Raw genomic sequence first — 88,356 nt, 5'->3', positions numbered from 1 at the left:
AGTGGGGTCTGGACTACATGAACTCCCGCTACGGCTCCCCGGTCGGCGCCTGGAACTTCTGGCAGGCCAACCACTGGTACTGAGCCGCCAGCGGCGACACACGTGCGAAGGCCCCGGTGGCCGGCCTCCCCAGGCCGGCCACCGGGGCCTTCCGCATGCCTGCACGGTGGCGGGCGCCGGGCCCCGCCCGGCGGCGCCGGTAGGGCTCAGAGGGCGACGGCGGGGATGAGCGGGAACAGAGCGGCCGTCTCCGTCAGCTCCAGCATCCTCACCATCTGGTGACTGGGGGCGGCGAGCACGAGGCGGTGGCCGGCCTGCTGGGCCCGCTGCCGGGACCCCAGCAACCGGTTCAGCCCCGCGGAGTCGCAGAAGGACGAGTTCCGCAGGTCGACGACGATGTCCGAGCCGTCCGGCGCCTCGTCCACAGCCTCGGCCAGCATCGCGCCGAGCTGCTCGGCGTGGTCGAAGTCCATCTCACCGCTCACGCGGACGACATGTGGTCCGGCGTTGCGGGGCGCGGTGGGCTGACTGGTGCGATCCTCTCCGCTGGTCATGGCGACCTCCTCTGTGTCAGGCGCCTGCCCGGGGCACGGGCGACCATGCCTGCTCGCCCGATCCGGTCCACGCGGTCCCGCGAGGACCGGTGGCCGGTCCGGGGCGGCATCCGTGGCGGAGGGCGTCGCCGCCCGAAGGGCCCCACACCGCCTGACAGCGCAGGTGTGGGGCCGGGCGGCCGCCGGATCGGCCGGGGTTCAGGCGCGCACGCGGCAGTTGGTGCCGTCGTGGTGGTCGGCGCCGTCCTCGTCGAACCAGTGGTCACCCGTGGCCAGGTAGCGGAAGGAGTGCATGGTGTGGGCGGGGAGGGTGACGGTCGCGGCGCGGGTGCCGTCGCCCCGGGGGGTCAGCGGGTGGGCGTACGGGTTCCACTGGTTGAAGTCCCCCACGACGCTGACCGGTCCCTCGGGGGCGTCGTCGGGCAGGACGAAGGTGATCTGGGTACGGCCCTTGAGCTTCTTGCGTTCGAGCACGTCGGGACTCCTGTCGGTCGGGGCGGAGGCTGCCGGATGCATCCTGGTCCATGCCGGTTCCGGGACGCGTCGTACGCGCCCTACGTGCGCGCCCGGTCACCCGGTCCGGTGTGCGGGCTGTCGGCCGGCTGGGCGGCCTGGCGGGGGCCGGGGAGGTCGATCACGCGTCGCCGGGGCCCGCCGCACCCGTGCAGGGGCCGGCCCGCCGCACACGTCCCCGGCCCGCCGCACACGTCCCCGGCCCGGACCGTTGGGCCTTCCGCCCCACGACGATCCGCTCGTCCGGGCCCGTCGGCGGGCCGGGCACGGGGGGAGGCGGCAGGATGGGGGGATGCTGTCGCACCGGATGGGACAAGGCGGCGTACCGATCGTCCGCGTGCTGCCGGGACTCGTACCGCCGCGTCGGGCCCCGGCGCCCCCGGAGGCGGAGGGGCCCGTGCCCGCCCGCCGTCGCCGCGTACGGTCGCCGGGCCGGTCGCCGGGCCGCCAGGGCGGCCGTTCCGCGGCCCCCGCGGCCGGGCGCGACCCCGGCCCGTCGTGGCAGCCGCCCGCGACGGGTGCGGGTGCGGTCTGCCGCGGCGGCCGCCGGTGACGGGGGTGCGCCGGGTCGGGGTGGAGGAGGAGCTGCTGCTCGTCGACGCCCGGACCGGGGAGCCGCTGGCGCTGTCGTCCGCCGTCCTGTCCGCGGCCCGCGAGGCCGGTGCGGCCGCCGCGGCCCGGGGGGAGGGGGTCCTGGAGGGGGAGCTCAAGCGCGAGCAGGTCGAGTTCTCCACGCGCCCCGTGCTGCGGATGGGCGAGCTGGCCGAGGAGATCGTCCGCTGGCGCGCACAGGCGGCCCGGTACGCCGCCGAAGCCGGGGCGGCCGTGGCCGCGCTGGCCACGTCCCCCTTGCCCGTGACCCCCTCCACCAGCCCCGGCGCACGCTACCGCTGGATGTGCGGAGAGTTCGGCCTGACCGCGCAGGAACAGCTCACCTGCGGCTGCCACGTCCACGTCTCGGTCGCGTCCGACGAGGAGGGCGTGGCGGCCGTGGACCGCATGCGCCCCTGGCTGGCGGTCCTGACCGCGATCAGTGCCAACTCCCCCTTCTGGCAGGGCCACGACAGCGGGTACGCCAGCTACCGCAGCCGGGTGTGGAACCGCTGGCCGTCCGCCGGTCCCACCGAGGTCTTCGGCAGCGCCGAGCGCTACCACCAGCACGTACGCGACATGCTCACCACCGGTGTCCTGCGCGACGAGGGCATGGTCTACTTCGACGCCCGGCTGTCCGCCACCTATCCCACCGTCGAGATCCGCGTCGCCGACGTCTGCCTCGACCCCGACACCCCCGTCCTCCTCGCCGCCCTGGCCCGGGCCCTGGTGGACACCGCCGTCCGCGCCTGGCGGGCGGGGGACCCGCCGGCCCGCATCGGCGTCGGCCTGCTGCGGCTCGCCTCCTGGCGGGCGGCGAAATCCGGTCTGGAGGGCCCGCTGCTGGACCCCCGCTCGATGGCCCCGGCCCCGCCCGAGGCGGTCCTCGACGTACTGCTGGACCACGTACGGGACGCCCTGGAGGACAACGGCGACCACGAGCTCGTCCGCGAGGGCGTCGCCCGGCTCCTGGGGCGTGGCAACGGTGCCCGCCGCCAGCGGCACCTCCTGCGCACCACCGGTGCGCTGCGCGCCGTGGTGACCGAGTGCGCGCGCCTGACCACCCCGGCCTCCACCGGCTGAGCCGTCTGCGGGTCACCCCTCGCCCGTGCCCGCCGGGGCCGGGCCATGCCGGGGCCACCCGCGCGGGGATTCGCCTGCGGCCGACGGCCGCCGGTTCCCAGGGTCGGCGCGCAGCGCCCGGCGTCCGCCTCACCCGGGCCAGGTGCCCGTCAGCTTGCGCACGCCGACGGCACCCGCCCGGTCCACGCCCGCCCGCACCACGGCGAACACCACGCCCTGCAGTCCGGCGGCCAGCAGCACCTCCGGCCACGAGCGGGACTCGTCCAGCGCGTCAGGGGCGTCATCCCCTCGTCCGAAGACGGGCCACAGCTGCTTGAACAGCGCCGAGGCCACCATCCCGCTCACCGCGCCGATTCCCAGCCCGACGGGCCGGTACACGAGCTTCGCCTTGTTCACGATCCCTCCCGAGACAGGGGTCCGACCGGGCAGACGTCCTACGGGGCGCCTGCCCGGTCCGGTCGCGACGATGCCGACCGGAGCGGTCACGCCTCCACGAGACCGGTGCAACGCACCGCACCGGCACGGCGGAACAGGGGCGCGCTGCCGAGGCACCGGAAAGAACCCGGCCGGGGCCTCCTCGGGCCTGGCCGGGTCCTGGACCAGCGGACCGGACGGTGCCGTCGTCACATCTCCTCGTCGCCCGTCCGGTCCATGTCCTCTTCGCGCTCGGCGCGCGTCCGGTCCGTCTCCTCGCCACGGCGGCGCAGCTCGTCCGGAGTCTTGCCCTCCTGGCGGGAGCGGGATGGGCCCGGCCCCGGCTCGTGGGGGCGTTCCTGCTCCTCGCGCCCCTTGCCCGGCTGCTGCCTCTTGTCCTGCATACCGCCCATGACGGCGACTCCTCTGTGATGCGTGGATGGCTTGCCCGACCAAAATGGCACGGAGGGTGACGGCCTGCACCCTGTGCGGCGGCGGTGCCTGCCCCCGTCGGCGGCTCGGGGGCGGCACGCCCGTCCGAGTCCTGGCCGGCCGCGTCAGTCGGGTGGTTCCGGTGGCCGGTGCGCAGGCTCGTGGTCGGGTTCGGGCTGCCGGTCGGGCGGCGGTTCCCGACGCGGCTCCGGCGACCGGGGGTCGCGGGGGACCGGGTCGGGACTCCGGGGTCGCGGAGCGGGGCTGGCCGGCTCGTTGTGGTTCCGAGTGGCTCGTGCCGTCCTGTCCGTCATCGTGCTCACTCTCCTTCGGGACGGGGGCCGCCCCCGGGCGGACGTGCCGACGGGCGGCGAGGGCCGGCCGAGTGATCCTGGGTCACCCCACAGCCGGCGCACCCAGGTGCCGCCGTCGACGGCGGCGGCCCGACGCCGCGCCCTCCGCCGGGAACGCGCGGGCGGCCGCGTCCAGGCGCATCTCCTCCAGTGCACGCGCCTGACGTTCGGCCCGGTCCGACAGCCGCTCCAGCGTCGTGCCGTCCAGTCGCGGGTCGGACTCGGCCACGCTCCGCAGGGCGCGCCAGCCGGCCGCCTTGCCTTCCACGCCCAGGCGCATGGCCTCGAGTTCCAGGACGTCGCTCAGGGGGGAGCGGGAGATCAGGCGGCCGTTGAGCTTCAGGCGGGCCGCCCGCTCCGCCAGTGCGCCGACGGCCGCTCGGGCGTGCAGGGCCGGCGTGTCGAGGGCCTGCATGATCTCGCGCAGGCTGTCGCGGTCTTCGGCGACCTCCTGCGCGATTCGCGTCAGGGGAGCCCGGAGCGGGGTGTGCCGATGGTGCCGGACGATCCGCCGGATCAGCGAGAGCCCGGCGTTCGACCCCGCCAGATGGTCGTTGAGGTAGATGGCCAGCAGCCGCTCCGCATCGGGGGCCGCGAGGAGACGCTCCGCCATGATCACCGCACCTTTCGCTCGCGGACGGCAGCGCAGTCGCCCGCGGAGGGGCTCTTCGATTCCGCCCCTGCCCCGGCGCCCCCCGGCGAAACCCGGAGGGCGGCCCCCAGCGGGGCATGGGGGCGGCTACCGGGGGTAGCAGCGCAGGTCCGAGCAGGTGGTGCCAGGCGCGAGGAGGGGCTGATGGCCCGTCCCGTACGGCGAGGTTGCGACTGCGGCAGCGCGGGGGCCGCGGCCCGGGCGCGCGCCGAGGTCCGCGGCTTCGTCGACGAGGCGCTGGCCACCGGCCACGGGCTCCCGGCGGATGCGCAGGACGCCGTGCTGCTGGTGGTCTCCGAGCTGGTGACGAACGCCGTACGGCACACCCCGGGGCCGTGCAACCTGGAGATGGCCTGGGCCGGGGACGGGATCGACATCGACGTCACCGACACCAGCCCCGAACCGCCCCGACTGCGCCCACAGGATCCGGCTGGCAGCGGTGACGGGTACGGATGGCGGCTGGTGAACCGCCTGGCCTCCGATGTCGACGTCCGGCCCACGCGGGAGGGCGGCAAGACCGTCCACGTCCACGTGCCGGGCACCTGAACCTCGCGGTTCCCCGGGGCCGCATCCTGCAGGCACGGCCCGGGTCCGTATTCCTCGGCGGTGCCGCTACTCCCATTCCCAGCGCATCGCCTGGAAGCCGGGGCCGGGGTCCTCGACGGTGAAGGCGGCGCGGCCGGAGGCGCTGATCCAGACCTGTCCCGCGGGATCCATGGCGCCGGCGGTCGTGCCGGCGTACCGCTGGCACCGGACGGGGACGGCGTCGGGATGGAACTGGACCTCGAGGGTGTAGAGGCGGGCGGGGGCGCGGAACCCGGTGCCGACCTCGCTGGTGCGGGCGCCGCTGGTCGCGAAGGCGTAGGTGTACTCGATCACGTCGGTCTCGCCTTTGGTGAGAACCCGGTCCAGCAGCAGCTCCGCGACGTACAGGGGTACGGAAGGGTCGGAGCGCCGCCGCCCCTTGCGGGCGTTGCGGACGTCGGTGATCTCGGGCAGCTCGCGCTGCGGGTCGTCCCCGCGGCTGATGAGCACCAGCCGGTCCACCCACTCGCGCTCGGCGCGCAGGACCATGGTGACGGCGAGCCGCCGCTCGGCGCCGTTCTCGTCGATCTCGTAACGGTCGTGCACGGCGAGCCGGGTCAGCCCGTCGTCGGTGGAGCCCATCGCGTCGAGCAGGCCGGGCAGGCTCTCGTACTCCTGCCACAGGTGCTCGGTCTCCAGGACCCGCGGCGGGTTCTTGACCCACCGTCCCCGCGGACGCTGCGGACCCAGCAACGAGACCAGGGAGTCGGTGGGGAGCCCCAGCAGCTCCTCCAACAGCCGGACGGCCTGCCGGGACTGGGGGCGCTCGGGGCGGCTGCGGCCGCGCCGCCAGTAGCTGAGGGTGGTCACGCTGACGGTGACCCCGCGGATCGCCAGCCGGTGCTGGATGCGTTCCAGACTGAGGCCGCTGGCGCGCACGGCGCAGTCGAGCGCGACCTCGAACGGGCCGTTGCGCAGGGCGACGGCCAGGTCGGGCAGGGGGGTTTGAGAGGGCACAGGTGATCCGTCCTGCGTGCCGTGTGGGGGGTGGCACATGCTAGCGACTTCCAGCCAAACGCCAGGTGACGCGCATCACGATGTGAACAGTCTTGGCCTGGGCCCGCGTTGTGCCCGGAAGGGCACCGGACGTTCGGTCGGCACCGGGCACGCCCGCCCACCTGGGCAGGAAACAACGGGGACACACGCCGGTAACATGGCATGGCCACTTCACAAGGGTGCTTATTAAACAGAATTTGCAGTTCATTGCCCTGGGGCCGCGGATCCCGCCATTCTCTCGGCCCATGAAACGATCACTGCTCGTCGGAACGCTGTCCGTCGCGGTCAGCGGCCTCCTCATAACCGGTGCGGGTACCCCCGCCTCCGCCGCCAAGGGCCCTCGCGCCGTCTCGCCGAAGGCGAGCAAGGCCCAGGCCCTGCGGGACGCCATCGCCGAGGTGACCGCGAGCCCCGCCGCGGTCCGCGCCGGCAGCCACGACACCTTCCTGTCACACGACGTGACGGTCGACAGGGACGGCACCCGCCACGTCCACCTGGACCGCCACTACCAGGGCCTGCCGGTCCTGGGCGGCGACGTCATCGTGCACTCGGCCCCCAACGGCGAGCTGCGCTCGACCTCGATGACCCTCAAGGCCCCGCTGTCGCTCCCGGTGACCCCGAAGGTCGGCAAGCAGCGCGCGATCGCCGCGGCCGCCGCGAAGTTCAAGGGCGCCAAGAAGCGGACCCGGGCCCAGCTCGTCGTCGACGCGACCTCCGCCACGCCGGTGCTCGCCTGGCAGGTCGTCGTCGACGGCACCGCCCCCGACGGCTCGCCCAGCCACTTCTACACGCTGGTCAACGCCACGACGGGCAAGGCCGGGAAGTCCTGGAACACCTTCCACACCACCGTCGTCCCGGGCCGCGCCGCCCGCACCGCGCCGAAGACCACGGCGCCGCGGACCGCCTCCCTCGCCGGTGTGAGCGCCTCGGGCACGGGCCACGGCTACCAGGTCGGCGACGTGACCCTGGGGACGAACAGCATCACCGGCGGGTACGAGCTCAAGGACCCGACCCGCGGTAACGGGGAGACGCGGGACGCCCAGAACAAGACCGCCACCAACGACTCGCCGCCGGCCGGCTGGGGGGTCGGCTTCACCGACGCGGACAACGTGTGGGGCAACGGCGCCCTGAGCGACCGCGCCACCGTCGCCGTGGACGCCCACTACGGCATCCAGGCCACCTGGGACTACTACAAGAACGTCCACGGCCGCAGCGGCATCAAGAACGACGGCGTCGGCGCCCGCTCCTTCGTCCACTACGGCGTCAACTACGACAACGCGGGCTGGGACGACGACAGCTTCAGCATGATCTACGGCGACGGCGCCGTGGGCCAGAAGCCGTTCACCGAGCTGGACGTGGCCGGCCACGAGATGAGCCACGGCGTCACCTCGGCCACCGCGGGCCTGAACTACTTCGGCGATGCGGGCGGCATGAACGAGTCCACCTCGGACATCTTCGGCACCCTGGTCGAGTTCAACGCCAACAGCCCCGCGGACACGCCCGACTACCTGATCGGCGAGAAGATCAGCAGCTCGCCGCTGCGGTACATGGACGACCCGAAGAAGGACGGCTCCTCCCAGAGCTGCTGGACCACCAACACCAAGAACCTCGACCCGCACTTCTCGTCCGGTGTCGGCAACCACTGGTTCTACCTGATGGCGGTCGGTTCCGGCGCCTCCAGCTACGGCAACAGCCCGACCTGCGACGGCGGCACGGTCACCGGCCTCGGCAACGCCACCGCCGGCAAGATCTGGTACCGCGCGCTCACCACGTACCTGACGGCCGCCTCCACGTACGCGGACGCCCGTACCGCGACCATCAAGGCCGCGACCGACCTGTACGGCGCCAGCAGCACCCAGTGCACCACCGTCGAGAAGGCCTGGAGCGGCGTCGCCGTCGCCCCGACCGCCACCACCTGCGGCGGCAGCACCCAGCCGCCGACCGGCTCCAACCTGCTGGCCAACCCGGGCTTCGAGTCGGGCGCGACCACCTGGTCCGCGTCCTCCGGCGTCATCACCAACGACACCGGCGCCACCCCCCACGGCGGCTCCTACTACGCCTGGCTGGACGGGTACGGCTCCGCCCACACCGACACCCTGTCCCAGTCGGTGACCATCCCGTCGACGGCCGCCGCCCCGAAGCTCTCCTTCTGGCTCGCGATCGACACGAAGGAGACCGGCACCACCGCGTACGACACGCTCAAGGCGCAGGTCGTCTCCGGCACCACGACGACCACCCTGGCGACGTACTCCAACGCCACGCCGAGCGGCTACGTCCAGCGCACCCTCGACCTCTCCGCCTTCAAGGGCAGGACGGTCACCATCAAGTTCACGGGCGCCGAGGACTCCTCCCTGGCGACCAGCTTCCTGATCGACGACACGTCGGTCACCACCGGCTGATCCGGCACACCACTCGGCACCGGCCTTGACCGACGGCCCGGGCGGGACGGCGTACGACGCCCCCGCCCGGGCCGTTCCACGCTCCCGGGCGGAACCGGTCCGACCGGCACGGCTCTCCCGCGGGGACAACACCCGTGCCAGATTCACAAGTTGAAGTGGATGCCCTCGCTCCAAAGGCGAGGAACCACCCAGGATGAGGCGTAATGTCCGAGGCCCGAGGATGATGGCAACGTTGCCATCTCGTTAAGAAATCACTCCTTGACGACCCTCCCGGCGCCGAGTTGACTTCGCCTACCTCGGCCGGTTGGACACGGCCTCGTCAGGGAGGTTTACCTAGTGAACACACGTCTGGGGCGGGCCACCGTCGCCGTCGCTGCTTGCGCGATCACCGTCTCGCTCGCCGCGTGCGGCGCGGAGGAGGACGACGCGAGACCCGGGGGGTCCGTCAAGAGCGACGCGGTCAAGGTCGGTCTGCTCCTCCCCGAGAACGAGACCGCGCGCTACGAGAAGTTCGACAAGCCGCTCATCGAGAAGAAGGTCCGCAACTTCACCCTGGGCAAGGGCAAGGTGCTCTACGCCAACGCACAGCAGGACGCGGCGGTCCAGAGCACGCAGGTCGACGCGATGATCGCCGACAAGGTGGACGTCCTGATCATCGACGCGGTGGACTCCAAGGCCATCGCCGACTCGGTCAGGAAGGCCAAGCGCGCCGGCATACCCGTCGTCGCCTACGACCGTCTCGCCGAGGGCCCGATCGACGCCTACGCCTCCTTCGACAACGAGGACGTCGGCAAGGTCCAGGGCAAGGCGCTGCTGGACGCGCTGGGCGACAAGGCCAGGTCCGGCCGGATCGTCATGATGAACGGCTCGCCCACCGACCCGAACGCGCGGCAGTTCAAGCAGAGCGCGCACGCCGTCCTCGACGGCGCGGTGAACGTCGGCAAGGAGTACGACACGGCCGACTGGAAGCCGGAGAACGCCACCGCCAACATGGCGGCCGCGATCTCGTCGCTCGGCAAGAGCGCCATCGTCGGCGTCTACTCGGCCAACGACGGCATGGCCGGCGGCATCATCACCGCCCTCAAGAGGGCCGGCGTCTCCCCCCTGCCCCCGGTCACCGGCCAGGACGCCGAACTCGCCGGCGTGCAGCGCATCGTCGCGGGCACCCAGTACATGAGCGTCTACAAGCCGTACGCGCCCGAAGCCGCGGCCGCGGCGGAGATGGCCGTCGCGCTCGCCAAGGGCGAGAGGATCGACGGCATCATCAACCAGGTCGTCGACAGCCCGACCTCCAAGCGCGTGCCGTCGGTGCTCGTCCCGGGCGTCGCGCTGACCAGGAGCAACATCAGGTCCACCGTGGTCAACGACGGCGTCTACACGGTCGCCGAGATCTGCACCGACGAACTGAAGGCCGCGTGCGAGGAGATCGGCCTCAACTAGCCGGGCCGCAGCGCCCCGGCCGCCGCCGCCGCGCCGAACGGCTCCCCCGGAACCGCATGCCCTCCGCGGTCGTCCTGGGCAGTGACGTGCGGACGAAGCAGTGATGTGTGGGGGGCGTTGTGAAGCGGAAGACGACGAGGGCCGGTCTCATGGCGATGGCCGTCGCGACCGTGCTCGGGGCTTCGGCCTGCGGCGGGGCGGCCGGCGTGGCGGCCGGGGGAAGCGGCGGGACGCATCCCGCCAAGGAGCGGGGGGAGGCGGTCGCGTCCTTCGGGGGCGGGGCGTCGTCCGGTCCGGCGGCGGGGTCCGCCGATCCCGCGGGGGTGATGTCCGGGACCGTACGCGCCGGGGCGTCACCCGTCACCCGGCGCGTGCCCTGGAACCTGGACGTCCTGGACCAGCGGACGCGGCCGCTGAACGGGAAGTTCACCACCACCGCCACGGGCAGGGGCGTCCACGTCTACGTGATCGACACCGGGATGGACATCGCCCACGAGGAGTTCGGCGGACGCGCCCGCCTCGGCGCCGACTTCGTGGGCCCGAAGGACTCCCGGGACTGCTTCGACGAGGGGGGCCTGGGCCACGGCACGTTCGTCGCGGGCATCATCGCCGGGGCGAAGTACGGGGTCGCACCCAAGGCGGAGCTCGTACGGGTCCAGGGAATCCTGTGCGAGAGCGAGGGCGGGGGTTCCCCGGCGGCGGCCGAGGCGGCCGTGGTGAAGTCGGTCAGGTGGGTCATCGCGCACGCGAAGAAGCCCGCCGTGGTGAACATGTCCCTCAACTTCGGCCGCCGGTCGGCGGCCGTGGAGGCGGCCGTGAAGAAGATGGTCGATGCCGGGATCCCGACGGTGGTCTCGGCCGGCAACTTCCACGACGACGCCTGCAAGCACTCCCCGGCCGGCGTCCCCGGCACGATCGTCGTCGCGGCCGCCACCCCGAAGGACCGCCCGTGGAGCGACAACGGCTCCTACGGATCGGGCTACGGGCGCTGCGTCGACCTGTACGCCCCCGGCCAGAAGGTGACCTCAGCCCTTGCCGGCGGCGGCACGGCCACGGTGGACGAGGGCGCGACGTCCTGGGCCGCGCCGCACGCGACCGGCGTGATCGCCCTGTACCTGTCGGCCCACCCGCACGCCACGGCCGGCGAGGTCCACCGCTGGCTCGACCGCACGGCCACCCGCGGCATCCTCCGCGGCGTCCGCCTCGACACTCCCAACCGGCTGCTCAACACCGGCGGCCTCTGACCCGCGCCGCCCACCCACCGGGGCCGGGCGCCGGACCGCGTGCCGGACCGCGCACCGGACCCCGTACCGGACCGCGTCCGCGGACCTGCCCTCGGACCTGGCGCGGACGCACGAGCTCGCACGTGAGGTGACTCACCCTCGCGTTTGCCGGAGTGGAGCCCGGGCAGGGGCTCCACCGGAGCGGAACCCCGCACTCCGGCTCGCTGCCGGAGCGCGGGGCGCACGCGGGCCGATCCCGCCCCGCTCCGCGGCCCGCCGCCCCCCGGTCCTCCGGAGGGCGGCGCGCCGTTTCCGGTACGACCCGCGAGGTGTATGTGTCCACGCTCCAGACCGAGCACGTCTACAAGGTGTTCGGAGGGAACCCCGACCGCGCGGCCGCCGCGGTCCGCGCGCTCGAGCAGGGAGCCGACCGCGAGGCGCTGCGCGCCGACGGCACGACGGCCGCCGTCGTCGATGCGTCGTTCCGAGTGGAACCGGGTCAGATCTTCGTCGTCATGGGCCTGTCGGGATCCGGCAAGTCCACCCTGCTGCGCATGCTCAACGGGCTCCTGGCACCCACCTCCGGGCGCGTCCTCTTCGACGGCGAGGACCTCACCGCCCTCGACCCGCGCGCGCTGCGCCGCCTCCGCTCCACCAGGATCAGCATGGTCTTCCAGCACTTCGCGCTGTTCCCGCACCGCAGCGTCCTGGAGAACGCCGGCTACGGACTGGAGGTCCAGGGCGTCCCCCGGGCCGAGCGCGCGCGCAGGGCCGCCCGGGCCCTGGAGCTGTGCGGGCTCGGCGGCTGGGAGACGTCCTGGCCCGACGAGCTGTCCGGCGGCATGCAGCAGCGCGTGGGGCTGGCCCGTGCCCTGGCCACCGACGCCGACCTGCTCCTCATGGACGAGTCCTTCAGCGCCCTCGACCCGCTGATCCGCCGTGACATGCAGGACCAGCTCCTCGAACTCCAGCGCACCCTGAAGAAGACGATCGTCTTCATCACCCACGACCTCAACGAGGCCATGCGCCTCGGCGACGGCATCGCGGTGATGCGCGACGGCCGCATCGTCCAGCAGGGCACCGCCGAGGACATCCTCACCCGCCCCGCCGACGACTACGTCGCCTCCTTCGTCCAGGACGTCGACCGCTCGCGCGTGCTCACGGCCGACGCCGTCATGGCACCGCCCCCCGCCGGTGCCCGCTCCTGCGGCTGCCCCACGGTGAGTGCCGACGCCCCGCTCGCCGAGCTGTGTGCGGTCAGCGCCCGCGTCCCCCACCCGGTCGCCGTCACCGGAGCCGACGGCGCCGTCGTCGGCTCCGTGCCGCAGGGCCGCCTCGTCGGCTTCATCGGCGACGAGCAGCGGCCCCCGCTGCGCTGCACGGAGGTCGCCGCCTGATGCCCCGCCTGCACCTCGGCGCCTGGGTCGACAGCGGCGTCGACCTCCTCCAGCGCCACCTCTCCTGGCTGTTCGACGCCATCGGCTCCCTGATGACCGGTCTGGACGACGCCGTCGACGCGGTGCTGTCGGCCCCCGCCCCGCTGCTGTTCGCGGGGATCCTGGCCGTCGGCGCCTGGTGGCTGCGCGGCCTGCTCGCCGGCCTGCTCGCCTTCGCCGCCCTCGCGCTCGTCGACTCCGTCGGCCTGTGGTCCGAGGCCATGTCCACGCTGTCCCTGGTCCTGGTCGCCACCGTCTTCACCCTGGCCGCCGCCGTCCCGCTCGGCATCCTCGCCGCCCGCTCGGACCGGATCAGCGCCGTCCTGCGCCCCGCACTGGACTTCATGCAGACGATGCCGGCCATGGTCTACCTGATCCCCGGCATCGTCTTCTTCGGCGTGGGCGTCGTACCCGGCATCATCGCCACCGTCATCTTCTCGTTGCCGCCCGGCGTGCGGATGACCGAGCTCGGCATCCGCCAGGTCGACGGCGAACTCGTCGAGGCCGCCGAGGCCTTCGGCACCACCCCGCGCGACACCCTGCTCCGCCTCCAGCTGCCGCTGGCACTGCCCACGATCATGGCGGGCGTCAACCAGGTCATCATGCTCGGCCTGTCCATGGTCGTCATCGCGGGCATGGTGGGCGGCGGCGGACTGGGCGGCGCCGTCTACCGGGCCATCGGCAACGTCGACATCGGCCTCGGTTTCGAAGCCGGCGTCTCCATCGTGATCCTGGCCATGTACCTCGACCGCATGACGGGCGCCCTGGGCCGCCAGGTCTCCCCGCTCGGCCGGCGCGCCCTCGCCGGCGCCCGGTCCGCGGCCACCGGCGCGGCCCGGTGGTGGAGCCACCGCCCCCGACCCGCCCACGCCGTCACCGGGGCCGTCGTCCTCGCCCTCGCCGCCGGCGCCCTGAACAGCGTCGCCGGAACCGGGGACCAGGACGGCCCCGCGGGCGCCGCGAACACCGGCAGGGGCCGCACCCTCTCCCTCGGGTACATCCCCTGGGACGAGGGCATCGCCTCCACCTTCCTGTGGAAGGAACTCCTGGAGCAGCGCGGCTTCAAGGTCGACGCCCGCCAGCTGGAGGCCGGAGCGCTGTACACCGGCCTCGCCGGCGGCGGCGTCGACTTCCAGACCGACTCCTGGCTGCCCGTCACCCACGCCCGGTACTGGAAGAAGTACGGGAACGAGCTGGAGGACCTCGGCTCCTGGTACGGCCCGACGTCCCTGGAGCTGTCCGTCCCCGCGTACGTCAAGGACGTACGCTCCCTCGCCGACCTCAAGGGCAAGGCCGACCGGTTCAAGGGCAGGATCATCGGCATCGAGCCGAGCGCCGGCGAGATGTCGCTCCTCAAGGACCAGGTCCTCGACGAGTACGGCCTGGACGGCGAGTACCAGGTCGTCGACGGATCGACGCCGGGCATGCTCGCCGAGCTGAAGCGGGCCTACGAGAAGCAGGAACCCGTCGCCGTCGTCCTGTGGTCCCCCCACTGGGCGTACTCCTCCTACGACCTGACCAAGCTCCGGGACCCCAAGGGCGCCTGGGGCAGGGGCGACGGCATCCACACCGTCGCCCGCAAGGGCTTCGCGGAGGACGAGCCCGAGGTGGCGCGCTGGCTGCGCGACTTCAAGCTCACCGAGGAGCAGCTGACGGGGCTGGAGGCGAAGATCCAGCAGAGCGGCAAGGGCAGGGAGCGGCAGGCGGTCCGCGCCTGGCTGAAGGAGAACCCGGACGCCGTCCGGCTCTCCTGACGGCCCACTGACGGCCGACCCCTGACGCCTGACGGCCGACACCCGACGCCTCACCCCTGCCCCGCGACACCTGCGGCCGGTGCGCCGAGGGCGCCGCACGCGGAAACCCGTACGGGACCGCACGTGCGGCGCCCTCGCGCGCAGGGGCCCGTCCCCGGGGCCGCCGAGCACTGCACAGAGGCCCAACGCCCCACCGGGAAGCAGGAAGACGACGAACGACGGGCCAACCCCGAGGCGGGGTCCCCATACTGTGGACGTTCCGGCGGGATCGGTGGCATCGTCAGTGATCGTGACGGACCATGGTTTCCTGGCGTTGGCGCCGCAGTACACCACGACATCCGAGCTGCTCTCGGCGGCGGCGCAGCGGCGGGGGATGGACGTGGAGGTCCTTCCCGCCCGCGACGGTGCCGGCACCGCGGCGGGGAGGCCTGGCGGGCACTACTACGGCGGCCCCGTCTTCGCGGCACGCGTGGTGGACGCCCTCGAGGTCGCGCTCCTGGAGCCGTCCGACGACTGGCTGGCCACGCTGCCCCACGAGTACACCGGACGGCGCATCGCCCTGGCGACCCTGGGCGAGGCGCGCCGTCTGACCCGACCGGCCTTCGTCAAACCGCCGACCGACAAGAGCTTCCCGGCCGCCGTCTACGCCGACGGCAGTCGCCTCCCGACCGGGCCGGACCTGTCACCGGACGTGCTGGTGCAGATCAGCGACGTGGTGACCTGGGCGACGGAGTTCCGCCTGTACGTGCTCGACGGCGAGGTCCGCACCGGTTCGCAGTACGCCACCTTCGGCCGTCTCCACGCCGAGCCGCTCGACGGACACCGCCACGAGGACGCGGTCCTGGCGTTCGCGGACGAGTTCCTGGCCACGTGCGGCGACCGCCTGCCCAGCGCGGTGGTGGTGGACATCGGACTCCTGTCCGCACCCGAGCACGGCGACGCCGCCGACCAGTGGGCGGTGGTCGAGGCCAACATGGCGTGGTTCAGCAACAGTTACGCCGCAGACCCCGACCGGGCCCTGGACGTCGTCCTGCGCTCAGCCGGTCCGCGGACCCGGACGGCGGAGCGCGACCGCCGCTTCTGCCGGAGCACCGAGGACGCCCACCTCGCCGGCTGAAGCGCCCTCGTGACCAGCGACGACCGCGCCGGCCGGCCGTGGGCGGTGCGCCTGTCCCCGCAGGCTGCGAAAGTAGTCACCACGCTCCCCGAGCACGCGCGGGAGACGGTCCGCGACATCCTGGACATCGCGGTGCGCTCCCCGTGGGGCTGGGCCCCGTGGGACACCGGCGACCCCGAGGGGGAAGACGTCCGGACCGCGGCCGTCGGGCAGCTGTCCGTCGTCTACGTGGTCAACCGGCTCACCCGGCACCTGTCCGTCCTGTCCGTCGTCTGGCTCGGGTAGCCGTCCGCCGCCGGCCCACCGCTGCCGCGGACGAGCCCGCCGACCGGCTATGTTGTGAGGAGGAGGCCCGGGGTGTACGGAGGGGGTGGCGGGGTTGGGACCACTCGGCGCGACGGGCGGGCGCGCCCGGCAGGACCCCGGTGCGATGGGCGGGGCGACGCGGTCCGCGTGCCCGGTGCGGTACGTGCCCGCCGCTTCCGGAGGGCCTGTCGGCTACCTCGTCACCGGCTACGCGGAGGCCCGGGAAGCCCTCTCCGACCCCCGACTCTCCAAGGACACCGCCGCCTTCTTCGCGGGCAAGGAGTCGCGGCGCCGCCTGCATCCTGCGGTGTCCCGCAGCATGCTGGCCAGCGACCCGCCGCGGCACACCCGGCTGCGGAAGCTGGTGACCGGGGCGTTCACGACCGGAGCCGTCGACGAGCTGCGCCCCTTCATCGCCCGGGTCACCGACGAGCTGCTGGACCGGTGGCCCGTCGGCGAACCCGTCGACGTCGTGGCCCGCCTGGCGGTACCGCTGCCCGTCACCGTGATCTGCCAGCTGCTCGGCGTGCCGCACGCCGACCGGCCCGCGGTCCGGCGCTGGTCCGCAGAGCTGTTCGCGGCGGGAGAGCCCGACGTCGTCGACGCGGCCTCGCACGCGATGGCCGGTTACATGAAGGACCTCGTCGCCGCCAAGCGCCTGGACCCCGGCAGCTCGCTCCTCGACCGGCTCGTCTCGGCCCGGGACGGAAAGGACCGCCTGAGCGAGGAGGAACTGGTCTCCCTGGCCGTGCTGCTGGTCGTGGCCGGACACGAGACCACCGCCAACGCCCTCGGCAACGCCCTCCTGGCGCTGCTCCGGCACCCGACCGTGCTGGCTCGCCTCCGGAAGGATCCGGACCGGATCCCTGCCGCGCTGGACGAACTGCTCCGCCTCGACTCGGCAGTCGGCACGGCCACCTTCCGGTTCACGACCGAGGCCGTCACGCTTGGCGGCACCGAGATCCCGGCGGGAGCCCCGGTCCTGGTCGCGCTCGGGGAGGCCAACCGGGACCCGGCCCGGTTCCCGGCGCCGGACCACCTCGATGTGGACCGGGACGCGGCCGGTCATCTCGCGTTCGGTCACGGCATCCACCGCTGTGTCGGGGCCCCCTTGGCCAGGGTCGAACTGGAGATCGCCCTGCGGGCGGTGCTGACCCGCTTCCCCGGCATCGCCCTCGCCGTACCGCCCGACCGACTGGAGTGGCGGCGCACCCGCCTCGTCCGCGGGCTGGCCCGGCTTCCCGTCCTGACCTGAGAAGCGGCGGCACCCGGGCCCGCCCCCGGCCGTCCCGGGCACGTCGTCCCGGCCCCGCGGACGAGGCCGCATCCCGTCAGGCGAGGGCCCAGCGGTCCACCCGTCTGCCGCGCCGGGTGAGCCAGGTGCCGTCCCCGAGGGGCGTCACCGCATGCCCGGCGCCCGGGTGTTCGGAGTAGTCCAGGAGGCCGAGCGGACGGAGGGTGTTGGCGTCGCACAGCCAGTGCCGGCTCCGCCTGTCTTCGACGCCGTCACCGGGGTCGACGCTCAGGATGAGCCGCTCGGCGTCCAGGACGTACGGACGCGTCCCGCTCGGGTTCGCCCAGCCGGCGAGCAGGTCCCCGACGTCGTGCACCGCGAGGCGCTCGGAGGTGTCCGTGTCGTAGGACGCCAGCTCGTTGGTCTCCTGCGACCCGCCGAAGCCCTCGGCCCGCCGCATGGTGAGCAGCCGCGCCGACCCCGGGACGAACGCCGTGGCCTCCTCCAGCGTCGCCCCGCCGAGCACCCGCAGCCCGTCGCCGTCAGCAGTCAGCCAGTGCGTGATCCAGCTGTCCCAGAAGTCCCAGCAGGACACGGCGAGCCGGGATCCGTCCGGATGCCACACGTGCTGCGCGGTGAGCAGCGCCGGGACGTCCAGCGGCTGCCGGCCGAGCACGTCCCCGGTCGCGGTGTCCAGGAGCAGCAGGACGTCCGGGCCGTACCGGCGCTCCGGCGGACCGTCGTCGACGCGCGCGGCCGGCACGGAGGGACCGGTGACGAGCGTCGACTTCACCACGGCTGCCAGCGACCCGTCCGGACTCACCGTCACGTCTCCCCGGACGCGGTCGCCGCGGACGCCGTCGGGCCAGATGCCGTCGGAGAGCTCCCAGCGGGTACGGCCGTCCGGGGCCACGCACCAGACGCGGAACTCCCCGCTGAGCACGAAACCGCCGTCGGGCGTCGCCGCGCCCCCCGTCACGGACGGCAGGTCCACCCTCGACAGGGGACGTACGGCACCCAGGGCGAGGAAGGTGTCACGCCGGTGGACCTCCAACCTGGGTCCCCTGCGCAGGAGGAACCGTTCACCGTCCATGGCGCGGATGGTTCCTCTGGCGGCCCACGTCGTACTGACGTGCTCCACAGCGACACGCCGCGCCCTCGCATCCGTCATGCCCATGATCCTTTCACAGCCGCCGGCCCCGCCACCGGGAGCCGAGCCCGACGGGACGACGCGAACTCGCGAACTCGCTGCGGAACCACCGATGTCTCGCAGGCGGTGACCTACACCTGCGAGAGCCGCTCCTCCAGGCTCCGGCTCATCGGGTAGACCCGCTCTGCGGGCAGCAGTCGCCGGGCCTGGGCCGCGCGACCGCTTCGGACGAGCACCGCGGCCCTGTGCACCAGCGGGGTGTGGTCGGTGAGGCCGACGACCCATTCGTCGGCGAACGTGCGGATCAGGTCGCGACCGATGCCCACCTGGATGCTGTAGTGGTTCAGCGCCTCGCCACGCACCGAGCGCTCGGGGTCCCATTGAAGGTGCACGGCAGCCCGAGCCACTGCCTCCGGGTGCGCGGTCGTCGGTACGGCGTGGGACAGGGCCTGCTCCCAGCCCTCCCGTGTCATCCGCACCGCGAGGACGCGCTCCTGCCCCGGCTTGCGGGCCCAGTTGCTGCGGTGCATGAGCCACAGGAACGAGGGCTTGATCCACGTCATCCGCCGGAACGAGAACGGTGCGACGAAGCGCCCCGCCCGCAGCGCGGCGTCGGCGATCGTGGACGGGTAGGCCTGGTAGACCACGACGGTCCGGGCGTCGTAGTCGGCGCGGATCTGGTACGGCGGCGTCATGCACCGCACCTTGTCACCCGCCGTGTCGGCGTCGCCAGCGGTTTCCGCCCGTGAGGACCCGCTCCGGCCGTGTCGGCCGGCCTCCGCCGCACCGGGCGGGTACAAGGGATGGCACACCGCCGACCCTCGGCGTTCCGAGACGAGGAGCACCATGTCGCACGCCCGGCCCTCTCTCCGTCGTCCGGAAGCCGGGCTCGCCCTCGCGCTGGCGTTCGCGGCTGCCGCCGCCGTGTTCGCCGCCGTGTTCCTGTTCGGCCGGGCGAACACGCCGGACTACACCGCGACCCTGTTCGGCCGGACGGGCACGGATGCCCTGCGTCTGAAAGCACAGCTCGCCACCGGCGCCCTGGGGCTGGCCGTCCTCCAACTGCTCCTGGCGCTGTGGATGTACCGGCGGCTGCCCGGGGTGCGCCGGGTGCCGGGCCCGGTGCCCCTCACCCACCGGATCGTCGGCGTGGTGCTGTTCGCCCTCACCGTCCCGGTCGCGGTGCACTGCGTCCGGGCGTACGGCGTGCAGCTGACCGGCTCGCGCGTGGCGGTGCACTCGCTCGCGGGGTGCTTCTTCTACGGGGCGTTCGCCGCCAAGGTCCTGCTGGTGCACAGCCGGCGCCTGCCGAACTGGGCCCTCCCGCTCGCCGGAGGTGCGCTGGTGGTCGTGCTGGTGGTCCTCTGGTACACGAGTGCGCTGTGGTACTTCAACGGAAACAGCGTGCCGGTGCTGTCGCTCGGCCACTGAGGCGCGTCCCGGTGCGGCCGGCCCGGCCGGGCGGGCTGACTCGGTCGGGGGCGGCCCGGACGGGCGGACCTGTGTGGCGGGCGGGGTAAATGTGTGCTCGTCCTACAGCCGGAACGGTCGGGGCGGGAAGCGACGTCTGCGGCGGGCCCCGACGGTCCGCCGTACCGCTGCTCACGCCGGAGGAACCCCATGAACCCGACCGCGTCCCGCCTGTTGCGCACCGCCCGCCTGGCCGTCCCCGCCGCCGCGGCGGTCACGCTCACCCTGGCCCTGGCCTCACCCGCCTCCGCCAGCCCCTCGCTCGTGGCACGCAACGGCAGCAGCGTGCAGTTCGCCGCGCTGCCCGGTGAGGTGAACGACGTCACCTTCTCCCTGAGCGGGGGCACCCTCATCGTCCGGGACGCGGCGAGTCCGCTGACCCCGGGTCAGGGGTGCGTCCGCGTCGACAACAACACCGTCCGCTGCGGTACGGGCGTGACCCGTATCCAGGCGACCCTGGGTGACCGGGACGACCGGGCCGACAACCAGACGTCCCTCCCGAGCGACATCGACGGCGGCCTCGGCCGCGACACCCTGCTCGGCGGTGCCGCCGAAGACCGGCTCACCGACCCCGACGGCTGGCCGACCGCTCCGTCGGGGACCACTTTCGACGGCCGCGCGGGCAACGACACGATCGTCTCCCGCAACCTCGGCTACGACCGGGTCGTGTGCGGCACCGGCTTCGACATCGCGATCGCCGACAACGCGAGCCTCGACGTCCTCTCGGGCTGCGAGTTCGCCCAGCGGTTCTGACGCCTGCGGTTCGGCGGGCCCGCCGCGGGCCCGCCGCACGGCGCGGTCAGGATGTTCACCTCGAATGAACAGGTGAGGAGACAGGGGCATGGCGCACCGGGATCGGGGGACCAGCGGTGCATGACTACCAGCAACCCCGACCCGGATCCACGAACGACTCCCGGGCTGACCCCCGGCGGCTCCGTACCGGCTGGTACGACCCCGCCGGCCGAATCCGGCACCAGCACGGGAACCGGCCCCCACAGGCCACCGAAACGCGGGTGGGCGGGCGGACCGCTCACGGTCGTCGTCGTACTGGCCGTCCTGGTGGCGCTGTTCTTCCTCGTGTACGCCATCGTGGTGGCCCTGTGAGCTTCCGCTCGACCTGACCCGGAGCCCCCGGGGACCGACGACCGGACCCTCCGGCCGAGTACCCGCGGGCCCCGGCTCCGTGACGCGGCTCAGCCGGGCCGTCCTGACCGCCGTCGCCCGCGAGGGCGCCGACGTGTCCCTCTCCCGGGGGAGAGGGCGGGGCGGGGCGCCGGGCGTGACGGGCGCGCCCACGCGGGTCGGGGACCGGGCGGCGCAGGAGGAGTTCCTCGTAGCGCCCCAGCGCCAGCAGCAGGCACAGCATGAGCCCCGGCACCAGCACCGCGAGCAGTGCGGCCAGGGGGTCCCCCGGGCCGTGCATCACGTCCCCCGCTGGGTTGCGCAGGCGGGGGAGTCGGGGACATGGGTGGGGCCGGGCCTCTCCAATGCGGTCATGTCACGCGTCTGGCCGCCCCGAGGACTTCTATGCGGGCTTTCATGGACGGCGGGGGCCACGCGTGACCGGTGACCGGCATCCCACCGACGCGCGCGGGCCCCGGGTGCCGACGCGCCGTGCATCGGACCAGCGGGCGGGGGTACGAGCGGGGTGGCCGCGGCTGGAGCAGGTACCCCCCGATCCGCCTGCTCGCCGCGGTGCCGGTCCGGTCCCGCTGTCCTTCCCCCTCGGGACCGGACCGCTGTCCTTCCCCCTCGGGACCGGACCGCTCCCGTGCCCGGCCGTGCGAAGGCGAGCCGCTACCGCTTCCCGTACCGGAGGCGGGCCAACCGTCCAGTGGTGTGCCGGACCGCGTCGGTCAGGGAACCGAGGGCGTGTGCGGCCTGCTGTTGGAGGCTGCGTTCGCGGGCGCGGTCGTCGAAGCGGCCGTGCGCGCCGAAGTCCCGTTCGGCGTCGACCGGTTCGTCGAGGTTGTCCGGGGTGCCGGGGCGGCGACGGTGGCCGTCCTGCTGGGCGTCGTACCCCGTTCGTGCGAGGTAGCGGTCCAGCAGCCCGGGCGCGAGGGCGTTCGCCACCAGGGTCCCCACGGTGCTGGCGCCGACCCAGTACTCGCGCCGCCCCGGGTGGTCCGCCGCGTACACGACGGCCTGGGCGGCGACCTCGGGCTGGTAGATCGGCGGCACGGGCTGGGCCCGCTCGGGCAGGCGGGAACGGCCCCAGTCGAACTGCGGGGTGTTCACGGCCGGCATCTGGACCATCGTGGTCCGTACGTGGGAGCCGGAGGCGAGCAGCTCGCAGCGCAGTGCCTCGTTGAAGCCCTGGATGGCGTGCTTGGCGCCGCTGTAGGCGCTCTGCAGCGGGATGCCGCGGTAGGCGATGGCCGAGCCCACCTGCACGACCACGCCCGCGTCGCGGGGGAGCATCCTCCTGAGGGCGGCCTGGGTGGCGTAGACGTAGCCGAGGTAGCTCACTTCCGTGACGCGGCGGAACTCCTCGGGGGTGATCTCGGTGAAGGGGGCGAACACGGTGGCGAAGGCGTCGTTGACCCACACGTCGATGGGTCCGAGCTCGTCCTCGGCCTGCTGGGCGGCGGCGTCCACTGCCTGCGCGTCGGCCACGTCCGCCTCGATGGCGACGACCTTGGCGGCGCCGGCCCGCTCGGCCTCGCGCACGGCGGCGTCCAGGCCGGAGCTGCCGCGGGCGATCAGGGCGAGCTGGTCGCCCCGGGCGGCGAAGGCCACGGCGGATGCCCTGCCGATGCCGCCGCTGGCTCCGGTGATGACGACGGAGCGCCGGGCGGTTTCCACATCGTCCATGCAGCTCGTCTTTCCGTGATGTGGTGGGGCAAACGGACGCGGTGGCAGGGGGTCACCGGTGCCGCTGCCCGAGGCGCGCGGCGGTCTCCAGCATCAGCGCGTGGACGAACGCCTGCGGCAGGTTGCCGCGCAGCTGTCGCTGGGCGACGTCGAACTCCTCCGCGTAGAGGCCCGGCGGTCCGCACGCGGTCCGGTTGCGTTCGAACCACCGGACCGCCTCGATGTCGTGGTGCTGCTGGTGCTCGGCCAGGGCCATCGCGAAGCCGCACAGCAGGAACGCTCCCTCCGCGTCCTGCAGGGGCCGCCGGTCGTGGCGGAACCGGTACAGGAAGTGACCCGCGGCCAGGTCGGTGCGCACCGCGCGCAGGGTGGCCACGGTACGGGGGTCGTCGGCGGGCAGCCCCCCGCGCAGGGCGGGCATCAGCAGGGCCGCGTCCACCCCGGCGTCGGTCGGGGAGCGCTGCCAGCGTCCCGTGGGGTGGAGGCAGTCGGCGGAGGTGTCGGCGACGAGCGCATCCGCCAGGGCCTCCCAGCCGACGGCGCGTCCGCGGTCCGCCCGGGGCGACACGGCGGCGATCGCCCGCAGACCGGCCGCGCACACCAGTCGGCTGTGCGCCCAGCGCTCGTCGTGCAGTTCCCAGATCCCCGCGTCCGGCTCGCCGTGGCGGGCGGCGATGGTGTCGGCGGCCGTGCGGGCCGCCCGCCAGCCGTCCGGATCCAGCTGGTCGAGGCGGGCCGCGGCAGCCAGGAGCAGCAGGGCCTCGCCGAACACGTCCAGCTGGAACTGGCGGTTGACACGGTTGCCGACGACGTCGAAGCCGCCCGGGTAGCCGGGAAGGTCCAGGGCGCGCTGGTCGGGTACCGCCTGCCCGGTGGTGGTGTAGGCGGGGGCCAGTCCGGGGCCGTGGTCGAGGAGGCGGGCGGTGACGAACCGCACCGAGTCGTCCAGCAGCGGGTGCCCGCCCGCTGCGGCGACGGCCTGGCCCACGTAGGCCTGGTCGCGGATCCACACGTACCGGTAGTCGTAGTTGCGCCCCTGTTCGGCCCGTTCGGGCAGGCTGGTGGTGGCCGCGGCCACCGTGCCCCCGCTGCGCGAGGTGAGACCGGCCATGACCGCGTACGCGTGCCGCGCGTCCCGCCGCCCCAGCGCGTGGGCGAGGTCGGGCACCCGGGCGGCCCACCCGGCCTCGGTGGCCCGCCACCACGCGGCGGCCGGGGAAGGGCCGGGCAGCGGTCGGTCGCAGACCTCCAGCACGAGGTCGTGGTGCGCCCCGGCGGCCAGGTCGACGGTGGCGCGCAGCCGACCCCCGCCCGGCCGGGCGTGCGGCGCCCCGCTCCATCGGACGTGCAGCTCGCCGGCGCGACCCGTCCACCGCCCGTGTTCGTCCCGGCGCACCTCGCGCAGCGGCTCGTTCCCGAAACCGGCCGCCACGTTCAGCTCCACCTCCAGGCGGGCGTCGCCGTCGACGGCCAGGATCCGGCGCAGCAGCACGGCGCGGTGCGCCTCGCCCGGGTAGGCCAGCGCCTCGCGGCACTCGGTGATGCCGTGGTGGGTGATCCAGCGGCTGCGCCAGACGAGGCTGCCCGGCTCGTAGGAGCCGCCCCACACGAACGGCCCGCCGGGGGCGAGGGTGTACCAGCCGTCGCCGCCGATCAAGGCGGCGAACACGGCATCGTCCTGCCAAGCCGGTGCGCACATCCACACGATGTCGCCGCGGGGCCCGACCAGGGCGCCGCGCTCGCCGTCCGCAAGCAGGGCGTAGTCCCGCAGGGCGTGCGGAGCAGGTGGGGCGCAGGTCGGGGAGGTCACCGGCGAACCCCTTCCTCGTCGCGCCCGGTCCGTACGCCACCGCCACCGCCACCGCCGACACCGCCCGTCATCGCCGTTGCCGTCGCCGTCGCCGTGTTCACGGTGCCTCACCCGTGGAGCCGGTGCCGGTCCGCCACGTCGGGCCGGATCGTCAGGCCGAGGCCGGGCCGCCCGTCCCGGCCCGGGTGCACGGCGCTCCCGGCCGGGTCGAGGGTGCCGTCGAAGAGCAGGTTCTCGATGCGCACGTGGTCGTGGAACCACTCCAGGTGCCGCAGGTTCGGCACCGCCGCCGCCGCGTGCGCGTGCACGTGCGGGGCGCAGTGGCCGGACAGCTGCAGTCCGTGGGCCTGGGCGAGGGCGGCCGCGCGCAGCCACACGGTGAGGCCGCCGCAGCGGGTGGCGTCGGCCTGCAGGCAGTCGACGGCCGGGAGCATGCGGGCGAAGTAGGGCAGGTCGTAGCCGTACTCGCCGGCCGCGACGTCGGCCGTGACCGCGTCGCGGACGCGGGCGAGGCCGGTGAGGTCGTCGGAGGAGACGGGCTCCTCGAACCAGGACACGCCCAGGCCGGTCAGGGTACGTCCGACCCTGACCGCCTGCTTGCGGGTGTAGGCCCCGTTGGCATCCACGTACAGCTCGGCGTCGCCTCCCACCACCGCACGCGCCCGCTCGGTGCGTTCCAGGTCGCGTCGCTCACGCGTGCCCCAGCCCTCCCCGATCTTGATCTTGAAGCGGACGAAGCCCTGTCCGGCCCAGCCTTCGAGCTGCTCGGCGAGCCGGCGGTGCCCGTACGTGGTGAAGCCGCCGCTGCCGTAGACGGGCACCTCGTCACGGGCCCGGCCGAGCAGGTCGGCCAACGGGAGACCGAGCACGCGGGCCTTGAGGTCCCACAGGGCGATGTCGACCGCCGAGACGGCACCGGCGATCAGGCCGGGCCGGCCCGCGTTGCGCACCGCGCGGCCCATCGCCTCGTTCACGGCCGGTACGTCGAAGACGGCCCGGCCGATGACCACGTCGTCGAGCAGGCCGGTGATCACCCGGGCGGCGGCGGGGTCGCCGTAGCCGTAGCCCAGGCCCGCGGTTCCGCCGCCGTGGACCTGGACGAGGAGCATCGTCGTCCGGTCCCAGGCCAGGGTGCCGTCCGCCTCTGGGGCGTCGGTAGGGAACTGCAGCACCTGTACGTGCAGGGCCTCGACGGTCGGGACGCCGGCCCCGGCCACGACGGGCGCCCGGGAGCTCCTCATGCCGCACCCCGCCGGATCCGGCGGCGGGCGGCGAGGACACCGCCCGCGGCCATCCCGGTGACGGCCCCGGCCAGCCCCGCGGTCAGCAGGCGGGGCGGCGCGGGCCGGAGCCGCGGGCGCGGGAGCGCCTGCTCGGGGTGCTCGGCGGGCGGCGGCCCGTCCAGGGCCAGCGCCAGGACCTCGGCCAGGTGCACCGCCCGGCGCCCGGTGGCCGCCTGGTCGATCTGGGTACGGCAGCTGAAACCGTCGGCGAGGACGAAGGCGCCGGGGGCGGTGCCGCGCACGGCCGGCAGGACGCCCTGTTCGGCGACCGCCATCGACAGGTCGTAGTGCCCCGCCTCGAAGCCGAAGTTGCCGGCCAGGCCGCAGCAGCCCTCGTCGAGCACGTCGGCCTCCAGAGCGGCGCGGCGCATCAGTTCCCGGTCCGGGCCGGTGCCGAGGACGGCGTGCTGGTGGCAGTGCACCTGCACGGTCGCCGCCCGGCCGACCCGCGGCGGCCGCCAGCCGTCGGGGGCGTGGTCGACCAGCTGCTCGGCGAGGGTCCGCACCTGCCCGGCCAGACGGAGGACGTCCTGGTCGCCGGCCAGTAGGTCGGGGGCGTCGCTGCGGAAGACGGCGGCGCAGGAGGGTTCGAGCCCGATGATCGGCGTGCCGGCCTCCAGCCACGGCCGCAGCAGCCGCGTCGTGCGCTTCAGGACGCGGCGGGCGGTGGCCAGCTGTCCGGTGGAGATCCACGTCAGGCCGCAGCACGCCGGCGCGTCCGCGACGGCGACCCGGAACCCGGCGTCCTCCAGCAGCCGGACCGCGGCGTCACCGACATGGGGGTGGAAGTGGTCGGTGAAGGTGTCCGCCCACAGCAGCACCGTGCGCGGATCGCCCGGATCCGGCGCCGCCCGCCCCTGCCGCCGCCACGCCTCCCGGAACGACGCCGCGGCGAACACGGGCGCGTCGCGGCGCGGGTCGACGCCGGCGAGCATCCTCCCGATCCGGCTCAGACCCGGTGCGTGCAGGGCCGCGTTCGCCGCACCCGGTGCCATCTGGGCCACCTGCGCCCACACCGGCAGCCAGCCCATGGCGTAGTGGGCGGGCGGGCGCAGCCGGCCCCGGTAGTGGTGGGCGAGGAACTCGGCCTTGTACGTGGCCATGTCCACCCCGACCGGGCAGTCGGACGTGCAGCCCTTGCAGGCCAGACACAGGTCGAGCGCGTCCCGTACCTCCGTGGAGCGCCAGCCGCCGGTGACCGGGGAGTCGCCGTGGCCGTCCAGCATCTCGAAGAGCAGACGGGCCCGTCCGCGGGTGGAGTGCTCCTCCTCCCGCGTGGCCCGGAAGGACGGGCACATGACTCCGCCCCGCCGCGAGCGGCAGTTGCCGATGCCCACGCAGCGCAGGACCGCCTGCCCGAAGTCGTTGTCGTCGTCCGCGTACGCGAAGTACGTGGTCTGCGGCCTGGGCCGCCAGTCGGAGCCCAGTCGCAGGTCCTCGTCCACGCGGTGCGGGTGGACGACCTTGCCGGGGTTCATCCGGTTCCTGGGGTCGAACAGCGCCTTGACCTCGCCCATCGCGTCCATGAGCGCGGGGGTGAACATGCGCGGCAGCAGCTCGCCGCGGGCCTGCCCGTCGCCGTGCTCCCCGGACAGCGACCCCCCGTAGGAGGCCACGAGGTCGGCCGCGTCGAACAGGAAGGCGCGGAACGCCTCGACCCCCCTGCCCTCGCGCAGCTCGAACGGGATCCGGGTGTGCACGCAGCCCTGCCCGAAGTGCCCGTACAGGGAGGCCTGCCGGTAGCCGTACCGGTCGAAGAGCCCCTCCAGGTCGCGCAGGTAGTCGCCCAGCCGCTCGGGCGGCACCGCCGAGTCCTCCCAGCCCTCCCAGGTCTCGGCGCCGTCCGGCGGGCGGGCCGTCACCCCGAGGCCCGCCTCGCGGGCCCTGAGCATCTCCTCCTCACGCGCCGGATCGTCCGACAGGGCCACCGAAGGGTCGCCCTCCTCGAGGCCCAGCGACCGCAGCAGCTCGTACGCCTGGGCGTCCGCCGCCTCCTTCGAGTCGCCGGCGAACTGGACCAGCAGCCAGCTGTCGCCCTCGGGCAGGGCCTCCAGGGAGTCCAGGTGGGCGTGCTCCTCCCGCATCAGCTGCGCCATGCGGCCGTCGACGGCCTCCAGCTGGGTGGGTCGGCTGTGTGCGAGCAGGTCGGGTACCGCGTCGGCGGCCCGGTGGATGTCGTCGAAGCCGAGGACGAGCAGCGCCTCGGCCGCCGGTACGTCGACCAGCTCGAGCTCCGCCCGCAGGACGGTGACCAGCGTCCCTTCGCTGCCGACGAGGGCCCGCGCGACGTCGAAGCCGTTCTCCGGCAGCAGCGCGTCCAGGTTGTAGCCCGAGACCCGGCGCGGGATCTTCGGGTAGCCCGTGCGGATCTCGGCCAGGTACCGGTCGGTGACGTCCTTCAGGCCCCGGTACAGCCGGGCCCGGACGCCGCCTGCGGCCATGATCTCCGCGAACCCCGCCCGGTCCGTCGGACCGGCCCAGAAGCGGCCGCCCTCGTAGGTGAGGACCTCCAGGCGCCTGACGTTGTCGGCGGTCTTGCCGTAGGCCTGGGCGGAGGCCCCGCAGCTGTTGTTGCCGATCATCCCGCCCAGCGCGCAGTGGCTGTGCGTGGACGGCTTCGGGCCGAACTTCAGGCCGTACGGCGCGAGTCGGCGGTTGAGGTCGTCCAGCACGATGCCCGGTTCGACCACGCAGGTCCGCGCCGCCGGGTCCACCGAGACCAGGCGGTTGCAGTACTTGGTCCAGTCGATGACCACCGCCGCGTTGGTGCACTGCCCGCCCAGGCTGGTGCCGCCACCGCGCGACAGCACCGGTGCCGCGTACCGGGCGCAGACGCCCACCGCTGCGGCGCCGGCCTCCACGGTGCGGGGCACCACGACGCCGAGGGGCACCTGCCGGTAGTTGGAGCCGTCGGTGGCGTACGCGCCGCGGCTGCCCGCGTCGAAGCGGACCTCGCCGTCCACGTGCGCGCGCAGTGCCTGCTCCAGGCCGTCGAGATCGACCTCCGCGCCGTCCGGCATCGTCAGTTCCCTCCGTTGCCCGGAAGGATCTCCTGGACCTTGGCCTTCACGCCTTGCCGGATGACGGAGCCGCGGTCGCTGTCGCCCTTCAGCACGGACAGGGCAGCGGCCTTGATCTGCTCCCAGGTGGCGTGCGGCGGGATCGGCGGTACCGCCGGATCGGTGCGGAAGTCGATGACGAACGGGCGGTCCGCGGCCAGCGCCTGGCGCCACGCCGGCTCCACGTCCTCGGGGCGCTCCACCCGTACGCCGTGCAGGCCGAACAGCCGGGCGACGTCCGCGTAGCGCACGTCGGGCAGCTGCTGGGACGCCTCGAACTGCGGGGCGCCCTGCATCGCCCGCATCTCCCAGGTGACCTGGTTCAGGTCGTGGTTGTTCAACACCGCCACGACCATCCGGGGGTCCGCCCACTCCCGGTAGTACTTCGCGGCGGTGATCAGCTCGGCGAGGCCGTTCATCTGCATCGCGCCGTCGCCGACGAGCGCGACCGCCGGCCGGTCCGGGTGCGCGAACTTCGCGCCGATCACGTACGGCACCCCCGGCCCCATCGTGGCGAGCGTGCCCGACAGCGAACCGCGCATCCCGCCGCGGAACCGCAGGTGCCGGGCGTACCAGTTCGCCACCGAGCCGGAGTCCGCGGCCACGATCGCGTTCTCGGGCAGCAGGCCGTCCAGGGCGTGCACGACGTACTCGGGGTTGACCGGGTCCGCCGGTACCTCCGCGCGGCGCTGCATCACCTCCCACCAGCGCGCCGCGTTCTCCTCGACCGTCTTGCGCCACGCGCCGGCCTCCTTCGCCTCCAGCAGCGGGATCAGCCGGCGCAGCGTCCCGCCGGCGTCACCGACCAGGTTGACCTCGAAGGGGTAGCGCAGTCCCACCAAGGAGGGGTCGAGGTCGATCTGCACCGCCCGCGCCTGGTCGAACTCGGGCAGGAACTGGGTGTACGGGAAGCTGGATCCCACCACGAGCAGCGTGTCGCAGTCACGCATCAGCTCGTACGACGGGCGGGTGCCGAGCAGCCCGATCGACCCCGTCACGTACGGGAGGGTGTCGGGCAGCGCGTCCTTGCCCAGCAGCGCCTTCGCCACCCCGGCCCCCAGGAGCCCGGCGACCTGCTCGACCTCCCGGCGCGCGCGCCGGGCGCCCTGACCGACCAGCATCGCCACCTTCTCGCCGGCGTTGAGGACCTCCGCCGCCCGCGCCAGGTCCTCGTCGGCCGGAACCGGGGCGTAGCGGGGGACGCCGAGGCTGGAGGGCACCTGTTTGAACGCGTGCGCGGGCGGCTCGTGGTCGAGCTCCTGCACGTCGGCCGGGATGATCACCGCGGTGACGGTGCGCCGCGTGGCGGCGATGCGCATCGCGCGGTCCAGGACGTTCGGCAGCTGAGCGGGAACGGTGACCATCTCGCAGAACTCCGAGGCCACGTCCTTGTACAGGCTGACCAGGTCGACCTCCTGCTGGTAGGAGCCGCCCATCGCGCTCCGGTCGGTCTGCCCGACGATCGCCACGACGGGCACGTGGTCGAGCCTGGCGTCGTACAGGCCGTTGAGCAGGTGGATCGCCCCCGGACCGGAGGTGGCGGCGCACACGGCGGTGCGGCCGGAGAACTTCGCGTATCCGACGGCCTCGAACGCGGCCATCTCCTCGTGCCGCGCCTGGATGAAGCGCGGCTCGTCCCCGGCGCGGCCCCACGCGGCCAGCAGCCCGTTGATGCCGTCCCCCGGGTAGGCGAACACGTACTCCACCTCCCAGTCACGCAGGCGCTGCAGCACGTAGTCGGAAACCTTCATCACCGAACTCCTCCACCACGCGGATCCCGCCCCTCGGGCATCGAAGGGCCCAAGGGCTCGGCTAACCGCTCGAGCCGCGCTCAAACGGCCCCAGGTCGCCGGCTCGGAGCAGGCCGCCGGCCGCGCCCTCCCGGGTCGCGACCGGGGCCGGTGAGCAGGTTCAGACGAAGTACAGGAGCTGGACCCTGATGGAGAGGTCCTCGGGCCAGCGCGACTCCACCCGGACGTGCACGCGCCCTCCGTCCAGGGGCACCACGTTGTGCAGGGTGATGACCGCGTCTCCCATGATGGGCTTGTCGGTGCCGGGGCTGAACTCCGTGACGCTGGCGAGCACCATGGCGAAGGCTCCCCCGAAGCCGGGCACCGTCAGGACCCTGTCGAAGACCCCGTGGCCCACGAGGTCGAAGGTCATGGCGGCCAGCTCCGGATTCAGTAGTGCCTCGCCCCCGCCGGCGCCCGTGGACGGGATCGCCTGCTCGGGCCGGGCCACCGTCGCGCTGCTGCCGGCCGTGTTCCCGGAGACGGGTTCATGAAGATCGCTGTGGGGCATGTCCGTTTCCCTTCGGTGAGGAGGTGGTCCCGGCAAGGACGTGGCGGTGTCCGCACGCCATGCCTGTGCGGGATCTTCGGAAGACCGGGCCGGGTGCGGCGGGGGCTCGATGAGGGAGGACGTTCCGGCCTCGCCGTGCGAGCCGGCCGCGTACGTTCCGGTCTCGTTTCTCATGGTGGGCCGGATCCGTGACGCTGCGGCCCCCTGGATTCGGGGATGTACAAGCCGCGGAGCAGCAGGCAACAGGCAGCGGACCGGCCGACCCGAAGGGTGCGGGGAAGGGTCGCCCGGGGAGCGGCGCGTCCACTGCTCCCGGGCCGGCGGCGTCCGCCGATGGCGTCACCTCTTGATCGACTTTAGGGTCGTCTTCCCGGACGACGTCCGCTCCTCCGTGAGCGAGGAGCGGACCGCTGCATGGAGGAACCATTGAACCTGCCCGCATCGGGCCGACGCGTCCTCGTCAGCGGCGCCTCGCGGGGCCTCGGCCGCGCGCTCGCCCAGGCGTTCGCGGCCAACGGCGACAAGGTCGCCGTCCACTACGGTTCCCGGGCCGAGGACGCCCGCGCCACCCTCGCCTCCCTTGCCGGTGGCGGCCACACCCTCGTCGGCGGCGACCTCGCCGACCCCGTGGCGGCGGCCGCCGTGGCGGACGCGGCGGCCGATGCCCTCGGCGGCATCGACGTCCTGGTCAACAACGCGGCGGTCAACGTACGCCACCCCCTGCCCGAGACCCCGTACGACGAGTGGGTGGCGGTGTGGCAACGGCACGTGTCCGTGAACCTGCTCGCCACCGCGAACCTCAGCCACCTCGCGGCACGACGGATGATCGACCAGGGCACCGGCGGCCGCATCGTCAACATCGGCTCCCGGGGAGCCTTCCGGGGCGAGCCCGACCACCCCGCCTACGGGGCGACGAAGGCCGCGGTCCACGCGCTCGGCCAGTCCCTGGCGGTGTCCCTGGCCCCGTACGGCATCGCCGTCGCCTCGGTCGCGCCCGGCTTCTTCGGGACGGAACGCGTCGCCCCGCGTCTGGAGGGCCCGGAAGGCGCCGCCATCCGTGCGCAGAGCCCGTTCGGCCGGGTTGCCGACCCGTCGGAGATCGCCGCGGCCGTCCTCTGGCTCGCCTCCCCGGCGGCCGAATGGTCCTCGGGTGCGATCCTGGACCTGAACGGAGCTTCGCACCTGCGTAGTTGAGCCGTTGAGCAGCGCCGGTCGGCGGGCGCGGTCCCGCAACCCTGGCGGGACGCCGGCGCGGGGACCCGGGGGACGTGCGACGTGTGCGGCGCCTAGGATGCGGAGGTGGGCGGGGCCGTAGCGCAGAGGTCGACGCGCGTGGTCTCCAAAATCATGAGGACGCCGGTTCGAATCCGGCCGGCCCCGCCCCGCCCCGCCTCCTCCGCCCCTTGACCGCGGGCCCCGTTGCCCGCGGCACGGCGCCGTCGCGCCTCGCGGCAGTCCACTTGTCCACGCCGCCGCTCGTGCTCGGGGATGGGTTCCGTGGTGCAGGGCCGCCGGCAGGTCACCGGCAAGGCCGAGATGAACGTGATCAACTACAGCTACGGGGACTCCGGTCTGCCCACCTGGGGCTACCAGATGGAGGTCTCCGCCTACCGCGGCTGGGGCGACGCCATGAAGGCCTCCCTCGGCGGCAAGGCCACGAAGAACGGCGCCTGCAAGGTCACCGAGTGGAAGTTCCCCACCAAGAAGCTCGCCCCTCTGAACTCGTGGAAGCTCGGGGAGTCGTTCTTCGACACCACCGCCACCCGGACCGGGGCGATCGGCCGCTGCGCCACCACCTGGACGCTCACCTTCACCAACGCCCCCTACACGCCGGCCACCACGAAGGTCACGCTGAACGAGTTCCGCTGCGACAACGCCACCGCCGGCCGCCCCCGCGTCGGCTGCGTCGTCCCCTGGTACGCCTCCCCGATGATCTACAGCAAGGCCGGCGCGCCCCAACTGGCCTCCCACATCACCCGCGCCCAGCGCTCCGGGCTGCCCGGCGCGACGTTCGACAGGCCGTTGACCCGTACGACGACGGAGTCGGTCCGCAGGCTGAACCGGGACCGGGCCTGCCCGCCGCGGGAGACCCGCCCGCGGGGCAAGACGTGCGACGAGTACCCGCTGGCCACCTCGCAGCAGGGCATGTCCGCCGGGGGCCAGCGCCGCACCTTCCCCGGCTGCTCCGTCCGCGGGGTGCCCTCGCGGAGCGGGCCGAAGGGCGCGAGCGCGTGCTACATCGCCGAGGGCGACCAGAACTACCAGGGCGGGGTGACCACCAACTTCTACCGGGCCGAGCGCGTCCTGCAAGGTGACCCCTTCCGCGTCCTCATCGGCCGCTAGAAAGGTCCCACAGCCGGGCCCAGGGCAACGGCCGGGGCCAGGACGAGGACGAAGGACCAGGAGGAGAACGAAGGCGCGGGCGTGTGCGGCGGATCCGTCCTCGCGCCCGCGCCCGCGCGGCCGTCGAGCGCTAGGCTCGCCCCCATGGACATGTCGTTAGCCGTATCCGTCAACGACGGGCTGTTCTCCATCTCGGACGGGGAGACCGTCGATGTGAACTCCACTCGCTGGTCGAACGGGCTGCTCGCACCGATGGACTCCGGAGCCTGGATCCTGACCGGCATCCACACCGGGCCCGTGAGCGTGCGCACGCAAGTCCTCGACCAGGCGCCCCCGGTCGAGACCGGCTCGTGGGAGGAGATCGTCGAGGCCAGCGTCCACTCGCCCGACGGCGCCATGTTCGTCGACCCCGGCTACGTCACCGACGAACTGCCGTACCTCACCGCCCGGGGCCCCGGTTGGTACCGCCTGCGCGTCCACGCCACCGGCCGCACCCACAACCCCGACGGCACCGACCACGATCCCGTCGAGCAGTACCTCATCACCGCCTGGCCGCAGGAATGGACCGAACAGGCGGTCCACCTCACCAGCACCGCCATCGAGGACGCGCTCGCCGCCCACGCGGGGGAACCCCGCGGGAAGCCGGCAGCCCCCGCACCCGCAGCCGGCGTCTCCGCCGAACGCGCCCGCCTCCTGCGCCACCTCGGCCGCGAATGACTTCGAACGGCCCACCTGACCCCGTCTGACCGCCGGCACCGCGACGCCCACGCCGTTCCCCCCGGCCGATGCCGTGCGGCTGCCGTCCCGCCCGCCGCACGCGTGGCAGCGGTCGCAGCCGCGCAGCCTGCGGAGCGCGGGACCGGTGTCCCGGGAGGCGCCGTAGCCCGGTCGGAGGCGGCCTTGCGGGGCGTGCCGGGGGGTGCGCGGCGTGTCCGGTGGCACGGCGCATCGGCCGCGTGCTCCCTTGGGAACGTCGGCCTGTCGCGCAGGCCGGTGCGAACGGAGGTCCGTATGACGGAATCCTACGCGGGCACCTACTACCCGCAGTTGCGCGAGGTCCTCGACCCCCGGTACTCCGGGCTCTCCGACCGGGAGTTGGAGGAGGCCTTCGCTGACGCGTTCGGGGAGGGCACGCCCGCCGAGTACGAGGAATTCTTCGGCGGCCTCGGCAGGACCCTGGAGAAGGCGGCCAGGCAGGTCGGCAGAGTCGCCTCGGCGGCCGGTCCGGGCATCCTCCGCGGGGCCGCGGCAGGCAGTGCCCTCGGTCCCTTCGGGGCGCTCGGCGGCGCGTTGCTCGGTGGTACGGGGTCGGCGCTCCAGCAGTACGGGGGCCGTGAGGGCCGCGGCGTGGGCGCCGGAACCGGTAGTGCCCTGGGCGCCGCGGGCATGCTCGCCGGCCGTGGCGGAACGCCCCCCGGCCTCCCGGGCCCGGCGACGGCAGGCGCGGGCTCCGCCACCTCCGCGCTGTTGGCCCTGCTCGGCCGGCCCGAGTGGACCCGGGCGCTGGCCGCGCTCGCCTCCGGCAGCACGGCCCCCGTGGCCGTGGGGCAGCAGGGCGTCCCGGTGCGGGCCGGAACCTTCGCGGGCCTGCTCGGCGCACTGGCCCGGCAAGCCGGTGCGGAGTGGACGGAGTCCGTCGGCCGGGCCGAGGGGGCCGAGGGCGAGGAGCGGGCTGGTGGTCTCCTGCGCCTGCTCGCCGAGTCCGAGGGGCACGGCCCCGGGGGTCCGGCACCGGGCGGCGGGTGCGGCTGCGGGGGGAACGCGCGGAGCACGCGCTTCGCCGGCGCCGGCGACACCGGCGCGCACGGCCGTGACGACCACTCCGGCTCCGACGGGGCGCCCCTCGCGGACCCCGGCCACGACGAGTTCCCCTTCGACGGTTCCGAGTTCGACGAGTCCGAGTCCGAGTCGGGATACGAGTACGACGAGTCGGACTACTACCACCTGTCCCGCGACGACCAGTTCGGCGAGGACGCCGCGTACGAGGACGCCGCGTACGACGACGCCGCGTACGACGACGCCCTGACGGACGCCGAGGACTTCGAGGCCCGGTTCTACGATCTGGTCAACACCCGGTGACCGTGTCGCCGCAGATGCTCGAGATGTTGCAGCGCCACTTCTCGGGGGACGCGGCCGCCGATGGCCGGATCGCCGCGGACAGCCCCGCGGCCCAACTGGCCCAGCTGCTCGGCGAGCGCGAGGCGCGGTTGCAGCAGGAACTGGCGGAGGCCGAGGAGGCCGAGCGCCGGGCGGCCGAGGACGCCCGGCGGCTCGCAGGCCGTGAGGAGCGGGCCGCGGCGGTCCGCCGGCACGTTGCCGAGCTCACCGCCCAACGGGACGCCGCGTACGAGCTGCTGGACGACCTGGCGGCCGCGCTCGGCGCCTGCCCCGCCTGCTTCGGCGCGGAGCACACCTGCCGCTGGTGCCGCGGGCGGGGCGCGCCCGGCTTCACCACCCCGGAGCCGGCCCTCTTCGCCCGCCTGGTACGCCCCGCGGTCGCCGTACACGCCCGCCTCCACCGGCGTGTTCCCCCCACCCGTCCCACCGAACCACCACCCCCGCGCGAAAGGACCCACCCATGAGCGGGTACGACGAGCTCGACACCCTGCTGGACGGCCTCGACTTCGACGAGTTCGACGAGGGCTCCCCGGGCCGCCGCAGCATGCGAACGCCCTCCCGGCGCAGCAGCTTCACACCGAGACATACGCCGGCGCCCGCGAGCCAGAGCCAGGTGCAGAGCAGCGTCCGCAACCTGGACAGCAAGATCGAGACCCTGGGCAACGCGGTCAAGTCCCTGGAGGCACGCACCGATTCGCTCACCGCCAGCCAGAACCGGCTGGCCGCGACCGTCCGCAAGGAGGCCGAGGAGCGCAAGAAGGGCTCGGACGTGATCCGGGCGGACCTCCAGCAGACCAAGATGCTCACCCTGCTCCTGCCGATGCTCACCCAGGAGTCGGTGGACGCCTCCGTCGGCAGCAAGCAGGTCAAGGTGGTCACGCAGTCGCAGAACCAGTTCTCCACCCTCCTGCCGCTGCTGCTCCTCATGCCCGGCATGAGCGGGGGCGACGCCGGCAAGGGCGGACTCGGCGGCGACATGATGACGAACCTGCTCCTCCTGTCGATGCTGACCAAGAAGTGAGGCGCAGATGGACACGTTGACCTTCGGACCCGCCACGGGTCAGACCGGCGGCCAGGTGGGCGTCCCCGACCTGATGGGACGCAAGCGCGGCGAGGCCGAGCAGCGGCTCAGGACACTCGGACTGGTCCCCCAGTTCCACGAGATCATCACCGAGGGCGCCAAGGACACCGTCTTCCGCCTCGACCCCTCTGCCGGTGCGATCGTCGAGGCGGGCTCGACGGTGACCGTTCACGTGATCTCCACGGCGCCCAGCCCCGTCGACCTCGACCGCCGGCTGGTGGAGCTGACCGAAGCGGTCAGGTCACTGGAGACCGAGGCCGAGGCGAAGAAGCGCTACGAGGACCTGCTCAAGAAGCTGGGTGAGCTCAAGGGGGTCGTACCGTCCCGCCCCCCGGCCTCGCCGGGCAAGCCCTAGAGACCGGGAAAGTCCTGGCGATCGGGAAAGTCCTAGCGATCGGAGCGGCCGAGGATGGATCCGGCGCTGTACGAGTTGGCCCGCCACGGCCCCGACGACGAGGTCGGCGTCATCGTGCGGTTGCGGGATCCGCAGCGGCCACCCGCGTCGGTGCGGGTCGTCAACACCTTCGGTGACATCGCCACGGTCCGGGTGCGCCGCAGGGACATCCCGGACCTGTGGGCCGACCCCGGGACCCTCAGTGTCAAGGCGCCGCACCTGTACGCCCCGGACGTCGAGGCACCGGAGCACGACGCCCCGCACCGCGCGGCCCCGACGGGGGCCGGGGCGGTCGAGCACCGGCACCGGGGGCCGCAGCCGGCCGAGACCGGTCGCGGGGTCGTCATCGGCATCGCCGACTGGGGCATCGACTTCGCCCACCCCGACTTCCGCCGTCCGGACGGGACGTCACGGCTACTGGCGCTCTGGGACCAGCGCCCGGTGGACCACCGGGACCCCGGGCACCCGGCCTGGAACCCCGGGCACCGGGCCTGGGATCCCGGGTATCCGGCCCATCCCGGAGATCCCGGAGATCCCGGAGGTCCCGGGGATCACGGCCGGATCCGGGGCCTGCCCGGCCCGAGCGGCACCGGACGGCTGTTCACCTCCGCCCACCTCGACGCGGCCCTGCGCCGGCCCGACCCGTACCGCGCCCTGGGGTACCACCCCGCCGACTTCGACCACGGATCCGGCGCGCACGGCACCCACACCCTGAGCATCGCGGCCGGCGGAGGCCTGGCCGGGGGGCCGCCGGGTGTCGCGCCGGAGGCCGCGATCGTCGCCGTCAGCCTGCCCGGCCGGGCCGGAACGGGGGGCGTGCCACTGGGCAGTTCCGGCGACATCCTCGACGCCTGCGCGATGATCTTCGAGACGGCGGGGGACCGCCCGTGCGTCATCAACCTGAGCCTGGGCCGGCACGCCGGCGAGCACACCGGCCGCCAACTGCTGGACCAGGCCCTCGACCACCTGGTCGGCACGGCGAAGGGCCGTGCGATCGTGCTGAGTTGCGGCAACTACTTCCAGCGCCGCACGCACGCCTCCTGGCGGCTGCGCCCGGGGGAGGAGCGGACCTTCCGCGTCGAGGTGGACCCCGCCGACCGGACCGCCAACCAGGTCGACATCTGGTACCCCGGCCGGGACCGGCTGACCGTCACCGTGGCCACCGCGGACGGCGCCCACCGGCAGTCGGTACCGCTGGGCGGCCGCGGCGCGGTACGGATCGGGGGCCGGGAGACCGGGCGCATCCACCACCGGGCCTGCGACCCCAACAACGGCGACCACCAGATCGCCCTCTTCCTGGACCCCGCCCCCCACGTGACCGGCTGGGACGTCACCCTGCGCGCCGACGACGTGGTCGACGGCCGGGTGCACGCCTGGATCGAGCGCGACGGCGGCTGCCGCAGTTGCCAGGCGCACTTCGGTGACGCCGACGTCGACACCGACACCACGCTCGGCACCCTGGCCAACGGCTTCCGCACGCTCACGGTCGGTGCGTACGACGCCCACGACGAAGGCCGGCCGCCGGCACCGTTCTCCTCCTGCGGTCCGACGCGCGACGGACGCCAGAAGCCCGACCTCGCGGCGCCGGGCGTGCGGGTCACCGGCGCGAGGTCACGGCCGCGCGACGGCGCGGGCGGCCCGGCGTACGTGCGGATGTCGGGTACGTCCATGGCCGCCCCCGCGGTGACCGGCACCGTGGCGCTCATGTTCCAGGCGGCCGGCCGCCCGCTGGCCATCGAGGAGACCCGCCGGGCGCTGCTGGCCGGTTGCGAACCGCCCGGACCGGGCGTCGACCCGCGCCGGGTGGGCAGCGGCTACCTGCGGACCGACCGTGCGGTCGCCGCGGTCCGCGCGCCCGGGGCCGGGCCCGCGGCGCCGGGAGTACCCCTCCTGCCCGCCCAGGCCGCCGGCCCGTGCCCCGCACCCGACCTCGCGCGCATGGCGCAGCCGCAGCCCGTGCCGGAGCCGGAGCCCGATCCGACGGCGCGACGTCTGCCGGAGCCGATGTCGGAAGCGGCCGGCCCGGCCGCGGTGCCCGGCTGTGGGGAGCCCGTGGCCGCCGGCGCGCGGCCGGCCGTGCTCCGGACCGGGTCGCGGCACCCCGCGGTGGGCGACGCGCAACGCCTCCTCAACGCCTTCGGGGCACGCGAACTCCGCTCCGGGCGGCTGGGGTTGCCGTACGTCCCGCTGGTGGTGGACTGCGCGTTCGGCGACCGCACGTACGCCGCCGTCCTCGACTTCCAGAGGCGGGTCTTTCCCGACCGGCCGAGGGAGCACGACGGGCGGATCGGCCCCAGGACCTGGGCCGCGCTCGAAGCGGCCCTCAAAGTGCCGATCACCCTCCCGGCCGACCCCTGCGCCCCGTCCAGGATGAAGGTCGCAGTGATCGGCGGCGGTTTCGCCGGGCTCGCGGCGGCCTGGTGGCTGACCGCGGCCGGCGTCCAGGTCACCCTGTTCGAGGCGGCCAAAGAGCTCGGCGGCAGGGTGCGCACCGACCGGTCCCTGATCCCCGGCAAGGTCCTCGAGGCCGGCGCAGAGCTGATCGGCGAGAACCACGTGGCATGGCGGGCCCTGGCCAAGGCCTTCGGCCTCACCCTGGAGAAGATCACCAGCAAGGAAGACTACGGCCGCATGAAGCCGCCGCTCGAGGTGCGCCTGCGGTTCGGCAGCCACGACCTCACGGAACCCGAGCAGAAGAAGCTCGCGGCGGACCTCCGGCCGGTGCTGCGCAGGATCGGCGCGGAGGCCCGCGCGGTCGACGCCCGGCGCCCCTGGACCAGCCGGGACGCGGCGAAACTGGACGCCATGTCGCTGTCGGACCGGCTCGACGACACGGACATGTTCGGCCGGGCCTCCTCTCCGGCCCGGCACTTCTTCGAGTTCGTGACGGAGAACGACCAGTGCGTGCCGGTGGCGGACCAGAGCTACCTCGGCTTCCTGGCCGCGGTGAAGGCCCACTCCTATTTCGGGGACATGCTCGCCTACTGGAGCCTCACCGAGACCCGTCGCTGCCAGGGCGGCAACGACAGGCTCGCGGCCGCGCTCGCGGGGAGCCTGACGGGCATCCGGCTCGACACCGAGGTCACCGCCGTGGAGGCGCGGACCGGCGGGATCCGTGTCACCTCCCTGTCGGGCGGGAGGGCCGCGACCGCCGACTTCGATTACGCGATCATGGCCGCCCCGCCGGCCGTCTGGCCGACGGTCACCGGCCACACGCCCTTCGTACCGGCCGACTACACCATGCAGCACGGGCCCTGCGTGAAGTTCCTCAGCACGTTCGACGACGACATCTGGACCAAGGACGGGCTGGCCCCGACGGCGCTCTGGGACCAGCTCGGCAGCGTGTGGGAGGGCACCGACAACCAGCACACGCCGCCTGCGGGCCGGTGCCTGACGGTGTACTCCGGCGGCGGCTACGTGCTGGACCCCACGAAGTACCAGGCGCGGTTGCCCCTGCTCTACCCGCGCTACCCGGCCGAGTTGAAGAAGACCCTGATGGCCGACTGGCCCAAGGAGCCCTTCATCCGCACCGGTTACTCGGTCCCCGGCAAGAACCAGGTCACCACGGTGGCGAAGAACCTGAGCGGCTCCTACGCGGGACGGTTGTTCTTCGCCGGTGAGCAGGCCTCACCGGGCTTCTTCGGCTACATGGAGGGGGCGTTGCAGTCCGGGCTGCTCGCCGCCTTCCGGGTGGGAGCGGCCTGGCGGGCTTCCTGCGGCCGGCCCCCGGTGACCCCCGAGGACGTTGCGCAACTGGCCGTGTTCATCGGCACGGAAGCGGCGGAGAGTGAGGCGAACATGATCGGGCCCGGTGGGCTGAGCGGCCTGCTGGCGCAGGCGGAGGCGGAGGCGGAGTACGGCGAAGCGGTCGGGCCCTGCCCCGACGTGCCCGTACCTCCCGCCGCCCGCCCGCGGCTGCTGAAGCGTGGTTCCGAGCACACGGCGGTGCGCGCGGCGCAGCGCCGCCTCAACGCGATCCACGCCGACGAGGTGGCGGCCGGCCGGCCGGGGATCCCCGGCGCGCCCCTGGTCGACGACTGCCAGTTCGCGAAGCACACGCACGACGTGGTGCTGGCGTTCCAGCGGATGGCCTTCCCCGGCAAGCCCGGGGAGCAGGACGGCGAGATCGGGCCGCACACCTGGGCGGCCCTCGATGCCGGACTCGCCCCCGTCACCGCCCCGCCGAGCCCGCCCATGTCCGCGGCCCGTCCGGTGACCCGGCCGTGCTGCATGCTCGAGTCGGGCTCGCTCGCGGGTGTGAGCACCTTCGGCGACCACGCCGACCGCACCCCGAGGACGGTGTACACGGGCAAGGCCGGTTTCGTGGACCTCGGCCACCTCTGGGACACCTGCGACGGCACGGCCTTCGCCTACCAGGAGATCCACCGTGCCGGCGGCCGCAAGGGCACCAAGGTCGGCACGGCGGAGGGCGGGGAGGCGGTCCTGACCTCCGACGCTCCGCGCACGGAGTGGATGGAGCTGGCGCGGTCCATCGCCTACGACGACGCCCTGGCGCACGAGATCGTCACCTACCCCCTCGGAGCCGGCGCGTGCGGCCGGCCGTGGATGGTCGGGCGGCACAACTCCTCCTTCTCGCCGGAGGACCTGTGCTCCAACTACCTCGGCACGCTGGTCGCCGAGCGCACCCTGAAGGCGGGCGGCCCCTTCGTCGCCGAGGCCGAACGCCAGGTCGCCGCCCTGCTCCTGTCCCTCGACGGCCAGTCGGACACCGAGACGCGGGCCGCCTTCGCGAAGATCTCGGGGCGGTGGGTCGACTCGACGCTGTCCTTCACGGACGCGTGCTTCCTCAAGCGGCGCAACTTCAGCTCCGTACCGTGGAAGGCGGGACACAAGAGCGATGCGCCCACGCCCGCGTTCGTGGTCAGACCCTTCAAGCTCACCGCCACGTACGACTACACCCACCCGGGCGGGGTGTCCCGGGCCGACTTCGGGACGGCGATCGCCAAGATCAAGACGGCGGCGCGCACACAGTACGGACCCGACTTCGCCACCCCCTGACGGCCTACGATCGTGGCCATGACCTCCGCACTGATCCTCGTCGACCTGATGCCGCGCATCATCGCCCTCCCTCTGGCACCGCACTCCGGTGACGAAGTGCTCGTGCGCTGCCGCGCGTTGGCCGCGTCCTTCCGGGCCGACGGCCGACCGGTCGTGCTGGTCCGGGTGGAGCGCCCGAACGTCGCCGAACAGCCGCCGGGCAGCGACTTCGCCGACGACCTGGTGCAGGACGGCGACATCGTGGTGGTCAAGCGCACCGTCGGGGCGTTCTACGGCACCGACCTGGACGAGCAGTTGCGCAAGCGCGGTGTGGACACCGTGGTGGTCGCCGGGCTGGTCACCACGATGGGTGTCGAATCCACCGCACGGGCCGCGGCCGACCACGGTTACGAGCTGGAGTTCGTGGCCGACGCGATGTCCGGACTGGCCGCGGACGAGCACGAGTTCACCGTGGAGCGGAGCTTCCCCCGCTTCGGCGAGGTGCGGAACACCGCCGACTACTGCTGACGACTGCGGCGGGCGGCGCGTGCCTGCCGCGTCGGCCGCCGCTCCCGTTCGCCCTCAGTCCGCCCGGCGGCTCAGGCTCGTCATGGGTGAGCGGAGCGTCCAGCCCAGAGCCTCGTACAGGGCCCTTCCGTCGGGCGTGCCCACCAGTACCCCGTCCCGCGCGCCCGCCTCCCACGCGGCGTGCTGCAGCGTCCGCATGACCAGGGAGCCCAGGCCCCTGCGCCGCTGGTCCGGCGCGGTCTCGATCTGATCCGCCACGGCGGTGCGGCCGGCCAGGCCCGCCTGGCCCCTCGCGGCCAGCCGACCGTCCTCGGCGCGGACGAGGACCTTGAGCACCCCGCCCCTGCTCCAACTCGTCACGGTGTACCCGGCCGGCGGGGGCCCGACGGGTGCCGGGGCCAGCGGCAGGGTCATCAGGAATCCGGCGATGCCCGTCTCCCACTCGTCCCCCGCCCAGGGCCGCACCAGGTCGGCCGGGGCGAAGAGCTTGAGCCAGGTGCCCGGCGGCGCGCCGGCGGCGAGCGCGCGGACATCGGCCTCCTCGGGCAGGGGCAGGACGTGCCGGGCGACCTCCTTCGACAGTCCTACGGCGACGGTCCACCCCCACGGTTCCTCGACCGGATCGGCGGCGCCGCGTGAGACGGTCCACCCGTCGATCCACCGCTTCACCGAACTGACGAGCCGGTCCTCAGTCACGCTTCCCCCTATGTAACAAGCTGCTGCACGTTGGGGTCATTACATCATCCGCCGGCGGGGCGGCTGGCGGGCCCGGCGGTACGCCGGCGCGCCACCTGGGGAGGACGCCTCCTTCGTACGCCGTTCATACGGCTGTGACCTGCGCATTTCATACGGAGACGGGACCGGTCGGGTCTCGCCAAACCGGTGTCCGATTTCCGCCCTCGACCCCTTCTTCGGCGAATGGTCTATACCTCTGAAGCTACTGTGGGACCTCAGCAGGGGCGCGCAAGCAATTCAGCCGTGGGGGGCTCCATGACCGTGCACCATCTTCCGCAACCACCGTCCGACGACGAGCTCTACCGGTACTTCGGCCCGCAGCGGCGCTGGGTCCTCGTCGGCAGCTCGCTCGCCTTCGTCTTCACGGCGGCGACCATGCTCGCCTTCGCCCTGCGCACACCCGCGCTGTGGGCGTTCCTGGCGGTCCTGGGGCTCAACCTCGTCGCCCTGGTCCTCTCCTCCGTCAACAACCTCCGCCAGCGCCGCCTGACCCGCCGGTCCCACGAGGTCCTCGTCCACGCCTGGCAGCCCGTACGGGCGCCGAGCGTCGACCTCTACCTGCCGACCTGCGGCGAACCGCTCCCGGTCCTCGCCAACGCCTACCGTGCCGTCGCGGCCGTCGCCTGGCCGGGCGAGCTGACCGTGTGGGTCCTGGACGACGCCGACCGGCCCGACGTCGCGGCGCTGGCGGACTCGTACGGCTACGAGTACGTCGTACGCCCCGACCGCGGCCACCTCAAGAAGGCCGGCAACCTCAACCACGCGCTCACGCTCAGCAGTGCCGACCTCATCGCCATCCTCGACGCCGACTTCGCGCCCCGGCCCGACTTCCTGCACCATCTCGTTCCGTACCTCGCCGACCCCGGCGTAGGCATCGTGCAGAGCCCGCAGTGGTTCGACACCGACGAGGCCATGGGCTGGATCGAGCGCGCCGCCGGCGCCGCCCAGGAGTGGTTCTTCCGTTGGATCCAGCCGTCCCGCGACGCGAGCGACGCCGCCATCTGCTGCGGCAGCAACGCCGTCTACCGGCGGACCGCCATCGACGCCGCCGGAGGCTTCGCCCGGCTCGACCACAGCGAGGACCTGTACACCGGACTCGCCCTGCACGCCCGGGGGTTCCGCACCCTGTACGTGCCGGTGCTCGTCGCCAAGGGCACCTCGCCCGACGAGCTCACCGCCTTCGTCAACCAGCAGTACCGGTGGGCCATGGGCAACCTGCACCTGATCGGCACCCCGGTGCTGCGGCAGATGCGCGCCCCCTGGCGGATGCGGCTCTGCTTCTACGAGGGCGTCGTCGGCTACCTCACCACCGCCGTGAACACCTTCGCGGCCCCGCTGCCGCCGCTGGTGATGATGTTCTGGTACCCGGACCACATCCGCCCCTGGCACGTGCTGCCGCTGCTCGCACCCCTGTGGCTGTGGCACGTGCTGCTGCCCCGGATCAGCCGCACCCGCTGGCGGGTGGAGGTCATCCGCGCCAACGTCCTGACCAGCGTGGCGGCCGCGACCGCCTTCCTGCACACGCTGCGCGGGCGCAGCGCCGCCTGGGTGCCCACCGGGGTGCGCGGCAGGGGCGCCCGCGGCGGCATGGCCCGCCGGGTGGCGGGTGTCTCCCTGCTCTGGCTCGTCGCGTCGAACGGCGCTGCCGCGGTCGGTCTCGCGCTGGCCGTCGCCCGCAACGGCTGGGAGCCGAACTGGGGCCTGCTGCTCTACCTGTCGGTGCAGTGCCAGATCAACGGGCCGCTGGTCCGCGACCTGGCGGTCGAACTGCACCGCGGGGCGTCCCGCACGTCCCGGACGTCCCCGGTGTCCGGGGCCACCTCGCTAGCTCCGGACCCCGAGGCGGCCGGGGTGATCGGCGCGTCCGGGCCGGTCGGCCGACTGCGGCGCGCGCCGGCCGGCCGTACGCCGACGGCACCGCGTCCGCGTACGGGCGTGCTGCCGCGCCGCTGGCCCGAGACCGTCGCCGCCTCCGCCGTCCTCCTGCTCACCGGGCTGCTGGCGTCCGGCTGGGTGGACCCGATGCTCCCGTGGCTGGGCTGAGACCGGCCGGGTCGCCTCCAGGCGATCGAGAAGAATCGATCCCGCATCACCGAAAGGCCTCATGACCATGGCTTTCCCCGTGGCACCCGGCCCGCGCGGCCCCGTGGCCGCGACGCCGCCCGTCGACGTGACGCCGGCCCCACCAGGTTCCGGAACGGAGTCCGGACCGAGCCCGCACCGCTCCGCGTTCCGGCCCGACATCGAGGGCCTGCGCGCGGTCGCGCTGCTCTCCGTGCTCGCCTTCCACGCCGGACTCCCCGGCGCGGCAGGCGGGTTCGTCGGCGTGGACGTCTTCTTCGTCATCTCCGGGTACCTGATCACCGGCCTGCTGGTCCGCGAGGCGATCGCCACCGGTCGGATCCGGCTCGGCGACTTCTTCTCCCGCCGCGCCCGCCGGCTGCTGCCGTCCGCCGCCGTCGTCCTCGCCGCGGTCGCCGCGGCCGGCGCCTGGCTCACCGTGCCGCTCCAGCGCGCCGACCTCGAACAGGACGTCCTGGCGAGCGCCCTGTCCGCGGCCAACTGGCGGTTCGTGGCCCAGCGGACCGACTACCTCGAGGCCGGATGCGCCCAGAGTCCGCTGCTGCACTTCTGGTCCCTCGCCGTCGAGGAGCAGTTCTACCTGGTCTGGGGACCGCTCACGGCCCTGCTGGTGCTGCTCTTCGGCACGGCGCGGGCCGTCCGCCGCGGGCGCACCGTCCGGCTGCTGGTCGCCCCGGCCGCGGCCCTGCTGGCCGTCGTGTCGTGCACGATCGCCGTCCACTGGACCGACCACTCGGCCTCGCTCGCCTACCTCGGCACCCCGTCACGGGCCTGGCAGTTCGGCGTCGGTGCCCTGCTGGCGCTGCTGCCCTGGCACCTCGTGCCCGGCCCGCGCCCCCTGCGGCTCCTGTGCGGCTGGGCCGGCGCCGCGGCGATCGTGTGGTGCGTGGCGGCCTACGACTCCTCGACCCCGTACCCGGGTCGGGCGGCGCTGGTGCCGACGGCGGGCGCCGCGGCCGTGATCCTCGCGGCGATACCCGGCCGCGGCGAACGCTTCGCGCACGGCGGGCGGTTCGGCATCGGACGGATCCTGGCCCACCGGGCTCCGCGGGCCCTCGGCCGCCTCTCGTACACCCTGTACCTGTGGCACTGGCCGGTGCTGGTGCTGGCCGGGTCGCGGTTCGGGGAAGCGCTCGGCGCCCCGCCCGGCGGCCCGCTGGGCTGGCCGGTGAAGACGGTGCTGACGCTGGCCGCGGTGCTGCCCGCGTACGCCACGACGCGCTGGGTCGAGCGACCGCTGCGGCGCAGCCGCACCGTGTCCGCGCACCCGCGGCGCGGACTGTCGGTCGGCGTCTCGGCCGTCGTGTTCCCGATCGTGCTGGCGCTGGTCGTGGGCAGTACGGCGGTGCGGCAGCTGGGTCCGGGCGCCGCGGTCGACCCCGCGGGGCTGCCGCCCGGCGCCGCCTCCGGCCCGTCGCTGCTGGCCCGCACCCCGGGGGTGCCCCTCGCCGACGGCCCGGTGCTGCCGGGACCCGCACAGGCCCGCGGGGACTTCCCCCCGGACGGCGCCTGCGAGGTCGCGCCGGCCGTGACCCGCAGCCCGCAGTGCCTGTTCGGGAACGTGACCAGCCCCGACCGGATCGTGCTGCTCGGCGATTCGCACGCCGGCCAGTGGTTCTCGCCGCTGCTGGCCCTGGCCGCCCGCCGCGGCTGGGCGCTCCAGGAGTTCGTCAAGCAGGGCTGCCCGCTGCCGCAGCTCGCGGTCCGCAACCCGCAACTGGGCCGCGGCTACCGGGAGTGCGACACCTGGCGGGCGGACACCCTGGAGCGGCTGCGCACCGGGCCCCGGCCCCGGCTGATCGTCATCGGCTCGCTCAACCGGTACACCGCCGACCCGCAGCGCCTGCTGGCCGGCTGGGAGACGACGCTCGCCCCGCTGCGGGCGCTCGGCGCGCCGATCGTCTACGTCGAGGACACCCCGGTGCCGGGCACGGACATCCCGGCGTGCGTCTCGGGCAGCCCGGACTCCCCGGGCGACTGCGCGTTCAGCCGGGCGGACTCCCGGCAGCCCGATCCGCTGGCCCGCCGGATCGCGTCGGGCGCCCTCCCCGGCGTACGCAGCATCAGCGTCAACCCGGTGCTGTGCCCGGGAAGCGGCCCGACCTGCCCGGCCGTCGTGGACCGCATCCTGCTCTACCGGGACGACTCCCACCTGACGAACGCGGCGGCGGTCGTCCTGACACCCCGGTGGGAACGGCTCCTGACGGAGTCCGGCGTGCTGCCGGCCGCGGGCCCGGCCGGCACGCCGGACACGCCGCCGGGGCCAGGTACGGCCGGCGGCACCGGCCCGGGTACCGGCGCCGGGGGGCGGCCCGGCCCGGACGGCTGGATCCGCCTGCTGCAGGACGACTTCGACGGCCCGGCGGGCAGCCCGCCCTCGGCCGCGAACTGGGTCCACGACGTCGGGACCTGCTACCCGGGCTGCCCGGCACCGCAGTGGGGCACCGGCGAGGTCGAGACGATGACCGACTCGACCGACAACGTCCGCCTGGACGGCAGGGGAGTCCTGGAGATCGTCCCCACCCGCAGGGACGGCCGCTGGAGTTCGGGGCGCATCGAGACCCGGCGCTCGGACTTCGCGGCACCGCCCGGCGGCGTCCTGCGCGTGGCGGCGTCGCTCGCGCTACCGGACGTCACCGGCGCGAAGGCGGCGGGATACTGGCCCGCGTTCTGGACCCTCGGCGCCCCGCTGCGCAACGGCTACACCGGCTGGCCGGCCATCGGCGAGCTGGACGTCATGGAGGCCGTCAACGGCCGCGCCACCGTCTTCGGGACCATGCACTGCGGGGTCGCCGCCGGCGGCCCCTGCCGGGAGCCGGCGGGCCTGGGCTCGGGCCCGCAGCCCTGCTCCGCCTGCCGCACGGCCTTCCACACGTACGCCGTCGAGGTCGACCGGTCGCCCGGCGCCGAGGAGGTGCGCTGGTACCTGGACGGCAGGGTCCACCACCGGGTCACGGCCCGGCAGCTGCCCGCCGAGACCTGGCGGCGGGCGATCGACCACGGCCTGTTCCTGATCCTCGACGTGGCCGTCGGGGGCGGCCTGCCGCACGCCGACGGCGCCACGCCCGGACCCGCCACCGAACCGGGCCACCCGCTGCGCGTCGACCACGTCACGGTCGCCGTACGGAAGGCGGCCGCCCCTCAGTGACCGCTGACGGGCGGTCATCCGGTCCGGGCCTGTCGCAGTGGCTGTGGCGGCTCGGGCTCGCGGCCCACGGGGTGGCCGGGTGGAGGGGCGGGACAGGGGTGGAGGAGTCAGGTCAGCAGGCGCAGGGACGTCGCCGCGATGCCCAGTCGTACGCTCTGGCCCCAGGTCAGGTGCAGCGCATCGGCCTCCATCCCGTCGCCGAAGACCACGATCCGGTCCGACTCCACGGTCAGTCGCAGCCCCTGGTCCCGCTCCAACTGGCCGGTCACCCTGGAGGTCCCGGTGGCGGGCGACGGCCAGGCCTCGCGCACGAACCACAGGAGCCGGCGGTCGCACGGTGCGGGAAGTGGTGCGGTGCTGCCGCGCTCCAGCCACAGGGAGCGCAGCCAACCGGTGGCTCCGGTGCCGGTGCCGACGAGCACCCCGGAGGACGCCTGGGCCTCGCCCGGGCCCTGCTCGCCGTCGGGTCCCAGGCGGTAGCGGACCGTCTGATGGCCGGGCGGGCCCAGGTAGATCTCGTTGAGCGCGAGCAGGCGCTGGGTGTCGTCGGCGACGGCCTCGACCATGGTCAGGTCCTCCGTCCGCCCCCCGGCGGTCGCGGCGCGCAGCAGGGCGGCCGTGTCGGCGCAGCGGTGACGGACCAGGATCCCGGGGTTGCGCCCCGGGTCGGTGTCGATGCCGACCACCGGCTGTCCGGTGAGGTACTTCGCGGTGTTGGCGACCAGGCCGTCCTGCCCGACCACGACCACCACGTCCTCCGGCGCGAAGAGGAAGCGGTCCAGGTCCGCCCGCTCCACCTGGGAGCTGCGCCAGGTGAGGGGTACCGCCGCCGCCACCTCCCGCAGCGCCTGCCGGGTCCGGCCGTGGCGGTCGACCACCTCCTCGATCGAGCGGCCACGGCTGGAGAGGAAGAACGCGGCCTGCCCGTGCGTGCCGTGCCGGTCGATCAGTTCCTCGTACTCGGTCCTGCGGTGCACGAGCACCGCGCGCGGGGCCAGGCTCACGCGTCGGCTCCGGATCCGGGGCGCCCGAGCCTGCTGAGGAGGCCGGTGAGGACGTCCGGGGACAGCGTGATGCTCTCGACCCGCGGCAGGTTCTCCGCCAGCCGGGTCGCCGCCAGGGCGTACAACGTGCCCGGGCCGGCTTCGCCGTGCACCTGCAGCCAGGCGGCCTGGGCCTCGGCGCGGGCCGATCCCGTCGCGCGTGCCGCCTCGGCGTCCGCGCGGGCCAGGCGGACCTTGCGCGCCGCCTCGGCCTCGGTCCGTACGCTGTCGGCCGCTGCCTTCTCCTCGGCCTCGCGACGCGCGTTGACACCGCGCTGCTCGACCAACTGCTCCTCGCGCCGGGCCAGTTCGATCTGACTGGCCAGCTCGTTCTCGGCGATCGCCCGCTCGCGCTCGACGGCGACGGCCCGCCGTTCGTACGTGGCCCGGTCCGCCTCCTGCTGGATCTGCTCGCGGGCCGGGGTGCGCAGGGCGCGCTCCACCTCGGCCTCGGGCCGGATCGCGACGACGCGTACGGCCACCACGTCGAGGCCGGTGGCCGGGAGCCTGGGTTCGGCGGCGAGACCGGTGGCGACGCTCTTCCGTACGGAGGCGACGCCGTCCACCAGGGCGACGGCCAACGGGGTCCGGGCCAGCACGTCCAGCGCGTGCTGCTGCGCGGTCTCGGTGAGGAGGGTGGAGATCTGCTCCAAGGGGGCGCCGCGCCAGCTGCCGGTGTCCGGGTCGACGGAGAAGTCGAGCCGGTCCGCCGCCTCGGCCGGATCGCTGATCCGGTAGGTGACGGTGGCCTGCACGGTGACGTCCTGGAAGTCGGACGTACGGGCGTGGAAGGCCATGGCCAGCTCCCGGTCGTCGACGGGCACTTCGGACAGCGCCGCCGACAGCGACCGGTACCAGAAGCTGAGCCCTCGGCCGTCGTGGACGAGCCGACCGCGCTTGTGGTGGCGGATGTGGGCGGTGGGCGCGGAGCGCAGATGGCGCCAGCCGAAGCGCCGGGTGATGTCGGCCATGGAGGACCCCCTGTTTCGTCAGTGTGACGATAATCGGGAGTATCGATATCGTCAAGGGGACGAAAAGGGGAAGGGTCCGGGGCCATGGCCGCCCGGTAGGACGGACGATGAGTCAACCCGCGGATCCTGGGCAGGCGAGCGCCATGACGACGCAGTCGTTCTTCCGCTACCGGGCCACGAGCCCAAGGAGGTTCACAGACATGGTCCCGCTGCTCCTCGTTCTCCTCCTCGCGCTGATCCTCTTCGGCGTCGGCTTCGCCGTGAAGGTTCTGTGGTGGGTCGCCGTCGCGGTCCTCGTCCTCTGGCTGCTGGGCTTCATCGCCCGCCCCGCGGGCAGCAACGGCCGCTGGTACCGGTGGTAGCCGCGGCAGCGTGGACACCACCCGGGCAGAACCGCCGAGAAAGGACCGCGCGTTCATGACGACGACATCTGGATCCGCCGCCTCCCCGCCAGCCACCCCGCGGCCGAGGACCTGACGGGCTCCGGGGTGCAGGCCCCCTCGACGGCGGCATCGGCAGGGTCGACACGCGATCGAACGGGACCGGCGCGGGCCGGAAGTGGGGGACACCGGCCCGCGCCGGGCGCGCAGGCGGGGCCCGACAACCGATGCGATCAAGCCACGCTTCCGTCACCCGACCGGCTCAGCAGGACCTAGAGTGTGCGCGTGACGGAGCAGCAACCCGAACTCATCGCCGGCCGGTACCAGCTGGTGGAACGCATCGGCCAGGGCGGCATGGGCCGGGTGTGGCGCGGCCTCGACCAGCACCTCTTCGGACGTGAGGTCGCGGTCAAGGAGATCCTTTTTCCGCCAGGCATGGACGACGCCGACCGCGCCGCGCTGGTCCGCCGGTTCGTCGGCGAGGCCCGCGCAGCGGTCACGCTCAGCCACCCGGGGATCATCACCATCCATGACGTCGTGGAGCACAACGGCGTCCCCGTCATCGTGATGGAGCTGGTCCGCGGGCAGTCCCTGGCCGCCGTCATCCGCCGCGACGGGCATCTCACCGTGCGGCGGGTGGCCGAGATCGGCGCCGCCGTGCTCGATGCGCTGGCCGAGGCGCACGGCGCGGGCATCGTCCACCGTGACATCAAGCCGGACAACGTCCTCCTGACCAAGGACCGCGTCGTCCTGACCGACTTCGGCATCGCCCACCTCGCGGACACCGCCACCAGGCTGAGCCGGAGCGGGAGCGTCATCGGCACGCCCCACTACATGCCGCCGGAACAGCTGGAGGGCAGGCGCCCGACCCCCGCCAACGACCTGTGGGCACTCGGCGCGACCCTCTACCACGCCGTCGAGGGGCACCCGCCGTTCGACGCGGAGGGACTCCACGCCCTCGCCGTGGCCGTCTTCACCCGACCGCACCGGCCGGCGGTCCGCGCCGGCTCACTCGCGCCCGTACTGGACGCGCTCCTCACCAAGGACCCGGCGCAGCGCGTCGGCGCCGGCGAAGCAGCCGAGATGCTGGCATCGGTGCTGCGGTCCGCCACGCCCGGACCCCGCACCTCCGCCGGGACGGGACACGGGCCCGGGCCCACCTCGCCGCGTACTCCCGACCCGCGGGCGACGCCCCTCCCGACACCCGACGGGACGCCGACCCCCGCCCCGACCCCCGCCCCCACCCCGGCGGGCCAGGAGCAGCAGCCCCCCACGACACCGTCGCCGCGGACCCCGACCGTCCTGGACTCCGGCTCCGGCGCGGGCACTCCACCCCGCCCCGTGCCGGACCGGCCGACCGCCCCGCCCGTCCCCGAGGCCCCACCCGGGGGACCCGGCGCGAGCACCGCCCCGAACGGGACCGAGGACGGCGAGCGGGCGTCGGCCCGACGCCGGCACCCCGCCCGGCGTTCGGCGGTCCTGGCCACGGTTCTGGCGACGCTCGCCACGGCATCCGTGCTCACCTGGACCCTCACCCGCGACGACGACGCGCCTCGGGGCGGCAGGGCGGCCGGCAACGGGGCGGCGGCGTCCACGGCCACCGTGGTGATCGGGGTCGACGCGCCGCTCAGCGGCGGCCTGTCCGCCATGGGCGTCGGCATCAGGAACGCGGCCGAGCTGGCGGTCCGGACCGCCAACGAGACCGGGCGCGTCCCCGGGGTGACGTTCGAGATCAAGGCCCTGGACGACGGGGCCGACCCGGCCAAGGGCCCGTCCAACGCCGCCCGGTTCGTCTCCGACGAGAAGGTCCTGGGAGTGGTCGGCCCCCTGAACTCCGTCGTCGCCAAGACCCTGGTGGCGCCGCTCACGCGGGCGAACGTGGCCGTCGTGTCACCGGGCAACACCGACCCCGTGCTGACGCTGGGCCCCGACTGGGCCGCCGGGACCACGTCCCGCCCCTCCTCCACCTACTTCCGCACCGTCGCGACGGACGTCGACCAGGGCCCCTTCGCCGCCCGCTACCTGCACGACGAGGCGAAGAGGACCAAGCTGTACGTGGTGGACGACGGGAGCGCCCACGGCACCGCCCTCACCTCCGGGCTCACCGCCGAGTTCACGAAGCTCGGCGGCAGCGTCGTCGGAACCGAGCGGGTCGATCCCGCGGAACGCGCCTTCGCGGGCCTCGCCGCCCGGGTGCGGTCCTCGGGAGCCGACGCCGTGTACTTCGGCGGCTACTACGACACGGCGGCGCCGCTGTCCCAGCAGCTCAAGGAGGCGGGGGTGGACATCCCCCTCATGGGGGGCGACGGCATCTTCGACCAGCAGTACCTCACGACGAACCGCGAGGCCGAGGGTGACCTCGCGACCAACATCGGCGTCGCCGCCGGGGAAACGGCGGCGGGGCGGGACTTCCTCACCCGGTACCGGAAGGCGGGATACCCGGAAGCGGCCGGCTGGTACGGGCCCTACGCGTACGACGCGACCTGGGCCCTCATCGAGGCCGTGCGGGCGGTCGTGGCGGCGAACGGCGGCACTCTCCCGGGCGACGCCCGGGCGCAGGTCCCCCCGGCCGTGGGCCGGCTGGGCTTCGACGGGGTCACGGGCCGCGTCGCCTTCGACCGGAGCGGCGACACGGTCAACCGTCGGCTGACGGTGTACACGGTGACCGGCGGCAGCTGGACGGCCGTGACGAGCGGACCGGCCGCCCGCTGAAGCCGCCCGGGCGGACCTTCCCGCCCGCCGCGGGGCCGGTCGGAGCAGCACCGCTTGCCGCGGACCGCGGCCACTCCGAGGCTGGGGTCCCGGACGGAAGGAGACGGGCATGAGCCGGATCCTGGTGACCGGCTCCGCGGACGGTCTCGGGCGGGCCGCGGCGCAGGCGCTGCTGGCCCGAGGACACGAGGTCGTGGCGCACGCCCGCAACCGGCAGCGCGCGCAGGCCCTCCGGGAGCTGGTGGACCGCGGGGCGGACCTCGTCGTCGGCGACCTCACCGAACGCGCCGCCGTACGGACCATCGCGGCCGAGCTGAACGACGGACCCCCGCTCGACGCGGTCATCCACAACGCCGGCGTCTACCGGGGGCCGGCCGTCATACCGGTCAACGTCGTCGCGCCGTACCTGCTCACGGCCCTCCTGCCCACCCCCGGCCGGCTCGTGTACCTCAGCAGCGGCTCCCACTTCGGCGGGCGTCCCCGTCTCGACGGGGTCGACTGGGAGGGCACGAGCGCCGGTTCGTACGCCGCCAGCAAGCTGTTCGTCACGGCGCTCGCAGCCGCCGTGGCCCGGTTGCGCCCGCACGTGCTGAGCAACGCGGTGGACCCCGGCTGGGTGCCGACCAGGATGGGAGGACCGCACGCGCCGGACGACCTCGACCTCGGGCACCGCACCCAGGAATGGCTCGCCGTCGCCGATGACGCGCCGGCCCTGACGAGCGGCGGGTACTGGTACCACCAGCGGCGCCGTGAGCCGCACCCCGCCGTGCACGACGAGGCGTTCCAGGACCGGCTCCTGCGGACACTGGCCGAGGAGACGGACACGGAGCTCTGACCCGGCCGGGTCCCTGACCTCGCGGCACCGCAGCCCGAAACCGGTCGGGGGGAGCGGCGGCCCACCCCGCCGCCGGTGCCGGCGCCGTTCAGCTCCTGCGCGTCAGCGGCTGCCCGGTGAAGCTCACCCCGGCCAGGCCGTGGGCCATGAGGTTGCGGATGTTGCCGTGATCGGTGCCGTCCGGCGTGGCCAGCACACTGCGGTAGTGCTCACCGAACGCCAGCAGCGCCTCCTGGTCGCTCAGCCCTTCCAGCAGGGCCAGCCCCAGCGTCTTGCACGACCCCTCGTTCTCGCCCGCGGCGTTCTCCAGCTCCCCGTTGCGGAACGCCCGCGGCTGGTACGCGTAGTGCGCGGCGACGAAGGCCAGGGTGTCGGCGAACTCGTGCTCACCTGACGCAAGGCTTGCCCGCAGCGGGTCGAGATCGGTCATGTGGGTTTCCTCGGGGTTGAGCAGACGATCCGGTTGCCGTCCGTGACCGGACGACCATACCCCCCTCGTCGTCGGCCGGTGGGCATCGTCCACGCGTCGGAACGCGCGACATCTCCGCAGGCCACGGCGTGCGACCCCGCGCCCCGCCGGGGGCAGGGTCCGGCCGCGGTGCGTTGTCAGTGCGGGGGGCGATGATGACCTTCATGACCGAAAACAGTGTCCTGCTCTCTCCCGCCGCCTACGTGGAGGCCGTGACCACCGCCGTGGCGGCGTCGGCCGCCTACTACGGCGACGGGACCACCCCGCTCGGCGACGACGAGTACGACGGCCTGGTGCGCGCCATCGCAGCCTACGAGGAGGCCCACCCCGATGAGGTGCTCGCCGAGTCGCCGACCGGGAAGGTCGCGGGCGGGGCCGTCCAGGGAGACGTGCCGCACTCGGTTCCGATGCTTTCCCTCGACAACGTCTTCGACGCCGACGAGCTCGCCGAATGGGCCGCCGGGCTGGAACGGCGCCTCGGGCACCCGGTGGCCGGCTGGTGCGTGGAGCCCAAGCTCGACGGCCTCGCGGTGGCCGCCCGGTACCGGGGCGGCCGGCTCGTTCAGCTCCTCACCCGGGGCGACGGCCTGGCCGGTGAGGACATCACCCACGCCGCCGACGCCGTCCTCGGTCTGCCACCGGTCCTCACCGAGCCGGTCGACGTCGAGCTGCGCGGCGAGGTGCTGCTGACGACCGCCCAGTTCGAGGAGGCCAACCGGATCCGGCTCGCCCACCAGGCCGCGCCCTTCGCGCACCCGCGCAGCGGCGCGGCCGGGACCCTGCGGGCCAAGGACCGCCCGTACCGGGTCGAGTTGACGTTCTTCGCCTACGGGGCGATCGGCCTGGACGACCTCGGCCACCTCGCCCTCCTGGAGGCCCTGGCCGCGCTCGGCGCGCACACGGCCGCGAGTACGGCCGCCGCCCCGATGCGGTGCGAGACCGTGGAACAGGTGCAGGAACGCGTCGACGAGGTCGCCGCTCTGCGCGCGGACCTGCCCTTCGGGATCGACGGTGTCGTCGTCAAGGCCGATGCGGCCGAGGACCAGCGGCGGGCCGGCAACGGCTCCCGCGCCCCGAGATGGGCGGTGGCCCGGAAACTGGCGGCCGAGCACAAGGTGACGCGCCTGCTGGCGGTGGAGTGGAACGTCGGCCGCACCGGGATCATCGCCCCGCGCGCCGTCCTGGAGCCCGTGGTCATCGACGGCGTGACGGTCACCTACGCCACGCTCCACAATCCGTCCGACATCACCCGTCGCGGGCTCATGATCGGCGACCAGGTGTTCGTGTACCGGGCCGGTGACGTGATCCCCCGGGTCGAGGCACCGCTGGTCGACCGGCGCACCGGCGCCGAGAGCCCGATCGCCTTCCCCGAGGCGTGCCCCCGCTGCGGCGACGCGATCGACACCTCCGAGCAGCGGTGGCGGTGCGTGCGCGGCCGGAGCTGTCAGGCCGTGGCCTCGGTGGTCTACGCCGCCGGCCGCGACCAGCTCGACATCGAAGGCCTCGGCGGCACTCGCGCGATCCAGCTGGTGGAGGCCGGTCTGGTCGAGGACGTCGCCGACCTGTTCACGCTGACCCGCGAACAGCTCCTCGGTCTGGAGCGGATGGGCGAGACCAGCGCCACGAACCTCCTGGCCGCGATCGAGACCGCCCGTGGGGCCGCACTGAGCCGCGTGTTCTGCGCCCTCGGAGTCCGCGGCACCGGGCGCACGATGTCCCGCAGGATCGCCGCGCACTTCGGCTCCATGGCCGCGATCCGCGCCGCCGACGCGGACACGCTGGCCGGGGTCGACGGCATCGGCACCGAGAAGGCCCGCGTGATCGCGGCCGAACTCGTCGAACTCGCCCCGCTCCTCGACAAGCTCGCGGCCCAGCAGGTCGGCATCCAGGTCACCGAGCCGCAGAAGCCCGCGACCGGCGCGGACGACGACGGGGCCCGGGCGGGCGGCCCGCTGGCGGGGCAGGCCGTCGTGGTGACCGGCTCCATGACCGGTGCCCTCGCGGCGCTGTCCCGCAACGAGATGAACGAGCTGATCGAGCGGGCCGGCGGCAAGGCCTCGTCGTCGGTGTCCCGGCGCACCACCCTCCTGGTGGCGGGCGAGAAGGCCGGCTCCAAGCGCACCAAGGCCGAAGAACTCGGCATCCGCATCCTCGACCCCGAGGAGTTCGCCGCCCTCGTCGCCGACCTCCTCCCCACCCCGTAGCCGTCGCCGCCCGCCCGCCGTCGACTCGGGGCACTGTCGACCGTCCTGGCCGACGGCGAACGGGGAGTCGCGCGTCGTGCACGTACCCGCCGGCCCGTACGACGACCGGTTCTCCCGTTTCCCCGCGGGGTCAGTGGACGGTCAACGGATCGACCCGCAGCGTCCGGTGCTCGGCGTCGTAGAAGAAGAAGTCGTCGCCCAACAGGTCTCCCGGCTCCGGGATCCTCGTCCTGCCGAGCGCCGGCGCGCCCACGCCGAACAGGGACAGCGCGGCGGCCTCGGGCGGAAAGGTCAGGTTGCAGACGAAGTCGAGGCCGCTGCCTCCCGTCCTCATGTGGACGACGGACCCGGCCTTCACGAGGTCGGAGTAGCGGACGAGGTACGGACGACCGCCGCAGTCCAGCAGCGCGAGGTGGGTGACGTTCGTCTGCCAGAAGCGCGACGGCGAGGCGAAGGCCATCGTGAAGCCGGCGGGCGTCAGGCGCCTGATCATCACTTCGCCGCTCTGCAGACGGTACGTCACCACGTACGCGTCGCCGTCCGCCGGCACGGTCACCACCGCGGTGTGCCCCGCGCCCCACTGCATGGTCCGGACGAACACGGGTTCCGCGGCGGGGTCGTCGATGCGGTACAGCGACGCCTCCCCGGTGAAGGTGTCGTAGCCGACGAAGTGCGGGGCCCCGTCCAGGAGGGTTGTGACGACGTGCGAGTGGAACGGGCCGCCGGGAGGCCCTTCCCAGGCAGGGGCCAGCGCGTCCCGGGCCGCGCTCGTCCGGAAGAGCGCCGTGCGTCCGGAACCCGACTGGTACGCCAGGTAGTTCAGCGACCCGTTCGACTCGAACGGGACGAGCCACGTCCAGCCCGACCCGATCGTCCCGGTGCCCGCGGCGGGATGCGCCGGGTCGAGGGCCGGTGTGCCGTCCGGCCGCCGGGCGGGGTCCAGGTAGTACCGCTCGGGCCTCGAGATCGCGTACGCGCCGGTGGTCATGTGGTACGAGAGCAGGCGGGCACGCGGCCCCACCATGAAGTTCTGCACGTGCGTCCACTCACCCGCCGGCGCCGTCGCCCCGCCTCCCTGCGTGACCATCAGGTGGCCGAGGTCGACGCGGACGATCCGCTCGCAGACGCGGCAGAAGGGGTCTCGGTGATGCCTCATCTTGCAGGTCAGCGAGGGCCGGTAGATGCCGCAGTCGTAGTGGGCGGCCCCCTCGAAGGCGCCCACGGCACCGGCCGGGATCGGTGGCCCGTCCTGCCTGACCCGGTGGTCGCGGGTACAGGGGGCGGTCACCACGGTCGAGGGGACCTGGGTCTGCGCGAGCGTGAGGTCGTCCGCCCACTTCATCGTCCGCACGTCGGTGCGGGTGGTGACGTTGCGCTGTGTGGGCTCGGTGCTGCTGTGGCGGCGAGGGGGATCCGTCAGCTCGTGATGGTCGTACTGGTACTCGTCCTCCAGGACGAATGCCTGGTGCCCCAGCTCGTGGACGGCCACCTGCGCCCAGTCGCGATCGCGTTTGGTGGTCCAGCCGACGCCCTCGTGCGCCGAGCCGCCGTCGAGCTCCGTGTTGTTGACGATGACCAGGAAGTTGTTCACCCCGTCCAGGCCCGGCCGGGCCCGCACGAAGTCCTGCACCGCCTTGCCGTCGCCCCACAGGCTCCGCTCGATCTGCTCCTTCGCGCCGGTCACCGGGTTCTCGTAGATGTCGCGGCCGAACAGGGCACCGAACATCGTGCCGAACTCCGAGTGGTCGGGGGCCGGCCTGAGCAGCTTGATCTTGTTGCCGGTGTTCGTCGAGGGCACGCTCACCTGTACGACGTTGATCAGGGGACGGAGGCCGCGATCGCTGAACGGCACGGTGGACAGGAGCTCGATGACGAACGTGACCGCGTCGATGTCGAACACGCCGGCGTTCAGCTCGGCCTGGGTGTACCCCTCCGAGACGACGGCGACGGTCCAGCCGCTCCTCACGGTCGACGGCCCTCCCACGACGAACTGCACGGTGTTCATCCGTACCTCCGGGGCGTCAGGCGAGCGGGAACGTGCCGATGACGACGGCCGCCTCGTCCGCACGGGCCGCGTCGAGCGGACTGCTGAAGAGGACCAGCGTCCCGGGTACCGCGTAGAGCGGCACCAGCAGTTCGAAGGTGCCCCGCGGTGCGTCCAGGGGGAAGCTGGACAGCCCCGGGGTCTCGGCACCGGAGGGCACCTCCCGGCGCAGGGCGATCGGCTGGTGCAGGGCGCGCCGGTAGCGGACCGCACCCCGCGCGTCGCGCACCTCGTACCAGAAGCCGCTCGTGCCCTCGGGCGGGTCGTCGGGGCCGTCGGGGCCGTCGGGGGGCGGAGCCGTCACGGCCACCTTCGCGGCGACGGTCGTGAGCCGCACCGGCGGCCCGCCCGCCGCCCAGTCCGCGCTGTCGTAGGAGAAGGTCAGGCGCATGGACGCGGTCGGCACGGTCGTCGGCGGTCCTCCCGCCAGCGCGGCCCAGGTCTCCGGTGTCACCGTCCCCGTCACGGCGAGGCCGTGCCGCGTCTGGAAGGCCCGTACCCCCTCGGCGGTCGCCGGACCGAACCGGGCGTCGACATCGAGCGCGGGCACCCCGGCGGAGCGGTTGAGGGACTGCTGGACGCGGGCCACCGGCGGGCCGGTCATCTCCGGTGTGCGGGGACCGGGTTCCAGCAGCGGGCGGGGCGCCGCGAGCGCGAGTGCGAACCAGTCGGGTGTGGTGATCGTGCCGGTCGGCGGGAGCGGTCGGCCCGCCTGGAAGGCCAGCACCGCCGCCTGCGTCAGATCGCCGAAGTTGCCGTCGACGACGAGCGGCGGCTGGGCGGCTCCGGCCGCGTTCAGCAGCGCCTGGGCGAGCTTGACCCGGCCGTCGACCTCGTGCGGGTCGGCCATCCGGGCCAGTACGGGCAGTTCGGCCCAGTCCAGGAGGACCGGCTGGGCCGGGTCGGGGGCGGGGTCGGTCGCCGGGTCGACGGACGCCGGGAACTGGCGGTGGCGCAGCCCGGTCGAGCTGGGCCCGTAGTCGGCGCCGCCCTGGTAGGTGACGGCGATGTCGTGGATCCCGGGCGGCAGCGCCGTGGTGCTCACCCGGGCCCGCCCCTGCGGGTCGACCTCGGCGCTGCCCAGGGTGGTGGTCGCGGTGGCGAACGTCAGCGTCCCCTCGGGCACGTCCCGGTCCGCTCCCAGGGCCCGTACGGTCGCGCTGCACGTCACCCCGCTCCCTCCGTCGGCCGCGTCGGAGCGCACGGCGGGTGTCACGACGTAGCGGCCGACGGTGTTCCAGGCGACGGTGAGGGTGCCGTCCCGCTCGACGTCGAAGGGCGAGGTGAAGACGCCCTTCGTGGTGCGGGGGAGGTAGCCCTTGCCGGGCAGCAGCACCGCCGCGATCTCCCGTGGGTTCGAGGGCCGGGGCTTCGTGCCGTTCTCCATGTTGGTGAGGCCGACGAGATCGCTGTCCGCCGCGGTGGCGTCGATCACGACGGGGTAGCCCGTCAGGACGAGGGTGTCCCCGTCGGCCGACGCGAACCCCTCGTAGGCGGGATCGAGGCTCACGTCCCCGTCACGGGTGACCCCGAACGCCAGGTCGGGCGTGACGTTCGGCGCCGGGCGCAGGGTGTACCGGTACCTCGGCAGCGTGGGGAGGGCCGTCACCTCGTTCACCGTGGTGCGGGACAGCCAGAGGGTCTCCGTGCGGTTCATGCCGTCGGGTGCGAGGTCGTGGGACAGGGCGGTGCCGTCGATGCGGATCGTCCGCCCGCGGACGGTGAGTTCGTTGCCCTCGACGGAGGCGAATCCGGCGTACTTCGGATCGAGGGCCAGGCCGCCGTCCCGGGTGACGCCGTAGAACAGGTCGGCCACGACTCCGGACCCCGGCTGGAAGCCGTAACCGTACCCCGGGAGCGTCGGGACCACCCTGATCGTGTTGACCGACTCCCGTGGCAGGGACGTGACGGCGTTTCCCCGCAGTCCGGTCGGCACCAGGACGTGGTCGAGCGACGTGCCGTCGATGCGGACGTCCCGCCCCCACACCCGCAGGGTGTCCCCTTCGGCGGAGGCGAACCCGGCGTACTCCGGGTCCAGGGTCACCTCGCCGTCCCCGGTGACCCCGAAGGACAGGTCGGCCACGACTCCCGCCCCCGGCTGGAAGCCGTACCCCGCACCCGGGAGCACGGTACGCGTGTGGACCGCGTCCCTGGAGAGGAACACGCTCCCCCTGATTCCGGTGGGCAGCAGGTCGTGGAGCAGCTCCCGGCCGTCGATGCGGACCGTCCGACCCCTCACCGTCAGCGAACCGTCCCCGGCCGCGGCCCAGCCCTCCGCCTCCGGGCCCAACCGCACCACGCCGTCGGTCCCCACGGCGAAGTCGAGCCTGCCCGCCCCGCCGTCGAGGCGGTAGCCGGGCCGTGGCAGCAGAAGGAGGTCATGGGGGCTGCCGGACACCAGGGTCGGCCCGTCGTCGAACCCGCCGGTCCGCAGGAGCAGGTCCTGGTCCAGGGCCGTGGCGTCCAGCCGCACCGGGAGCCCGCGTACGGTCAGTCGGCGCCCGCCGCGTCCGAGGACGAACGCGTCGAAGGAGGCGTCGAAGTCGACCGTTCCGTCGGCCGTCACCTCGAACACGAAGTCCGACGGGGGACCGGTGCCCTGCTTGAGGTGGTAGCCGCCCGCCACGGGCAGCGAGACCGTCGGGGGCGGGGTGGTCGAACCGTCCACGGAGCCCGTCGCGGCCTCCGGGACGGTGAAGGAGCGGAAGGTGAGCCGCGAGGTGTCGATCTCGATGTCGGGCATCGCCACATCCGGTCGGAAGGGGGCACGCCGGCCGAACTCGGCCGGGCCCCGGCTGGACCGTTCACGACCACCGTACCTCGCCCCGAGTGGCTCCTCACCTCGTCCCGAGCAGGCCGTCGCCGCACCCCCGCCCACGTGCCCCCGCGCCCGGCGGGGCGCGGGGGCGCCGCGGGGACACCGCGGTCACGACCCGTCAGAACGGGGTGGGGCCGTGGATCTCCAACCGGGGCGCGGTGTCGATCCAGGTCGCCGAGCGCACCGGGACCAGGCCCACCTCCTGCCCCCCACGGGTCCAGCGCCGGACGACCGGGGCCCCCGGGCCGGCCGTGAGCAGTTCCCGTTCGTCGGGCGTCAGGGCGCACACCCACACCGCGGCGTGCGGCGTGGGCGTTTCGCCCAGCGGGTGCCCCGTCGACCGGTCCCAGCGACGCAGCACCCCGTCGTACGAACCGGCGATGACCTCCCCGTCGGTGGTGAGGACGAGCGCGGCGACGCCGGATCCGGCGCGGAGGGGTTCGAGGAGCGGCCGTCCGCTGTGCCGGTCCCAGCGGCGTACCGTGCCGTCCCGGCCGCCGGTGACGATCTCCGCCCCGTCGGGGGTGACCGCGACGGTGAGCACGGCGCCGGCGTGACCGAGGAGGGGATCGCCGATCGGTGCGCCGCTCTCGCGGTCCCAGCGGCGTACCGTGCCGTCGCCGCCCGCGGTGACCAACTCGCCGTCGTCGGGGGTGAGGGCGAGCGCCCGCACCGGTCCGCCGTGCGCGGTCAGCGCGGCGCCGCGCGGACTCCCGTCGGGAAGGCTCCAGCGGCGGACCGTACCGTCCTCCGCGGCGGTGACGAGCTCGGAACCGTCGGAGGTCAGGGCCAGCGCCCGGATCCAGTCGGCGTGCGCGGTGAACGGATCGGCCGCCTGGGCACCGTCCACCCGTCGCCAGCGGCGCACCGTGCCGTCGCTGCCGGCCGTGATGATCTCACTGTCGTCCGGCGTCAGCAGCAGCGACCAGACCGTGCGCGCGTGCGCGGGGAACGGCGGGGCCGGCGCGGTGCCTTCGACCCGGTCCCAGCGGTGCGCGCGGCCGGTGATGTCCGCTCCGACGACCTCGGCGCCGTCACGCGTCAGCGCCAGTGCGCACGTGACCCACCGCGACGTCATCACGGCGTGCCCCCCTGCGCCGGGAGCGCGGCGTCGAAGGCCAGGCCGCTCGCCGCCTCGCCCCGCCCGGCCCGGACCCGGCGCCCCACCCAGTGGTACAGCCGCCCCTGCCCGTCCCGGACCGCCACCGGCACCCTGGACACGGTCACTCCCGCGCGCGGGATCTCCTCGTCCCGGAAGTACACCGGTTTCACCTCGGGTTCCAGGAGCCGCCCGACCGCCCCCGGCTGCCCGCCGCCGGCGGTACGCCGGACCACCCCGCGCCGGAACCGGACGGCGCCCCGCGCCGCCGGCGCCGCACCGCCGACACCGCCGGCGGGGCCCGGGACCAGGGGCACCGGCACCAGGGGGACCCAGTACGGCGGCACCGGGGTGAGCAGCCGGTACGCCAGCGCGGCACCGGGCCCGGGCGCCGGGTCGGGCCCCTCTTCGAGCGGGAACTCGTCGGCGCGCGCCCGGGGCCTGCCGGTGGCGCTCTGCACCACCCGCTCGATGCCCCAGCCGAGGTTGGCCATCTCGTCGCGGACGAACAACACCTCTTCCACGGCCCCGCCCTCGGTCCGCGCGTGGGCCTGTGACAGCAGCGGCAGCAGCGGGGCGCCTGGGGAGCCGGCCTCGTCCCGGGCGTCGCTGAGCCGGAACAGGGCCAGTTGCCGGTGCGCGACGGGCGCGATGTCGAGCTTCCCGCCGAACGTGTCGAGCACGTTCAGTCCGGTGACCCAGTGGAGCTTCCCGACCTCCAGGTCGACCGGCACGATCCAGTGGTCGTTCCCGTACACGTTGGCGAACTCCATGACGAGGAGCCGGGCGAGGTCCGCGGGACCCGCCTCGATCGCGGGCATGTTCACGGTGGCGTCCTCGAACTCCCACCAGCGGTCCGCGGGCATCCCCGGGTACGCCGCCCGAGTGGGCAGGGACACGTGCCGCGTAGCGGGGGCGTCCGGCAGGTCGAGGGGCGTGCCACCGGCGTCGAGGTCGAAGCGGTACGGGTCGGCGCTCCCGCCCGGGTACTCGGGTGCGGTCAGCACGACCCGGCGGTCACCCACCTCGGCCTCCACCCCGAACCGGTGCTCCAGCCGTTCGGTCACCCAGGTCGAGGGGCTCGGCACGGGGTGCTCCGCGTCGAACCACCGCTGCCACCGGTCCGCCGCCTCGTCGAAGAGCGCGGCCGCGGCTCCGGCCAGGCCCGCCGGCCGCCAGCCGCTGCTCAGCTCCCGGGCGAGCCGGTCACCGTCGGGCGTACGGGGCCGGAGCACCCGCCACAGGGCCAGCCCCGCCGGGTCGATCGGATGCTCCGGTCCCGCCCCGCCGTCGGCGGGCCTGGCCAGGGGGCACTTCTGGAGGAGCTTGCGCGTCACGTCGGCGCGCACGCCGGGGGACAGCGGACCCAGCAGGGACAGGAACCGCGCACCCGCCCGTGCCGCGGCCCGGAGCGTCAGCTCCCGCGGACCGCCGGCCTCCGCCAGGTACTCCACGGGCGTCCCCGGCGGATACGGCGCGGAGGGGCCGCCGGTCCCCGGCCGGAAGCGGTCCACCTCCGCGCCGGCCGTCCCGATCGTCACCAGGACCGGTGAACCGCCGTCCTCGCCCCGGAACTCGGCCAGCTGCCACTGGCGGGCCAGCAGGAACAGCGGGTCCGCGACCCGTGCCTCGAGGGACTCGTCCAGCTGGCCGCCGCTTCCGGAGGACCGGACCTGTGGCTCCAGCCGGTGGAAGTGGGAGAACCGGGCCGCGTCGGTCATGGCTACGACTCCCTGTCCGTGAAGATGCCCACGAGCCCGTCCGCCTTGGACTGCTTCATGATGTCTTTGACGCCGACCGCCGGATTGCTCCCGAGCGAGGAGTCGGGGAGGTACGCCGCCGGCAGGTAGCGTCCCAACCAGCCCAGCGCCGGCAGGTCGACCAGCCTGAGCTTCGCCAGTTCCAGCGCCTCCCCGACCACGTCCGCGACCGCGTCGACGGTCCACGGCGACCCGGCGGTGGCGGGCACCGCGAGCAGCACGGCGTGGGGGGCGCGGGCGCCGGGCGCGTCGAAGTGGAAGGCGGCCGCCGCCGGCTGCGTGGTGGCCGGGATCACCTCGGACCACTCGTCGACCACCAGAACGGCCACCGGATCCGAGAAGTCGGGCCCTTCGGGACCCGCGGGGCCGTGGAGGACGAGCCCCGTCGCCGGGTCCGCACCGTCCCGCCAGCCGTCCGCACCCACCCAGCGCCGCCCCGGGCCGAACGGCGTCTGACCGACGCGCAGTCCGTAGCCCCCGCCGGTGCCCGTGGCCTCCGTGAGCAGCAGCAGATCGGCGAGCGCCGCGGCTCCGGGCCGGACCCCGGCCATCCGCTCCAGCCAGTCCCGGGGTGCGGGGTGCTCGGTGCCTCCGAGTCCGGCACCGAACGACTCCTGGAGCGCCGCCGCGCCCGGGCTCGTGAGCGTGACGAGGCCGACGGCCCGGAAGCCGGGACCGAAGAGGGCGTCCAGCGCCCCGAGGGAGGCCTCCGGCGGGGTTCTTCCGGGAACGGCGGGGTTCGGCAGGGCGGCCCGCGCGCGCTCCCCCCTCGCCGCGGCCTGCCTGGCCGCCGCCTCCGCGGCGTCGTCCGGTGTGCCGCCGTCGGGCGGCAGCGGTGCCACGATGCCGAATGCCGCGAGCTCGCCCACGTCCAGGTCCGCGCGGGCCGCATCGAGACGGGCGAGGGCGGTGTGGGCCCGCCCGTACAGCTCGGTGTCCCCCGCGACCTCGGCGGACGGCGCCGAAGCGCCCAGGTCTGCCGGGCCCGCCGACCGGCCTGCGGCGAGGACGGCGCCGACGGCGACGGCGAGCGACTCCGTGTCGGACAGCGACCGCACGGTGGCGGGCCAGTCGTCGGCCCGGCCGCCCAGGAGCGTGGGCACCGCTCCGGCGGGCGTAGCGGCGGGTGGGTGCGCTGCCAGGGCGCCTTCCAGGATGGCGCGCAGCGCGCCCGAGCCCACGAGCGCGACCACGTCGAGGGCACAGAGGCCGACCCGGGGCCAGGCGTGCTCGTGCACGGGCGCCGCCGCGACGTCCTGCCCCGGACGCGTCCATGCCGCGCGGAGCCGGATCCCGGCGGCCGGGCCGAGTTGGTGGCTCGCCCAGGCGTCCAGCCGCGGCTCCGCCACTGCGCGGGGACGGCTGCGCTGGGCGGCGGAGTCCCAGCCCGCGGCCGGCGCCGTGTCGCGCGGGACGGCGACCATGATCCGGTGCGTCACCGGGGTGCCGTGCCCCGCGGTGTCGAGCACCTGGGGCCGCGGCGGTGCCTGGCCTCCGGCGGCGAGGCTGTCGAACGTGGCTGCCGCCCGGTCGGTGCTGCCGCTGGCGAACTGGTGGACGCCTTCGGCCAGCAGGAGGTCCGCTACGGCGTCGATGTCGTCGTGCAGGGCCTCCAGCTGCTTTCTGACGTGTTCCTCCTCCGTGGGCTCCAGCGCGGGCCGCACCTCGGGCAGCAGCGCCGTCATGGCCTGGGCGACGGGGATCTCACCGAGTGCGGCTCCGTCGGTGACGTCGTGCACACCGATGAACTGCTGGGCCCCGGTCCCCTCGTGCAGCACGGTCTGCGTCGGCCAGAGCCTGCGGAGCGGGGCGATGACCCGGTCGAGTACGAGGCCGCCCTCCGGACGTTCCCGGGCGTCGTGCAGCCGCCGCTCCAGCCGGTAGCCGAGCAGGGCCCCGATCGGCTGGCCCTGGCGCACTCCGTCCAGGACGTCCATGGCGACCCGCATGCGGCGCGAGGACAGGTCCACGGCGAAGGCCCCGGGATCGTCCGCGTGGGACAGGTAGCCGCTGTGCAGGATGGCGGCCGTGGTGGCCTGGGGGACTGACGGGGCGAGGATGAAGCCGTCGCTGGACGGCGCCGACCGAGCCGACAGCCCCTCCACCCAGCCGTACGCCCCGATCTGAAGACCCGTCGGCCGGCGCTCCGGTGCCCGCATCGCGTGCAGCCGGGCCGTGGCCAGCGAGGTGATCCAGGCGTCCAGTCGGTGGGAGACGAGGTCGAGGCATTCCCCGAGCAGCCGCTCGACGGGGGCGAACGGATCCTCGCCCCGGTCGTGCCAGGCCCGTACCCGCAGGGCGAGATGGCCCAGCGCGGCGTCGATCTCGGCGAGCCGGCTGCTCCAAGGGCGCTCGGGGAGCTGGGCTGTGAGGACGCCGTGCTTGTCGCGGGCGGCCGCCCCGATCGCCCCGAGCTGGTCCTGGTGGGCCTGCTTGACGACGTGGCCGACGGTGACGGTGGCCGCGGTGACCGGGTCCGGTACGTCGAGGGAGAGGAGCGAGGCCGCCGTGAACGGCCGGAGCAGCACCCCCGCTGCAGCTGTGACGGGAGCGGACTTCTCGGGGGAGAGCAGCAGCTCCGCGAACCGGTTCCCGCGCCGGACCGGCGACAGGTGCGGGTCGGCGACGGCGGCCGCCGCGCGGCCGTACTCGAGGTTGGCCGTGTGCCGCAGCAGTGCCTCCAGCAGCGTCCGGGCCTGCTCCGGCCCGACCATGAGCCGCGGGGCCTCGAACTGCTCGACGACCTCTTCCAGGAACAGCAGGAAGTCCTCGAGCGGGTCCAGGGCGCCGGGCAGCGGGGGGACCCGGACGAACGGCAGCCACAGCCGGGAGGCGTCCCCGCCCTCGTTCTGGTGGTGGGAGACGACCGGCTCGTAGGTGATGCCCAGGGCCCGGTTCAGTGCCCGGGACAAGCGGCTCTCGACGGTGCTCGGGCACTCCTCCGCGGCGTCGGCCCACTTGTGGATGAAACACGCGTTGAGCATGCCCCGCACACCCCGTACGCCGCAGGTGCGGGAGACCGGCGCCATGCCGAGCGCCCGCAGCACGTCCCGCTCCGGCTTGGGCAGGTCGAGGCTCTCGCCGGGCTGGTCGCGGCCGCCGACCCGGGGCAGGGTCGCGACGCCGACCTCCCAGAACGGGCGCAGCGTCGTCAGCACGTGGTGCAGGCCGGCGAGACGGGCGTCCTCCCGCGGGTCGGGCTGCCAGCGGGCCGTGGCCGTGACGGGCAGCAGTCCGTACGGCTGCCGGCCGATCCGCAGCGCGGGCAGCGGGCCGCGCGCCCGGACCAGGTCCGCGTAGTGCCCGCGCAGCCACGACCGGTCCAGCGGCAGCTCCTGAAGATGGCTGTCGCTCTCCAGGAGCTCGTCGAGGAAGAAGTCGCCGGTGGCGCTCCACAGCGCCAGTTGCAGGGCCCGCGCATCGGCCTGCTCCGGCTCGCGGGCGCCGGCCAGGGCCGCGAGCGCCGCGGCGGGCAGGCCCAGCGCCGTGGCGACGCGGTCGCCGTTGGCCCACGGGTCGGCCGGGGCCGCGGCCTGCGGTGCCGCGGCCGCCCGGAGCATGTCCTCGACGTCCGGCGGCGCGCCGGAGGAGCGGGCCGCGTCCGGGATGTTGTTGGTCGGGGTGCCCTGGGGCAGGAACGAGGCCTGGCCGTCGTCCGCGCGCCCCGAGAGCAGCCGGGCGACCCTGTCCGCGGACTCCTCCGGGCCGAGGGACGCGGTCACGCCGAGGACCAGGACCCGGGTGAGCAGGGGCTCCTGCCCGGGGTCGTACCCCGGACCGTCCAGGGGCACTTCGATGGCCAGGCCCTTCTCCCGCGCCGCCGCGAAGTCGGTGAGCCACAGCAGTTCGGGGTCCAGGGGCGATCCGGACCCGGCCGGTCCGGCATCCGGGTCCGGCCCCATCTGCACCGTGTCCGGTACGGCGGAGCCCGGGGCCTGCCCCACGAGGACGAGTCCGCCGTCGGGCGCGGTCTGGTAGGCCAGCGCGACGAACCGGTCGGGGAGGGTGGATGCGGTCGCCGCCCGGTTCCAGCCGCGGGCCCGGGTCGGCGGGGCGCCGAAGTGGGGTTCGGGGCCCGGCGCACCGTCGGCGAGCGGCCCTCCCGGCCGGTCGTCCGCAGCCGGCGCCAGCCGGGCGGCGATCCAGCGGGCCCGGGCCGGGCCGAGGGCGCCGGACAGCTGGTCCCATGCGCTGCGCAGGATCCGGTCCCGGTCCCCGGCCGCGTTCTCGGCCCGTCCCGCCCGCCACACCAGGCGCCAGTAGTCCTGCCCCTTGCGGACCTCGCCCTCGGTGGGGTCCGGGTCGTGGGACTCGACGTGGACGTCGTCGGGGAAGATGCGCACGTGCAGTGCGGGGGGCGCCGCGCCGCCGACCCGCAGCCTGGTCTCGAGCCGTACGGGCATCAGCACCAGCGGGACGTCCGGGTCGAGGCGCGCGAGCAGTTCGTCGCCGGGGGCGTCCGCGACGAAGGCCCCGATGGCCGCGTCCAGGGCCTTGCGGGCGGCGCGGATCGCCGAGAGGGCGTCCCGGCGCCGGGCGGGCGTGGCCTCCGGGCCGAGGAGGGCGCGCTGCCGCTCGGCCTCGGCGACGGCCTGGCGCAGAAGGCCGAGATCGGTCATGCGGGGTGTCTCCCTGGGGTGCGCGGTGGTCGTCGGTGGACCGGGGTCAGCCGGGTCCCTCGCGGAGCAGCCGGCGGGCGGGCATGACCACCCGCACCGGCTGCTGGAAGCACTGCCGGGCGGTGCCCGCGGCGCTCTCGCCCCAGACCAGCCCGCCGAGCGACACGTTCGGCAGCCGCACGGACGGGGCGTGCCGGGCGGCCTCGTACTCGGTCGGCGAGGTGAACACGTGCTTCCAGTTGAGGTCGTTCCAGTCGTCGGCGAGCGACGGCGGGTCCGTCTCCGGTGGCCCGTGGTACTGCTCCCCCCACGACGTCGGCGCCGTGGGGTCCGCGGGGTCGTCCAGTCCGAAGACCGGTTCGGTCGGCTGTTCGGCGAGGACGAACCCCCAGGGCTCGGCCATCACGTCGGCCTCCGTCAGAGGGAAGCCGAAGAAGGCGGTCTCCGCGTCCAACGCCCCGCGGAAGACCGGGTGTCGGGCCTGGCCGTCGACCGGTTGGTGCTCGGCGCCCGGCGGTCCCTGGAGCGGGGCCGCGTAGACGATCAGGTCGGGGTAGCGGCGCAGCAGTGCCGTCCGCAGCAGCAGTACGAGGCGCTTCGGAGGCCCGGTGACGTGGGCGCCGAGCGGGAGTGCGGTGCTCCACTCCGGCAGCGCGGGCATGTCGGGGTCGGCGCCCCAGAACCGGGTGAAGTACGTGCCGCGCTGGTCGGTGGGGTACCCGCGCCAGCGCAGCTCCCGGGCGAACTCGTGGTTGAGCCCGGCCATGTACGCCGCGACGAACGCCGGGTTCGGGTGCGCGAGGGCCGCGCTGTCCGGCTTGACGTTCTCCAGGCCGGCCAGCATCCACTCGGTGGACTGGGCGGCGAGCGGCCGCCACATCGGGTCGGGGAAGGTCGGTGCCCACTGGACGGGCGCCTCCGGCCGGTCCGTGGCAGGCCGTTCCACCCGGGACCGCACGGCGGCGTCGACGGCCCGCCGCGGGTCGAGGAGTTCGGCGACCGCGTCCCGGGCCTCGGCCACGGGGAAGGAACCCCGGGGCGGTACGACGGGAGCGTCGGCGGGACGGTACAGGCGGTCGCGGGCTGCGACGGCCATCGCGCGCGCGTCCGCGGGGGTGATGCCGAGCACCGAAGCCGCGGGCAGCCGCCCGGCCGCTCCTTTCAGGCGGTCGTGGCCGATGACGGTGCCGAGCGGGATCGACCCCTCGGCCTGCCAGCCGGCCAGGACCGCGTCGAGGCCCTCCTCGTGCCACCCGTCCTGGCCCCCGCCGGGGCCCGGCGCGGCCCGGAGCCCGGTGCCGCCGCAGTCCGCCCGCCAGATGCCGGCGGTCCCGGTGGTGTCCCAGTCCCAGGTGCCCGGGCAGGAGCCCTGCAAGGTGCCCCACCGGCCCTCCGACTGCCACACGCCGTCGAACGTCCCGTCGGACGTGCTGGACAGCGGGTCCCAGGTGCCGGTGGCCACCCCCTGCCAGGTCCCCTGCTCCCCGGCGCCGTCCCAGGTCCCGCTCGCCACGGCCCGCCAGGGGCCGCCGGTCCTACCGTCGGGGTGGGCGTTCCAGGACCCCTTGAACGAGCCCCGCCAGCTGCCGTTCGCGACGGTGGTCCGCCAGGTCCCGCCGCACGTGCCGTTCCACCGGTCGACCGGCTCGGCCGCGGAGGACTCGCTCCACGGTCCCGCCCAGGTCCCGGTGAAGGCCACGTCCGCCCCCGCACCGCCGGCGGGCGGCAGCAGGGGAGTGGCCGTGACCCTCCCCGACGGGAGCAGCAGGGTGCCGCCGGGGGTCAACCGGATCAGGGCCAGGTAGTCCTCGGGTACCTCGACCTCGGGCAGCGCCCCGAGCGGCAGCGCGGCGTCGAGCGCGCCCGCGCCGGGGTCCGGAAGGGCGTCGAGCCGGTCGGCGAGGAGTTCGAGGAGTCCGGCCCGCTGCTCGGCCCGCTGTCCGAGGACCCGCCAGCCGAGCGGCGTCGTCCCGTAGACCCCGAGCTCGGCCAGTACGGCGGGCAGCCGTGCGGCGCCGACCACGCGTTCGGGGGCGACGGCGAAGGAGACCGTGCCGTCAGGTGCCCCGGGGGCCACGGCGAGGCCCCGGCCGGCGGCCGACAGCGCGGCGATCGTCCCGGCGAACGGCCGCTGACCCGGGGCCTGACCGCCCGGGGTGCCGACGAGGGCGATGCGTCGGCACAGCGCCCCGCGCGGTCGGACGGCACGGCGGAACGCGGTGCCGGACATCGCGGTCGGCAGCGCGCTGGCGTGGATGGCTGCGCCGAGGGTCGTGCTGCCGAACGCCGCCCTGCTCTTCACGGGCGCCGCCAGGTGCAGCAGCCCGTCGGCGTCCAGGCCCGCCACGTGGCGCCGGTGCAGGCTCGCGCCGACGAGCCGGGCCAACCGGGCGAGTTCCAGGAACCGGTTGGTGGCGGTCGCCTCGGCCAGCTGGCTCCACGCCGAGGCCATGAGCTGCTCCTGTTCGCGCTGGACGGACCGGGTGCCCAGGCCCGCGGCCACCCGCCAGCGCGGCTCCAGGTTGAGGGTGCCGGGCCAGCCGGGTTCCGCGGGCAGGACGCGCGAGCGCAGCGCGTGGAAGCCGCCGTACAGCGGGGGCTGGACCAGCGGGTCCTCCTCCCCGTCGTCGGTCCTGGTCGTGTCCAGGACGGAGGCCAGTGCCTGCTGCCACGCGGTTCCCGGGGCGTCGACCGGCCACGCCGCGCTCGGCGGGGCGTCCGGGCTGGTCAGCGCACTCTCGACGGCCTGCGGCAGGGGCCCGGGCCCGGGCTCGACGAGCCCCGGCCGACTGATGTCCATGGCCCGTCGGCCGCCGGTGCCTGGCAGCGGCCTGCACTGCAACCGGTCGGCCAGGGACTCGAAGTCACCGCCCTCGCCCGTGGTGAAGGTCCAGAAGTGGTAGACGGGCAGGGTGGCCTCGTCGTCCGTCGACCCCCACGCGGGGGACAGGTCCCCGGGATCCTGCCGGAGGCCGGCGGGGTCCGCCTGCAGGAGGCCGGCACGCCTGCCGGCCTCGAACGCCGGCACCAGGCAGGCGGTGTACTCGGTGTGCGGAAGCAGCCGGCGCGGGGCGAGCAGCCGTGACAGGGAGCGGCGGTCGTCCTCCGGGTGGCCGGTGACCGTCTGGGTGTGCGCCCACAGGTACAGGCGCGTCGCGTCGGGAAGCTCGTCGGCCGGCACGTGGAGCACCGGCAGCGGCACCCCGGGGCGCCGCCGCGGCCGGCCGGCGGCGGTGGGTACGCAGACCAGCGCGATCCAGGGCCGCAGTTCACCCCCGTCCTTGGGCGCGAGCGGGGTGAACAGCCAGGGGAAGTCGGTCCGGTCGAACTCGATGAGCGGGAACCGGGTGGTCTCCGCGTCGGGCGTGCCGGGCCTCGGGTAGACCCGGACGATCTGCTGCGGGTCGACCGCGACCACGTCGCCCGGACCGTACAGGTCCAACGGCACCTGCCGGAGGGGGCCGTCGTTGACGGCCGCGCCGGCGGACAGCCGGCCGCGCAGCGGGCCGGTGACCGACGGGCCGTCCAGCTCGCGCAGCGAGGCCGCGGCACCGGTCCGGTCCCAGGAGGCGAAGGTGTACGACGTCACGGCCTCACCTCGTGGACGGGTACGACACGGAGCCCGGCCGCGGTGCCGCCGGTGACGGACCGCAGTGCCTCCGCGGCCTCGGTGAAGGTCACCCCGCGGGGGTACCCCGGCCGCGGCGTCAGGGTGTCCGCGTCGACGACCGTGAACGCGCGCTCCCTGAGTGCGCTCGGGCACCTCGCGGCGGCGGCGTACCGCGTACGGGCCGTGTGGGCGCCCCCGGTGGCCACGGCCCCGTACGGGACGGTCCGGGCCAGGTAGGCCTCGTCCGCCGACCAGCGGGGCAGCTTCTGGTGCAGGTCCCCGGGCGCTCCCAGCCACTTGCTCTCGTACCGCACCTCGGCCTCGTACCGGCGGGCGGCCGGCGGCGGCGCCGACGGGGCGAGCTCGATGCCCGAGCGGAACCGCTCGAACGGGGGCTGGGTCAGCCGCTCGTCATCGGTGAGCTCGAAGAAGTCGGCCCGCGCGAAGTGCTCGGTGACCGGGGTGCCCACCCCCGCGTCGGTCGCGCCCCCGCCGGGGACCGCGTAGCGGACGGTCACGTCGAAGGTCTTCGGGGCGGGGAGCCGTCCCGCGCCGAAGCGGCTGATCGGGATCCCGAGGGGCACCAGCCGCTGGCTGAACCGGATCCGTCCGAGCGGGTGCAGGAGCCGGCCCGCGTCCTTGCCGTCGGCGAGCAGGGTGACCAGGGGCCCGGTGCCCGGGGGCAGCAGCGGCGCCCAGTTGCGGGGCTCGTCCAGTTCGCGTTCCAGCCGCTGGGCGACGTCCGGCGCGGGCGCGGCGGTGACCTGCCGGGTGCAGGCCCAGTGCTCGTCGAAGGGGAAGTCGATGTCGACCCAGAACAGCGAGACGCTCGCCCGGCCCGCGAGGTGCCAGCAGGGCGTGGGTCCTTCGACCCGGACCCGGAGCTGCACGGTGCAGATCGACCGGCCGGCGAAGCGCAGCGCGAACCCGCCGCCCAGGTCGAGGACCACGCCGAAGCTCGGCTCCCAGCGCACCAGCGCGTCGAAGTGCAGGTGACCGGTCACTCCCGTGCTCCTGGTACCGACGACCACGGCGAGCGCCGCGCCGGCCTGGACGGTGCCGGGAGTGAGCGCGAGGTAGCCGGTGAACGAGATCCGCAGGAAGGGGGAGTCGGCCAGGGTGAGCGAGAGCCGTCGGGGCGTCGGGAAGCCGGCCGGGGCCGGGTAGGAGGGATGCCAGCCGCCGGCGCTGAGCAGGAACGCCGGCCCGGGGCCGGGGGTGATCCGCACGGCCAGGCCGCCCTCGATGCCCGCGGTCAGCATCCGCGAGCCCGTCAGGTCGGCGGCGAACTGCACCGTGCCGTCCGCGTCGACGACACCGCCGACGGACGCCTTGAGCTCGATGACGGGGGCCTGCGGGGCGGGCAGCGCCACCCTGAGCCGGCCGAGCAGGGCGGTCGTTCCACGGGTGGGTTCGATGACCACGCCGATGTCGGCGGTCACGAACGACACCGGACGGCCCCATCCCAGCCGGAGCATCGGGCCCACGACCACGCTGCCCCGCCGGGTGACGAACACGGTCGCGAGCGTGCCCAGGATCTGGGCCGCCGCGGCCGCCGGTTCGTCGGGGAACAGCACGCGGTCGAGGTGCCCGGACTGCACGGCGGCGGCGAGCCCGGCCCGGTCGACGGCGTGCCCGATGCCGACGATCCCGCCGACCGCGTTGAGGGTCAGGGCCAGGCCGAGCTCGATCGCCGGCGTGAACTCGGCACCGAGCGCGACCAGAAGCGCCCGCTGCCGGGTCCGCAGCACGGCGAACGCCCTGACGTCGACCGGGCCGAGGCCGAGCGCGAGAGCACCCCGGTACTCGCCGTCGCTGCCCGCCAGGAACCCGGCCCCCCGGGCCGGGCCGATCGCCAGACTGAGGGCGATGGCGGTGGCGGGCAGCGCCCTCCCGCCGCCGTCGGTTGCGACGGCGATGCCGACGCCGTCCACCGAGGCGTCCGCCAGGCCCGGGATCGAGGCGCCGAACGACGAGGTGAAGCAGAGGGCGCCGTCCGTGGCGGCCAGGTGCACCGACGGGGCCCGCAGACCACCGGACGCACTCCTGAGCGGCAGCGCCACGACGCGCCCCGTACCGCCCTCGAAGCGGGCCCCCCGGCCGTCGACCCGGGCCACCAGGTCACCGACGAGCACCGGTCCGCCGGGAGCGAACAGGCCCAGCAGGCCGTCCGCGTCGGGGAGGGCGAGGTGCAGGGGACCGGCGGCGAGCTCGAGCACGGCAGCGGCCGGATCCGCCGGGACGGTCAGGGTGAGCGTGCCGCCCAGGGGCAGCCGCAGGCCTTCGGTGAGGCCGAGCTCCCCGATGCGCAGCTTCACGGTGAACTCCGCGCCCAGAGCGGCCCCGGCCGCCGCCTGCACACCGCCCGCATCCGCTGTGAACAGTCCGGGCACCTCGAGGGCCCAGACGGGGGACGACCGGTCGGCGGCACCCGCGAGCACGTCGACCACACGGAGCCACAGCTCCCCGGCCGGCTCCCCGGCCGACGCGCCCAGGCGTTTCAGCAGGCCGCCGGCCGTCAGGTCCGAGGGAGGCAGTACCCCCAGGGCCTCGCGCACCGCCTGCCGACGTCCCGCCGCGTCGAGCCCGCCGAGCGTCGCGGCGATGCCCGACAGCCCCGCGCGCAACTCGGCGGCCAATGCAGCGACGGAACCCATGAGCGGCGCCTTTCCACCTTCCCGACGTTCCCGGAAGGGTCTGTCCGCGCGGGCGCACCGCGCGGCGCGCCCCGACAGCACTCCATCCTGGTGCCGCGACCCCGCCTGGCAAGGCACCCCCCGGCCCCTCATCCGTACGGTGGACCGCCATTGCGCCGCCCGGCCCTCCGCCGGACCGGAGGTCGCCGGCGGTCCCGGAGCCGTACGGGCACCTCCGACCAGAGGCCGCCGGCCGTGGGTGCACCCCGGCCGTGCTCCGGGGACGGCGGCACCGGCAGCCGCCGGAGATCTGGTAGGAAACTTTCCTATCAGATAGCATCCCGCGCGGCGGCTCGGCGCGGCGCCCGTTCCCGGCTCCACCAAGGGGGCGGGCGTGACGCGCTCAGCGAGAGCTCTGACCCGGCCGCCGTGGCGCGCGTACGCCCGGGGCCCCACCGCCACGGGCCGGCCCGCGCTGCCCGCACCGGTGCCCAGCTCTCACCCTTCCCAGGCAAAGGGAGTCACAGGTATGCACCACCCGCACGCCTCCGCCCCACCGCGCCGCACCACAACCCTGTCCCTGCTGCTCGCCGCCGTCCTGCTCGTCACCGGCGGCCTCGTCCTCGCCTCCACCGGCCGCGCCGCCGCCGCGGACCCGCTCCTCTCCCGCGGCAGGCCGGCCACCGCCTCCTCCCAGGAAGCCGCCGGCCTCACCGCCGCCAGGGCCTTCGACGGCGATCCCGCCACCCGCTGGGCCAGCGCCGAGGGCTCCGACCCCCAGTGGATCCGGGTCGACCTCGGCACCACCGCCGCCGTCTCCCGCGTCCGCCTCACGTGGGAGGCCGCCTACGGCAAGGCCTACCGCGTGGAGATCTCCGCCGACGGCGCCGGCTGGACCACGCTCGCCACCGAGTCCGCCGGCAACGGCGGCACGGACGACTGGACCGCCCTGAGCGGCAGGGGTCGCTACGTCCGCGTCCACGGCACCGCCCGCGGCACCGCGTACGGATACTCGCTCTACGAGTTCGAGGTCTACGGGACGCCGGACGACACCGTCCCGCCCGGCACCGGCGCCTTCACCGTCGTCGCCGCCGGTGACATCGCCGCCCGGTGCACCGCCTCCAGCAGCTCCTGCGCCCACCCCAGGACGGCCGCGCAGGCCCGGCGGATCAACCCGAAGTTCTACCTGACGATGGGCGACAACCAGTACGACGACGCCCGGTTGTCCGACTTCCGGAACTACTACGACAAGACCTGGGGCGCCTTCAAGGCCAAGACCCACCCGGCCCCCGGCAACCACGAGACGTACGACCCCGCCGGCCCGCTCGCGGGCTACAAGGCGTACTTCGGCGCCATCGCCTACCCCCAGGGCAGGCCCTACTACAGCTTCGACGAGGGCAACTGGCACTTCCTCGCCCTCGACTCCAACTCCTTCGACGACCCCGCCCAGATCACCTGGCTCAAGGACGACCTCGCCCGCACCACCAAGGGCTGCGTCGCCGCCTACTTCCACCACCCGCTCTACTCCTCCGGCGGCCACGGCAACGACCCCGTCTCCAAGCCCGTCTGGCGGATCCTCTACGCCGCCGGGGCGGACCTCGTCCTCAACGGGCACGACCACCACTACGAGCGCTTCGCCCCGCAGGACCCCGCCGGCCGGGCCACCGCCGACGGCATCGTCGAGATCGTCGGCGGCATGGGCGGGGCCGAGCCGTACCCCATCGAGACCGTCCAGCCCCACAGCCAGAAGCGGATCAGCGGCACGTACGGGGTACTGAAGCTGGACCTCACCGACACCACCTACACCTGGCAGTACGTCGGCACCGACGGCCGGGTCAAGGACACCGGCCCGACCTACACCTGCCACTGATGTACCTCGCGACCACAGGTCGCCGGGACGCGTCGCCCGCCCCCTCCGGGGCGCGGCGGCGCGTCTCCGCCACCGTCCTCGCCCTCGGCACGGTCAGCCTGGTCACCGACGTCTCCTCCGAGATGGTCACCGCCGTGCTGCCCCTCTACCTGGTCGTCGGTCTCGGCCTCACCCCGCTCCAGTTCGGTTTCCTGGACGGGCTGTTCACCGGCGCCACCGCCCTCGTCCGGCTCGCCGGCGGCCACGCCGCCGACCGCGGCGGCCACCACAAGGCGGTCGCCGGGACCGGCTACGCGCTCTCCGCCTGCTCCCGGCTCGCCCTGCTGCTCGCCGGCGGCGCGACCGGCGGGATCGCCGCCGCCCTCGCCGCCGACCGCGTCGGCAAGGGACTGCGCACCGCCCCGCGGGACGCCCTGATCACCCTCGACAGCCCGCCCGACGGCCTGGGCCGCGCCTTCGGCGTGCACCGTGCCATGGACACCACCGGTGCCCTCCTCGGCCCCCTGGCCGCGTTCGCGCTCCTGTGGGCCACCGCCGACGCCTACGACGCCGTCTTCGTCGTCAGCTTCTGCACCGGGCTGCTCGGGGTGCTGCTCCTCGTGGTCCTGGTACCCGGCGGACGACGGGAGCCGGTCGGCGCCGGCCACCGGGTGCGCGACCTCGCCGCGCCGCTCCGGCTTCCCGGCGTGCGCCGGACCGCGCTCGCCGCCGCGCTCCTGGGCGCGGCCACCGTGGGCGACGCCTTCCTCTACCTGCTCCTCCAGCAGCGGACCGAACTGGCCGCCCCCTGGTTCCCGTTCCTGCCGCTCGGCGCCGCGGCCACCTACCTGCTCCTCGCCGTACCGGCCGGGCACCTCGCCGACCGCATCGGCCGCCGCCGCCCCTTCCTGTACGGGCACGCGGCCCTGCTGCCGGCCCTCGGGCTGCTCCTCGCCCCGGTGCCCGCCGCGGTGCTCCTGGCGGCCGTCCCGCTCCTGACCGGGGTCTTCTACGCCGCCACCGACGGCGTCCTGATGGCCCTCACCGGGCCGCTCCTGCCCCCGGGGCGACGGGCGGGCGGACTCGCGCTCGTCCAGACCGCCCAGGCCCTCGCCAAGGTCGGCGCCGCGGCCGGTTTCGGAGCCGCCTGGACGCTGTGGGGACCGACCACCGCACTCCTCCTCACCCTCACCGCACTCACGGCCGCCCTGTGCGGCGCGACCCGCCTGCTCCCGGCAGAGCCGCACCCCGAACCCGGGCCGGCACCCTCGCCGTCCGCGCCGCCCTCCGCAAAGGGGTCCTTCACATGACCACCGCGCCCGCCCCGAACCGGCGCCGCCTGTCGGCCCTGGTCCTCGGCGTCCTGCTCCTCGCCGGCGGGGCCACCGCCTACACGCTGCACGCCGCCGCCGGGCGCCCCGACCCGGCCGCCGCCACCGCGGACCCCGGCTTCACCCTCGACACCGGCTCCCCGGGGGCCCTCTGGTTCCGCGACACCGCCACCGGTCGTGTCGCCCGACAGGACCCCGCGGCGCCTGGTGAGCGCGTGGCGCTCGGGCCCCGCTGCGACCGCTTCCACGCCGCCGCGGACACCGCACTGTGCCTGCAGCTGCGCCCCGGCGTGCCGGCCCGCTCGTACGTCCTCGTGCTCGACCGGCGGCTGCGCGAGGTGCGCAGGATGAGCCTGCCGGGCATCCCCGACCGCGCCCGGGTCTCCGCCTCCGGACGGGTCCTCGCCTGGACCACCTTCGCGAGCGGCGACTCCTACGCCACCGCCGCGTTCTCCACCCGCACCTCGATCCTCGACCTGCGCACCGGCTACCTGGTCAAGAGCATCGAGCAGATCCCCCTCACCCTCGACGGACGCCGCCACCACGCCCCCGACGTCAACTTCTGGGGCGTCACCTTCGCCGCCGACGACAACCGCTTCTACGCCACCGCCGCCACCGGGGGGCGCACCTACCTGGTCGAGGGCGACCTGGGGAAGTGGGCGGCGCGGACACTGAAGGAGAACGTCGAGTGCCCCTCGCTCTCACCCGACGGCACGCGCATCGCCTACAAGAAGAAGGTCTCCGCCGACCCCCGCGCGCCCTGGCGCCTGCACGTCCTCGACCTCGCCACCCTCCGCGACCACCCGCTCGCCGACCCGCGCTCCGTCGACGACCAGGCCGCCTGGACCGGCCCCGACACCGTGGCGTACGCCTACGGGGGCGCGGTATGGACGGTCCGGGCGGACGGCACCGGCACCCCGCGCCGCCTGGCGGCGGGAGCGACCTCGCCGGCGACACCGCGGTGACGCGGCTCCCGGGCGGCGGAACCGATCCCCCGGCGGACGCCCGACTGGCCGGAGCGGAACGGTCCCGCCCCGTGGTCCCGAGGGCGTCCGGCCCGGTGGCGCCCCGCCCGGTGGCGCCCCGCCCGGTGGTGCGTCAGATCCAGCCGCGGCGAGTGGCGATGACGCCGGCCTGGAAGCGGTTGACCGCGCCGAGGAGTTCGTGGAGGCGGCTCATCCGCCGGCGCATGGTGCGGACCGACCAGCCGAGCTGGCGGGCTATCGCCTCGTCCTTCAGGCCGCTCACCAGGAGGGTGAGGACCAGGCGGTCCTCCTCGCCCAGCGGGTCCTCGGCGGGCACGTCGAGCGGCAGGGCCTGCTTCCAGCACAGCTCCCAGTAGTCGACGAGTGCGTCCAGCAGGGCGGAGGGGCGGATCACCGCGGCGCGTACGCCGTCGAGGTCGAGCGAGAGCGGCATCAGCGCCAGCCGGCGGTCCGCGACGGCCAGTTTGATCCGCAGACCGGGCATCACCCGGGCCTGCTCGCCACGGCGCACGAGCCCTCGGATGTCCTCGAGGACCCCCGGCCACTCCAGCGCCTCGGGGGCGTAGACCGCGCGGTAGCGCACGCCGCGCCCGAGCGCCGTGCTCTCCACCGGATTGGCGGTGGTCAGGGCGTACGGCGGGCGGTCCAGCGTCATGACGTCCTCGCGCGCCTCCTGCTGGAGGCGGACGAACCAACGGCCCAGCGCCTCGCGGCCGGTGGCGATCTCCACCTCCTCCTCGCCGGCCGTGCCGGCCTGCGCCGCCGCGAACAGGCGGGACAGTTCCCCCGCCGCCGCACGCACCCGGTCCAACTCCGCGGCCCTGGCCCGTACCAGGGACTCGACCGCGGCTCCCGGCTCGATCGCCGCGTACCGGCGGCGGACGCCCGCGAGCCGCCCGACCAGACCGTGGTCGTGGAGCCGGTCCAGCGCCCTGGCGGCGCGCAGCGGTGAGCAGCCGAGGTCCGCGGCGAGCTCGGCCGGGCCCGCCGTACGCCTCGTCAGCACGGCCCGGTAGACGCTCTCGTCGAACGGGTCGATGCCTGCGGCGGTGAGCTCGTTCGTCATATGCCGAGAATGGCCCACGTGTGCCAGCGGCAGCAATGGGCCGCCGTGATCTGTTGTACGGAGCGCGACCGCGGCACTAGGACTTCGACCCATGGCCAACAACGCACGAACACCCCGACGCCTGGCGGCCGTCACGGTCACCACCGTCGCGCTCGCCGGGACGCTGACCGCGCTGCCCGGCACCGCCACCGCGAAGACACCCGACCCGAACCAGCGGGTCATCGTCGAACTGGCCGGGGCCGCCGCCGTCGCCGCCGCCCCCGGCGGCTCGCTCACCTCCCCGGCCGCCCGCACCGCCGCCGCCCTCGACGACGCCAGGCGGGCCCTGGCGGCGCGTCAGGACGCCTTCCTCGGCACGGTACGGAGCGCCGGACTGCATCCCGCCGCACCCCGGAGGCTCGGCCTGCTCCTGAACGCCGTGGCGATGACCGTGCCCGCCTCGGAGAGGGCGCGGCTGGCCACGCTGCCGGGCGTCCTGGCCGTCCGCCCCGACACCCGCATGCAGGTCCAGACGGACACCAGCGTGCCGCTGACCGGTGCGCCCGAGGTCTGGAAGCGCCGGGACCCCGCCGGGGTGAAGGCCACCGGCAAGGGCACCGTCGTGGCGGTCCTCGACAGCGGCGTGGACTACGGCCACCCCGACCTCGGCGCCGGCTTCGGCAAGGGCCACAAGGTCGTCGGCGGCTTCGACTTCGCCAACGGCGACGACGACCCGATGGACGACAACGGCCACGGCACCCACGTCGCGGGCATCATCGCCGGCAAGGCGGCCGGGAAGGGAGGCGTCACCGGCATGGCGCCCGACGCGAGCCTGCTGGCCTACAAGGTCACCGGCCCCGACGGCAGCGGCTACACCTCCGACATCATCGCCGGCATCGAGGCGGCGGCCGACCCGGCCAACCCCCACCCGGCCGACGTCATCAACATGAGCCTCGGCGGCCCCGGTGACGGCACCGACCCGCTCGGCCGCGCGGCGAGCGCCGCCGTGCGGGCCGGAGTGGTCGTCGTCGCGGCGGCCGGCAACAACGGGCCCGGCACCGGCACCGTCAGCACCCCCGCGTCCGCCGCCGGCGTCATCGCGGTCGGCGCGTCCACCAGCGGCATCCGCACCCCCAGCGCCTACCTGGCGGGCAGGAACCCCGAACTGATCCAGACCTACCGGGGCATCCTGTCCGCGAACCCGCCCCGCGAACCGGTCACCGCACCCCTCGTGGACGTCGGCGCGGGCACCGCCGAGGACTGGCGGCGGGTCGGCGACGTACGCGGCAAGATCCTGCGCGCCGACATCCTCGTCCCGCCCGGCACGGACGTCCTGAGCCAGTACGACATCGACTGGGCGCGCGAAGCCGAGAGGCGCGGCGCGCTCGCCGTCCTCGGCGGCCTCCCGGCCGGCTCCGGACCCGTGCTCGCCGCCACCCCGGGAACGGTCCAGGCCCAGCCGGGCCCCGCCCGCCCCGACCCCGCCCGGACCGCCGCCTCCGGCGACTCGCTGCGCATGGACCACCTGGTCGTCATGGGCATCGACGCGACCCAGTACGCCCAGCTGAGCCGTGAACTGGCCGCCGGGAAGGTGTCCGTCACCCTGCGCGGCACCGACGCCACCGACCGGATCGCCTCGTTCTCCTCCCGCGGCCCCGGCACCGGCTTCGGCCTCAAGCCCGACCTGGTCGCCCCCGGTGTGGAGATCCGCTCCACGATCCCCACCTCCCTGTACCGCCCCGGCGTCTACCGCATGTCGGGCACCTCGATGGCGAGCCCGCACGTCGCCGGAGCCGCCGCCCTGCTGCGCCAACTGCGCCCGGACCAGGGCCCCGAGCAGATCAGGTCCGCCCTGGTCGGCACCGCGAAGCCGCTCGCCGGCACCGGCCCCACCGTCCAGGGCAACGGACGACTCGACGTGGCCGCCGCGGCGTCGGCCACCCTCGGCGCCTCCCCGACGTCCGTGTCGTTCGGCCTCGCCGACCTGGGGGAGCGGACCGTCGGCGGCACCGCGAGGGTACGGCTGACCAACCCCGGCAGGAAGCCGCTGGCCGTCGCCCTCAGCAGCAGCGGGCCCACCACCGTGTCCCCGTCCCGCCTCACGGTCCCCGCCGGGCGGTCCGCCACCGTCGAGGTCACCCTGCGCGCCGCCCGCCCGGCCACCGACAGGGAGATCGGCGGCCGGATCACGGCCACCCCCGACCGCGGCCCGGCCGTGCGGGTGCCCTACCTGCTCGTCGTCCGGCACCTCGCCGTCCAGGCGTCCCCCGACCCCAGCGACGGCCGCTCCACCGTGCACGTCGCCTCCCCGGCCGCCCTGAACGCGCCCCCGCAGATCAGGGTCACGCCCCCGCACGGCAGGGCCTTCACGCTGCCCACCACCATGAACGGCGCCGGCTACTACCAGGCCGACGTGCGCGGGACGGCGGCCGGTGCCTACCGGCTGGCCGTACGCGCCACGACCACCGACGGCCGGCGGATCACCGGGACCGGCGCCTTCGAGGTCACCCCCGCCGACAGCCGCCGCGACCGCTGGGAGCCCGTCGGCCCCAACAGCGAGGCCGGCCACCTCGCGCTCTCGCCCGCCCGCCCGAAGCAGGCCGTGGTGACCCAGTTCCGCAAGGCCGCCCCCTGGCTGACCACCGACGGCGGCGCCCACTGGCGCCAGGTCGGCAGGCTGCCGATCGCCGACGGCAACGGCACCGGAGCGGTCGTGGTCGACGCCCGCCGCCCCGACCGCTGGTGGTACGCCGTGAACACCGCCGCCGACCCCACCCGCCGCGGCACGGTCCTGCGCACCGACGACAACGGCCGCACCTGGCGGAGGCTCGACGTGCCCGACGCCCACATCGACGCGTTCGTCGCGGACGAGCGCACCCGTACCCTGGCCGCGATCGTCGACGGCACGCTGCTGGTCAGCACGGACGCGGGCGAGCGCTGGGCGACGTACCCCACCGGCGTGAGCGGTGGGGTCCGCGAGGCCACCCTGGTCGGCGACACCCTGTACCTGGCGACCTTCGACAGCGTCTGGCGGATCGACGGCGTCGGCACGGGCGACCCCGCCACGGCGCACCGCATCCTCGACGAGCCGGTGAACACCCTCCGCGGGATGGCGGCCGACTCCGAGGTGGTCGTGGCCTACGTCCCCGGTACGGGTGTCCGCGGCTCCTACGACAAGGGCCGCACCTGGTCCACCCTGCTGCGCCTGCCGGAGGGCGGCAACGGACTGTCCGCCTCCGGCGGCGACCTGTACCTGCGCGCGCTGTTCGGCGCCGGACAGGTCAGCCGCGACCACGGCCGGACCTGGACGCCCCTGTCCGCTCCGTCGAAGGCCGCCGTCGCGATGGACTACGACCGCTGGGCGGACGGCTCGGTCACCGTCTCCAGCGAACAGGACGGCCTGTACCGCGGCGCGGCCGACGGCACCGGCTACCGCCGGATCGGAGTCCAGGGCCTGACCACCCTCGCCCTCGCGACCAGCGGCGGCCACCTGCTCGCCGGCACGGTGAGCGGCACCTACCGCACCGCGATCCCCGTCGCCGGCCCCGAGTGGGGACGGTCGGGGGCGGAGGGCATGACCGGACGCCTCACCTCGCACATCGCCGTCTCGCCCCGGGACACCGACGTGGTGTGGCAGATCCGGCGCACCGCGACCGGCCTCTTCGAGGTCTCCCGCAGCGCCGACGCCGGCCGGACCTGGAAGGTGAAGGGCACCTCCTCGGAGGTACCGACCTCGATGCTGATCCACCCGGCGGACCCGGACCGGGTGGCGATCAGCTTCAGGAGCATCCTCGGCGACGGCCTGTTCGCGACCTCCGACGGCGGCAGGACGTGGAAGAACCTCTTCCACGAGAGGTCCTTCGACGCCATGGCCGGCGACCCGCGTGACCCGCGGCGCCTGTGGCTGGGCAACGCCTCGGGCCTGTACCGCTCGGACGACGGCGGCGTCACCAAGACCAAGGTCGCCGAAGGCCCCGTCTCCGCGCTCGTGACGGACGGCCGGCGCCTGGTCGTCGGCGGTTCCGCCGTCCGGGTCAGCACGGACGGCGGCAGGACCTTCCGCACCGCCGACACCGGCCCGCTCGCGGTCCACGTCTCGGACCTGCTGCGCGTCGGCGGGGCGCTCTACGCGGCCACCACCGCCTCGAGGGAGTCCGGACTCGTCCAGGGCGGCCGGGGCGTCCTGCGCAGCACCGACAACGGCCTCACCTGGGAGAACATCTCGAGCGGCCTGCAGAACACCGACACCACGAAGCTGGCCGCCGCCCCCGACGGCCGCACGCTCTACGTCGGCACGGTCGACGGCGGCGTACACCGCCTGAACCTGCGCCGCTGACCGCTCCGCACCCGACCGGCGTGACCGGACGACCCTCACGTCCCCACGACCGTCACGTCCCCACGACCACCGCGTCCCCACGACCGTCACGTCCCCACGACCGTCGCGAGCGCCGACCGGACCCGGAAGCCCCGGACCCGGTCGGCGCCCGCGCGTCCCCGGGAACTCAGGAACGGTCGCTGCAGAAGCGGCGTACGGCCCGGTTGAACTCCTCGGGCCGTTCCAGGTTGCTGACGTGTCCCGCGCCCGGGATCACGACCAGCTCGGCATCCGGGATCGCCTCGTGGAACTGTCGCGCCACGGTCAGCGGCGAGCGCACGTCCTGCTCGCCCCAGAGAAGGAGCGTGGGCACCGCGACGGTGGGCAGGAGGTCCCGCTGGTCCGTCTCCGCCATGAGCGACAGCTGCCTCCCCAGGGTCGCCGGGCGCACGGCGTCCGCCATCGCGGCCAGCAGCGCGGCGTAGGCGGCGGGGGGCCCGTCGGCGTACAGACCCGGCAGGGTCGGATCGAACGCACCGCGCGGCGCGGCCGGCATGCGGCGCGCGCCCTTGACCCGGGCCCGCACCTCCGCCGCCGGCAGGGAGCCCTTCCACCCCGCGTAGGTGTCGGCGAGGATCAGCGTCCTCACGAGGTCCGGGTGGTGGCGGTAGAACTCCAGGGCGACGGTCCCGCCCCAGGACAGACCGGCGACGTGCGCCGGTCCGAGCCCCAGGGACGCCACGACCGCCGCCACGCACCGGGCGTAGTCCGCGAGGACGAAGGACCCGGGTACGTCGGAGGAGCGTCCGGCTCCCGGCTCGTCCCAGGCCACCACCGTGAACGCGTCCGCCAGCGCCTGGAGTTGCGGCCGCCAGATGCGGGCGTCGTCCCCCGCGCCGTGCAGGAACACGACGGGCGGCCCCGCGCCCACCCGGTCGTAGGCAACCGTCAGCCCGTCGACCCGCACCGTCGCCATGACTCCAGCGTAGGCCCGCCCGCCCACGCCGTCGCGGCGCCGGACACCTCCCCGCACCCCACCTCCCCGCCGTCGTCCCGAGGGGTGCGGGCGGTCAGTTGGCCAGTGCGGCCACGTGGTCGGGGTGGTGGGCGGCGACGTCGTGGGCGGCTCGCACGAAGGCCGCGACGGCCACGGATCGCGAGGTCTCAGGCCAGGCGACCACGACCGCGCTGGGGCTGAGCCCGGTGACCGGCCGGTACGCGATGTCCGGGCGCCGGTGCCGCTCGGTCGTGGAGCGTGACAGGAACGCCACCGCCTGCCCCAGCGCGACCACCTCCAGGAGTTGCTCGACGCTGGCCACGAGCGGCCCCTCAGGACTGTCGGCCGGCGCCGAGCCCGGGGGGCCGCCGCCGGCCGCCGCGCCGTCGTATCCGGTGTAGTAGGCGGTGGTGGAGGCGGCAGCCCCCTTCCAGCGCGGGATCGGTTCGCCCTGGAGGTCGGTCAGCCGCAGTCGCCGGCGTCCGGCCAGGCGGTGCGCGGCGGGCAGGACGGCCAGTCGCGGCTCGACCACGAGCGTCTGGGAATCCAGCCCCTGACCGTCGAACGGGCTGCGCAGCAGCGCGACATCGGCGCGGCCGTCCCGCAGCATGGCGATCGGCTCTCCGCTGCCGGCGACGACGACTTCGGGTGGCGGCAGATGCGGACCCGCCGCCCGGTAGGCGGCGAGGATCTCCCGCAGCAGCCCGGCATCGCCTGCCGGTTTGACCGCCACGACGAGCCGCGGTGTCGGCTGACCGGCCCGGCGTGCCCGCCGGGCCGCCGCGTGCACCGCGTCGACCGCGATCCGGGCCTGGTCGAGTAGCACCTGACCGGCGTGGGTCAGCCTCACCTGCCGGGTGGTGCGCTCCAACAGGCGTACGCCGAGCCGCGACTCCATCTGGGCGATCGCCTTCGACAGCGGGGGCTGCGCCATCCCCAGGCGCTGCGCGGCCCGGCTGAAGTTCAGTTCCTCGGCGACCGCGACGAAGTACCGCAGCTCCCGAACCTCCAGCTCATTCATATCTGGGGACTATAGATCCAGAGCCATCCGGTCTTTCCCTGTCGTCCGTGGCGGAGGGGAGGCTGGGTGCCATGACGACTTCGCAGAAGACTGCTCTCATCACCGGCGCGAACAAGGGCATCGGCAAGGAAACGGCGCGCAGGCTCGGGGCCCTCGGCATCACCGTGCTGATCGGCGCCCGCGACGCCGGGCGTGGCGAGGCGGCGGCCGAGGAACTTCGCGCCGACGGCGCCGACGTACGGTTCGTACCGCTGGACGTCACCGACGAGACCTCGGTCCAGGCCGCCGCCCAGCACATCGACGCCACGTTCGGCCGCCTCGACATCCTCGTCAACAACGCCGCGATCGCCGCCGGACCGCAACAGCCGAGTGAAACCCCCGCCGCTACCGTTCGGCAGGTCTACGAGACCAACGTGTTCGGCGTCATCGCGGTGACCCACGCCATGCTGCCCCTGCTCCGCCGCTCCGCCGCCGCACGCATCGTCAACATGTCCAGCGAACTCGGCTCCCTCACCCACCTGGCCGACCCCGGCAGCCCCTGGTCCCCCTACTACTCGATCCTCCTCCCTTACTGCACCTCGAAGAGCGCGCTGAACGCGATCACCGTGCTCTACGCCAACGAACTGCGTGCCGAAGGGATCCTGGTCAACGCGGTGAGTCCCGGCTACTGCGCGACCGACCTGAACCGCCACACCGGGATGCGCACCGCGGAGGAGGGCGCGGCCGTGGCGGTCGACCTGGCGACGGCCGGCGAGGACGGCCCGACGGGCGCCCTTCTGGCCGAGGACGGGCCGATCCCCTGGTGAGACCGTGCCCCGCCGTCCCCCACACCCGCAAGCCTGCCGGGGTGTGTCATGGCGAGGCGGAAGGGGCGGTGCCGCGCCGGCTCAGCCCCCGCTCGCGCAGGTGGCGCGGTAGGGGAGTTCGGGAAGGTGGACGTGCCACTGCGCCGCGTCGAGACCGCCGCCGTAGCGGGCGCACACCGCCGCCACCACGTCCCCCGTCCCGACCCGGTGTGCGGACGGCGCGGTGTGCGGGCCCTGGACCACCACGGCGGTGCCGTCGCGGGTGAAGGCGAGCCGGGCCGCCGGGTCGCCCGTGCCGGGGAGGGGGCCGCCGAGCGGCGTACGCGAGGGAACGTCCCACAGGCGGACCGCGCCCGTGGCGTCCCCCACCGCGAGCATGCCGCCGTCCGGCGAGAACACCGCGCCGGAGT

The 88,356-nt window shown here is 74.5% G+C and carries 62 protein-coding genes, 1 tRNA gene and 1 pseudogene (1 of these 64 cut by a window edge); 35 read left to right on the top strand and 29 right to left on the bottom strand.

Annotated elements, in window-relative coordinates:
* A pseudogene (locus IF43_RS42400) lies at positions 1-83 on the top strand (lytic transglycosylase domain-containing protein); the annotation flags it as partial.
* Between the two features lie 123 nt (positions 84-206).
* On the opposite strand, the gene IF43_RS36115 reads toward IF43_RS42400, so the two are convergent.
* Together IF43_RS36115 and IF43_RS0106115 are read right to left on the bottom strand one after the other, a co-directional pair.
* The gene (locus IF43_RS36115) at positions 207-554 is read right to left on the bottom strand and encodes an STAS domain-containing protein (protein ID WP_051794779.1); all 348 of its coding nucleotides are present in this window, start codon (positions 552-554) and stop codon (positions 207-209) included.
* Between the two features lie 198 nt (positions 555-752).
* Positions 753-1,028: an isoamylase early set domain-containing protein gene (locus tag IF43_RS0106115; protein ID WP_030194995.1), complete on the bottom strand. Its 276-nt coding sequence runs from the start codon at positions 1,026-1,028 to the stop codon at positions 753-755.
* 597 nt (positions 1,029-1,625) lie between these two features.
* Here IF43_RS0106115 and IF43_RS0106110 point away from each other — a divergent pair.
* Positions 1,626-2,741, top strand: coding sequence for a glutamate--cysteine ligase (locus IF43_RS0106110; protein ID WP_030194991.1), 1,116 nt, complete (start codon positions 1,626-1,628; stop codon positions 2,739-2,741).
* Between the two features lie 129 nt (positions 2,742-2,870).
* On the opposite strand, the gene IF43_RS38990 is transcribed toward IF43_RS0106110, so the two are convergent.
* The 3 genes from IF43_RS38990 to IF43_RS0106095 all read right to left on the bottom strand — a co-directional run bounded on the left by IF43_RS38990 (position 2,871) and on the right by IF43_RS0106095 (position 4,553).
* Positions 2,871-3,137, bottom strand: coding sequence for a DUF4235 domain-containing protein (locus IF43_RS38990; protein WP_030194988.1), 267 nt, complete (start codon positions 3,135-3,137; stop codon positions 2,871-2,873).
* A 227-nt stretch (positions 3,138-3,364) separates the two neighbouring features.
* Positions 3,365-3,568, bottom strand: coding sequence for a hypothetical protein (locus IF43_RS0106100; RefSeq protein WP_051794778.1), 204 nt, complete (start codon positions 3,566-3,568; stop codon positions 3,365-3,367).
* Between the two features lie 415 nt (positions 3,569-3,983).
* Entirely contained in the window at positions 3,984-4,553 is a 570-nt protein-coding gene (locus IF43_RS0106095; protein WP_199922679.1) for a hypothetical protein, read from the bottom strand.
* A gap of 183 nt (positions 4,554-4,736) precedes the next feature.
* Here IF43_RS0106095 and IF43_RS0106090 point away from each other — a divergent pair, with 183 nt between their 5' ends.
* Positions 4,737-5,138, top strand: a complete 402-nt coding sequence (locus IF43_RS0106090; protein WP_037887463.1) for an ATP-binding protein — start codon at positions 4,737-4,739, stop codon at positions 5,136-5,138.
* A gap of 66 nt (positions 5,139-5,204) precedes the next feature.
* Here the strand turns inward: IF43_RS0106090 and IF43_RS0106085 are convergent, their stop codons facing one another.
* Positions 5,205-6,134: a hypothetical protein gene (locus IF43_RS0106085; RefSeq protein WP_030194977.1), complete on the bottom strand. Its 930-nt coding sequence runs from the start codon at positions 6,132-6,134 to the stop codon at positions 5,205-5,207.
* Between the two features lie 284 nt (positions 6,135-6,418).
* On the opposite strand from IF43_RS0106085, the gene IF43_RS0106080 reads away from it, so the two are divergent.
* The 8 genes from IF43_RS0106080 (at position 6,419) to IF43_RS0106045 (ending at position 17,103) form a co-directional block, all read left to right on the top strand.
* On the top strand, positions 6,419-8,572 hold the full coding sequence (locus IF43_RS0106080; RefSeq protein ID WP_030194974.1) for a M4 family metallopeptidase: 2,154 nt from the start codon (positions 6,419-6,421) through the stop codon (positions 8,570-8,572).
* A gap of 336 nt (positions 8,573-8,908) precedes the next feature.
* Positions 8,909-10,012, top strand: coding sequence for a sugar ABC transporter substrate-binding protein (locus IF43_RS0106075; RefSeq protein ID WP_030194972.1), 1,104 nt, complete (start codon positions 8,909-8,911; stop codon positions 10,010-10,012).
* Positions 10,013-10,161: 149 nt separating this feature from the next.
* Entirely contained in the window at positions 10,162-11,256 is a 1,095-nt protein-coding gene (locus tag IF43_RS0106070; RefSeq protein WP_234331970.1) for a S8 family peptidase, read from the top strand.
* Between the two features lie 314 nt (positions 11,257-11,570).
* Positions 11,571-12,632 (top strand): glycine betaine/L-proline ABC transporter ATP-binding protein, encoded by a 1,062-nt coding sequence (locus IF43_RS0106065; protein WP_037887462.1) that lies wholly within the window; start codon positions 11,571-11,573, stop codon positions 12,630-12,632.
* Positions 12,632-14,425: an ABC transporter permease/substrate binding protein gene (locus IF43_RS0106060; protein WP_030194965.1), complete on the top strand. Its 1,794-nt coding sequence runs from the start codon at positions 12,632-12,634 to the stop codon at positions 14,423-14,425. Before IF43_RS0106065 ends, IF43_RS0106060 begins: the two co-directional genes overlap by 1 nt.
* A gap of 286 nt (positions 14,426-14,711) precedes the next feature.
* Positions 14,712-15,542 carry an ATP-grasp domain-containing protein gene (locus tag IF43_RS0106055; protein WP_051794788.1) on the top strand — a complete coding sequence of 277 codons (831 nt, stop codon included), beginning with the start codon at positions 14,712-14,714 and terminating at the stop codon, positions 15,540-15,542.
* A gap of 9 nt (positions 15,543-15,551) precedes the next feature.
* Entirely contained in the window at positions 15,552-15,827 is a 276-nt protein-coding gene (locus tag IF43_RS0106050) for a hypothetical protein (protein WP_234331964.1), read from the top strand.
* Between the two features lie 145 nt (positions 15,828-15,972).
* Positions 15,973-17,103, top strand: coding sequence for a cytochrome P450 (locus IF43_RS0106045; RefSeq protein WP_030194961.1), 1,131 nt, complete (start codon positions 15,973-15,975; stop codon positions 17,101-17,103).
* Between the two features lie 76 nt (positions 17,104-17,179).
* Here IF43_RS0106045 and IF43_RS0106040 read toward each other — a convergent pair whose 3' ends face one another.
* Entirely contained in the window at positions 17,180-18,175 is a 996-nt protein-coding gene (locus tag IF43_RS0106040; protein WP_030194954.1) for a hypothetical protein, read from the bottom strand.
* Between the two features lie 188 nt (positions 18,176-18,363).
* On the bottom strand, positions 18,364-18,927 hold the full coding sequence (locus tag IF43_RS0106035; protein WP_030194942.1) for a DUF4291 domain-containing protein: 564 nt from the start codon (positions 18,925-18,927) through the stop codon (positions 18,364-18,366).
* A gap of 151 nt (positions 18,928-19,078) precedes the next feature.
* Between IF43_RS0106035 and IF43_RS0106030 the strand changes: the two genes are divergently transcribed.
* The 3 genes from IF43_RS0106030 (at position 19,079) to IF43_RS0106020 (ending at position 20,806) form a co-directional block, all read left to right on the top strand.
* A complete protein-coding gene (locus tag IF43_RS0106030; protein ID WP_234331963.1) occupies positions 19,079-19,663 on the top strand; it encodes a DUF6529 family protein in 585 nt (194 codons plus the stop codon).
* A 189-nt stretch (positions 19,664-19,852) separates the two neighbouring features.
* Positions 19,853-20,455, top strand: a complete 603-nt coding sequence (locus tag IF43_RS0106025) for a hypothetical protein (protein ID WP_030194932.1) — start codon at positions 19,853-19,855, stop codon at positions 20,453-20,455.
* A 120-nt stretch (positions 20,456-20,575) separates the two neighbouring features.
* Complete coding sequence (locus IF43_RS0106020; RefSeq protein WP_030194929.1) at positions 20,576-20,806, top strand: DUF6480 family protein; 231 nt, start codon at positions 20,576-20,578, stop codon at positions 20,804-20,806.
* A 693-nt stretch (positions 20,807-21,499) separates the two neighbouring features.
* Here IF43_RS0106020 and IF43_RS0106010 read toward each other — a convergent pair.
* The 6 genes from IF43_RS0106010 to IF43_RS0105985 form a co-directional block, all read right to left on the bottom strand.
* Positions 21,500-22,516, bottom strand: coding sequence for an SDR family oxidoreductase (locus tag IF43_RS0106010; RefSeq protein WP_051794776.1), 1,017 nt, complete (start codon positions 22,514-22,516; stop codon positions 21,500-21,502).
* Positions 22,517-22,568: 52 nt separating this feature from the next.
* The gene (locus IF43_RS0106005; protein ID WP_030194922.1) at positions 22,569-24,326 is read right to left on the bottom strand and encodes a glycoside hydrolase family 15 protein; all 1,758 of its coding nucleotides are present in this window, start codon (positions 24,324-24,326) and stop codon (positions 22,569-22,571) included.
* Between the two features lie 107 nt (positions 24,327-24,433).
* Positions 24,434-25,567 (bottom strand): enolase C-terminal domain-like protein, encoded by a 1,134-nt coding sequence (locus IF43_RS0106000; RefSeq protein WP_030194920.1) that lies wholly within the window; start codon positions 25,565-25,567, stop codon positions 24,434-24,436.
* Entirely contained in the window at positions 25,564-28,629 is a 3,066-nt protein-coding gene (locus IF43_RS0105995) for an FAD-binding and (Fe-S)-binding domain-containing protein (RefSeq protein ID WP_037887461.1), read from the bottom strand. Before IF43_RS0105995 ends, IF43_RS0106000 begins: the two co-directional genes overlap by 4 nt.
* Positions 28,630-28,631: 2 nt before the next feature.
* A complete protein-coding gene (locus tag IF43_RS0105990; protein ID WP_030194916.1) occupies positions 28,632-30,419 on the bottom strand; it encodes a thiamine pyrophosphate-requiring protein in 1,788 nt (595 codons plus the stop codon).
* A gap of 160 nt (positions 30,420-30,579) precedes the next feature.
* A complete protein-coding gene (locus IF43_RS0105985; protein ID WP_030194914.1) occupies positions 30,580-30,969 on the bottom strand; it encodes a hypothetical protein in 390 nt (129 codons plus the stop codon).
* Between the two features lie 414 nt (positions 30,970-31,383).
* Between IF43_RS0105985 and IF43_RS0105980 the strand changes: the two genes are divergently transcribed.
* From IF43_RS0105980 to IF43_RS0105930, 10 genes are all read left to right on the top strand, one after another.
* Positions 31,384-32,163, top strand: coding sequence for an SDR family NAD(P)-dependent oxidoreductase (locus IF43_RS0105980; RefSeq protein ID WP_030194912.1), 780 nt, complete (start codon positions 31,384-31,386; stop codon positions 32,161-32,163).
* Between the two features lie 111 nt (positions 32,164-32,274).
* Positions 32,275-32,349: transfer RNA gene (locus IF43_RS0105975), tRNA-Trp, on the top strand.
* Positions 32,350-32,466: 117 nt separating this feature from the next.
* A complete protein-coding gene (locus IF43_RS0105970; RefSeq protein WP_158939183.1) occupies positions 32,467-33,312 on the top strand; it encodes a hypothetical protein in 846 nt (281 codons plus the stop codon).
* Positions 33,313-33,456: 144 nt separating this feature from the next.
* Entirely contained in the window at positions 33,457-34,029 is a 573-nt protein-coding gene (locus IF43_RS0105960; RefSeq protein ID WP_158939181.1) for a hypothetical protein, read from the top strand.
* Between the two features lie 294 nt (positions 34,030-34,323).
* Positions 34,324-35,391 (top strand): hypothetical protein, encoded by a 1,068-nt coding sequence (locus IF43_RS0105955; RefSeq protein WP_030194903.1) that lies wholly within the window; start codon positions 34,324-34,326, stop codon positions 35,389-35,391.
* 14 nt (positions 35,392-35,405) lie between these two features.
* Complete coding sequence (locus IF43_RS0105950) at positions 35,406-35,894, top strand: hypothetical protein (protein WP_158939179.1); 489 nt, start codon at positions 35,406-35,408, stop codon at positions 35,892-35,894.
* Complete coding sequence (locus IF43_RS0105945; RefSeq protein WP_030194897.1) at positions 35,891-36,451, top strand: hypothetical protein; 561 nt, start codon at positions 35,891-35,893, stop codon at positions 36,449-36,451. The genes IF43_RS0105950 and IF43_RS0105945 overlap by 4 nt, the downstream gene beginning before the upstream one ends.
* Positions 36,452-36,458: 7 nt before the next feature.
* Positions 36,459-36,866, top strand: coding sequence for a PASTA domain-containing protein (locus IF43_RS0105940; RefSeq protein ID WP_030194894.1), 408 nt, complete (start codon positions 36,459-36,461; stop codon positions 36,864-36,866).
* 54 nt (positions 36,867-36,920) lie between these two features.
* Positions 36,921-41,924, top strand: a complete 5,004-nt coding sequence (locus IF43_RS36110) for a DUF4056 domain-containing protein (protein ID WP_037887460.1) — start codon at positions 36,921-36,923, stop codon at positions 41,922-41,924.
* Positions 41,925-41,942: 18 nt separating this feature from the next.
* On the top strand, positions 41,943-42,431 hold the full coding sequence (locus IF43_RS0105930; RefSeq protein WP_030194888.1) for an isochorismatase family protein: 489 nt from the start codon (positions 41,943-41,945) through the stop codon (positions 42,429-42,431).
* A 54-nt stretch (positions 42,432-42,485) separates the two neighbouring features.
* Here the strand turns inward: IF43_RS0105930 and IF43_RS0105925 are convergent, their stop codons facing one another.
* Positions 42,486-43,127 (bottom strand): GNAT family N-acetyltransferase, encoded by a 642-nt coding sequence (locus IF43_RS0105925; protein ID WP_030194885.1) that lies wholly within the window; start codon positions 43,125-43,127, stop codon positions 42,486-42,488.
* A gap of 294 nt (positions 43,128-43,421) precedes the next feature.
* Here IF43_RS0105925 and IF43_RS0105920 point away from each other — a divergent pair, with 294 nt between their 5' ends.
* Positions 43,422-45,209 carry a glycosyltransferase family 2 protein gene (locus IF43_RS0105920; protein ID WP_030194882.1) on the top strand — a complete coding sequence of 596 codons (1,788 nt, stop codon included), beginning with the start codon at positions 43,422-43,424 and terminating at the stop codon, positions 45,207-45,209.
* Between the two features lie 67 nt (positions 45,210-45,276).
* Entirely contained in the window at positions 45,277-48,396 is a 3,120-nt protein-coding gene (locus tag IF43_RS0105915) for an acyltransferase family protein (protein ID WP_037887487.1), read from the top strand.
* Between the two features lie 107 nt (positions 48,397-48,503).
* Here IF43_RS0105915 and IF43_RS0105910 read toward each other — a convergent pair whose 3' ends face one another.
* Both IF43_RS0105910 and IF43_RS0105905 read right to left on the bottom strand, forming a co-directional pair.
* Positions 48,504-49,400 (bottom strand): inorganic polyphosphate kinase, encoded by an 897-nt coding sequence (locus tag IF43_RS0105910; protein WP_030194876.1) that lies wholly within the window; start codon positions 49,398-49,400, stop codon positions 48,504-48,506.
* Positions 49,397-50,410, bottom strand: a complete 1,014-nt coding sequence (locus IF43_RS0105905) for an SPFH domain-containing protein (RefSeq protein ID WP_030194873.1) — start codon at positions 50,408-50,410, stop codon at positions 49,397-49,399. Before IF43_RS0105905 ends, IF43_RS0105910 begins: the two co-directional genes overlap by 4 nt.
* Positions 50,411-50,610: 200 nt before the next feature.
* On the opposite strand from IF43_RS0105905, the gene IF43_RS0105900 reads away from it, so the two are divergent.
* From IF43_RS0105900 to IF43_RS0105890, 3 genes are all read left to right on the top strand, one after another.
* The gene (locus IF43_RS0105900; RefSeq protein WP_030194870.1) at positions 50,611-50,772 is read left to right on the top strand and encodes a hypothetical protein; all 162 of its coding nucleotides are present in this window, start codon (positions 50,611-50,613) and stop codon (positions 50,770-50,772) included.
* A 303-nt stretch (positions 50,773-51,075) separates the two neighbouring features.
* Positions 51,076-53,502 (top strand): bifunctional serine/threonine-protein kinase/ABC transporter substrate-binding protein, encoded by a 2,427-nt coding sequence (locus tag IF43_RS38985; RefSeq protein ID WP_158939177.1) that lies wholly within the window; start codon positions 51,076-51,078, stop codon positions 53,500-53,502.
* Positions 53,503-53,611: 109 nt separating this feature from the next.
* Positions 53,612-54,337, top strand: a complete 726-nt coding sequence (locus IF43_RS0105890) for an SDR family NAD(P)-dependent oxidoreductase (protein ID WP_030194864.1) — start codon at positions 53,612-53,614, stop codon at positions 54,335-54,337.
* An 88-nt stretch (positions 54,338-54,425) separates the two neighbouring features.
* Here the strand turns inward: IF43_RS0105890 and IF43_RS0105885 are convergent, their stop codons facing one another.
* A complete protein-coding gene (locus IF43_RS0105885) occupies positions 54,426-54,767 on the bottom strand; it encodes a HopJ type III effector protein (RefSeq protein ID WP_030194858.1) in 342 nt (113 codons plus the stop codon).
* 194 nt (positions 54,768-54,961) lie between these two features.
* Between IF43_RS0105885 and ligA the strand changes: the two genes are divergently transcribed.
* The gene (ligA, locus tag IF43_RS0105880; RefSeq protein ID WP_030194856.1) at positions 54,962-57,010 is read left to right on the top strand and encodes an NAD-dependent DNA ligase LigA; all 2,049 of its coding nucleotides are present in this window, start codon (positions 54,962-54,964) and stop codon (positions 57,008-57,010) included.
* A 130-nt stretch (positions 57,011-57,140) separates the two neighbouring features.
* On the opposite strand, the gene IF43_RS0105875 is transcribed toward ligA, so the two are convergent.
* The 7 genes from IF43_RS0105875 to IF43_RS0105845 all read right to left on the bottom strand — a co-directional run bounded on the left by IF43_RS0105875 (position 57,141) and on the right by IF43_RS0105845 (position 75,617).
* Complete coding sequence (locus tag IF43_RS0105875) at positions 57,141-59,015, bottom strand: M64 family metallopeptidase (RefSeq protein ID WP_030194854.1); 1,875 nt, start codon at positions 59,013-59,015, stop codon at positions 57,141-57,143.
* 16 nt (positions 59,016-59,031) lie between these two features.
* Positions 59,032-61,797 (bottom strand): peptidoglycan-binding protein, encoded by a 2,766-nt coding sequence (locus tag IF43_RS37805; RefSeq protein WP_051794769.1) that lies wholly within the window; start codon positions 61,795-61,797, stop codon positions 59,032-59,034.
* Positions 61,798-61,990: 193 nt separating this feature from the next.
* Positions 61,991-62,950, bottom strand: a complete 960-nt coding sequence (locus tag IF43_RS0105865; protein WP_030194850.1) for a WD40 repeat domain-containing protein — start codon at positions 62,948-62,950, stop codon at positions 61,991-61,993.
* Complete coding sequence (locus tag IF43_RS0105860; protein WP_030194848.1) at positions 62,950-64,692, bottom strand: hypothetical protein; 1,743 nt, start codon at positions 64,690-64,692, stop codon at positions 62,950-62,952. The genes IF43_RS0105865 and IF43_RS0105860 overlap by 1 nt, the downstream gene beginning before the upstream one ends.
* 2 nt (positions 64,693-64,694) lie before the next feature.
* Complete coding sequence (locus IF43_RS0105855; protein WP_030194845.1) at positions 64,695-69,350, bottom strand: hypothetical protein; 4,656 nt, start codon at positions 69,348-69,350, stop codon at positions 64,695-64,697.
* A 46-nt stretch (positions 69,351-69,396) separates the two neighbouring features.
* The gene (locus IF43_RS0105850; protein WP_030194843.1) at positions 69,397-72,939 is read right to left on the bottom strand and encodes a hypothetical protein; all 3,543 of its coding nucleotides are present in this window, start codon (positions 72,937-72,939) and stop codon (positions 69,397-69,399) included.
* Complete coding sequence (locus tag IF43_RS0105845; RefSeq protein WP_030194840.1) at positions 72,936-75,617, bottom strand: DUF6603 domain-containing protein; 2,682 nt, start codon at positions 75,615-75,617, stop codon at positions 72,936-72,938. Before IF43_RS0105845 ends, IF43_RS0105850 begins: the two co-directional genes overlap by 4 nt.
* A 508-nt stretch (positions 75,618-76,125) precedes the next feature.
* On the opposite strand from IF43_RS0105845, the gene IF43_RS0105840 reads away from it, so the two are divergent.
* Genes IF43_RS0105840 through IF43_RS0105830 form a run of 3 tightly spaced genes read left to right on the top strand, consistent with a single transcriptional unit; the run spans position 76,126 to position 79,741 of the window.
* Positions 76,126-77,466 carry a discoidin domain-containing protein gene (locus IF43_RS0105840; RefSeq protein WP_030194837.1) on the top strand — a complete coding sequence of 447 codons (1,341 nt, stop codon included), beginning with the start codon at positions 76,126-76,128 and terminating at the stop codon, positions 77,464-77,466.
* On the top strand, positions 77,466-78,755 hold the full coding sequence (locus IF43_RS0105835) for an MFS transporter (protein WP_030194834.1): 1,290 nt from the start codon (positions 77,466-77,468) through the stop codon (positions 78,753-78,755). The genes IF43_RS0105840 and IF43_RS0105835 overlap by 1 nt, the downstream gene beginning before the upstream one ends.
* The gene (locus tag IF43_RS0105830) at positions 78,752-79,741 is read left to right on the top strand and encodes a PD40 domain-containing protein (RefSeq protein WP_030194831.1); all 990 of its coding nucleotides are present in this window, start codon (positions 78,752-78,754) and stop codon (positions 79,739-79,741) included. The genes IF43_RS0105835 and IF43_RS0105830 overlap by 4 nt, the downstream gene beginning before the upstream one ends.
* 133 nt (positions 79,742-79,874) lie before the next feature.
* Here IF43_RS0105830 and IF43_RS0105825 read toward each other — a convergent pair whose 3' ends face one another.
* Positions 79,875-80,828, bottom strand: a complete 954-nt coding sequence (locus IF43_RS0105825; RefSeq protein ID WP_030194828.1) for a hypothetical protein — start codon at positions 80,826-80,828, stop codon at positions 79,875-79,877.
* Positions 80,829-80,919: 91 nt separating this feature from the next.
* Here IF43_RS0105825 and IF43_RS0105820 point away from each other — a divergent pair, with 91 nt between their 5' ends.
* Complete coding sequence (locus tag IF43_RS0105820) at positions 80,920-85,143, top strand: S8 family serine peptidase (protein ID WP_030194825.1); 4,224 nt, start codon at positions 80,920-80,922, stop codon at positions 85,141-85,143.
* Positions 85,144-85,309: 166 nt separating this feature from the next.
* On the opposite strand, the gene IF43_RS0105815 is transcribed toward IF43_RS0105820, so the two are convergent.
* Together IF43_RS0105815 and IF43_RS0105810 are read right to left on the bottom strand one after the other, a co-directional pair.
* Positions 85,310-86,098 carry an alpha/beta fold hydrolase gene (locus IF43_RS0105815; protein WP_030194822.1) on the bottom strand — a complete coding sequence of 263 codons (789 nt, stop codon included), beginning with the start codon at positions 86,096-86,098 and terminating at the stop codon, positions 85,310-85,312.
* 94 nt (positions 86,099-86,192) lie between these two features.
* Positions 86,193-87,140, bottom strand: coding sequence for a LysR family transcriptional regulator (locus IF43_RS0105810; protein WP_030194819.1), 948 nt, complete (start codon positions 87,138-87,140; stop codon positions 86,193-86,195).
* Positions 87,141-87,211: 71 nt separating this feature from the next.
* On the opposite strand from IF43_RS0105810, the gene IF43_RS0105805 reads away from it, so the two are divergent.
* Positions 87,212-87,946, top strand: coding sequence for an SDR family oxidoreductase (locus tag IF43_RS0105805; protein WP_030194816.1), 735 nt, complete (start codon positions 87,212-87,214; stop codon positions 87,944-87,946).
* Between the two features lie 81 nt (positions 87,947-88,027).
* Here the strand turns inward: IF43_RS0105805 and IF43_RS43375 are convergent, their stop codons facing one another.
* Positions 88,028-88,356: the 3' portion of a hypothetical protein gene (locus tag IF43_RS43375; RefSeq protein WP_030194814.1), read on the bottom strand. 3,526 nt of this gene lie beyond the right edge of the window; the window shows 329 of its 3,855 coding nt (coding positions 3,527-3,855); its start codon lies beyond the right edge, outside the window; its stop codon occupies positions 88,028-88,030.

It is taken from the genome of Streptomyces sp. NRRL S-87, from assembly GCF_000719335.1.
Classification (GTDB): domain Bacteria; phylum Actinomycetota; class Actinomycetes; order Streptomycetales; family Streptomycetaceae; genus Streptomyces.
This window is presented reverse-complemented; position numbering and strand designations above follow the sequence as displayed.

Coding starts and splice junctions, on each gene's coding strand:
- IF43_RS36115 (WP_051794779.1), bottom strand. CDS start 554: ATGACCAGCGGAGAGGATCGCACCAGTCAGCCCACCGCGCCCCGCAAC.
- IF43_RS0106100 (WP_051794778.1), bottom strand. CDS start 3,568: ATGGGCGGTATGCAGGACAAGAGGCAGCAGCCGGGCAAGGGGCGCGAG.
- IF43_RS0106095 (WP_199922679.1), bottom strand. CDS start 4,553: ATGGCGGAGCGTCTCCTCGCGGCCCCCGATGCGGAGCGGCTGCTGGCC.
- IF43_RS0106090 (WP_037887463.1), top strand. CDS start 4,737: ATGGCCCGTCCCGTACGGCGAGGTTGCGACTGCGGCAGCGCGGGGGCC.
- IF43_RS0106080 (WP_030194974.1), top strand. CDS start 6,419: ATGAAACGATCACTGCTCGTCGGAACGCTGTCCGTCGCGGTCAGCGGC.
- IF43_RS0106070 (WP_234331970.1), top strand. CDS start 10,162: ATGGCGATGGCCGTCGCGACCGTGCTCGGGGCTTCGGCCTGCGGCGGG.
- IF43_RS0106060 (WP_030194965.1), top strand. CDS start 12,632: ATGCCCCGCCTGCACCTCGGCGCCTGGGTCGACAGCGGCGTCGACCTC.
- IF43_RS0106045 (WP_030194961.1), top strand. CDS start 15,973: ATGGGCGGGGCGACGCGGTCCGCGTGCCCGGTGCGGTACGTGCCCGCC.
- IF43_RS0106040 (WP_030194954.1), bottom strand. CDS start 18,175: ATGGACGGTGAACGGTTCCTCCTGCGCAGGGGACCCAGGTTGGAGGTC.
- IF43_RS0106035 (WP_030194942.1), bottom strand. CDS start 18,927: ATGACGCCGCCGTACCAGATCCGCGCCGACTACGACGCCCGGACCGTC.
- IF43_RS0106030 (WP_234331963.1), top strand. CDS start 19,079: ATGTCGCACGCCCGGCCCTCTCTCCGTCGTCCGGAAGCCGGGCTCGCC.
- IF43_RS0106025 (WP_030194932.1), top strand. CDS start 19,853: ATGAACCCGACCGCGTCCCGCCTGTTGCGCACCGCCCGCCTGGCCGTC.
- IF43_RS0106020 (WP_030194929.1), top strand. CDS start 20,576: ATGACTACCAGCAACCCCGACCCGGATCCACGAACGACTCCCGGGCTG.
- IF43_RS0106010 (WP_051794776.1), bottom strand. CDS start 22,516: ATGGACGATGTGGAAACCGCCCGGCGCTCCGTCGTCATCACCGGAGCC.
- IF43_RS0106000 (WP_030194920.1), bottom strand. CDS start 25,567: ATGAGGAGCTCCCGGGCGCCCGTCGTGGCCGGGGCCGGCGTCCCGACC.
- IF43_RS0105995 (WP_037887461.1), bottom strand. CDS start 28,629: ATGCCGGACGGCGCGGAGGTCGATCTCGACGGCCTGGAGCAGGCACTG.
- IF43_RS0105990 (WP_030194916.1), bottom strand. CDS start 30,419: ATGAAGGTTTCCGACTACGTGCTGCAGCGCCTGCGTGACTGGGAGGTG.
- IF43_RS0105985 (WP_030194914.1), bottom strand. CDS start 30,969: ATGCCCCACAGCGATCTTCATGAACCCGTCTCCGGGAACACGGCCGGC.
- IF43_RS0105980 (WP_030194912.1), top strand. CDS start 31,384: ATGGAGGAACCATTGAACCTGCCCGCATCGGGCCGACGCGTCCTCGTC.
- IF43_RS0105960 (WP_158939181.1), top strand. CDS start 33,457: ATGGACATGTCGTTAGCCGTATCCGTCAACGACGGGCTGTTCTCCATC.
- IF43_RS0105955 (WP_030194903.1), top strand. CDS start 34,324: ATGACGGAATCCTACGCGGGCACCTACTACCCGCAGTTGCGCGAGGTC.
- IF43_RS0105950 (WP_158939179.1), top strand. CDS start 35,406: ATGCTCGAGATGTTGCAGCGCCACTTCTCGGGGGACGCGGCCGCCGAT.
- IF43_RS0105945 (WP_030194897.1), top strand. CDS start 35,891: ATGAGCGGGTACGACGAGCTCGACACCCTGCTGGACGGCCTCGACTTC.
- IF43_RS0105940 (WP_030194894.1), top strand. CDS start 36,459: ATGGACACGTTGACCTTCGGACCCGCCACGGGTCAGACCGGCGGCCAG.
- IF43_RS36110 (WP_037887460.1), top strand. CDS start 36,921: ATGGATCCGGCGCTGTACGAGTTGGCCCGCCACGGCCCCGACGACGAG.
- IF43_RS0105930 (WP_030194888.1), top strand. CDS start 41,943: ATGACCTCCGCACTGATCCTCGTCGACCTGATGCCGCGCATCATCGCC.
- IF43_RS0105920 (WP_030194882.1), top strand. CDS start 43,422: ATGACCGTGCACCATCTTCCGCAACCACCGTCCGACGACGAGCTCTAC.
- IF43_RS0105915 (WP_037887487.1), top strand. CDS start 45,277: ATGGCTTTCCCCGTGGCACCCGGCCCGCGCGGCCCCGTGGCCGCGACG.
- IF43_RS0105905 (WP_030194873.1), bottom strand. CDS start 50,410: ATGGCCGACATCACCCGGCGCTTCGGCTGGCGCCATCTGCGCTCCGCG.
- IF43_RS0105900 (WP_030194870.1), top strand. CDS start 50,611: ATGGTCCCGCTGCTCCTCGTTCTCCTCCTCGCGCTGATCCTCTTCGGC.
- IF43_RS0105890 (WP_030194864.1), top strand. CDS start 53,612: ATGAGCCGGATCCTGGTGACCGGCTCCGCGGACGGTCTCGGGCGGGCC.
- IF43_RS0105885 (WP_030194858.1), bottom strand. CDS start 54,767: ATGACCGATCTCGACCCGCTGCGGGCAAGCCTTGCGTCAGGTGAGCAC.
- ligA (WP_030194856.1), top strand. CDS start 54,962: ATGACCTTCATGACCGAAAACAGTGTCCTGCTCTCTCCCGCCGCCTAC.
- IF43_RS0105875 (WP_030194854.1), bottom strand. CDS start 59,015: ATGAACACCGTGCAGTTCGTCGTGGGAGGGCCGTCGACCGTGAGGAGC.
- IF43_RS37805 (WP_051794769.1), bottom strand. CDS start 61,797: ATGCCCGACATCGAGATCGACACCTCGCGGCTCACCTTCCGCTCCTTC.
- IF43_RS0105865 (WP_030194850.1), bottom strand. CDS start 62,950: ATGACGTCGCGGTGGGTCACGTGCGCACTGGCGCTGACGCGTGACGGC.
- IF43_RS0105860 (WP_030194848.1), bottom strand. CDS start 64,692: ATGACCGACGCGGCCCGGTTCTCCCACTTCCACCGGCTGGAGCCACAG.
- IF43_RS0105855 (WP_030194845.1), bottom strand. CDS start 69,350: ATGACCGATCTCGGCCTTCTGCGCCAGGCCGTCGCCGAGGCCGAGCGG.
- IF43_RS0105845 (WP_030194840.1), bottom strand. CDS start 75,617: ATGGGTTCCGTCGCTGCATTGGCCGCCGAGTTGCGCGCGGGGCTGTCG.
- IF43_RS0105840 (WP_030194837.1), top strand. CDS start 76,126: ATGCACCACCCGCACGCCTCCGCCCCACCGCGCCGCACCACAACCCTG.
- IF43_RS0105835 (WP_030194834.1), top strand. CDS start 77,466: ATGTACCTCGCGACCACAGGTCGCCGGGACGCGTCGCCCGCCCCCTCC.
- IF43_RS0105830 (WP_030194831.1), top strand. CDS start 78,752: ATGACCACCGCGCCCGCCCCGAACCGGCGCCGCCTGTCGGCCCTGGTC.
- IF43_RS0105825 (WP_030194828.1), bottom strand. CDS start 80,828: ATGACGAACGAGCTCACCGCCGCAGGCATCGACCCGTTCGACGAGAGC.
- IF43_RS0105820 (WP_030194825.1), top strand. CDS start 80,920: ATGGCCAACAACGCACGAACACCCCGACGCCTGGCGGCCGTCACGGTC.
- IF43_RS0105815 (WP_030194822.1), bottom strand. CDS start 86,098: ATGGCGACGGTGCGGGTCGACGGGCTGACGGTTGCCTACGACCGGGTG.
- IF43_RS0105810 (WP_030194819.1), bottom strand. CDS start 87,140: ATGAATGAGCTGGAGGTTCGGGAGCTGCGGTACTTCGTCGCGGTCGCC.
- IF43_RS0105805 (WP_030194816.1), top strand. CDS start 87,212: ATGACGACTTCGCAGAAGACTGCTCTCATCACCGGCGCGAACAAGGGC.